Origin of the sequence: Enterobacter cloacae complex sp. ESBL7, from assembly GCF_041679625.1 — a bacterium.
Taxonomy (GTDB): domain Bacteria; phylum Pseudomonadota; class Gammaproteobacteria; order Enterobacterales; family Enterobacteriaceae; genus Enterobacter; species Enterobacter asburiae_B.
The window spans coordinates 111357-225613 of the sequence record NZ_JBGORN010000004.1 but is presented as its reverse complement, the minus strand read 5'-3'; the positions used below and the strand labels follow the sequence as shown (position 1 = coordinate 225613).

Annotated in this window: 120 protein-coding genes and 3 pseudogenes (2 of these 123 cut by a window edge); 45 read left to right on the top strand and 78 right to left on the bottom strand. The window is 55.8% G+C overall.

Annotated elements, in window-relative coordinates; translation table 11 throughout:
* The 5 genes and pseudogenes from ACERY3_RS17120 to ACERY3_RS17100 all read right to left on the bottom strand — a co-directional run.
* Positions 1–362: pseudogene (locus tag ACERY3_RS17120) on the bottom strand (LecA/PA-IL family lectin) (its annotated part extends 322 nt beyond the left edge of the window); the annotation flags it as partial.
* 811 nt (positions 363–1173) lie between these two features.
* Positions 1174–2277 carry a porin OmpC gene (ompC, locus tag ACERY3_RS17115; RefSeq protein ID WP_373226135.1) on the bottom strand — a complete coding sequence of 368 codons (1104 nt, stop codon included), beginning with the start codon at positions 2275–2277 and terminating at the stop codon, positions 1174–1176.
* A 223-nt stretch (positions 2278–2500) separates the two neighbouring features.
* Positions 2501–2962: a DUF4232 domain-containing protein gene (locus ACERY3_RS17110; RefSeq protein ID WP_373226148.1), complete on the bottom strand. Its 462-nt coding sequence runs from the start codon at positions 2960–2962 to the stop codon at positions 2501–2503.
* Positions 2963–3033: 71 nt separating this feature from the next.
* On the bottom strand, positions 3034–3351 hold the full coding sequence (locus ACERY3_RS17105; protein WP_373226134.1) for a hypothetical protein: 318 nt from the start codon (positions 3349–3351) through the stop codon (positions 3034–3036).
* 90 nt (positions 3352–3441) lie between these two features.
* Positions 3442–3792 (bottom strand): YcgJ family protein, encoded by a 351-nt coding sequence (locus ACERY3_RS17100; protein ID WP_262771708.1) that lies wholly within the window; start codon positions 3790–3792, stop codon positions 3442–3444.
* A 126-nt stretch (positions 3793–3918) separates the two neighbouring features.
* Between ACERY3_RS17100 and ACERY3_RS17095 the strand changes: the two genes are divergently transcribed.
* Together ACERY3_RS17095 and ACERY3_RS17090 are read left to right on the top strand one after the other, a co-directional pair.
* Positions 3919–4161, top strand: a complete 243-nt coding sequence (locus ACERY3_RS17095; RefSeq protein ID WP_373226133.1) for a DUF1187 family protein — start codon at positions 3919–3921, stop codon at positions 4159–4161.
* A complete protein-coding gene (locus ACERY3_RS17090) occupies positions 4145–4636 on the top strand; it encodes a protease inhibitor I42 family protein (protein ID WP_373226132.1) in 492 nt (163 codons plus the stop codon). Before ACERY3_RS17095 ends, ACERY3_RS17090 begins: the two co-directional genes overlap by 17 nt.
* A 238-nt stretch (positions 4637–4874) precedes the next feature.
* Here the strand turns inward: ACERY3_RS17090 and lysM are convergent, their stop codons facing one another.
* From lysM to ACERY3_RS17020, 14 genes are all read right to left on the bottom strand, one after another.
* A complete protein-coding gene (lysM, locus tag ACERY3_RS17085) occupies positions 4875–5324 on the bottom strand; it encodes a peptidoglycan-binding protein LysM (RefSeq protein WP_262771710.1) in 450 nt (149 codons plus the stop codon).
* Between the two features lie 302 nt (positions 5325–5626).
* Complete coding sequence (locus ACERY3_RS17080; RefSeq protein WP_373226131.1) at positions 5627–6142, bottom strand: DUF2165 family protein; 516 nt, start codon at positions 6140–6142, stop codon at positions 5627–5629.
* A gap of 1326 nt (positions 6143–7468) precedes the next feature.
* The gene (locus ACERY3_RS17075; RefSeq protein WP_373226130.1) at positions 7469–7783 is read right to left on the bottom strand and encodes a hypothetical protein; all 315 of its coding nucleotides are present in this window, start codon (positions 7781–7783) and stop codon (positions 7469–7471) included.
* On the bottom strand, positions 7780–8694 hold the full coding sequence (locus tag ACERY3_RS17070; RefSeq protein WP_373226129.1) for a polymer-forming cytoskeletal protein: 915 nt from the start codon (positions 8692–8694) through the stop codon (positions 7780–7782). The genes ACERY3_RS17075 and ACERY3_RS17070 overlap by 4 nt, the downstream gene beginning before the upstream one ends.
* A complete protein-coding gene (locus ACERY3_RS17065; protein ID WP_373226128.1) occupies positions 8684–9055 on the bottom strand; it encodes a hypothetical protein in 372 nt (123 codons plus the stop codon). The genes ACERY3_RS17070 and ACERY3_RS17065 overlap by 11 nt, the downstream gene beginning before the upstream one ends.
* A gap of 19 nt (positions 9056–9074) precedes the next feature.
* Positions 9075–9524, bottom strand: coding sequence for a hypothetical protein (locus ACERY3_RS17060; protein WP_373226127.1), 450 nt, complete (start codon positions 9522–9524; stop codon positions 9075–9077).
* A 79-nt stretch (positions 9525–9603) separates the two neighbouring features.
* The gene (locus tag ACERY3_RS17055) at positions 9604–11172 is read right to left on the bottom strand and encodes an EAL domain-containing protein (protein ID WP_373226126.1); all 1569 of its coding nucleotides are present in this window, start codon (positions 11170–11172) and stop codon (positions 9604–9606) included.
* Between the two features lie 53 nt (positions 11173–11225).
* Positions 11226–11528: a hypothetical protein gene (locus ACERY3_RS17050; protein ID WP_373226124.1), complete on the bottom strand. Its 303-nt coding sequence runs from the start codon at positions 11526–11528 to the stop codon at positions 11226–11228.
* A gap of 11 nt (positions 11529–11539) precedes the next feature.
* Positions 11540–12118, bottom strand: a complete 579-nt coding sequence (locus tag ACERY3_RS17045) for a hypothetical protein (protein WP_373226123.1) — start codon at positions 12116–12118, stop codon at positions 11540–11542.
* A gap of 76 nt (positions 12119–12194) precedes the next feature.
* Positions 12195–12902, bottom strand: a complete 708-nt coding sequence (gene aqpZ, locus ACERY3_RS17040) for an aquaporin Z (protein WP_373226147.1) — start codon at positions 12900–12902, stop codon at positions 12195–12197.
* Between the two features lie 165 nt (positions 12903–13067).
* Complete coding sequence (locus ACERY3_RS17035) at positions 13068–13475, bottom strand: hypothetical protein (RefSeq protein WP_373226122.1); 408 nt, start codon at positions 13473–13475, stop codon at positions 13068–13070.
* Positions 13475–13999: a CaiF/GrlA family transcriptional regulator gene (locus ACERY3_RS17030; RefSeq protein WP_373226120.1), complete on the bottom strand. Its 525-nt coding sequence runs from the start codon at positions 13997–13999 to the stop codon at positions 13475–13477. Before ACERY3_RS17030 ends, ACERY3_RS17035 begins: the two co-directional genes overlap by 1 nt.
* A gap of 359 nt (positions 14000–14358) precedes the next feature.
* A complete protein-coding gene (locus ACERY3_RS17025; RefSeq protein WP_373226119.1) occupies positions 14359–15639 on the bottom strand; it encodes an FKBP-type peptidyl-prolyl cis-trans isomerase in 1281 nt (426 codons plus the stop codon).
* Positions 15636–17369 (bottom strand): Wzy polymerase domain-containing protein, encoded by a 1734-nt coding sequence (locus tag ACERY3_RS17020; protein ID WP_373226117.1) that lies wholly within the window; start codon positions 17367–17369, stop codon positions 15636–15638. The genes ACERY3_RS17025 and ACERY3_RS17020 overlap by 4 nt, the downstream gene beginning before the upstream one ends.
* Before the next feature lie 255 nt (positions 17370–17624).
* Between ACERY3_RS17020 and ACERY3_RS17015 the strand changes: the two genes are divergently transcribed.
* On the top strand, positions 17625–18674 hold the full coding sequence (locus ACERY3_RS17015) for a reverse transcriptase domain-containing protein (protein ID WP_373226116.1): 1050 nt from the start codon (positions 17625–17627) through the stop codon (positions 18672–18674).
* On the opposite strand, the gene ACERY3_RS17010 is transcribed toward ACERY3_RS17015, so the two are convergent.
* From ACERY3_RS17010 to ACERY3_RS16945, 14 genes are all read right to left on the bottom strand, one after another.
* On the bottom strand, positions 18620–19510 hold the full coding sequence (locus ACERY3_RS17010; RefSeq protein ID WP_373226114.1) for a hypothetical protein: 891 nt from the start codon (positions 19508–19510) through the stop codon (positions 18620–18622). The two genes, ACERY3_RS17015 and ACERY3_RS17010, sit on opposite strands and share 55 nt — an antisense overlap.
* A gap of 69 nt (positions 19511–19579) precedes the next feature.
* Entirely contained in the window at positions 19580–20401 is an 822-nt protein-coding gene (locus ACERY3_RS17005; protein ID WP_373226112.1) for a hypothetical protein, read from the bottom strand.
* 385 nt (positions 20402–20786) lie between these two features.
* On the bottom strand, positions 20787–21497 hold the full coding sequence (locus ACERY3_RS17000; protein WP_373226110.1) for a hypothetical protein: 711 nt from the start codon (positions 21495–21497) through the stop codon (positions 20787–20789).
* A 75-nt stretch (positions 21498–21572) separates the two neighbouring features.
* The gene (locus ACERY3_RS16995) at positions 21573–22670 is read right to left on the bottom strand and encodes a hypothetical protein (RefSeq protein WP_373226108.1); all 1098 of its coding nucleotides are present in this window, start codon (positions 22668–22670) and stop codon (positions 21573–21575) included.
* Positions 22671–22680: 10 nt separating this feature from the next.
* Entirely contained in the window at positions 22681–25338 is a 2658-nt protein-coding gene (locus tag ACERY3_RS16990) for a fimbria/pilus outer membrane usher protein (RefSeq protein ID WP_373226106.1), read from the bottom strand.
* 133 nt (positions 25339–25471) lie between these two features.
* A complete protein-coding gene (locus tag ACERY3_RS16985) occupies positions 25472–26224 on the bottom strand; it encodes a molecular chaperone (RefSeq protein ID WP_373226105.1) in 753 nt (250 codons plus the stop codon).
* 384 nt (positions 26225–26608) lie between these two features.
* On the bottom strand, positions 26609–28267 hold the full coding sequence (locus ACERY3_RS16980; RefSeq protein ID WP_337253334.1) for an IS66 family transposase: 1659 nt from the start codon (positions 28265–28267) through the stop codon (positions 26609–26611).
* 17 nt (positions 28268–28284) lie between these two features.
* Positions 28285–28656, bottom strand: coding sequence for an IS66 family insertion sequence element accessory protein TnpB (gene tnpB / locus ACERY3_RS16975; protein WP_047356368.1), 372 nt, complete (start codon positions 28654–28656; stop codon positions 28285–28287).
* Positions 28643–28981 (bottom strand): hypothetical protein, encoded by a 339-nt coding sequence (locus ACERY3_RS16970; RefSeq protein ID WP_025202687.1) that lies wholly within the window; start codon positions 28979–28981, stop codon positions 28643–28645. Before ACERY3_RS16970 ends, tnpB begins: the two co-directional genes overlap by 14 nt.
* Before the next feature lie 318 nt (positions 28982–29299).
* Entirely contained in the window at positions 29300–29893 is a 594-nt protein-coding gene (locus tag ACERY3_RS16965) for a tyrosine-type DNA invertase (RefSeq protein ID WP_262771934.1), read from the bottom strand.
* A 495-nt stretch (positions 29894–30388) separates the two neighbouring features.
* Positions 30389–30982, bottom strand: a complete 594-nt coding sequence (locus tag ACERY3_RS16960; protein ID WP_373226104.1) for a tyrosine-type DNA invertase — start codon at positions 30980–30982, stop codon at positions 30389–30391.
* Positions 30983–31337: 355 nt separating this feature from the next.
* Positions 31338–32114: a hypothetical protein gene (locus tag ACERY3_RS16955; protein WP_373226103.1), complete on the bottom strand. Its 777-nt coding sequence runs from the start codon at positions 32112–32114 to the stop codon at positions 31338–31340.
* A gap of 212 nt (positions 32115–32326) precedes the next feature.
* Positions 32327–34075, bottom strand: a complete 1749-nt coding sequence (locus ACERY3_RS16950; RefSeq protein WP_373226146.1) for a penicillin-binding protein activator — start codon at positions 34073–34075, stop codon at positions 32327–32329.
* Between the two features lie 2 nt (positions 34076–34077).
* Complete coding sequence (locus tag ACERY3_RS16945; RefSeq protein ID WP_373226101.1) at positions 34078–34596, bottom strand: hypothetical protein; 519 nt, start codon at positions 34594–34596, stop codon at positions 34078–34080.
* A 215-nt stretch (positions 34597–34811) separates the two neighbouring features.
* On the opposite strand from ACERY3_RS16945, the gene ACERY3_RS16940 reads away from it, so the two are divergent.
* From ACERY3_RS16940 to ACERY3_RS16920, 5 genes and pseudogenes are all read left to right on the top strand, one after another.
* Positions 34812–35135 (top strand): lysozyme inhibitor LprI family protein, encoded by a 324-nt coding sequence (locus ACERY3_RS16940; protein ID WP_373226099.1) that lies wholly within the window; start codon positions 34812–34814, stop codon positions 35133–35135.
* A 201-nt stretch (positions 35136–35336) separates the two neighbouring features.
* Positions 35337–35834 carry an outer membrane beta-barrel protein gene (locus ACERY3_RS16935; protein WP_262772082.1) on the top strand — a complete coding sequence of 166 codons (498 nt, stop codon included), beginning with the start codon at positions 35337–35339 and terminating at the stop codon, positions 35832–35834.
* 226 nt (positions 35835–36060) lie between these two features.
* Positions 36061–36249: a hypothetical protein gene (locus ACERY3_RS16930; RefSeq protein WP_262772081.1), complete on the top strand. Its 189-nt coding sequence runs from the start codon at positions 36061–36063 to the stop codon at positions 36247–36249.
* A 323-nt stretch (positions 36250–36572) separates the two neighbouring features.
* The gene (locus ACERY3_RS16925; protein ID WP_373226096.1) at positions 36573–36788 is read left to right on the top strand and encodes a hypothetical protein; all 216 of its coding nucleotides are present in this window, start codon (positions 36573–36575) and stop codon (positions 36786–36788) included.
* 174 nt (positions 36789–36962) lie between these two features.
* A pseudogene (locus ACERY3_RS16920) lies at positions 36963–38065 on the top strand (IS110 family transposase).
* Between the two features lie 333 nt (positions 38066–38398).
* Here ACERY3_RS16920 and ACERY3_RS16915 read toward each other — a convergent pair.
* The 7 genes from ACERY3_RS16915 to ACERY3_RS16885 form a co-directional block, all read right to left on the bottom strand.
* Positions 38399–39310 carry a hypothetical protein gene (locus ACERY3_RS16915; RefSeq protein WP_373226093.1) on the bottom strand — a complete coding sequence of 304 codons (912 nt, stop codon included), beginning with the start codon at positions 39308–39310 and terminating at the stop codon, positions 38399–38401.
* Between the two features lie 821 nt (positions 39311–40131).
* Positions 40132–40446 carry a BON domain-containing protein gene (locus ACERY3_RS16910; protein ID WP_262771956.1) on the bottom strand — a complete coding sequence of 105 codons (315 nt, stop codon included), beginning with the start codon at positions 40444–40446 and terminating at the stop codon, positions 40132–40134.
* Positions 40447–40520: 74 nt separating this feature from the next.
* Positions 40521–40859 (bottom strand): DUF1283 family protein, encoded by a 339-nt coding sequence (locus ACERY3_RS16905; RefSeq protein ID WP_262771957.1) that lies wholly within the window; start codon positions 40857–40859, stop codon positions 40521–40523.
* 559 nt (positions 40860–41418) lie between these two features.
* Positions 41419–41613 (bottom strand): hypothetical protein, encoded by a 195-nt coding sequence (locus tag ACERY3_RS16900; RefSeq protein WP_262771958.1) that lies wholly within the window; start codon positions 41611–41613, stop codon positions 41419–41421.
* The gene (locus ACERY3_RS16895) at positions 41606–41872 is read right to left on the bottom strand and encodes a hypothetical protein (protein ID WP_373226090.1); all 267 of its coding nucleotides are present in this window, start codon (positions 41870–41872) and stop codon (positions 41606–41608) included. The genes ACERY3_RS16900 and ACERY3_RS16895 overlap by 8 nt, the downstream gene beginning before the upstream one ends.
* 22 nt (positions 41873–41894) lie before the next feature.
* A complete protein-coding gene (locus ACERY3_RS16890) occupies positions 41895–42134 on the bottom strand; it encodes an ANR family transcriptional regulator (RefSeq protein ID WP_262771961.1) in 240 nt (79 codons plus the stop codon).
* Between the two features lie 889 nt (positions 42135–43023).
* The gene (locus tag ACERY3_RS16885; RefSeq protein ID WP_373226088.1) at positions 43024–43851 is read right to left on the bottom strand and encodes a LysR family transcriptional regulator; all 828 of its coding nucleotides are present in this window, start codon (positions 43849–43851) and stop codon (positions 43024–43026) included.
* 109 nt (positions 43852–43960) lie between these two features.
* Between ACERY3_RS16885 and ACERY3_RS16880 the strand changes: the two genes are divergently transcribed.
* Positions 43961–44695: an SDR family oxidoreductase gene (locus ACERY3_RS16880; protein WP_262771963.1), complete on the top strand. Its 735-nt coding sequence runs from the start codon at positions 43961–43963 to the stop codon at positions 44693–44695.
* Positions 44696–44792: 97 nt separating this feature from the next.
* Here ACERY3_RS16880 and ACERY3_RS16875 read toward each other — a convergent pair whose 3' ends face one another.
* The 3 genes from ACERY3_RS16875 to ACERY3_RS16865 form a co-directional block, all read right to left on the bottom strand.
* On the bottom strand, positions 44793–45881 hold the full coding sequence (locus tag ACERY3_RS16875; protein ID WP_373226085.1) for an alpha/beta hydrolase: 1089 nt from the start codon (positions 45879–45881) through the stop codon (positions 44793–44795).
* Positions 45881–46666 carry a 3-hydroxybutyrate dehydrogenase gene (locus ACERY3_RS16870; protein ID WP_262771966.1) on the bottom strand — a complete coding sequence of 262 codons (786 nt, stop codon included), beginning with the start codon at positions 46664–46666 and terminating at the stop codon, positions 45881–45883. The genes ACERY3_RS16875 and ACERY3_RS16870 overlap by 1 nt, the downstream gene beginning before the upstream one ends.
* 177 nt (positions 46667–46843) lie before the next feature.
* Positions 46844–47404 carry a DUF3296 domain-containing protein gene (locus tag ACERY3_RS16865; protein WP_373226083.1) on the bottom strand — a complete coding sequence of 187 codons (561 nt, stop codon included), beginning with the start codon at positions 47402–47404 and terminating at the stop codon, positions 46844–46846.
* Between the two features lie 169 nt (positions 47405–47573).
* Between ACERY3_RS16865 and ACERY3_RS16860 the strand changes: the two genes are divergently transcribed.
* Positions 47574–48047 carry a hypothetical protein gene (locus tag ACERY3_RS16860; protein ID WP_262771968.1) on the top strand — a complete coding sequence of 158 codons (474 nt, stop codon included), beginning with the start codon at positions 47574–47576 and terminating at the stop codon, positions 48045–48047.
* A 29-nt stretch (positions 48048–48076) separates the two neighbouring features.
* On the opposite strand, the gene ACERY3_RS16855 is transcribed toward ACERY3_RS16860, so the two are convergent.
* The 6 genes from ACERY3_RS16855 to ACERY3_RS16830 all read right to left on the bottom strand — a co-directional run bounded on the left by ACERY3_RS16855 (position 48077) and on the right by ACERY3_RS16830 (position 51981).
* Entirely contained in the window at positions 48077–48472 is a 396-nt protein-coding gene (locus tag ACERY3_RS16855) for a zinc-ribbon domain-containing protein (RefSeq protein ID WP_262771969.1), read from the bottom strand.
* Positions 48473–48548: 76 nt separating this feature from the next.
* Positions 48549–48950, bottom strand: a complete 402-nt coding sequence (locus ACERY3_RS16850) for a putative zinc ribbon protein (RefSeq protein ID WP_373226080.1) — start codon at positions 48948–48950, stop codon at positions 48549–48551.
* A gap of 272 nt (positions 48951–49222) precedes the next feature.
* Positions 49223–49429, bottom strand: coding sequence for an AlpA family transcriptional regulator (locus tag ACERY3_RS16845; protein ID WP_262771971.1), 207 nt, complete (start codon positions 49427–49429; stop codon positions 49223–49225).
* An 87-nt stretch (positions 49430–49516) separates the two neighbouring features.
* Positions 49517–50104: a hypothetical protein gene (locus tag ACERY3_RS16840; RefSeq protein WP_373226077.1), complete on the bottom strand. Its 588-nt coding sequence runs from the start codon at positions 50102–50104 to the stop codon at positions 49517–49519.
* Positions 50105–50961: 857 nt separating this feature from the next.
* Positions 50962–51450, bottom strand: a complete 489-nt coding sequence (locus ACERY3_RS16835) for a diguanylate cyclase domain-containing protein (RefSeq protein WP_373226074.1) — start codon at positions 51448–51450, stop codon at positions 50962–50964.
* Between the two features lie 99 nt (positions 51451–51549).
* Positions 51550–51981 carry a PAS domain-containing protein gene (locus tag ACERY3_RS16830; RefSeq protein WP_373226072.1) on the bottom strand — a complete coding sequence of 144 codons (432 nt, stop codon included), beginning with the start codon at positions 51979–51981 and terminating at the stop codon, positions 51550–51552.
* A 297-nt stretch (positions 51982–52278) separates the two neighbouring features.
* Here ACERY3_RS16830 and ACERY3_RS16825 point away from each other — a divergent pair, with 297 nt between their 5' ends.
* The 14 genes from ACERY3_RS16825 to ACERY3_RS16760 all read left to right on the top strand — a co-directional run bounded on the left by ACERY3_RS16825 (position 52279) and on the right by ACERY3_RS16760 (position 60262).
* Positions 52279–53172, top strand: a complete 894-nt coding sequence (locus ACERY3_RS16825; RefSeq protein ID WP_373226070.1) for a hypothetical protein — start codon at positions 52279–52281, stop codon at positions 53170–53172.
* A gap of 116 nt (positions 53173–53288) precedes the next feature.
* Entirely contained in the window at positions 53289–54176 is an 888-nt protein-coding gene (locus ACERY3_RS16820) for a GTPase family protein (RefSeq protein WP_373226068.1), read from the top strand.
* 198 nt (positions 54177–54374) lie between these two features.
* Positions 54375–54779: a hypothetical protein gene (locus tag ACERY3_RS16815; RefSeq protein WP_373226065.1), complete on the top strand. Its 405-nt coding sequence runs from the start codon at positions 54375–54377 to the stop codon at positions 54777–54779.
* Positions 54780–54843: 64 nt separating this feature from the next.
* Positions 54844–55308 carry a hypothetical protein gene (locus tag ACERY3_RS16810; protein ID WP_373226063.1) on the top strand — a complete coding sequence of 155 codons (465 nt, stop codon included), beginning with the start codon at positions 54844–54846 and terminating at the stop codon, positions 55306–55308.
* Between the two features lie 58 nt (positions 55309–55366).
* A complete protein-coding gene (locus ACERY3_RS16805; RefSeq protein ID WP_373226061.1) occupies positions 55367–55909 on the top strand; it encodes a DUF4234 domain-containing protein in 543 nt (180 codons plus the stop codon).
* Positions 55910–55999: 90 nt separating this feature from the next.
* Positions 56000–56821 (top strand): DUF932 domain-containing protein, encoded by an 822-nt coding sequence (locus ACERY3_RS16800; RefSeq protein ID WP_373226059.1) that lies wholly within the window; start codon positions 56000–56002, stop codon positions 56819–56821.
* Between the two features lie 79 nt (positions 56822–56900).
* The gene (locus tag ACERY3_RS16795; RefSeq protein ID WP_373226057.1) at positions 56901–57380 is read left to right on the top strand and encodes an antirestriction protein; all 480 of its coding nucleotides are present in this window, start codon (positions 56901–56903) and stop codon (positions 57378–57380) included.
* Positions 57381–57391: 11 nt separating this feature from the next.
* Positions 57392–57871: a DNA repair protein RadC gene (gene radC, locus ACERY3_RS16790; RefSeq protein ID WP_373226055.1), complete on the top strand. Its 480-nt coding sequence runs from the start codon at positions 57392–57394 to the stop codon at positions 57869–57871.
* A gap of 14 nt (positions 57872–57885) precedes the next feature.
* A complete protein-coding gene (locus ACERY3_RS16785; protein WP_373226053.1) occupies positions 57886–58107 on the top strand; it encodes a DUF987 domain-containing protein in 222 nt (73 codons plus the stop codon).
* A 22-nt stretch (positions 58108–58129) separates the two neighbouring features.
* Positions 58130–58489, top strand: a complete 360-nt coding sequence (locus ACERY3_RS16780; RefSeq protein ID WP_373226052.1) for a type IV toxin-antitoxin system YeeU family antitoxin — start codon at positions 58130–58132, stop codon at positions 58487–58489.
* A 106-nt stretch (positions 58490–58595) separates the two neighbouring features.
* On the top strand, positions 58596–58847 hold the full coding sequence (locus ACERY3_RS16775; protein ID WP_373226051.1) for a hypothetical protein: 252 nt from the start codon (positions 58596–58598) through the stop codon (positions 58845–58847).
* A gap of 4 nt (positions 58848–58851) precedes the next feature.
* Positions 58852–59232, top strand: coding sequence for a toxin (locus tag ACERY3_RS16770; protein WP_262771648.1), 381 nt, complete (start codon positions 58852–58854; stop codon positions 59230–59232).
* On the top strand, positions 59229–59720 hold the full coding sequence (locus ACERY3_RS16765) for a DUF5983 family protein (protein WP_373226049.1): 492 nt from the start codon (positions 59229–59231) through the stop codon (positions 59718–59720). Before ACERY3_RS16770 ends, ACERY3_RS16765 begins: the two co-directional genes overlap by 4 nt.
* Before the next feature lie 122 nt (positions 59721–59842).
* Entirely contained in the window at positions 59843–60262 is a 420-nt protein-coding gene (locus ACERY3_RS16760) for a DUF4942 domain-containing protein (RefSeq protein WP_373226047.1), read from the top strand.
* Between the two features lie 371 nt (positions 60263–60633).
* Here ACERY3_RS16760 and ACERY3_RS16755 read toward each other — a convergent pair whose 3' ends face one another.
* On the bottom strand, positions 60634–61215 hold the full coding sequence (locus tag ACERY3_RS16755; protein WP_048977305.1) for a helix-turn-helix domain-containing protein: 582 nt from the start codon (positions 61213–61215) through the stop codon (positions 60634–60636).
* A gap of 672 nt (positions 61216–61887) precedes the next feature.
* Between ACERY3_RS16755 and pgaA the strand changes: the two genes are divergently transcribed.
* From pgaA to pgaD, 4 genes are read left to right on the top strand one after another with little or no spacing between them, the layout of a single operon-like run.
* On the top strand, positions 61888–64326 hold the full coding sequence (gene pgaA, locus ACERY3_RS16750) for a poly-beta-1,6 N-acetyl-D-glucosamine export porin PgaA (protein WP_373226045.1): 2439 nt from the start codon (positions 61888–61890) through the stop codon (positions 64324–64326).
* Between the two features lie 8 nt (positions 64327–64334).
* The gene (gene pgaB / locus ACERY3_RS16745) at positions 64335–66272 is read left to right on the top strand and encodes a poly-beta-1,6-N-acetyl-D-glucosamine N-deacetylase PgaB (protein ID WP_373226043.1); all 1938 of its coding nucleotides are present in this window, start codon (positions 64335–64337) and stop codon (positions 66270–66272) included.
* Positions 66265–67593 carry a poly-beta-1,6-N-acetyl-D-glucosamine synthase gene (gene pgaC, locus ACERY3_RS16740; protein WP_214580084.1) on the top strand — a complete coding sequence of 443 codons (1329 nt, stop codon included), beginning with the start codon at positions 66265–66267 and terminating at the stop codon, positions 67591–67593. The genes pgaB and pgaC overlap by 8 nt, the downstream gene beginning before the upstream one ends.
* The gene (gene pgaD / locus ACERY3_RS16735) at positions 67593–68027 is read left to right on the top strand and encodes a poly-beta-1,6-N-acetyl-D-glucosamine biosynthesis protein PgaD (RefSeq protein WP_373226041.1); all 435 of its coding nucleotides are present in this window, start codon (positions 67593–67595) and stop codon (positions 68025–68027) included. Before pgaC ends, pgaD begins: the two co-directional genes overlap by 1 nt.
* A gap of 177 nt (positions 68028–68204) precedes the next feature.
* On the opposite strand, the gene gss is transcribed toward pgaD, so the two are convergent.
* The 6 genes from gss to ACERY3_RS16705 all read right to left on the bottom strand — a co-directional run bounded on the left by gss (position 68205) and on the right by ACERY3_RS16705 (position 75565).
* Positions 68205–70070, bottom strand: a complete 1866-nt coding sequence (gene gss / locus ACERY3_RS16730) for a bifunctional glutathionylspermidine amidase/synthase (protein WP_319876960.1) — start codon at positions 70068–70070, stop codon at positions 68205–68207.
* Positions 70071–70181: 111 nt separating this feature from the next.
* Complete coding sequence (locus ACERY3_RS16725) at positions 70182–71159, bottom strand: ABC transporter ATP-binding protein (RefSeq protein WP_319876959.1); 978 nt, start codon at positions 71157–71159, stop codon at positions 70182–70184.
* Positions 71156–72133 carry an ABC transporter ATP-binding protein gene (locus tag ACERY3_RS16720; protein ID WP_319876958.1) on the bottom strand — a complete coding sequence of 326 codons (978 nt, stop codon included), beginning with the start codon at positions 72131–72133 and terminating at the stop codon, positions 71156–71158. The genes ACERY3_RS16725 and ACERY3_RS16720 overlap by 4 nt, the downstream gene beginning before the upstream one ends.
* Positions 72126–72971: an ABC transporter permease gene (locus ACERY3_RS16715; protein ID WP_047646341.1), complete on the bottom strand. Its 846-nt coding sequence runs from the start codon at positions 72969–72971 to the stop codon at positions 72126–72128. Before ACERY3_RS16715 ends, ACERY3_RS16720 begins: the two co-directional genes overlap by 8 nt.
* Positions 72972–72976: 5 nt before the next feature.
* Positions 72977–73930, bottom strand: a complete 954-nt coding sequence (locus ACERY3_RS16710) for an ABC transporter permease (RefSeq protein WP_010435561.1) — start codon at positions 73928–73930, stop codon at positions 72977–72979.
* Positions 73931–73975: 45 nt separating this feature from the next.
* Entirely contained in the window at positions 73976–75565 is a 1590-nt protein-coding gene (locus ACERY3_RS16705) for an ABC transporter substrate-binding protein (RefSeq protein WP_373226040.1), read from the bottom strand.
* A gap of 245 nt (positions 75566–75810) precedes the next feature.
* Here ACERY3_RS16705 and yghU point away from each other — a divergent pair, with 245 nt between their 5' ends.
* From yghU to ACERY3_RS16685, 4 genes are all read left to right on the top strand, one after another.
* Entirely contained in the window at positions 75811–76677 is an 867-nt protein-coding gene (yghU, locus tag ACERY3_RS16700; RefSeq protein ID WP_023309162.1) for a glutathione-dependent disulfide-bond oxidoreductase, read from the top strand.
* Between the two features lie 152 nt (positions 76678–76829).
* Complete coding sequence (locus ACERY3_RS16695; protein ID WP_029740720.1) at positions 76830–77162, top strand: hypothetical protein; 333 nt, start codon at positions 76830–76832, stop codon at positions 77160–77162.
* 193 nt (positions 77163–77355) lie between these two features.
* Entirely contained in the window at positions 77356–77688 is a 333-nt protein-coding gene (locus ACERY3_RS16690) for a type II toxin-antitoxin system RelE/ParE family toxin (RefSeq protein WP_033146641.1), read from the top strand.
* A gap of 12 nt (positions 77689–77700) precedes the next feature.
* A complete protein-coding gene (locus ACERY3_RS16685; RefSeq protein ID WP_032640599.1) occupies positions 77701–78027 on the top strand; it encodes a DNA-binding protein in 327 nt (108 codons plus the stop codon).
* Positions 78028–78148: 121 nt separating this feature from the next.
* On the opposite strand, the gene ACERY3_RS16680 is transcribed toward ACERY3_RS16685, so the two are convergent.
* The 4 genes from ACERY3_RS16680 to ACERY3_RS16665 form a co-directional block, all read right to left on the bottom strand.
* On the bottom strand, positions 78149–78403 hold the full coding sequence (locus ACERY3_RS16680; RefSeq protein WP_029740719.1) for a hypothetical protein: 255 nt from the start codon (positions 78401–78403) through the stop codon (positions 78149–78151).
* A 126-nt stretch (positions 78404–78529) separates the two neighbouring features.
* The gene (locus ACERY3_RS16675) at positions 78530–80077 is read right to left on the bottom strand and encodes a methyl-accepting chemotaxis protein (RefSeq protein ID WP_048979106.1); all 1548 of its coding nucleotides are present in this window, start codon (positions 80075–80077) and stop codon (positions 78530–78532) included.
* A gap of 345 nt (positions 80078–80422) precedes the next feature.
* Positions 80423–80911 (bottom strand): TIGR00645 family protein, encoded by a 489-nt coding sequence (locus ACERY3_RS16670; RefSeq protein WP_023309169.1) that lies wholly within the window; start codon positions 80909–80911, stop codon positions 80423–80425.
* 81 nt (positions 80912–80992) lie between these two features.
* Entirely contained in the window at positions 80993–81496 is a 504-nt protein-coding gene (locus ACERY3_RS16665; protein ID WP_023309170.1) for an ESA_00282 family adhesion-associated protein, read from the bottom strand.
* A 103-nt stretch (positions 81497–81599) separates the two neighbouring features.
* Here ACERY3_RS16665 and ACERY3_RS16660 point away from each other — a divergent pair.
* Both ACERY3_RS16660 and ACERY3_RS16655 read left to right on the top strand, forming a co-directional pair.
* Positions 81600–82005: pseudogene (locus ACERY3_RS16660) on the top strand (hypothetical protein).
* 1 nt (position 82006) lies between these two features.
* Positions 82007–82456, top strand: coding sequence for a cytoplasmic protein (locus ACERY3_RS16655; RefSeq protein WP_168980352.1), 450 nt, complete (start codon positions 82007–82009; stop codon positions 82454–82456).
* Between the two features lie 42 nt (positions 82457–82498).
* On the opposite strand, the gene exbD is transcribed toward ACERY3_RS16655, so the two are convergent.
* Positions 82499–82924 carry a TonB system transport protein ExbD gene (gene exbD / locus ACERY3_RS16650; protein WP_023309173.1) on the bottom strand — a complete coding sequence of 142 codons (426 nt, stop codon included), beginning with the start codon at positions 82922–82924 and terminating at the stop codon, positions 82499–82501.
* A gap of 4 nt (positions 82925–82928) precedes the next feature.
* Positions 82929–83660: a tol-pal system-associated acyl-CoA thioesterase gene (exbB, locus tag ACERY3_RS16645; RefSeq protein WP_023309174.1), complete on the bottom strand. Its 732-nt coding sequence runs from the start codon at positions 83658–83660 to the stop codon at positions 82929–82931.
* 251 nt (positions 83661–83911) lie between these two features.
* Between exbB and metC the strand changes: the two genes are divergently transcribed.
* Together metC and yghB are read left to right on the top strand one after the other, a co-directional pair.
* Positions 83912–85099 (top strand): cystathionine beta-lyase, encoded by a 1188-nt coding sequence (gene metC, locus ACERY3_RS16640; protein WP_039262935.1) that lies wholly within the window; start codon positions 83912–83914, stop codon positions 85097–85099.
* A gap of 143 nt (positions 85100–85242) precedes the next feature.
* Positions 85243–85902: a DedA family general envelope maintenance protein YghB gene (yghB, locus tag ACERY3_RS16635; protein WP_039262934.1), complete on the top strand. Its 660-nt coding sequence runs from the start codon at positions 85243–85245 to the stop codon at positions 85900–85902.
* A gap of 44 nt (positions 85903–85946) precedes the next feature.
* Here the strand turns inward: yghB and ACERY3_RS16630 are convergent, their stop codons facing one another.
* Entirely contained in the window at positions 85947–86846 is a 900-nt protein-coding gene (locus tag ACERY3_RS16630; RefSeq protein WP_058841714.1) for an AraC family transcriptional regulator, read from the bottom strand.
* A 195-nt stretch (positions 86847–87041) separates the two neighbouring features.
* Between ACERY3_RS16630 and yqhD the strand changes: the two genes are divergently transcribed.
* Both yqhD and dkgA read left to right on the top strand, forming a co-directional pair.
* The gene (yqhD, locus tag ACERY3_RS16625; protein ID WP_058841715.1) at positions 87042–88205 is read left to right on the top strand and encodes an alcohol dehydrogenase; all 1164 of its coding nucleotides are present in this window, start codon (positions 87042–87044) and stop codon (positions 88203–88205) included.
* 105 nt (positions 88206–88310) lie between these two features.
* Positions 88311–89138, top strand: a complete 828-nt coding sequence (dkgA, locus tag ACERY3_RS16620; RefSeq protein WP_033146647.1) for a 2,5-didehydrogluconate reductase DkgA — start codon at positions 88311–88313, stop codon at positions 89136–89138.
* A gap of 83 nt (positions 89139–89221) precedes the next feature.
* Here dkgA and ACERY3_RS16615 read toward each other — a convergent pair whose 3' ends face one another.
* Positions 89222–91393, bottom strand: a complete 2172-nt coding sequence (locus ACERY3_RS16615; RefSeq protein ID WP_058841716.1) for a YgiQ family radical SAM protein — start codon at positions 91391–91393, stop codon at positions 89222–89224.
* Between the two features lie 199 nt (positions 91394–91592).
* Here ACERY3_RS16615 and ACERY3_RS16610 point away from each other — a divergent pair, with 199 nt between their 5' ends.
* Positions 91593–93068 (top strand): TrkH family potassium uptake protein, encoded by a 1476-nt coding sequence (locus ACERY3_RS16610; protein WP_045888194.1) that lies wholly within the window; start codon positions 91593–91595, stop codon positions 93066–93068.
* A 30-nt stretch (positions 93069–93098) separates the two neighbouring features.
* Here the strand turns inward: ACERY3_RS16610 and ftsP are convergent, their stop codons facing one another.
* From ftsP to ACERY3_RS16590, 4 genes are all read right to left on the bottom strand, one after another.
* Positions 93099–94511 carry a cell division protein FtsP gene (gene ftsP / locus ACERY3_RS16605; RefSeq protein ID WP_023309186.1) on the bottom strand — a complete coding sequence of 471 codons (1413 nt, stop codon included), beginning with the start codon at positions 94509–94511 and terminating at the stop codon, positions 93099–93101.
* Positions 94512–94569: 58 nt separating this feature from the next.
* Entirely contained in the window at positions 94570–95307 is a 738-nt protein-coding gene (gene plsC, locus ACERY3_RS16600) for a 1-acylglycerol-3-phosphate O-acyltransferase (RefSeq protein ID WP_023333413.1), read from the bottom strand.
* A gap of 163 nt (positions 95308–95470) precedes the next feature.
* Entirely contained in the window at positions 95471–97729 is a 2259-nt protein-coding gene (gene parC, locus ACERY3_RS16595; protein WP_029740706.1) for a DNA topoisomerase IV subunit A, read from the bottom strand.
* Positions 97730–97847: 118 nt separating this feature from the next.
* Complete coding sequence (locus ACERY3_RS16590; RefSeq protein ID WP_023309189.1) at positions 97848–98249, bottom strand: YgiW/YdeI family stress tolerance OB fold protein; 402 nt, start codon at positions 98247–98249, stop codon at positions 97848–97850.
* 139 nt (positions 98250–98388) lie between these two features.
* Here ACERY3_RS16590 and qseB point away from each other — a divergent pair, with 139 nt between their 5' ends.
* The 4 genes from qseB to ACERY3_RS16570 all read left to right on the top strand — a co-directional run bounded on the left by qseB (position 98389) and on the right by ACERY3_RS16570 (position 101415).
* Positions 98389–99048: a quorum sensing response regulator transcription factor QseB gene (gene qseB / locus ACERY3_RS16585; protein ID WP_373226036.1), complete on the top strand. Its 660-nt coding sequence runs from the start codon at positions 98389–98391 to the stop codon at positions 99046–99048.
* Entirely contained in the window at positions 99045–100382 is a 1338-nt protein-coding gene (qseC, locus tag ACERY3_RS16580; RefSeq protein WP_373226035.1) for a quorum sensing histidine kinase QseC, read from the top strand. Before qseB ends, qseC begins: the two co-directional genes overlap by 4 nt.
* A gap of 105 nt (positions 100383–100487) precedes the next feature.
* Entirely contained in the window at positions 100488–101069 is a 582-nt protein-coding gene (locus tag ACERY3_RS16575) for an NAD(P)H-dependent oxidoreductase (RefSeq protein WP_087823196.1), read from the top strand.
* A 31-nt stretch (positions 101070–101100) separates the two neighbouring features.
* On the top strand, positions 101101–101415 hold the full coding sequence (locus ACERY3_RS16570; protein WP_373226033.1) for a putative quinol monooxygenase: 315 nt from the start codon (positions 101101–101103) through the stop codon (positions 101413–101415).
* Between the two features lie 84 nt (positions 101416–101499).
* Here ACERY3_RS16570 and ACERY3_RS16565 read toward each other — a convergent pair whose 3' ends face one another.
* From ACERY3_RS16565 to ACERY3_RS16545, 5 genes are read right to left on the bottom strand one after another with little or no spacing between them, the layout of a single operon-like run.
* Positions 101500–102387: a MurR/RpiR family transcriptional regulator gene (locus tag ACERY3_RS16565; RefSeq protein WP_033146656.1), complete on the bottom strand. Its 888-nt coding sequence runs from the start codon at positions 102385–102387 to the stop codon at positions 101500–101502.
* The gene (locus ACERY3_RS16560) at positions 102384–103334 is read right to left on the bottom strand and encodes an iron-siderophore ABC transporter substrate-binding protein (protein ID WP_373226032.1); all 951 of its coding nucleotides are present in this window, start codon (positions 103332–103334) and stop codon (positions 102384–102386) included. Before ACERY3_RS16560 ends, ACERY3_RS16565 begins: the two co-directional genes overlap by 4 nt.
* 9 nt (positions 103335–103343) lie before the next feature.
* Entirely contained in the window at positions 103344–104384 is a 1041-nt protein-coding gene (locus ACERY3_RS16555) for an iron ABC transporter permease (protein WP_058841721.1), read from the bottom strand.
* Positions 104381–105364, bottom strand: coding sequence for a FecCD family ABC transporter permease (locus ACERY3_RS16550; protein WP_373226031.1), 984 nt, complete (start codon positions 105362–105364; stop codon positions 104381–104383). Before ACERY3_RS16550 ends, ACERY3_RS16555 begins: the two co-directional genes overlap by 4 nt.
* A complete protein-coding gene (locus ACERY3_RS16545; RefSeq protein WP_373226030.1) occupies positions 105361–106173 on the bottom strand; it encodes an ABC transporter ATP-binding protein in 813 nt (270 codons plus the stop codon). The genes ACERY3_RS16550 and ACERY3_RS16545 overlap by 4 nt, the downstream gene beginning before the upstream one ends.
* Before the next feature lie 386 nt (positions 106174–106559).
* Between ACERY3_RS16545 and ACERY3_RS16540 the strand changes: the two genes are divergently transcribed.
* Positions 106560–108701, top strand: coding sequence for a TonB-dependent siderophore receptor (locus ACERY3_RS16540; protein WP_373226029.1), 2142 nt, complete (start codon positions 106560–106562; stop codon positions 108699–108701).
* An 83-nt stretch (positions 108702–108784) separates the two neighbouring features.
* On the opposite strand, the gene parE is transcribed toward ACERY3_RS16540, so the two are convergent.
* The 5 genes from parE to nudF are packed head-to-tail and all read right to left on the bottom strand — an operon-like array spanning position 108785 to position 113193.
* Positions 108785–110677 carry a DNA topoisomerase IV subunit B gene (gene parE, locus ACERY3_RS16535; RefSeq protein ID WP_029740698.1) on the bottom strand — a complete coding sequence of 631 codons (1893 nt, stop codon included), beginning with the start codon at positions 110675–110677 and terminating at the stop codon, positions 108785–108787.
* 28 nt (positions 110678–110705) lie between these two features.
* Positions 110706–111287, bottom strand: coding sequence for an esterase YqiA (yqiA, locus tag ACERY3_RS16530; RefSeq protein ID WP_008502976.1), 582 nt, complete (start codon positions 111285–111287; stop codon positions 110706–110708).
* The gene (gene cpdA, locus ACERY3_RS16525) at positions 111287–112114 is read right to left on the bottom strand and encodes a 3',5'-cyclic-AMP phosphodiesterase (protein WP_024906493.1); all 828 of its coding nucleotides are present in this window, start codon (positions 112112–112114) and stop codon (positions 111287–111289) included. The genes yqiA and cpdA overlap by 1 nt, the downstream gene beginning before the upstream one ends.
* Positions 112115–112141: 27 nt before the next feature.
* Complete coding sequence (locus ACERY3_RS16520; protein WP_003862516.1) at positions 112142–112564, bottom strand: DUF1249 family protein; 423 nt, start codon at positions 112562–112564, stop codon at positions 112142–112144.
* Complete coding sequence (gene nudF, locus ACERY3_RS16515) at positions 112561–113193, bottom strand: ADP-ribose diphosphatase (protein WP_039263006.1); 633 nt, start codon at positions 113191–113193, stop codon at positions 112561–112563. The genes ACERY3_RS16520 and nudF overlap by 4 nt, the downstream gene beginning before the upstream one ends.
* A 204-nt stretch (positions 113194–113397) precedes the next feature.
* Between nudF and tolC the strand changes: the two genes are divergently transcribed.
* On the top strand, positions 113398–114257 hold the 5' portion of the coding sequence (gene tolC / locus ACERY3_RS16510; protein ID WP_058841726.1) for an outer membrane channel protein TolC. It continues 619 nt past the right edge of the window; 860 of the gene's 1479 nt are visible here — the first part of the coding sequence; it begins with the start codon at positions 113398–113400; its stop codon lies off the right edge, out of view.

Here is a 114257-nt window from a genome sequence, read left to right as displayed (position 1 = left end):
GTTTTCTTGAGTAACCCGGGGATCGGGAGAGGTTTGTTGTTACCCATATCCTCTTTTCCCTGAACGACGGTAACACTGAGTTCACCAGAGTTATCGCCGTATTGATTTTTTCTATCATTGACGAGGAAAATAATCTCACCCGTTTCAGGGACAGTCCAGTCTGACAAATTTTTCCCTGCTACAAAAGTCTTCCCATTAATCCTGATTAAAAGAGCCAGGACATTTGCCATTACACCCTGCTCATCAATCGGCTTATCGCTAAAACCATCAGCATCCCATGGCCCATGACTTTTATCTGCCGAATAATTTGTCGTACCGGTAGCCATAACACTGATTACATCGCCTTGCTTAACCATGCAACCGGTATTAACACCTTCAGCTCATGCATCTATTTTACCACTCCAGATAGTATCCATAATTCCTCATATTTCGTTAAAGAGCGAACTTGCTCTTTCTTATGTGTATAAAAGGGAGGAGGAAATCGTAAGCATACTTGCCCATAAATGTGAGGTTTATCTCTATTTCTCTGTGATCAGAAAAAAATTCGATGAACTGCTTTTGCTCCAATATTGTTGGTGGTATGAGCAGTTATTATCACTGAATGGTTTCAATTTCGATGAATGATGTGCATGAATAGGTCCATCAGCATTCCAGACTGGCTCATAGACCACAGTTTCTGATGTCTGATATTCGTTATTAGTTTCTGGCAGTGAATGCTATAGCAGCCCTGTGACAGCAAGATCTGCAATGAAGTCAGAATTTCTGGAGAGACGACTCCCCTGGCCGCCACATCAGCACCAGCCCAGAACAACCCCAAATACACCAGGGGGCCAGGAATGAGTTTCTCGCTACATTTCGATCTTCAACCTGTCTGCCGTGATCCACTCGGTAAAAGGGTATAAAAAAAGCCTGCGGGGTGCAGGCCAATCTTCGGGATGTCGTCATTTATTAGAATTATCGAGAACGCAGGTATAGAACAAACGGGAAGCTTCTTTTGTCAATCTGAAATAAAAAAAGCCCGCATGGACACGGGCTAAAGAAAAAGTGAAGCAGTTACTCATCAGGATGCGACTGTCCTGCTATCGCCTTTTAACTGTCAGGACGGGTATCATCATTGTCAAACTAATGAACAAAAAATCGGCCACACAGTGGGCCGATTTTTGTCAGATCACATCAGAACTGATACACCAGCCCCGTTGCCACAACATTATCCGTGGAGATACCGGCGCGACGGGTGAAGTCACTCTCATCCAGCAGGTTAATTTTGTAGTCAACGTAAGTCGACATGTTTTTATTAAAGAAGTAAGTCGTACCCAGTTCGACATATTTGAGCAAATCCTGATCGTGGAAACCTTCAAGTTGCTTGCCTTTCGACTGCAGATACGCCACTGATGGACGCAGCCCGGAATCAAACTGGTATTGCGCCACCATTTCAAAGTTTTTCGCCTTATTGGCGAAGCCATTGATAGCATCATCATTACCATTACCGGCAAAACGAGTGGCATTATAGGTCTGTGTCAGCTGTGTCGCCAGATAGAGATTATTGGCATCATATTTCAGCCCGCCGGTATAGGTGGTAGCCTTGTTTCCGTGACCATAATCCAGACGATTTTGCTCACCGGTACGTTTGGAGCTGGCAATCGCCGTCCCCACGCTGAATCCCTGGCCCAGATCATAAGTCAAGGAGCCACCAAAACCATCGCCGTTCTGACGCAGTTCATCACGCCCATTGTTCGATTCACCGGCACCGTCATTTTTGCCCTGATACTGCAGCGCCATGTTCAGACCGTCAACCAGACCAAAGAAGTCGCTGTTACGGTAGGTAGCCACCCCGTTAGCACGCTGCTGAAGGAAATTGTCAGACCCGTAGGTGTCACCACCGAACTCCGGCAGTACATCGGTCCAGGACGTCACGTCGTAGACCACTCCGTAATTACGGCCATAGTCAAACGAACCGTAATCACCATATTTTACCCCCGCATATCCAAGACGGGTCGAGAGCTGGTTGCTGGACGTTTCGTCGTTATTTGCCTGAATATTGGACTCCCACTGACCGTAACCGGTCAACTGGTTACTGACCTGTGTTTCGCCCTTAAAGCCAAGTCGGGCATAGCTCTGGTCACCATCAACCTTGCTGTCACTGGAAAAATAGTGCAGGCCATCGACCTTGCCGTACATATCCAGCTTGTTGCCGTCTTTATTATAGATTTCTGCAGCCTGCGCTGCACCTGCAGCCAGCAGCGCAGGCACCAGCAATGAAAGAACTTTTACGTTCATGTATATGACCTCTGCTTTTAAAATTATGAATACTGAACCGGGTGATGGAATTCTGGGTCATCAGCCCGGGTACGCCACGTGCATACGCAGAGGAAAATCATAACGGGGGAGGGGCAGGTCAAGCGATGATTGTGCCAGTACAGGGAGCCCCCGTTAATCCTGTTGCCTGCCTCAGCAGGCAACAGGCCAGCTCCGGCATCGAAAATGTTACCCACCAGAATATTCAGTTTTCGCCTGGAGTAATAAGTGACTGAAAATAATATCCGGTCTGTCCTGATGCTGCGCACATCATTCGTTCGAAAGGCCGATGGAGCACACCATCGGGTAATGCCAGTGCAATCACAGCCGGGCGTATACACTGCCCGTGCTCAAACACATCTGATGATACCCATTGCAGTGTGATACTGACTTCCTCCCCCGCGCCAACACTGACCGGCAGCAGGACTGGCCCCGGGTGCATGGCCGGCGATAGTTTCCGCGTCACTGCCAGAGGCGTATGATGACGGTCGCTGAAAGACAATTCTGGTAGCGCCGGAAGACTGCAGGGCACCTTTGCCTTATTATGTAAAACCAGGTCCATGCCGCTTTGCGACATTCCGTCATACTGTCCTCCCCGATCATCCAGACGGACACTAAGCTGCGCCTTAAGGCACTGCGGTACCGGGGATATCGCTACTGCAGGCATTGCCACTGAGCAGGACGAATGAAGCCAACAAACAAGCACTGTCAGGCGCGCCGGGCTACGAATAAACGATTTCATCGCTGAGACTCCTTTGGTGAATTTAAATCCTCCCCCGGCCAGGCAGGAGGTTCGCGCAGCATCCTTATCATACGTAACTGCAGCATCACACTGCCTGCCTGCATAAACAGAACCAGAGCAGTCAGGGAAATCGCGCCAGACAGGGAGTAAAATGCTGAATCTGCTGGCCCCTTTACCGGTGTCATGGCCGCTATGCCGCACACCAGTGCAACAATCAGGGAAACGACAGAAACACCGATCGCCACAAGCCAGAGCACCTGCTCATACAGTCCCTTTAAACAGGCGTGTAAAGACAATTTCGGGGCTATCTTCATCCTTTTTTTCTCTTTAACGTTCAGACCATCCAGGGGAAAGCGATTGTCGCAAAACGGTAGTATTCCAGCGACAGTCGCTTACCCCTTAACTCAGCGATGCTTACCGAAAATCATCTCCGTCATTACCTTCTCCTTTTTATCCGGCGTTCGGGGGTAATAACGGTCCTTGTAGCACTGTTTTTCTTTCGAGTCGCAGAACACCCCGTTACTCAGAGAGTATTCCCCGGTATTCACATCCGCGCCGTCACCTAGCACTTTATCCAGCTTATTGGCGCGCTCCCCCATATACTGGGCAGTCAGCCCCCATGATATCCCTTCACGATCAACACAGAATCCGGCCTTCTTATCGCACACTACCCCACCGGCCGGGGAGTAAATAGTGGCGGCAAACACAGAGGATGACAGACAAAACAACACGGTCATGAGGATAACTTTCTTCATATTTTCGATCTCCGTTAACGTAACAACACAACAAACCTCTCTTTGCTATCACAGGGAGAGCCACCATCACAATTACGTCGTCGTCATTTATCGCTTTACATATCTGCACTGCCGTCAGGATAAAAAATGCTTCGGCCCCCTTTTTTCATGCCCGATAGCACTCAGGTAAATCATGCAGGAGGTGAGGTGTATAAAATTACAGCGACGCTGATCAAACCCGGTAATACGGCCGTCACCTGGACCCACTACTCAGGCACCAGAATGACGCTGGAGCAGTGTGAAAAACGATTTCACACATCACTGAAAGGCGGATTGTCTGCCCGGACACAAACCAGAGTGGAGAATTTCTGTTGTGAAAAAAAAGAATGAAATAATGCACAATGTGGTGAGGATTTTTTTTGCAACGCTTCTGTCGTTGAGTGCAGCAGTACCGGCGACGGCCGCTCAGATGCCGGCAAAACAGAGTGGAGGGCCTTCCTGCGATATGGACTATATAACGACTGACACAGGGGATTTTAGCCAGTCGTCAGTGAAAACGTGTCTGACTGATAATCCAGGAGTCATTTCCCTGTCCGCCGGGGCACGTTTTTCAGTCCATTTTCCGGATAATCCAACTACCGGTATGACATGGGGGCTGATGCGAATGCCCCCTTCCGTAATGCTGATCTCAGCAGAGCATACCTCCCGGGCATCATGTCATACGGGCATGACGGGCTGTCGGGGCGAATTTACTTCAACCTTTAAGGCAATTCATCATGGGACAGGGAACATTGTTTTCACCCACAGCCGTTTGTGGGAAAACACGTATCCGTCCGTAAAAATACTGCGTATTAACGTTCAGTAACCCCGCGATTCACGTTACGGTCACTACGTGGTGGGTAAATCACATCGACTGTGGGAAAGCGTGACAACAACTACCCCCTGCAGATATCTTTAGGGGTCAGCATTCTGAGACCGCCGGGAACGACAGACAGGCCGGAGAACACGATGGTTGCGGCCGTTTCACTCCTTGCGCATCAGATGATGTGCAAGGAGTTTACTGCGGAAGATGGCAAGCCTGATGGCGCCCGGTAATTGACGATTTATTTCTGCGGTATAATCAGCGTCTGTCCCGGATAGATTTTATCCGGGTGTGCCAGCATTGGTTTATTCGCATTAAAAATAACCGGATAATCATTCGCTGAACCATACATCGCTTTAGCGATAGAGGATAATGTATCGCCTGATTTCACGGTATAAAACCGACTTTCTGGCCCACTCTGAGTAACACTAACCCCGTCATTAACCTGCTCAATCCCGGTCACGTTACCCACTGCAACCATGATTTTCTCTTTATCTTCCTGTGACGCAACGTCGCCCGTAATTGTAGCCACACCATCATCCTGAACAGCAATACTGACTTTTTCAGCTCCGGGCAAATTAAGGCTATCAATATGTTTCTTTAGCGTTTCAGCCTGATTTTCCTTGCCACTCCCTGCAACAATACCCCAGACTTTTTCTCCGGCATCTTTCACAAAATTTAACAAACCCATTTATCCATATCTCCATTACTGTGTTTCGATGAATTATTTTATCGACGGTCATCACCCCCCCATATTTATCGGATGAAACAACATCAGACAGCTTCGTCCGAACCGGATTACATCGACAATTGGGGGGGGTATTTAACCCACCAGAAATATACAAAACCCCGAGTCAAGCTTATCATTATTTTCTTTCACCGCAGATAATATTCACCTCCGACCCCCCCCCCCAAAGAACACCAGACATCGACTTAAAAAAGCCGATATTTATGGCGCTGTTACTTTCCCATGAATGGGCGGGAGGGTAAAAATCAGGCATCTCGCTCTTTGTGTAAAATGAATATTACCAGAGCCAGAATATTCGGTGCGGCATATAACAACGCCCCCAACTGAGTGGCCAGTGGATTTTCTTTCGCCTGCCACGCCATAAACCAGTCACCCGCAACCACCATAAAACCAATGCCCCAAACCAGAATGGCGCAACACGCCCCCAGCATTGCCCAGGATTTACCGACAGTAAATCGGGAATACGGCCTGGTTATACTTGTCAGCATTTTGATAATCCCCATGCAGGCGAAAAGGCCGGCCAGTGTCTCCATTGTTGTGATACAGGCAAGCCCGATAACGGACGCCTGCGGCAGGGTAATGGCGCGCCACATCATCCCCGGAACATGATATGTATCCCGCATGGATAACAGAGGGGCAACTGCATTTGCGGCAGTTCCCTCAAAGTCAGCAAGATTATTTATCAAACTGAAAATACCCCACATGGCAGGAAACAGTGCCATAACGATACAAGCCAGTCTGGATATTACTGATTCATTCATAAATGTTACCTTCTTAATTTAACAAGTCTGTGCTCTTCTTGTCAGATGTGTTTTTGATTAAAATAAACCTCCAGGCATGGGTCTGACTGAGGATACCCATTCCTTTCAAAAACATTACCACTTCCTTAACATAAATCCGGGAGTAACCGTTTGATAAAGAGATAACATCTCGCCTGTTCACATGAAACATCCTGATACTGACAATCTCTGGCCGACTAATAAAAAGAACAGTGTTCATCGTTTTTTCGATTGTAAAGACAATGCAGAGGACAACCTCCACCGCTGGTATCATCAGATGAAACATCGCGCTCCCACAAACCGTCATCTCCTCTAATTCATTCAACGCACTAACAACTGCAACTGTTTTTTTTGCACCACCAAAAATGAATCATTAAATATTAACCTGACTCTCTTGATGGTTGACATTAGTACCTCTGCTAACAAATAAATGAAACCGTCAACTTTCCTACTCATACAGACTCACAACGTTTAAAAATTAATGTCAACCTACCCTTGTTTTTATTTGTAACCAGCAGAGACGCCCAGTTTTGGGGAAATACAGAATAAGCTGCTAAAATGGTCGATTGCCCTGAGTGTGCAGTATCGCTTTGCCCTGAAGTCGACTGACCGGACAACGCAGTACAGCCTGCATCAGGCACAGGATAATCGTCACCCGACATAACATTTTCGGTTGCAACAAAAAAACTCCCGTTAGGGTAATGAATCCATCCCATCTGAAAGAAATTACCAGGTCACTGTTATGTTCCATTACCTACTTTATGAACTTCCGGGTGACATCCTCACTCTCCATGCTTCAGTTGTTGATGAAAATCCAGGGCTTGTATTACTGGCGTACTGCATCATTGTTTTGTGGCTTATTCTGTTATTTTCCCGTCACTAAGTGCTTCTTCAGACATGGCAGCATATTGCGGCTTTTTAGTATGCCTTTTTCATCCGTAAACCTCTGGCACGCTGACTGGCAACATGTTGGCGTTATTATTCTGGAGAGTATTATTTTCGTTGCTGCATGTTGTTCCTCTACACCCCATGACAGGAGGACCAGTAAGGGGGGGGGTAAATACCGGCCAATTCCACAAAGTAATACACCACAAGTAATAGCAGGATGTTCTGTACTCTGCCCCACAGGCACATAAGCCAGTAGACAATAAAAAAAACCCAGAAAGCCATTAAAAACTCGGGTGAAAATAAAGTGGCCACAAACAAAAAAACTCACAACAAACAATTTGTAATATTTGTACTGACTGCAGAATCAAATAAATACCCCCCCCCCGGAACTCACTGGCGGTTACGGCAGTACTCCTGTCTTTACTTTTTCCGCCAGTCACCGGTCGGCCAGCTCTTTTCCGGCGTAAGAGGATCCGGCATCGTCAGTTGATGGCTCTCCGAGAGTTGCTCCGCATGCACCGCGCCACTCATCAGCACCAGCACCTGAGCCTCACGCTGCAAAAATCCCGTATACGCCGGAGAGGCATCTTCATTCACGGGTCCGGTAGCCAGCATCAGGCGGTCCACCTCACAGGCCCGGGCGACATCCTCACCGGGAATGCAGACCAGCAGGTGCTCATCGGTTCCATTGTCCAGTAACTCCCCCAGATACCGGTGCAGCTGCCCCAGCCTCACGCCTGTCCCTCCGGTTTGTTCTCAGCGGAGCCGGAAGTCTCTGACGGCGGCACGCCTTCGGAAAGCACCTCTTTTTTCTTCTCCTTCGGTAAGTCCTTCAGATACGCGTCCATGGCCAGCACGTCACGGTGACTGACGCCCTCCACCCTGTCTTTTCCCTGCCCCTTCGGGACCTGACCCGGCTCGGGCAGGCAGGACTGCCCAATGAACACCCCTCCGCGCTCCACCGACAGTTCTCCCGTGAACACATCCCCCTCTATCCGGCCCTGCCCCAGCAGGGAGACCGCATCCGCATAGCAGCGTCCGGTCACCAGCCCGTTGATGATAATGTGTGCAGCACGGATATCTCCCGTCACCACCCCACCGGTATCCACCCGCACCTGATGGGTCGCGGTGATATTGCCCTCGACACTGCCCTCGGTAACGATGTTGCCCTCCGCCTCAAGCTGGCCGGACAGGTGTGAACCCTGAGCAATAAACACATCCCTGCGGACAGCCGTGACCACCACATCCCGCAGTGCGCCGGAGGCAGATGAGTGGTCAGAAAGAACCGCTGGTGGTGTAACGCCAGCCGGCTCCGTATCCGGGGTTTTCTTTTTCAGTAACTGCATGTCATGTTTTCCTCTTCGTAAAGTCACTGTCAGTAATCCGCATCCGGCCATCCACAGGGCGAGGGCGATACCGGTGACCGTCGCGTGGCGGTACAGACCGCCATTACCCTCGCTCACCCACAGCACCAGGGCCAGACCCCAGGTGAGCCACACACCCCACAGTGCATGATGTGGCTTACCAGACCGGAGAGTTTCGGATTGTGCCCCCGCCGGCAGGCCGCCATTGTCCTGGCGGCCAGGCGCATGATGAGCATGGATACCGGCATCAGGCCCCTGGTCGCTCTCTTTGTCAGAAGCCACGGACGAGCACCCCCAGGGTCAGCAAAATGCACAGCAGCCAGAGACGGGCGCCATTGAGGTTCACCGCCCCCAGCAGCGGAAACGCCACCACCCGGCGCCGGGAGACCATGACCAGCGCACACCAGCGCAAACGCCGGCGCAGACGGGTATGGCGGCACATCCACTGCGTGACGTTTGCGTGCAGCTGTGCTCCGGCCTGCCTGCACTGAAGGGTCAGATACCAGAGGCACCACCGGAGCCAGAGGAACAGGTAATGCAGCCGCTGTGATGTTGATTTCGCGGTAACTTTTCGTTGCCGCGTTGCAGTCTGAATGACTGCTGTAGCGTCCGGCCCTGCCGGGGTATCCTTATCTCCCTCCATGGGGTCGCTCCTTTTGTCTTTATGTCCCGGTGCCGAGCAGCAACATCGCGCACCGGACCGTAAACACGCCGGTACTGAGCAGCAGCAGGGTGACCAGTATCACCACACAGGCACAGGCAATGCCCTCGGGGTGTGACTTTCGCGCCGCATTCAGCAGGGCCACCGCCAGCAGCAGGCACCACAGCCCCACAACCAGCTCCAGCCACGGCCCCACCGGAAGCAGCCCCGCCACGCAGACCCACCACAGACCGGCCGCCGCCAGCGGACCGCCCGTCAGCAGGGTGCACAACACGGAATACTCTCCCCGCAGCCAGCGCAGGGGGCCCGCCTGGTTGCGGCGAAAAATACAGCGGTCACGCCGCCCCGGCAGGACCACCACCACTCCCCAGACCCCGGCCGACAGCACTACCGCACCAAGCATCCAGAGACAAAGCACCGGAAACTCCGGTAACGTATCAATCGGGACCATCTGACCTCCTTATAACAGAGTACAGGCCGGTGCCGGCACGGAGCTGCAGCACTCCGCCACCTCACCACCCGTGTGTTGATTACCCGGTACCGTTTCCGGTCGGGTCGGCGTGCTCAGGGTGTGCTGTGTGCCGTGACGGTTCACCGCCCTGCGGACAGCCACTCTGCAGCCAGTCCAGAAAATCTGTTAACGGCAGGGGGCGGGAGTAAAGGTATCCCTGCAGCCACTTCACGCCATGTGATTTCAGCCAGTCGCGCTGCGCGGAGGTTTCCACCCCTTCAGCCACGACCTCAAGCTTCATGCGGTGGGCTATCTCCGTCACTATCTCCGCCATCAGCAGCCGCTCACCGGGAGAGGTTTCACCCCCCGTCCGGGTCGTGAAGGTCCGGTCCAGCTTGATGTAGTCCACCGGAAGCTGGTCCAGGGTGCTGAGGCCGGCATACCCGGTGCCGAAATCATCCAGTGCCACCCGGACACCGGCGGCACGCAGTGCCGGGAGCAGGTCCGGCAGACGAACGGAGGGCTCAAAGCGCTCCCGCTCGGTAATCTCAGCCACCAGAATGACGCCCGGCAGCGCGGCCTGCAGCGCCCGGCAGGTCTGAAGCAGGGCGCGGTCGCCCGCATGGGCAGCACTCAGGTTGAAGGCGAGATGAAATGCAGGCGGGAGTACCTGCCGGCGCGCACCGAGTTCACGCGCCACCTGCATCAGTAAACTGCGGGTCAGGGGGACAATCAGCCCGCTGCGCTCGGCCAGGGGGATAAAACGGTCGGGGGGCATCACTTCACCTCCCGGCGTGTGCCAGCGGGCCAGCACCTCGCAGCCCGCCGGCTCACCGGTACGGCTGTCCACCACCGGCTGATACCAGGGGCGGATGTCCCCGGCCTTAATGGCCCGGCGCAGACGGATATCCTCGCGGCTTCGCCGGTGCAGCCATGCCTGAAAGAGCGAGGTGACCGTCGCCGTCACCAGCAGACTCAGCACCGTCCACGGCAGGGCGTCACGCAGCAGGCTGCGCTCCCGCACCGGGCTGCGGGGGTCGGTCACCAGCGTAAACGCATACCGACCGGTGGCCGGAGGGCTGTCAGCAACATCTTCCGGTGCGTGATGTACCACCCCGTCCGCCCCCATCTCCCGCCCACCGGCCCGAAACAGCAGGCCAGGGAGGTCCGGCGTGGCCCGCAACGCCTGACGCAGAAAGAGACCGTTCAGACTTACCGCAACACCCCCTTCCGGATACTGCTGCACCATCACCAGCAGCGAGGCTGCCGGCGTGAGCGCGTCGCCGGGGGTCAGCAACAGAGCCGGTCGCACCCTGGACGCTGCCGGCAGGGCTGGCAGGTCCGGCGCGCCCCCCAGGGAGGCACAGACGGTGGCGTTATTCTGCAGCAGCCTGACATCCCGCACATGCGGACTCAGGGCCGCCGAACGGCCGAGCTGGCGGGACAGCTGTGGCGTGCAGGGCTGCCCCAGGAAAGCCCGGTTCATGGACATCACCTGCTCAGCCTCCGTCAGCATACTGTCAATGTTCCGGGTGGCCCGGCGTATCGCCAGGTCCTCATCCTGCTGCACCTGGCGTCCGGTCACCAGCACCGTCAGTACCAGCGTACCGCCAAGACAGAGGGCGACAAGCGGGGCGGTCAGTCTCATCTCTTTCTCCTTGATATCAGACAGGCATTTCATGCCGCTCTGCATATGCCTCGTTATGCGACACGGTGTCGCAGTACCCGGGCAAGCTCACAGTACCTGGCCTGCTGAAGCTGCTGCCAGTCCTGCAGGACCGGTGGAAGGGTCTCCGGCATGGACGGTGTGAACACCTCCCCGTCACGTGCACCCGGCCCCGGATGAAGGGATATCAGCACCTCCGGCATGGCGAGCCTGAGCCACGCCAGGTCACTGCGGCACTGCACCCCCGGCGCAGGAAAGGGATAAGGCGCACTGGCGGAGGTTGCCGAATACGATGCCAGTGACATCACCAGCGCGAGCTGCGTGAACAACATGACCACCCGGTTGCCCCTCACCCCGCCTCCCCGCCGGCCGTCACCGGGTCATCTGCCGGGCCACCGGTCACCACTGCCACCGTCAGCGGCCTGTCCATCACCAGACGCTCACGCAGCAGCACCTGTCGTCCGCCCGGGCGGTTACGCCACAGCCGGTATTCCGGCAGGCCCTGCAGCACACGCAGCACGCCCGCCTTTATCACCCCGGTCTTGACCAGCTCAATACGCAGCTCCCCCTGGCGCCACTCGCCGCCGCGGGAGGCTTCGGGTACGATGCGGACCATCACCCCCTCCAGCGCGGTTCTGACCGTAAGCCACGACACCGCCGGCCCGCGGGCACCCCACAGACCGGCAGACACGCCCCGGTCACGGGTGAACAGCACATCCTCAGAAGGCAGCACGGCCGCCGCAATCACCGTCCCGACCGGCAGCGAGTCCGGCACGCTGAGCCGGTCACTGCCAAAATGCCAGGCCGTACTCACCAGTCGCGTCGGTCCGCCATCAGCAGGACGGGCGGTCTGTCCGGACGCTTCTGCAATAAAGAGGAGCAGAAGCCCGAGCAGCGCCACCGCCCTGACCACCTGAATACCTTTCATTCTTCCCCCTTATGTTTGAGTCCGGCACAGCACCGCCCCGGGAATGATTCCGGCAGGTAACGGAAAGTCCGGAGGGTTATGACGCGGCGCTTTCCGTCGCGGCTTTGCCACTCAGAAAGCGGGACAGCACGCCCCCGGTCAGGCCACCGGCAAGCGGGGCCACCCAGAACAGCCAGACCTGCTTCAGCCACTCACCGCCGGCAAACACCGCCACCGCCAGACTGCGGGCCGGGTTCACCGAGGTGTTGTCCACCGGAATGGAAATCAGGTGGATAAGCGTCAGACACAGGCCAATCGCCAGCGGGGCAAAGCCTGCCGGTGCATCCGCACCCGTCACCCGGGCAATCACCAGCACAAACATCGCCGTCAGCACCCACTCGGTCAGGGCCACGCTCAGGAGCGGAAACTCCCCCTGGGACAGGGTGCCGAAGCCATTGCTGGCGAATCCGGCATGGACATCAAATCCGCCGCTGCCGCTGGCAATCAGGTACAGCACCCCGGCCCCGAGCAGACCACCCAGCACCTGGGCAGCCACATAGGGGGCCAGCAGGGAGCCCGGGAAGCGACCGCCCGCCCACAGACCTAACGAGACCGCCGGATTAAAGTGCGCCCCGGACACCGCCCCGAACGCATATGCCCCGGTGAGCACCGTCAGGCCAAAAGCCAGCGACACCCCGAGAAAACCAATCCCCACATCCGGAAAACCCGTGGCCAGCACCGCGCTGCCACATCCCCCCAGGACCAGCCAGAACGTGCCGGTCGCTTCTGCCATCAGTTTTTTCATCATCATCCTGTCCTGCCTTTTACTGTGTGTTATTCGTTAATCAATGAGCGCCTGCCCGACCGTCACTGAGGCTGTTGCGCGGCACAGCCGGTAACATGCGGTTTCGTTCGCAGTATGAGCTGTACCACATCGTCAGCCGGAGCCGGCGGGGTCAGATGCCCTCCGTCACTCGCCATTATCGTTATCCGGGGTATCCGCCTGACGGCCCTTTCTCTCCTGCCCCGCATCCGGGCAGGCCACCGCCAGCAGCACCCCGCTTCTCTCGGGACGCTCACAACGGGTATCCGGTACATTCAACCCGGCACCGGACCCGCTGACAGGCCTGTCGCTGCCGGGGTACATCACCAGCCCCACGCCGCACCCCATCAGCAGTACCGGTGGCCCCCAGAGCCGTGCGGACTGACGCAGCACTTCCCGCCCTCCGGCGTGACGCAGGCGTCGCCGGAGCAGACGCCAGAACGGGAGCCCCGGCACCACCAGGACCACCACAGGCAGCACCAGCAGCCAGAGAAGCGGCGCGTCATGCAGACGCTGTACCAGGTAAAAAGCCACCCCCATCACGCCAACAGACATCAGGACAGGCCCGGCGAGGCCCGGCGCTGAAACAGAAACGACTTCGCCGCCTGCGCCAGCTCCTCCCGCTCGCGCAGGCGGGCAGCCTCAGAAACCTCGGTACGGGGTTTACGCCCGCAGACCGGTGCGACCGGCGCATCCGGGCGGGTGGTGACGGAGGTCACCAGGAACATCGCCACCCGGTGGCCGCTGGCCACCCGGACCACATCCTTGTGGACCTCAACCGCATCTGACCGGTCGCACATGATGTAGGTCATCACGTCCGCCGCACGGCGCGGGGCCACCGAGAATGCCTGAGAAATCTCTTCGCGGGTCACGGCGCGCCCCTGACGCAGGGCCCAGAGGGCAACCGCCTGCCAGAGAGGTACGCCCTCCTCCCCCTCCATGCCCGGCGGCAGCCGCCAGACGCCGTGGTTGCGCTGGCGTCCGGTCTGGAGCTTGCCTGGCGCAGTGCGCTTCAACTCAGAATGTGTCTGTGAAAAATCAGTCAGTGACGCCTGGTGTTCATTATCGAATGTAGCCATTGCCAGTTCCTTATCACACTGGCCCGGTCAGACCCGGGCCCTGCAGAATCCCGCCGGATTTGCCGGCGGACGATGACGCCCGGGCAGCCGTAAATTACGCGGTCCGGCCCGGGCGAAAGCAATTCGTCAGTTTCTTCGTTTGCCTGTAACTTCGGTACGTTAACCACCGCCACTGACTCACCGACACCGGGTTCAGGCGTGCAGAAACCCGCCAGCGCCGCAGCACCGGATTGACCCGTGATGAATCAGGGATGTTTTTTGTTCAGTTCAGCGCAGTAACATCCGCCAGTAAGAGAGCGGGAGGGCGCTGTGGCCATTTTTCAGCCATGCAGGAGAAGGCATCCCCCCCCCTTCAGGGGTCAGCCTGACTCATTCACCCCTTTGACGGTGATGTCAAAGATAAGCGTCGCCCCGCCGGGAACCGTCGGCGGCAGGCCCATGTCGCCGTACCCCTTCTCAGGCGGTACCACCACTGTCAGGTGCCCGCCAGCACCGACCTTCTGCAGACCGATGGCAATGGCAGGCAGCATGGCCCCCACCTTCACCTTGCGGGCCTGACCGGCTTCACCGCTGCCATCAAATATCGTCCCGTCCGGCAGGCGCCCGGTGACCAGCAGGGTGGCCATATCCGACGTGCGAAGCCGTCCTGAGCCTCTGGCCTCAATCAGATACAGTGAGCCCGCATCACTGACCACCCCTTTTTTCCGGCGAAAATCAGCCCGGAATTCACGTCCGCGGGCCACTTCATCGGCACGACGGCTCTGCATCCGGCTCGTAAAGTCCGCATTCAGCGAGGCGAGCGTGGACTGGATATCGCGGTCCTGCATCCGAAGCGGATGATTTGACAACGCATCCTGCAGCCCCGCCATCAGCACATCCTGGGGAAGACTGATACCCAGCGACTTCTGCACCGCCAGGGACTGCTGCATCTCGTAGGCCAGTGACACGCCGCTGGCATACGCCCGGCGGGCATTATCATCCTGCAGGGAGAGCGACTGTGCGCCAGGAGCAGGAGTCGCGCCGGACGTGGAAGGTGAGTCCGGTGCGGCTGATGCAGGCGCCGGGGAAGGGGCGGCTCCTGATGCCTGCGTCGTGACAGGCAGGGAGGATGCAGCCGCAGGCGATGCTGCAGGGACTGCGCCTGGCTCAGCCGCAATGCCCGCTGACGGCTGCGGTACGGCCGGGGGCGGAGTCACTGTCGCCGCCGTCAGGGGCAGCGCTTCGGCGCCCGTCAGTGGCGCAGAAGGATGCGCCCCGACAGGCGCACTGACAGCGGCACCCGTGGCTGCATCACCCGTACCACCTGAAGGATGTACTTGTGTCGCATCGCCACCAGAAGGCAGTTTGTGCTGAGATAACAGGTCAGTCTGCTGCGACATCAGCTTTTGCAGGAGTGCATCCTGTCTCGCCAGCTCCTGACGCAGGGCCTGTACTTCGGCCGTGTCCGGCGTCGGGGCCGGGGCCGGGGCCGCAGCATCCGCACCCGTCACAGCGGGCGCTGCCTGCACGGGCAGAACGGGTGTAGCCAGCGCCGCACACACCAGCAGGCGAACCATCACGCCTCCCGGGTGTCCTGACCCCGCGCGCACGGCCTTACCGGCGACATCAGGGTGTCCGCAATAACGCGTTAATGAATTCATTGCTGTTCTTCCTTATTGTCAGGAGCGCGACTGAAACGACTGTCCCAGCCCACCCGCCGGCGGGCCTCGTCATAAACCTGTTTTGCCTGCGCCGTTTTACCGTCCAGACTCAGGACCTGGAGATACATGGCGTACACATTCGGGTCCGGGTGGCGCAGAAGATAGTCCCGGTAAAACTGCTCCGCCCGTCCGGGCCTTGCCGGGTCACCATCCTGATTAAACAGCTGCATGTCATGCAGGCTCACCACAAACGCCTGCTGGTCCGGCATAAACCACGGGTTCAGCCACCGGACCCGCTCAAAGAGTGAGATATCGGTCGCCATGGTCTGTTTTGCGGCATCAATACCCACCCGAATCAGGGTACCGGTCAGTGAAAACCAGACCAGAAACACGCCGGCTATCGCCAGCAGGGCACGGGATGCAAAATGAATGCGTGAAGGGAGTACCGCAGCAGGGAGTGCCGGTGCCATGCGGGAAAGCGCAAGACCGAAAAGAAAGAGGGACAGAACAAAATGCACGCCTGACAGATACCACGGGTACTCCACCTGCGTGTGCAGCAACACCGGCAGCGCACACAGCCCGGGACCCAGGGCATCACTGCCGGGTTTTCCGTATCCGCCGGCTGCAGAGGCCTGCACCCACAGACGCAGGGCCACCCGCACGCCCCAGACCAGCAGAAATGCCAGCCCCACGACCGCCACCAGACCGCCCTCCGTCACCTGGTACACCAGCTCATTATGCGGATGCACCACAATGCTCGGGTCACGCTGAACTTCCTGCAGCAGCGCCACGCCGTCCGGGTAACGCCCCTCAAACATTCCGTAGCCGACACCACGCCATGGATGGGATGCAATTAACTGCGCACAGGCCCGCCACATCTGAATACGCCCCAGTTGCCCGAACGTATGGTCAACGGGCGCCTGCAGGGACATCAGCGTCATGCCAGTCCGCGTGCCGGCCCAACTGACAGCCAGCACCGCCAGCGCGACGGACAGCCTCCCGCGAACCGCCCGGCGGCCCGCCACCGTCATCAGCAGGGCCACCACGGTCGCCCCCAGCAACCCGATGGTGCTCTGCGCCATAACCAGGGAGACCATAAAGATGACAAGACAGCCCAGATACCGCACCTGCCCGCAGAACAGCCACCGGTGCAGGCTCAGTACCAGCATCGTGGCCAGAAAACTCGCCATCACGTTTATCTGGCGAAACCCGCCTGAAGGACGCAGGCCTTCCTGCAGGGGCAGCCAGTGTGCATAGCCCGCAGGCCAGAGCACACAGAGCAGAACGGATACCGCGCACACCAGACCTGTAACAATAAGTGCATCTGCCGCGAGTGCCGAAAGCGCCTCAGACACCCGGGAGGCCGCAAGCCACAGCAGAAAAACACCGCCACACCACATCATGAGCACGCGGGTCACGGCACGCCAGGCGTCGCTTCCGGGGGGCATCCACAGCAGGGGGAGCGTGAGAACAAGGAAAGACAGGAGCAGCAACGGTGCGCGGGAAAAAACCATCCGTCCGCTGATGGCCATGACCAGAAACAGCAGTCCCGGCAGCACCCAGCCGGCATACTCCGGTATCACCGTGTCCGCAGGCAGCAGTGAGTGCCAGGGCAGGTTAATGAGCAGGCAGGACACCGCGGCGAATATCACGACAACCGCCTTTAAGCGGAAATCTGTATTATTCTCACCCGCCATTACGGTATCACTGAGTGACTGACTTCCCGACATGACCACTCCTCTGGTTATTTATCGAATAACGTCAAAAAAGTTATTTAAGCCCGGCATAAAAACCCAGACAAAAATATGACATACGCACACAGCACGCTAAAAAAACCTTCATAAAGCAAAATGAAAATGCAGAAAAATAAAAAACTGAAAACTGAAAACTGAAAACTGAAAACTGAAAAAACATTCAGAAATATATCCAGCAAGACCCACACAACATAATGACGCCACCGGTTTCCCGTCGTGAATATCATCCGGATGAAAATAACCCTGACCCTGGTATCATTCACCCCAGAAGTCCTGGATGCGTCATATTCCTGGCTGTGCGCCTCCCGCAAAAATCACCCGGCGGATGCAGATATATGGGACCTGCGTTTTCACTGGCAACGGGAAAAAACACGTCTCCTGCAGGCGCTTCGCGCCGGGACGTACCGTTTTCGTCCGCTGCGCGTCATCCCCCGCGCGGACGGCGGGGCCTGCGTGATGTGGTCCGCCTGCGACGCACTGGTTATTCACGCCCTCACCCGCCTGCTGACACCACATCTTCCGGTCCATCACACCTGCGAACACGTCAGGGGCCAGGGCGGCGGCAAACAGAGCGCGCGTCGCGTTCATCATTTCCTGCGCCACACCAGGGCGCCCTTCGTCTTTCGCACCGATATCCGCGGTTACTACGCAAACATCGACAAAGACCGGCTTTACCATCAGCTCACCACCTGCATTCCCTGCCCGGGTATACGCTCTCTGTTGTGGCAGTTCCTGCACTACACGGTGGAGGACGGCGGCAATTTTCACACGCCCGTCAAAGGCATTCCCCGCGCCAGCTCGCTCAGTCCGCTGCTGGCCGCTTTTCACCTGTACCTGGTCGACAAAGAAGTCTCTGCCATGACAGGCGTGCGCTACGCACGTTACATGGATGATTTCATTATCATCACCACGACCCGCCACAAACTCCGGCGTGCCGTTAAAATACTGAAACACCATCTGCACGAATTTGGTTTCGTGCTGCATCCTGACAAAACCCAGCTGGGCAGAACCCAAAAGGGCTTTGACTGGATGGGGCTCTGGTTTACCGACAAGGGCATCACTGCCTTTGCCCCCAGAGCCACCGAAAAACACCGTCTGAAATGTCGCCAGCTTTATGAGCACATCCGGCACCTGAGCCCTGAGGCACAGTCCACGCGGATGGCGACATACCGCAGACGGTGGGTGAGCGCCCTCTGTACAGAAACAGAAGGTGCTCTGGCTTTACATCAGACCAGCGTGATATCCACGGTTACGTCCAGCTTGCCCGATGAGCCATCGTGAACCAGTGACAAATCTTTGATGCCGTTGAGATCGGTCGGATAGGCCCCGATCGTTCCGACAAATCCTATGCTTACCTCCGCCGCCTTCGCCGCCGATTCCGGTGACACCGGCACGAATAGGTAGGACAACGTTCCGTCGGAGGCTGTCCGGCGTTTGTCGGTCCCACGCGCAGCGATGTTCGGCCCGATATAGGTTGTGGTTGTACCGAAGCACGCGATGTTGCCGACCGCAGTACCGCATGTGCCGACGAGCGCATAAGGGTAGTTCGTTCCGGGACCTCCGTTGCTTCCGACGCCCGTGAGCTCGACCGGAGTGGTCATAAGTGCTGCGCCGTTCGGGTTCGTCGCGCCTGGCAAGGTATATGTCCACTCGTTGCTCGGGATTGCAACGCCCGCCGCCGTCTTGAAAAGCAACTGCGACGGCTGGATAGTTGCAGGGATTACCCCTGAACCGAGAGCCATGTTTGAGACGGACGCGTTGCTCGCGCTCACTGTATTCGTAGGTCGCGATACGACGCTTAGTCCGCTGTTCAAATCGCAGCTGGCCCCGCCTATTGCTTTAACAATGGTTAGCATGCCTGGTTGATTTTTAGGTGGCATGGTTGTGTAGTGCGTGGTCCCGCTCGCGACGTTGACATCCAGTACCGCCTGGAACGAATTCACCGAGGGCGGGGTGACCTCGATGCCGCAGGTGCTGCTGGATTCAATGTTGATATGGGCGGTGAACGGGTCAGCGCTTACCGGGTCTGCGGCGTATACCGCCGTCGACATCAGCGCGATGCCGGTCGCTGCGGCCATCGCGGATAACTTCAGTGTGTTGCTACGAATAAAAGACATAATGTTTACTCCGGCCGTGCGGCGCTCTTGCGCGCCCGGCGATTGGTGATTCGGATATCGTTCTGGGGGTTACGGGAGGTTCACGGCCACGACGAATGGAATGTCAGCCGAGTCGCCGGTCTGCACGGTGTGCATCGCCGGTGTGCCCGCCTGCGTTTCAGGGTCGTTGCTGACCAGGACGCCGATGCCGAGTTTCGCCGCTTTGTAGTCGACGCTCGCGTCGCCCGGTTTAATGCCTGATACATTCGAGCCAGCGGTCATCAGCGCCGTTTTGTAATCCGCACCGAGGTAGTTCGCCGTCATAAATTTACCCGTTGCGCCCTCCCAGTCCGCGACCTGTGCACCGCGTGCAGCCTGCGCCGTCGCGTTCATCGCATGCTCCGTGCCGTCAGGCGCGGTGAACGACACGTCCGTCGTGCTGCCAGATGTTGCCGCGGCATTGGTATAAAGCGTAATTTTTGACATGGTCGGTACAAAACGCCAGTAAGCGCCATCCGCACCGGTTACCTGCTTCAGGAACGAGTAGGTTTTCCCGGTCAGCGTCTCTGAGCCCGCGCTCGTAGTGATAATCTGAAGGCCGGCGATATTGCAGCTGCCTCCGCCCGACACGCCGACCGTAATTTCCGGCGGCTCTGCCGGTGATGCATCTGTATCAAGTGTGCTGCTAAAGGTGCCGCTGGTATCTTTCGCGGTCCATGTGGCATTAAACGTTGTCGTCGTTGGCGAAGTGACTGCCAGCTCACACTTAACATCGGAAGTGATGTTCAGGGTGGCGGAGTAATTCGCTGTGCCACTGGTGCTGACCTCAGCCGCCTGTGCAGTCGCCATATACCCCATGGCGCCGGTAGCCATTGCTACCGACATGGCCAGGGCGGTCATGTTTTTTTTCATAATAAACTTCATATCTTTTACCTTGAATGGTATGACACATTGACATCATCCCTTTATATCAACGCACAAAACGTGGTCGAATAAAGAGCCTGTTTATGTGCTCAATAAAAATAAGAGCACCTTTTTCACATCTGAATTCCACGCCTTTTTTCATGTTTTCATGAATGGCGTCGTTATTATTAAAGGAATACACTCTCAGATACATCAGCCACACTGAAGGTGTAGAAACCCGCATATCCATATACCTGCAATAAAAAAACCTCCATATTCCTGAAGAAAAAACATCCGTATTTCGTTCGTTATTCACCGATAAAGCGCAATGCCATTCACAGCATTGCATAACGTATTAAAAACATGACTGCGGCAATGTTATTAATTTGCGACATTACCGCCAGGAGAGTTGTAGGGTAAAATTCGCACTCAAATCCCCTTCCGTATTTCGTTGCCTGTCACTGCTTCCTTTTTGCGAACTGTCATCACTGTGGTGAACCTGTACCACCAGTGGAATACTCATTATCTCTCCCCCCCTCAGGGTGGCATTCATGTCGAACCAGTACTCGTCCTCATTAAGGCGGAAGTATTCCCCCCCGTTACCGTCTTTCACCAGCGCAGCAGAGTCTGGTGAAAGAGTCTGCAGAAGAGCGTCCGCCTTCACACTGGTTTTCTGAGGCGAGAGCGTAAAATACATTTGCTGGCTTGCCGCATTATCCTCCCGCCGCCTGAGGATACCGCGCTCCGGATGAGCACTCTGGGCATCCGCTTTAAACTTCAGCCCCAGACCGTTAAATTCACACTCACCCAGTTGCAGGTTGAGCACCTGGCTGCGCCAGTCCTTGCCGGTGGAGACTGATTGACTGTCGGTAACCGGGCCTGCACCAAAGGTCAGTGTGTCCGTGTCCAGGCTTGCCTGACACGAAGGTGCCATCACCCGCCCCGTTATGGTGATATCCCGCGCCGGCAGCCAGGTTTCTGCCGCCGGCGCGTTCTGAGTGCGGGCGATAACCATGACCAGCACGCAGAGCAGTAAGCCCGGAAGCCCACCTGCGACCACTTCCCTCAGTGTGTTGGTAAACCGCACCATGTGTTTCATCAGCATACTGACTTTTCGCCCCCTGAAACGTTTATACCGTGCACCTGGCTTACCGGGTGCGATACCGCTCCTTGCCTGCCATCAGTCATAGGACACCTGGTATATGCCCTTGGCCGTGATATTACCGGCCGTCACATCCAGGTTATTCTGTGCCCTGGCGTAATACGCCTGCAGCGAGACGGTTATCCCCTGGGTCAGCTCATCACCCTTAGTTGACGGATGAGGATTTGTCAGCACTAACGGAGACTGTCGGCTCCACTGCACCACCCCCTCCTGACGCTGACCAAAGGCCTGTGCGTCGTACTTCATCAGGTAGCCCGTCCCCGTATCCTGACCCGACACATCATCCCGGCCGACCAGAATGGTGTCACGCCCGTCAACAGAGTCCGTTACGCTGCCCTGCGGGATAAAGCGGATGCGCAGGGTCTGTGTGTTCTCCGAACAGTTTGCCACCACAAGTTGTGGGGGGGACATCAGCGTGTCCGTGTAATGCCCCGCCTGCACATTACGCTTCAGCCACACCTGCGAAATTTCCGGCAACGGGAAGCTCAGACTTTCCGATGTGCTGGTACAGGTCGGCACCGTCAGGTCCGCCGAGACCTGCACGGTATCTTCCTGTACGTAAACCTCGCGTCCTGTCGCATCGTAAAACGTCGTGATGCGTTTAAACTGCGCCGGCGGCAGCGCGACCAGGCCCGCACCAGTGCTCTGCTCAAGCCTGAGCAGACCCACCGTCATGTTCCCCGGACTCTCCGGATGGTTACCGTTACCGGTCGTCCTGCGCCTGGCGTTATTCTTCAGGCTGGTCTGAATCCCGACCCCGATGCCTTTAAGACCACTCGAAAACACGTACCAGCCGGTTTCCGGGCGAGACTCCGTTTTCATTGCGTCCGCCCCCGAGACCACCCAGGCACTTTCCCAGTGTGTACTGCTGGCCTCACAGGCCGCACAGGCCACATCCGGTAACGTCACTTCCTGCGACACAAAGGCCTGCTGATTACTCACGGGCGTCTCCGGGGCGAGGGAGCGCACACCAAACACCACCGCCACCGGCGGGGTCTTCTGTGCTGTCAGGGTATCTTCCGCAGCCTGGCTGGATACGGGGCTTATCCCTGCCAGCAGCCCGCCGGCCAGCCAGAGGCGCATCACAACGCCCGCCGTGCTCTTGCGTTTCTTCACCGTTCTCTCCTCAGCGACAGGTCGCCGTCACCTGACTCAGACGCTTCTCATCCGTCCCCTGCGGCAGACTGTAATCCGCCGTACAGCGACCATCACTTCCGTCCGCCCAGGTCACCAGAAGCTTCCCTTTGTCCGGCAGCCCGGACATATAGGCCTGGCCGCTGTCACCGACAATGCCGGCGTGTTCCGGGGCCTGCTTATCCTGTTTCTTCAGTGACACCACTGCACCAAACGGAATGTCACCCCCTGCCGCTCGCGCCAGGGTAAAGAGTACGCGGTACCCCTGGGAGCCCGTGAAGCGCACCCTGACCACCGAACCGCGGGTGGGCACGGTCCCCTTGCTACTGCTGTCCACTTCGACGTTACCTGGCAGGTTAGACGTGTTCACATTGACCTTATTCAGATCATACGGCGTCAGTCCCGACACGACAGCGTACCCACGCCAGTCTGTCTCCACCCCGGCAATATGCACACCACCCACTCCCGGCAGTTCAATCAGGGCATTTGCCCCGTCCAGGGAGAGCGATTTGGCCAGCGTTATCCCCTGTGGATGCACCAGCACCGCGCCGCTCATGCCGTAACTCCAGCCATGGTCACCACTACCAGAGGTGTTATACCCGGCACTCATGGCAGCATATCGCCCGCTGTACCCCAGGCTTGTATTACCACCGCCACTTCCTGATTCTCCCCAGCCCGTGGATGCGCTGTAGTTGACCCTGCTGTTCAGCGCGGTACCGCTCACGCCGGCCTGCTGATTTGCCCGACCGTTATACCGGGAGTACATGTAGTTGCCGGACATCGTACTGCTGCCACCCAACCATTTCGCGAGTGGCAGGGAAATGTTCAGCGTCATGCTGCGGTCGTTTCGCACACCCTGACGATACCCTCCCGCTCCGCTGCTACTCTCCGTGGTGTTAAGGCCGGCAGCCAGGGAAATACCGACATCCTTCACCGTAGTGCTGTAGCTGACGGTGTACCCTCTCTGGGTGGCTTCGCCTCCCCAGTACTGCGTCTGATTTCCGGTCAGCGTCAGGCTGCCAAACACCCCCAACGAACGTGACAACGACACCTGATAGCTGGCTTTCTGTCCGCTTTCTTCCCGTAATGTCTCCGGGGTCATTCCCAGAGCATCGCTGTAGGTATGAAAATTCTTTGAGCCATACCGGGTCGCCGCCATACCGACGGTGGCACCACCAATATTCCTCGACCAGGTAAACTGTGTGGACACCCCGGTCAGTTGCCCGTGCTCGCCCGGAAACGGCGAGAGTCTCATCGCCGACAGCGAGGAGGTCAGGGAGAATGCACCCAGCATTCCCGAATACCACCCACCTCCCGCCGATACCTGCTGATAGTCCTGCGACACCAGCGCACCTGCCAGCAGGCTGGTATTTCCACCGGTTCCGTATGACAGATTCCCCTGCATGAACGACGTGGAAAGACTATTCTTACTGCCTCCCTGATTCCGGGCCTGCCCGGCTGAGAGGCTGTAACCCATTTGACCGGCATTCATCAGCACAGGAGCCGACGCTGCCGACATGGTGAAACGCCGCACGCTGCCGTCCGCCTCACGAATTTCAACCTCAACATCACCGTTACCGCTGCGGTTAAAATCCGTCAGGGCAAACGGCCCCTGGGGCACGTTTTGCTGGTAGATAACCTTCCCGAACTGTCGCACCGTTACGGTCGCAGGCGAATTCGCAATCCCGGTGATGGCGGGCTTATATCCGGTTGCCGAGGGATTCAGCATCCCCGTATCCGATGCCATCGTGATACCGGTGAAAGGGACCGAGTCCACCACGCTGCCATCTGATGTCAGACGGCCGACCGAAAACTGTCCGCCGCGCATAAAGCTGTAATCATGCTGGGCATACACATCCTGCGTATTCCATTCACTGCTGCCCTTGTCTGAGCGGTGCCAGGCCAGTCCACTTCGCACCCGCCACCCCAGGAGGTTCAACTGCCCGTTGAGGCTGAGAAAGTCACTGCTGTTACTCTCACCCTGATTACTCTGCTGACTGCCGCTGTAGTTGTAATTCATCAGCAGTGCAGGTATACCCTCATCCCAGCGCGACGGGGGGGTGCGCATCTCTGATGCCGCGCCCAGCGACGCCTGAGGGACCGTAATCGCCAGTAATTTTTTGTTAAAATCAAACGTCTCTGATGACCAGGGCACCATCGACACCACACCCCCGACCGGGCAGTCAGTACTGTCAACGGCCTCCTTTGCGCCTCCCTCTTTGGCCACAGCAGAAGGACTCTCTCCGGAAGACGAGTTCGCGGATGCGCCCCCATTCTTTCCTTTCACTGACGCCGCGGGGTCCGATACGGGTTTCGGTGCCTCAGACTTCACGCCCCACTCCGAGAGCATGTCACGCGTCACACAGGCATAGAGCTTTCCGGGCTGATCGGGCCATGATCGAAATGTGAGTATCCGTCCATCATCGACCATTTTGTCGTTCACTTTGACCTGCACCGGATAATCTCCCGGCATCATCCCGCCCCTGTGGGCGAAGTAACTCAGGTCAACGTGCGCCTTCCCTTTCCCGCCATCGGCCATGGACATGAAATCATCATCGAACGTAAGAGCCTGATCCCCCTCATCACCCGCAGTGGCCTGCGGTGCTTCAGGCTCTGTTGTTGCCCCCTGAGCAACACTCACTGACATCATGACAGCCAGCGCACACAGGGACAGCCTTCGGCCTGTCGGACTCAATACCGTCGCACCTCGCCTTGCGGACACTCCAGACCATTGCTTTCTCATAACGTATCCCGCTCAGCAATGCCTTTCTCGGGCAGGTGTATCAGAAGGTTTTTTCCGTCACAGGCGTGCGTGCACCACGGTCATCCACGGTGTAATACGTCAGCTTGCCGTGCGCGACTGAAGACGGTACAGACAGTGTCCCAAACGGGGCCACCATGGTATCCACACCTGTCGACACTGATTTCCCGTTTATCGCCAGCGACACCATCGTGATGTAATATGGCGTCGGATTTTTCACTGTCAGCGTCTTACCATCAGCGCTGACGGTAAGCTTGCCCGGCAGAGCCTTAACCACCTCTGCATCCTTCAGCGCCGCCGGTCGGTAAATCAGCTTAATTCGGGTGTTAACCGCAAACTGCATGCCACTTGTGACCGCTTTTGAGTACCCCTTCTCACCTTTCTTCGGGGGGATCGCCAGAGAATTCAGATAGTAGACGGACTCCCGGTCCGTCGGGAGGCTGTCACCGACACGGTTAACACGTAGCTGAACAGCCCCCTGCGGGTCGAGACGGTAAAGCGGAGGTGTCACCACAAAAGGAAGGTGACTGGCCGCTGCATCTTTAGCTTCCGTCTCGGCATCGCTCGACTTATCACCATAAGGCGACACCCAGAAACGCATCAGCCAGGTGCCAGCGGAGCCATTATTTACCGACATCGAAGCGGCATCATTGGAACCATCAAAAATCAGGCGGGTCCCTCCTAAAGAAATCCCGCCAGCCTGGACGGCACCGCTCAGGCACAGGCCACTTAAGAACAGGGATGCAGAAAACATCAACTGACGCGTATTAATCACTCAGGACTCCTTGGGTTTGCCGGTAAAAAAAATGGCTAAAAGGGTTACATTTAGGACCATTTTGACAACCATTTTCCGCAGGTGGAGTTTTAAGCCTTAAAAGGAGAAAGGGCCGGATGGTTTAACCAACATTCAGGAACGAAAGTAATGTTGCGGGCAACTCATCCCGGACTCCAGGGGAACCCGATTTAGGGGAACGCAGGTATTGGGTCAGGCGCTGAAGTATTGACTCGGGAGATCGCGTCAGGTGTCGAAGTACTGACTGCGGTAATGCGGCAGAGGATTTCAGGTTTTAACTTTGCCGGGAGGGGCGTGGTTACTGGTCTACGTTGATTTCTGCTGTCAGGCGCGCAACACCTGACATCCGGTGTTGTGGCCCGTGAGTCAGCTTACGACGCGGGTACCATCGTCAGGTGTGCACTCTGAGATGGCGAAGGTGAAGCCATTCAGCGGAAGCAGCTCGTGCAGCCGTTCTTCCGGCCAGGAGGGCAGTCGCGTCAGCACATCGGCCAGCCACGCATGCGGCTCCAGACCGTTCATTTTCGCTGTTTCCAGCAAGCTCATGATCTGCGCCGCGCGAGTTCCTGCCGCCACTGAACCCGCGAACAACCAGTTAGAGCGCCCCATCACCACCGGTCTGATGGCGCGTTCACAGCGGTTGTTGTCAAGCGGCAGAGAGCCATCATCAAGGAAGCGGCTGAGCGTTTCACGTCGCTTCAATATATAGTTTATAGCCTTACCCAGCGCTGAGCTTTCCGGGCACGCATCTTTTTGCTGCTCCAGCCACAACCACAGTTTGTCGACAATGGGTCGGGAGTAACGTTGTCGCCACTGGCGGATCTTTTCTGCCGGGCGATGCCGGATCCTCTTCTCCAGCCGGTACAGTCCTGCGATCTGTCTGACCGCCATCGCCGCACGCGGATCTTTGTTCGCTTTATACAGATCGGCGAAGCCACGTCGGGCGTGCGCCCAGCATCCGACCAGCGTGATCCCCGTGACATTTTCCGCCAGCGTCTTATAAGCGGTATGACCATCAACAACCAGAGAGCCCTGCCAGCCCTGAAGCCAGGCCGCAGGATGCTCATGTCCACGACCCGTCTGGCTGTCGAAGCAGACGATCGCCGGACCACTTTTTTCTCCGCTGGCGTACGCCCACAGGTAGCCAGAGCGTGTTTTACCGCCTTTGCGGGTATCAAGGATACGCATGGTGGTTTCATCGGCGTGCAGCACGCTGCGGGCCAGCAGTTCCCGGTGCAACAGTTCCGCCAGCGGGTTAAGCGCCACGCCGGCAGCGCCCACCCAGCCCGCCATCGTGCTGACAGGTAGCTCTACGTCTGCACGGGCGAAGATATGCTGCTGGCGGTACAGAGGCTGGTAGTCACGGTACTTGCTGACTACCACCTGCGCCACGAGGCTCGCTTCTGCTATGCCTTTCGGGATGAGTTGTGCCGGCATCTGACCGCTGAACACCTTTTCACAGCAGGGGCATCCATACTGAGGACGAACGTACTGATTGACCACGAAGCTCGCCGGGATGTACTCCAGCTTTTCGCTGATCTCGTCGCGGATGAAGCGGAGCGTCACGCTACAGTCGGTGCAGGTATCTGACGCCGGAGGGATATGTTTTTTGACTCGCGGAAGTTGCGATGGCAGCGCTTTTCGCACAGGGCGGGAAGCTGATGGTTTTTCTGCTTCATTTATATCCTGTCGCAGCAACGCATTCAGTTGCGTTTCCGCAGCGGCTATATCGGCTTCGGTATCTTCCTCGAAGAGCTGGCGCTGCAGGCCGGACAGCATTTCAGTTTTGCGCCCGAAGCGTTGCTGGCGCGCCAGCATCAGCGCTTCTTCCAGCAGGCGGATGCGCTGATCTTTTTCTGTCAGCTCGGCGTTTTTCTGCAACTGAAGGATATGATTTTCATCCACCGCTTTCTGCACCATGGCAAGGGCCATAGCGCGAAGCTGTTCGATGTCAGTGGTGGTTCTGAGAAGCGCGATATCCATACCGGGTATTATACGCCGGTACAGATATTCACGGTTTTTCATGATGTTACCGATTGTTATTATAACGCGGTGACAGCAGAGCCACTCTCCTCGCGGAAGACCCAGCTTGCGAGGTCATGGCCGTTGAGCTGCTGCCAGTCAACGCCGGTGATTAACCAGTTGAACTCATCCTGAGTGAGCGACCAGGCTTTGTCCCCTGCGCGCGGCCAGCGGAAGTGTCCTTTATGCAGGCGACGGACGCACAGCCATACGCCGTGTTTGTCCCAGCGCAGCACCTTAATGCGCGAGCGGGCTTTGTTGGTGAAGACGAACGCGGCGCCTTCGTGCCATGAGGATTTCAGCTCATCCTGGACATACTGCGTCAGCGTATCGATCCCGCGACGCATATCAACGGGCTGTACAGCCAGGAAGACATTTTCAGGCGTCAACATAACGTAACGCCCGGAACACATCGGTTAACTGGGACGGATGACAACACATCCGTATTCCACCGGGGAGGTGGAGCGTGATGGGATCATTGGCGGCCGCATGCAGCTGAACAGAGTCGGTACTCACCGGTGTTGCCGAAACGCTGATTGGAATAACCTCTGGCGCTTTTGCACGCCGTTCCGCCAGAGCCACATCCTGCGGCCACTGCCGCAGCGATTTGAAAGGAATATCGTAAAGGTCGCAATATTGTTCACGGGTGAGGCCGCTGGAGCGCCATGCAGTGACGTGGTGTTTTTTCTGGTCAAGAGTCCATCGAATTTTTGGCATTGTTCAGTCTCCACAAGAGTTGTACGAATGCCGGTCATACTAACGGCCTGAACATTCCTGTGAAGATGAGTTCACCGCGACGTTACGAACGAAACAGGAAAATGGACTTTCCTTTTCGAAAGAAGAGATAAATGTGAGAGGGACTGGAGAGAAAAAAGCAAATTTCGAAGAGAGTGAAACAGGAATAACCCTATTAAATACAGATAATTACACCCGATAACACATCAAATCTTTCCCTTGATTTACAACTACTTACAAATAGCATCGAACTTTATCATCTTTTCGTTATGGAAAAATAACGGCGCTGAACTAACATAGTTAACAGTTTGGTCCTAAATGAACCCTTTTTTTCTTGTTTTTCAACCGCCACACCCCCTCAAATCTTTCCGCATTACTGGCCGTGTAACGCACGGTGTGCCTGATATTGCGGTGCCCGAGGTAGTCCTGAATCAGTCGCGTATCCACGCCGCGGTCCGCCAGCGCAAATCCACAGGCGTGTCTCAGCATGTGCGGATGCGAACATAACGAAAGTCCCGCCTTTTCTCCGAGCTGCTGCAGCAGGTTATAGATGCGCTGCCGGCTCAGCGCTCCGCCGTGACGGGCCAGGAATAGCCAGTCACTTTCCGCTCCGTCCATTGTGTTTCTCACCTTCAGCCAGGCACGGATAACGCGAATTTCCTCCCTCAGCAACGGGTGACTGGTACTGAACCCCTGCTTCAGACGGTGGATGTACAGGCTCCCCTGCTTTAAATCGATATCTGACAGTCTCAGGTAGCGGGCCTCACTCACCCTGAAACCATGGATAAAACTCATGTATATCAGACAGTAGTCCCGCTCCGGATTCCGCGACTGCTTCGCGGCCTCCAGCAGGCTTTCCACTTCGTTTTGTGTCAGATATTTACGTCTCGCCATTGCGGCATGTCTCCCGGAGCTATTGATTCATTATTTTACCCCGCCACCTGCAGGTGCATGAGCGGGGCGCAAAATAATACCACAGGAGTTATCTCATCGGACCAGGCTTTATCTGAGATGTTCTGACGGACACAACACAACTGACGTGCCCTGGTGAATCGGTTTATATTCTCTCATACAAACCCTGAGCAGCAGCCACTTCCACACCTCTACCCACTCATTTTCCACATACAGAATACGCAAGTAATAGCTTTCACTTCACATCTTTCATCTGTAGCACATATGCGTACAGAGCAACGTCTGACAGACAGAAAAACCATCCGGCACCGGCGTAAACGAAAGTAACATTCATGAATATGGAAGTGATAACGCCACAACTATTTTTTCTTTGGAAATAAATACAGGCTATGCATTTCAGATCTACGATAATACTCCGACACAAAACAAATAACATCATTATTCAGTCTGGCCATATACCTCCTCTTGCCGGCTCTATTATTTCCCACAACTGCACAGAGCATATTCATCTTCCTGAATATCTTTCCAGGCAGCAGAAAAGCGGGCTGCATTGCCGGCCGTATAATGCACTGTATGACGAATGTTTTTGTGTCCGAGATAATCCTGAATTAAACGGGTATCCATTCCCTGATCGGCAAGAGCATAGCCACATCCATGTCTGAGCATATGTGGGTGGGGGCGTATGGATAATCCGCTTTTTTTCCCATAGCGCCCCAGCAATTTATAGAACTGTTGACGGGTCATTCTGCTTCCTTTCCGGGTCAGAAATAACCAGGGAGATTCTTCGGACACATAACGCGATCTGACCGCCATCCATTCAGCCAGGGTTTTTTTTTCGAGATGCGTTATCGGATGTATAGTGCTGAACCCTCCCTTCAGACGCCGTATATGGACACAGTTTCCATTAAAATCAATATCATCTGTTTTCAGTCCAGTGAGTTCACTTACCCTGAGCCCATGCACGTATCCAAAAGTAATCATGCAGCAATCACGCTGCTGATTACAGCTGTTGCGAGTGGCCTGAATAAGTAGCTGCACTTCCGGCCGCGTAAGATATAAACGGTCCTTCATACTCCCCCCCACTATTAACGGATGCCTTATAACTACATGGGGTTTAATAAAATATCAATACCGGATTAAGACAATATTCTTGTTTTATAAGTACACTATCATTTTAATGCTGAATGCATGACACCTTATTATCAGACAGTAAAAATGCAAACATCAAAAAAATTAACCATTGAACCCGATAGGCATGATGTAATCGGCGGCAAAAAAATGCACCAACCCACTCAAAACCACCATATCTGGTAGCTATTAATTCTCACACTGAGAACCCCACAAAAACACCTGAGTGTTTCGACGAATATATACCCCATGAAACAATCGACGTATAATTTAAATCGCCCGTTTTTATTCGCTATTTTCATGCTGCGTTGTATGTCTGTAATTCCTCAGCGAGAGATTCAAGACCATCCGGAGTAACATGAATGATCCCCTGACCGGGAAGGTCAATTTCTGCTATCACAAACAGGGCCAGGGCCATTAGCACCGGCACAAAGAGCAATGTACGCCAGGCATTTTTATTGCCTGCAAGCTGGTAACCCGAAAGATAACAGAGACTCAGGGCCGACGAAATAAGCACCCACCATGCCGCATCCGGCAATTGCCTTCGCCAGACACTGCGGGTTTGTGTCATCGCATCCCCCAGATCAGAATAAACATTAAGCAGCGCTAATGTATTCATGCAGCCATGGTTAAAAACATTCCCTTCTGCCAGTGCCCATAACTTACTCTGACTGTCCCGGGCAAGCCTTCCCCATGTTCTGAGGCCCGCACTGGTATTCTCACGATAAAAACGAATACGCTCGTCAAGATACCTCCTCAGCACCTGACGGGCTATGCCTCTGTCCGGCTCACTCAGGAGACCGGAATACTGCCATGCACGCCCCACTGCCTGAACTTCATGTGTCTGCGCCTTTTCCCGGGCTGCAAATCCCACCACTGAAATAAAGAATGCACACCCGGTCAGCAACCCGGATAAACAAACAATCACAGCAAGAACAGGGCCGCTTCCTGAACTTCCCCGGGGATAACCAACAGACTGACCAAGAAACGCCGCGAGCAGCGTACCCGCAAGCATGAGAAACAGCATCAGTACATCATCCGTCAGGGACGACGATGCAACGGCAAAAAAAGACATGACTTAACCCGATTGTTGACAGACGACAGTGTTAGCAAAAAAGCAGCAAAACGACTCTCGTTTTTCTTAACGGGAAGAGAAGCCTGTCAACCAACACGGGCCTGCTTTATGTGTTCATCATATTAAGCACCCGGCAGGTAAACCGGGAATACAGACGCAGACATCACCGGGCACATTAGCCACCCCGATGTCTGAGCAAAATGAACAGCGAACTAGCTGACAGGAACAACCTGTCCATCCCGGTAACTGAACCAGTGTAGTGACCGGGTAATCACGCAGTCCGTCGTTACGCTCAGTTCCCCGGTGTGACCTTTCAGTACCATGCCGGGTGCCTGGTGCAGTTGTGCAAAATGTGCTGCAAGCATCCAGGCATCGGCGCCCATGGCATATAAACGCCCCAGAACATAATCGCCCCGTGTTGCGTCAAGTGCCCTCTGCCTCATCTTCAGATCCTGACCGGACATCAACGGAATCTCACTGAACTGCAGGCCTTCCATCTCCAGGCGCTCATCCGCATCTTTACGGCCACTGATACTGCGTGAGCTGGCATAAAGCATTGTGCCAGCGTTGCTTCCGTTGCGCATGACAATCAGCGCCCGGAGATAAAGCGCTTCGACAGGAGTGGCAGTCATATATACGGCATCAACACGCTCCTCACGAGGACTGACATCCTGAGAAGGGTATGGCGGGGTGGCTGCCCGAGAGCCAACAAGGGAAATCCCCTTCCCGCTGTTCACTGCAGCCTTAAGGGTGCTAACCGGGCCGAAATAGTGCACCAGCACCTTCTTTCCTCTCAGCTTTTCCCACTCAGTCTGGAAAGCATCTGCCACACGCCTCCCGAGTTCGCCCTGTGGCAGCAAAAGCAGTGGAAGATGTTTATTCTGTCCGTAAATGTGGCGTGCAGCACTTCGGGCCTCATCCTCCGGAGACAAGGAAAAGTAACAGAGATTATCCCGACTGACGGGATCCTCAGGCAGATTAAGCGCCAGAATGTTCAGTGTCGTATGACTGTTGAGCACATCTCTGACATGCGGTTTCAGTAAGGGCCCCACAACCAGCGAGGTGCCGTCTTTTTCTGCCTTTGCCAGCAATGTCGTCACCGGTGCCACCGATGTATCATAAAACCGAAGATTCGGCACGGGCCCAGACTGCCAGCCTGCGGTATTTTTCTGCGCTTCAAGCCCATGCCTGATGGCCCGGCCAAACCGTCCTGCCTGACCGCTCAGGGGAAGTATCACCGCAATCTGACGTATTGCTGCAGGGCGGGATACCGCATCACTCACCTGCGCATGAGGCCGTGTGAATGCATCAGGAGACCGGGACCGGCGGGCCTGCCAGGTGGCGATATCATGAGCCATGTTACCGCCGATTGCCCGACTGTCAGACCAGATGCGGCGGAGCGCCAGCCAGCCCTGTAGGGCATCCGCCTGCCTGTCCGTGGATAGCGCGTTAATGTCCTCCTGCGACAGGGACGTGAGAACCTCCCAGATTACATCACTGTTTTTCTGCTTCTGTTCCTGCGTTGTCAGCAAAGGAGCCTGAGCCAGCAGGGCCTGCAGCCGTTCCGCAGAGGGGTAACCCCGCTGAGCTGCGATGACCTTCTGCCAGCTCCGTGCCAGCTGCTGGGCAATCAGCTCAGCCGGATTGATTTTTGCGGGAAACCTCCCCCAACCGATGACATCCCCCAGCGCCCGTTTCTGCTGCAGCGTCAGTAATAATGGTGCCGGCTGAGGGTACTCATCCGGTCTGAGCGTCAGGGGTAAGGATCCCTCTGCGTATTCAGTCTGATGAGCGGGGGGCAGCCGCTCAGTGTCATGCTTATCCAGGTACTGGCCACATCCTGACAGAGATAGGATAGCGACAAGCAGCAGCCCCCGGGCACCAGGGTAGTGGCGAATTAAACAGGAGCGCCATCTGGCGCTCCTGGAAAGCGGCAGCCTGTTCGCTTTTGAAATCATCATCGTCACATTTGTTCTCTCCGAACCGTGAAGTCAAACAGGGGAGAAAGCACGACGAGTGCCTGTTCGCGGGTCAGCACCCGGCCTTTTCCGGGTGAACGCCCGGCGTTATATATCGCCCAGTCAGCGGTGGAGAGCAGATGTCCCGCCATGTACAGCTGATATTTTTCTGTACGGGGTGATCGGCCGGGATTATCCACGGCAAGACACACTTCGCCTTTAAGCTGAACATCCCCCTTCACGCTGTACAGCGCCTGAGGCGTGAATCCGGCATAATTCCGCCCTTGCCGGAGCACAATGACAGGAGCGATCCAGGTAGCCTCCGGGTCTCTGGCCGGAGCGCCTTCCCGAAGGGTAATACTCACGCCACGCCCGGCAAGCCATCGTGTGAGGTCGTCTGCAAGACGGAACATACGTTCACGAAACTCTGCAATATCCTGCTGATTTCTCCGCAACAAATATTCCCGCCCGACAGATGACGTATCAGCAAACTTTCCTGATATGGATAAACCCGGTCCAGACATATGCCCTTTACCTCCGTTATATTCCGCCCGACAGATATCCTGTTACGTTCATAAACCTGAGGATTAACAACGGAGGCAAAGGTTTGTCCAGCGATGCTTGCCGGAATAGCAGCATTGATAGCCACCACTTCCCGTCGATAGGGGTGAAGGACCCACAGAAAAATAGGAGCACTATCATGACAGCATGTCTGCGGAAGAATACAGCCAGAGGTCTCATGTTCACCCTGTTACTCATACTCCCCGGTATCGTCACCGCCGCCAGTTTCAGTTGTGCGGGAGTCACCTCGCCCGATGAAATAGCCATCTGCGCGGACCAGGGGCTCAGTGAGAAAGATGTCAGAATGGCCACCACATACCATCTCCTGCAGCAACTGGTGCTGATGGGTGCACATGGAGCCCTTCAGGACGAGCAGGCAGCCTGGTTACACAAACGCAGGCAATGCGGTAATAACACGGTGTGCCTGTCATATCTCTATGACAGTCGCCTCGATATGCTGAACAGCCAGTATCAGCAAATTACCTCATCACTGAATCGCTGAGAAATAACCCCCTCTGACGCATGATGCTGGCAGCTCCGGGAATATTCAGAAACGCCAGCAGCTGCCACGCAGGTCCTGTATCCGGCATCGCACTGATCATTTTTTCAGACTGCCATACGCACGAATTGACAACCCTCACCTCCCGTTTCTGTCCTGAAAAAGTTAAGAACCGATAATGCACTGATGAATATGGAGCTAAAGATGAAAAAACTGATCCTGACGCTGCCTATCCTGGCAGCCTTTATGAACGTTCACCCGGCACTTGCCGACACGGGCAGCAATGACGTTGTGTCACTGGGTTACGCCCAGCAACACAGTGACCGCGCAGGTACCCTGCACGGCTTTCGCCTTGGGGATAACCATGCGCTCGTGGACAGCTGGGGCCTGAACACCTCGGCCACCTGGACGATGGGCAGCGGCGGAGATCACGGTAATGCCGATCACCTCTCCCTTCTGACCGGCCCCTCCTATCAGCTTAACGATATGCTGGGGCTCTACGCTCAGGCGGGACCGGCCTTCTTCCATGAGGACAACCTGGGTACCAAATGGGGCTACGGGTATGGTGCAGGGCTGCAAATCACACCGCGTGAAGATATGAACATCACTGTCGGATATGAAGGTGCCGATTTTGACCGGACTCGCAGCAGCGGCAGCCTTGACACAAATGGCTGGAACCTTGGATTTGGCTACCGGTTCTGACGCACGACGAAGCCGCCCCCTTGCCGGCGATGGCAGGCCACCGTTCATATCCCTCATAACCCGGCAGTGATGAATCTGCCGGGAATGGAGTACAGACATCATGATTCACGACCTGTTTATTGCCGGCGTAGTGGGCATTTTTATTCTGCTGATAGTTGTCAGTGTATTCTGGTTACTGATGACACTGGGCGAGTAAGACAGGGATATATTTTACCGGAGCGCACGCATGAATAATGATGACATTCGCCGGGCAATTGAGGCTATCGTTTTTATCCATCAGTTTTTTCATAATCCGTCCAGCCCGGAAGAAGAAGAAATTGCTCACTTACTGAATTTCACCCTTAAGCGAATGCAAAAAGTACATGAAGAAAGGCTAGGTCCCGGCGTGAGATGCATGAATAAAGAAACGGACTGATAAAACGACTGATGATTGCAGTCGGGTCCCACAACATCATAAAAACAGGGCCTCAGATTTGAAAAACATCTGGACGCTTCTCATTCTGCTAATATTTTTTATCACGGGCATCACCATGCACGCATATACCTTCGTGCTTTTCTACGAAGACTTTCCCTATACTGGCGTCGATGAACGCTGGTAAGAGGGACTCTTTTTCGCCCCCCCCCTCAACAGAGCGAGCCATCCGACGTCGTCTGAAAGTCATGTGAACTGAGTCTGAGAGAAAAAACGGCGACGCCAGTATGTGAGGGTGCGTCGCCGTGGATAGAGAATTAACGACTATGAAAGATGAAACACAACATCCGGGCTTTAACAGATACCGCACGCTGCCTGAAAAACCGGCAAAGGAACCGGACAACACGATAATCAGAACGGGTAGTGTATTTGACAAGAAAAAAGGCAAGGGTGATGCAGCATTTCCGTATGAACATCCCTGTCCCCGTTACTTTATTCATACCCCTTATACTAGGGGTGTTAGCCAGCCAGACCCGGCATGATTACTGCCCCCAGTCATCCATGATCCGGGGGGTGATGTCACTGGGTCTGGTGGGGCGCTGGTAACCGCTAATAGGGGCCAGGTCAGGCACTTTATGCCGGGACCGTCTGTAACGTGGATGCCGGTACCTGCTCCCCGAGGTTATCTGGTTAACCCGTATAAACAGGGAGACAGAATGACCGAATCCAGTGATTACGAATCAGTCCAGGTCTTTATTGGCGTTGATGTCGGTAAAGATACCCATCACGCCGTTGCCGTTAATCGTTCAGGTAAGCGCTTGTTAGACAGAGCATTACCCAACGACGAAATCAAACTCAGAGCGCTGATATCTGACCTGAAACAACATGGTCAGATACTGCTGGTCGTTGATCAGCCTGCCACCAAAGGTGCGTTACCTGTCGCCGTTGCCCGCGATGCAGCCATCATCGCCGAAGCGGCCCGTACTCTGCCTCACGCGCTACGCTCGCTGAAGCTGGCTGACGAGCAAATCGCCGAGCTCTCCATCCTCTGCGGCTTCGATGATGATCTTGCAACACAGACAACACAGGCCAGCAATTGTATCCGCGGTCTGCTGACCCAGATACATCCGGCTCTGGAGCGTGTTCTCGGGCCGAGACTGGATCACCCAGCAGTGCTCGATCTTCTCCGGCGATATCCCTCTCCCGAAAAAACGATTCGCTGGGTGAGAAAAAACTGGCAACCCAACTCAGCAAACTCGCGCCCCATGTGGGAAAGCGCCTTGCTGCCGACATCACTCTGGCACTGACAGAACAATCCGTCGTTGTTCCCGGCACGAATGCTGCTGTCGTCGTCCTCCCGCACCTGGCACTCCAGCTCATCACGCTGCGTAAGCAAAGAGACGAGGCGGCCCTTGAGGTAGAACAGCGGGTTCTTGCTCACCCTCTTTACCCGGTCCTGACCAGCATGCCCGGAGTCGGTGTCAGGACCGCAGCCAGACTCCTCACAGAGGTCGCCTGTCGCGCCTTCGCATCTGCCGCACATCTCGCTGCTTATGCTGGTCTTGCGCCAGTAACCCGGCGCTCCGGTTCGTCAATACTCGGCGCCCCCCCCCCCCGTCAAGGCGGGGCAATAAAACCCTCAAAAGGGCGCTGTTCCTGTCGGCCTTCGCCGCGCTCAGAGATCCAGGGCTTACTACACACGCAAAATGAGCCAGGGAAAACACACAACCAGACGCTTATAGCCCTAGTAAGACGGCGCTGCGACGTCCTGTTCGCCATGATGCGTGACGGTACTTTTTATACCCCTACGCCGTCATGAATATGCTTGACAACTTAATAGCCGCCCTGAAATAAGGTCAGCACTGCACGGCCAGTACTATCTGTTAAATATCTATCTGCGAACCATGAATCAAACAATCGACGATGACAGATAACTTACTATTGAAGCACACCTGCCTTTAAAATAACTGGCCCATGAAGATTGGGAATTCGGTTGCAATGATACACATATTGCGACGAGCACAATGTGTATCATTGCCGTATGGTCAATTACGGTGTGTCCTGGGTTGAGTCCCAGGTAGCCGTGGGTCAGACCAGCAGGATTTTGCAACTGTCTATCAGATACATATATGACTTATGTGAAATGAGAGGGTCAGAGACCGGGGCCAATAGAATACCGATTACCGCCTTCGTGTCTGAAGGTGATTTTTCTCTTATTATAGTTGGTTTTTATCACCCCCAGACTTAACAGTTTGTTCATTATTATCTGGTTAAAAATAGTGGCGGAGAATGTCACCTTAGGGTTATAAGTATCAAAATCGATTTTTTTAACGAAGTTAAAGAGCCCGGGGCTGTAGGATTTATTCTCAAAATCGAATGCTGCACTGCTTTCGTTCTTGTTAACGATCGTAATCGTCGCTGAATCGGAAATATTAAACGTCGCAAATTCCGCCTGATGTTGTAATGCCTCAAGGCTCAACGTGGAGTTCCCTTCGCAGGAAATCGTCTTTGCATAATAAATAGAGAAGCAATTCAGTCTCATGGATGATGAATCTTCTAAACTGACAGGCCCCTCGAGGATAAAAATGGAGCCCGGGTCAGCTAGCTGAGCCTGAGCATTGTCTTTAACAAAAGAGATATCAATAGAACTGACATCTTTTAACTGAGTTACACAGTACTTACCAAAAATGGCACTGGCAAAATTATTAATACTAAGCCTTGCATTATTGTATAATGAAAGATTCAATACTGCACTCACGCCAAATAAAACATCAGACCCGAGGGCACTATAGTCATAATTCAGTACCAAATGTCCATTTTTAAGATTAATTTCACATGGCAATGGGTCATCATCATTTTCCCTAACCCATGGGAAAGACATTTTCATTGTGTTTTGAGGGATCAGAGACAAGGCCATCCCATCGGTATCTTCATGCATCGTAAAGTTTTTGCCTGGTATTTTCCAGAAAGACTCATAATTATCTTTGAGTGACGCATTTTGCGTACCGTATTGAGCAGTGAATGTTTGGTCATTTTCTGGATCCCAAATGAATACTTTATCCATTGTGATTTCTCTCTTTCGTTATGTATAAGTCATTCATGACATGAATAGTAACTGGTTGGCTTTGCTGTCAAATACTATCTCCTTTTTCCACTGCATATTCCGATGATTTCTGCCAGTGATTCCGGGTTGTCGATCACTCTTCACAGGCGGCCATCGATGCAATAGCGGCCACCAGCAGCCCGTTAACCAACAGACGTCTGTTTTTGGTTTTCATGTGATTCCTTAGCAGAAATAAAAAAAACGCGCAGATGCGCAGCCCTCGAATGGGTCATGTATTTAATATCACCCGTTGCCACAATCGTAAATTAACAAACGGTCTGAGGATCATAATGTTCGAAAGAATGACTGTATTACTCTCCGTAGCAGCAATAATAATCACGTTAGTTATTTACGTCCTTCATCCACCCATTCATGTCCTGTAAAGCAAAAAGCCCACGCGCTAGTGTGGGGCCTGAATGGGCTTTGCAATGTGGAGTGCCTCTCAATGAGCCTTTGGTCAGTGGCCTTATACTGCGCCATGTTGTTTTGCGGTTGTTGTGTGATGCGCGGTGGTGATTCAGAAACACCGCAGAGTGGAAACGACAGCGAGTGAACGCACTCGCCTGAGTGTGGTATCGCTTTTTAGCGGGAGGGTACCGGTTGTCAAAGAACAAACCCTGTATACCCGTCAGCATAAAAGGCTCTGTGGAGACTCATCACGGGACGGGGAGGTCATCAACCGATGAGATCACAAATTTAACATTCAGGGGATAACCTGGAGGGGAGCATCCGGGAGCCGAAACATTCGTTCCTGCTCGCTTTACACTTAACACAAATCGCGTTTATCTGATTCGCATGTCATTCTCAACGGCCTGTACACCGCTGACTTTTTGCGTAACGGTTACGGCCTTCTTCACCGCCTCAGGTGACGAGACAAACCCACTGAGCTGCACCCGGCCTTTAAAGGTCTTCACGTTAATCTCCGTTGATTTAAGTGATTTTTCTGCCAGCAGTGCCGCTTTGACTTTTGTGGTGATCACCGTGTCGTCAAAATAACCTCCGGTACCTTCCTTTTTCGCACCTGGCGCGCAACCGGCAAGCAGTACCGAAAAAATCACAGACAGGCAAAGTGTGTTAACGGATTTAATACGCCCCACTGGGTTCTCTCCTTATATAATAGAAACAACGGTTCAATCACCGGCTGTGAAGCAGCGCCTGCATGTAGCTCCGGCTAGGGGGTGATAACGTGACCGGTACTGCGGTCCAGGCAACGGCGCGTATCAGGCTCCCAGTACGCATTCACGTTCGCACTTTTATCGCAACGGTCACGATCATCGAACGCCGCATCGGTTTTATCCCACTCTTTTTCGGCTCGTTTGTTCACTTTCTGGCGTAACGCACGGGTATCATTCCACTGCTCTTTTTCCATAGCCGCCTGCTGGCAACTGAGCGCATTATCACCCGATTCAATCATCAGCCTGCTGGTTTCTGCCTGTGCTGATGCCATAAACATCACCACACCGGACAGCATGGCGGGCAGATAAATACCTTTACCTAGTCTCATGTTCATCACCTCTTAATCATTACCGACAGCCAATACAGCAGTATACGCCCCAGGTCAGATATGCCAGCCAGACAAACTCAGGATAAAGGGGGCAGGACAGTATGACCGACACGACCTGAGCCTACGCTCCCCCCCCTGCTGCCGCATTGATATTCAGAACAGGAGACCGGCTACGGCGCAAGTGGTGGCGATACTTTCAGGTGTGCCCCCTTTCGCTGTGTAAAAGAGGATGAAAGTACCACCATTGAAGCAGATACAGCGCAAACCACCCGTTATACGCTGTACCCGGTCTAAAAACCAGCATGGAAAACAGACACAGAAAAGTGTCGAAACGGTATCCCGAAATGTCAATGGCAGGCATCGTCAGTGCGCGGGGTGCTCACTGGAAATTATCGGCCCCGGTAACCAGCAGTATACCTCATGCACGGGAGCCACCCGGGACGACCTTGCTGCTTACGGGATTTAGCCACATGGTGTTTACTCTGGCGCTTTGCTTTAACGAATGACTTTGTTGTTGATACGCCAGCAGGCCCGCCGTCCCGGTCCATCGCCAACAGTAGCTGTTTTAGCGATGCAAATGGGGCTGTAGTCGTTTTTCATAATCATCCCGACAGTCTGCATCACAAAAATGCACGTCCTTCAGGGGGGCACAGCAATTGTGGCACAGCCCGGTCAGCGGCAGCGACGCCCGGCTTCTGCTGTGAAGCAGCTGTGCCAGTCTCATCTGTTCGGCCTGGCTGGCCTGATCCACTTCATCCATTACTCATATTCCTTAACATTGATAACACCAGAGTCGTGCCGCTTTGCGACATTCCATCGTACTGACCGCCATGGTCATCGTCATGCACTGTAATATCTGACGATTCGCATGGCAGTATCGACATGACGCTCGCACGGGCGACCGGCGTCAGCAGCACGGGCAGTACGGGCAGTACGGGCAGTACGGGCAGTACGGGCAGTACGGGCAGTACGGGCAGTACGGGCAGTACGGTGATGAGTATCAGGGAAAAATATCGCATTCATGCAACTCCGGCAGCGGCTTTAGCATTCAGGCTGTGACAGCGGAGCCTGGTGCCAGCGCTCACACAGGCTGGCCCGGGATTCATGCCAGTGCTGCTGGTGTGGATTGCGGGTGACATCTGCAGCCATCCTCCACCATCGGGCAGCTTCGCCATAATTGCCTTTTCGTTCCAGACCTGCGGCGGTCTCTGCCATGGCGGAGGCGTTCTTCATGTCAGGGTTTCCGCCGTCCGCCAGACATTCAGTGGTGTGTTGTGTCATGATGATATTCTCGTCCAGGTGATCCTGATGCTGCTCGCACCGGTTATCAGTGCGAACATGAACACGGAGGATCCTCACACCGGGTGACAATGACGTGCAAAAAAGATCGTTACAGGTTGTTCCCGGCGGCCAGAGTAGAGTGTCGTGAAAGCAGGTCAAGATCATGAAAGCGGTGACTCATCGCCAGGACTACCGGAGAAGATGCTGGCGGCTCAGGTGTTCGGTGAAAGCAGATGCCAGACGGATAAGGAAACGCTATTGGTGCAGTTCAGTACCATTCGTTCAAACATGTCGTGTTTTTCGTCTGCAATTTGACCACTTCCACGCATCGATGGTGATTCGGGACAGGGTCAGATGAGTCTTGCGACATTGACCCTGTCGTTGCTATGGTCTGGTAACCAGGCCCCTCAATAAAAAAGGTTATTGCCCTTGAGTAACATTCCGTTTAAGTGCCCAGGCTGCAACCACGATCTCACCGTACACAGTGGGACCAAAATCAGCGATGTTGACGACACCACCGGCACCACGTGCTCCAACTGCAGGCGCTCTATCCACAAGGATGACCTAATCCAGCAAGCCCGTGACCATGCTGCGGTTCTTGTCAGAACCCTTCTCGGGGAGCGCTACAGATAAACGCTGAATCCGGAAGCGAAGACCACTGCCTTACGGTATATCATCTCACATACGGACAACAAAAACTTCGGTGGATTACCGTGGTTTTGGCAGGTATCAGGGAATGTCTGGTCATTGTCGCCAACCCTCTGCCCTGGCATACCGTCAGCGCCTGAAATCTGACCTGCCAGATAGCCAAAAGTCCATGCATTAACATGGACATGAAGAGAATTACGGTGCAGGACGCCATGCTGTTTGCGCCCCTGCACGGTCCTGATCAACATGGAGTTCGCATCAAATGCTGGATGAGTTGATCCACGGCGGGAAACGACAGCGACTGAACCGCATAACAGACTCCCGTTCGTCTTGATAGCGGGTACCCAGGAAGGGCTCTGGTCACTACCTGCGAATGTTCACGTGCCAGTGACTCCGGCACAATAGCAACCCCCAGTCCCTGCGTGACCAGTCTGAGCGCCAGAGAATACGTCCCGGCATTTGCTGCTGGTGAATTTGCCGTAGCACCGTAAACCGGCAGCAGACGCTGGTGTGATGCCAGCTCAGGACACATGATCCAGCACAGACCATGAAGATCAGCTTCGGTGACCGTCGCTTTCGCTGCCAGCGGGTGGTCACCCGGGATAGCCAGGAGAAACGGCTCGGTATGCAATGGTAAGAACAGTTCATCTTCGCAACGCAACTCCTCGCAGCCAAAACGAATATCCCCCGTGCAGCCTGCCTCCAGCGTGACCAGCAAACAGAATTCCGGATCGCGAATGTGCTGCAGAAAAGCGTTTAACTGACTGTCCGCAATGTCATATTCGATACCAATGTTAAGAGGCTGTCGGTGTCTCTCCCTCCTGAAGCTGCGGGCTAATGTATCCAGCTCAGCCACCATACGCCGGGCATGAGGGTAAAGGATCCTGGCGTCCTCCGTCACCTCCACACCGCGTGGCTGGCGCAGAAATAACGGTGTCCCGAGATCCTCTTCAAGCATTTTAATGGTGGCTGACAAGGCGGGCTGAGTGAGGCAAAGCCGACGGGCTGCGCCAGTAATGTTTCGCTCCTCGAAAACAGCGATGAAAGCATGAAGCTGGCGATAATCCATAATATTTAGTGATGCCTTCGAGAAGAAAAAACCATTTTAAAGCCTGAAGTGCATGAATTACAGTCCATCCGTCATTTTAGCTATCATTTTTAATTATGTGGAGTTCAGCATGCAGTATGAAAAGAAACCCCTGATTGTTATCACCGGCGCCAGCTCCGGTATTGGCCTTGCTACTGCCAAAATGCTGTCGGCGGAAGGGCATCCCCTCCTGCTGGTCGCCCGTCGTAGTGAGCCAATGAAAGCGCTCGACCTGCCAAATACGCTCTGTAAACCGGTGGACGTTACTGACAGAACAGCATTTATTCAGGCGGTAAGGGTGGCTGAGGCGCGTTTCGGTCCGGTGGACGCACTGATTAATAATGCCGGGGTGATGCTGCTCGGCAATATGACCACGCAACATCCTGAAGAATGGGAGCGCATGCTCGATATCAACGTCAAAGGCGTGCTGAACGGTGTGCATGCCGTGGCGGCAGGCATGGTGGACCGCAAACGTGGCACCATTATCAATATCAGCTCGGTGGCAGGACGTAAAACGTTTCCGAACCATGTCGCTTATGTAGGGACGAAATTTGCTGTGCACGGTATTTCCGAGAACCTGCGTGAAGAACTGGCCCCACACGGCGTCAGGGTTATCACCATCGCGCCGGGGGCCGTGGAAACGGCATTGTTGAGTCATACCACTGACGAAGAAATCAAGTCTGGTTATCAGGCCTGGAAAGAGGATATGGGTGGCATTGTGCTTTCTGCTGAGGATGTGGCAAATACCATTCGCTTTGCTTACCTGCAGCCTCAAAACGTCTGTATCCGCGAAATTGTGCTGGCAGCGACCAGACAGCAGGCTTAATGGACTGCGTTTCTGTCCCAATGAAAACAAATCACGCCACGAACAGGTAATTCATTAACGAAATCACAGGGGCTGTTGCGAAAACTGCCCCTCAGACCTAATGGGCTGGTGTGGCAATGAAATCAGCAGTAGCCTGATAAACCTGTGCTGTTTGCTCTGGCACCAGATTTTCAAGCATCAGAAACGCATGTACCATCCCCGGGAAATGGATATGTTTTACCGGCACTCCGGCACTTTTCAGCCGGGCAACAAAAGCAAAATCCTCATCACGTAATGGATCCAGACCGCCACTAAAAATCAGTGTGGGCGGAAACGCCCGCGTGACTGACCTGTACAACGGTGAATGCGACGCTCTGTCTTCACCATGCTGAAAATACTGACTGAAGTACCAGGCCACTTTGCTTTTATCAAGCAATTTACCCTGCCCATTTTCATCAGAGGAAGGCCAGGACAGCGTGTAGTCCAGGCTGGGATAAATCAGCACCAGGCGGGAGATAAAGCCCGGGTGTTCAGTCTGTAAATCTCCGGCAAGCGTGGCGCTGAATGCTCCGCCTCCGCTGTCTCCGGCCAGGGTCAGTTGCGGTTTCCAGGGCACATGGTTCTGGTCCAGTACAGTGTAGACCTGCATCAGTACATCACGCGCATCGTGAAGTCCCTCCGGATACGGGGACTCCGGCGCCCGCCGATAGTCCACTGCCACGACGGTATTACCGGTTGCAGCCGCCAGATGACGGGCTATCGGGTCGTAAACATCCACCGAACCACTCAGATGCCCCCCACCATGAATGAAGAAAATCACCCCGGTTGCTATATCCGGATGCGGGTTGTAGATCCGCACCGGAATTTTTCGTCCCGGCACCGCGACATCCACATTGATAATTCGGGCTATGGATTGTTTATCCGTCACGTACTTTTGGGTCAGTGCATTCAGCGCATCACGGCTGTCGAGCGTATTATATTCGGGGTTATTGCTGTTTTTGGGTAACGAAGATAACAACGTCGCCAGGGGGGCCGGAGGCGACAACGTCAGCGGGCCATTTTCTTTTTCCCACATCTGTTGATACTGTTTCTCCATTGTGCCGAGGGTATCGCGGGTTACCTGAGCAGATACTGCCCAGGCTCCATGACAACAGGAAGCCACCAGCACCAGGGCTGAGAGCATACTGCGTTGCATTGTTTTGCTCATCAACGCATTCCCCATCCGTGGCTGACCGTAATTGACTGTCCGGTGAGCGCCATGGAAGGAAATGTCACCAGAAAACGTACTGTTTCTGCAATATCCGCCGCAGATGTAAACTGCCCGTCAACGGTTTCCGCCAGCATAATATTTTTGACAACATCCTCTTCACTGATACCCAGCTCAAGGGCCTGCTCAGGGATCTGCTTTTTAACCAGCGGCGTATCAACAAAGCCAGGGCAAACTACATGCGAACGAACGTGATGAACTGCTCCCTCCTTCGCGACCACCTTAGCCAGCCCCATCAGCCCATGTTTGGCGGTCACATAAGCCGCCTTCAGCCGGGAGGCTTCATGGGAATGCACAGAGCCAATATAAATGACCGTCCCCCCCTGCGGGTTTTTGTACATATGTTTCAGTGCTGCCCGGGTGGTCAGAAATGCCCCGTCAAGATGAACAGCCATCATCTTCCGCCAGTCCGAAAACGTATACTCGTCCAGGGGGCTGACAATCTGGATCCCTGCATTAGAGACCAGAATATCAAGACTGCCATAACGATTCACCAGCGCGTCGGTTCCGTCCAGAGTCTGCTGCTCATCCGAAACATCCATGCCAACAGCAAGCGCTTCACCACCAGCCAGTTGTATTTCCCGGACCACCTCTTCGGCTGAGGCCAGACTGAGGTCAGCAATACCGACCGATGCCCCTTCGGAAGCCATCAATAACGCAACCTCTCTGCCAAGGCCACTTCCAGCCCCGGTAATCAGTGCTGTTTTACCCGATAAACTTTTCATGCTTTTCCCCGTTAATCGCCTTGCATCACCACGGTGGTGTCATGAGCGAATGTATAAACGGCAACGGACATGAGGAAAATGAAAAATGGGCATAGTTCTGATGCACTACAGGCATTAAATATGGGGTAAAAATCGGCAGATATCGCATACAGTGACTAATGCGTACACTTAACAACATTAACCTGTTACGCCAGTCCTTGCTGTCACTACAGGTGCCAGCATCATCTGTACCTGCGCGGTAAGCTGGTTAAATGGCGTCGTGAAGGTTCCGTAACCAGCGCGGTTGACGATAATCGGCGTGATGCTGGTGATGGCATCGTGATCGACGCCAGTGACCGTTTGCCATGTATCATTGAGTATCTCGCTCATCGTCTGTTGAACGCTTTCGATAAAATGCGTGTTTCGCTCAACCCCAAGCGTATCGAGATTCATCAGCAGCACCATTTTACATTCCGGCGCACTGACCGCCTCCCACAACCAGCGTAACAGCGTTGGCGGTGAATGTCGGCGTTCCTGCTGGCGCTTCCAGGAATATTCGCCAATGCGCTGCCAGACTTCGGTATGAAATCGCAAAATCAACGATCGATATTCGGTCATGGTTTCGCGGTACTGCAACACCAGCGTAAAGCTGAACGCCACCAGCCGTGGGTAATGGTCAACCGCCTGTTGCAGGAAAATACGCGTATTCGCAGCATCTGTCGCGTTACTGGCCGCTGTCACGAGTGAATAATGGTTCATAAGCATATTATCTCGACACTGAGCCAGCCTGGGCTTAACGGGGTGATTTGTTTATGGCAGTACAGATGACTGGAACAAGGTTATTGCTTATTGCGGGGCTCTGTTCAGCAACTTTCTCTCTCCCGTGCTGATACTGATGATTATTCAGGCAGTTGTGGGAGGATATGTCATGGGGGAACGGTTGACGCCGGTGGAGTTCAACGGGATACGTAAGCATCTGGAGCGTATTTCCGATACATGGGCCGATCTCTGGTTTTTGCTCAATCTGACGCAGGTTAACATTACGCAGCTTCTGCGCTGCCGCTATCAGGACTGGCAGGGAGATGTGCTGGTCTTACCGGAGTCTGGCACCTTTGCAAAGAAACGCATCGCCCTTCCCCCCACCGCACGCATTATCATCGGCCAGCGTCGAAGCCGATACCCGGGCGATGTCTTTCTGTTCCAGAGCCATTCACTGCGCGTAAAAGCCACAGACAGACCCGTTACCTTGATTGCGTTCAATACGGCGCTCAAAAAAGCCGCTCAGGGAATAACCCCAAAAACGGTCAGCAGCAAAAGCGCGTTATACATTCCATCTGCAACCACCTGTGGTGCTGCCGGCTCACTTAACGACCAGAACGATGCGCCAGAACGGTATCTGTAAGTGATGCTGTCCTGATACAGGCCCTGGGGCTATCGCGTCACGGTATAAACCCAGTCGTTACAGCGCGGGCATTTCTTGCCGCCGAAGTAAGTATATTCGCAGCGAGTACAACGCCAGTTTCGGGTCCGGGTGTTCAGCGGCCCCCGAAAAACCGAATTCCTCTCCTGTCTGCCAGCAGGTCTTACCGGCGCAGTCCGCCGTGGCAGACTTATCGCGTACCGGCAGCCCTGATTGTTAAGCCTTTCTCTCCGGCTGCGGCGGGCATGGACAAATATCTCTTCCCCCGAAGCAACCTCCTGAATCATCACCTCGGTATGGCAGGAGTCACACAGTAACCGCCCGCGGTAGTGGTAAGGGACTTCCTGCACGGTCACCCATTCGCCATCTTCGGTAATGGCGTGTTCAATGGGTCTGAACTGTATCATGCCCGCTCTCCTGTAAAGGTGTGCTGATGTACTGGAGCGACGCCTCGTATGTTGCAGGTATGAAAGCTGTCCATCATCATTCCACCTCACTGCTAATGACTTCGGTGCTGTGGTCACCGGTACGGCAACTCAGGCAGTAGCGCTCACCGTGGTAATCGCTCGCACAGCCAGAACAGTGCCAGTCGGCTTTCCGCACTATCGGTAAGACATCCGGCACATAGCGACGCAGCATGCGCACCCGCTTCGCTTCCTTCGGCTCAGGGCGTACATACGGGCAGTGGTGACGTCCGTTCTCCGTCAAGTCTTCCCATGTGTGTTCAAACCATGGGCGGTTGGTGGCCCATTCCGGGTGGAATACCAGAGCGCTGCCGCAGAGGTGGCAGGCGTAATGGTCGTAAGGATAAAGCTGTGCGGTAGTAGCGCCCATAAGACGCTGATTACCGTCAAGCGCGATAAAAGATTTGGCGTAAATTGTCATAGTAATAGTCCTTTTCCAGACGCCACGCAGGCATAAGCCGTCCCGTCGAGGGCAGCACTGTCGGCGGTGTCTGGCAGCTAAGTGGTGTTAAGTCGGGGATACGGGTATGAGATGCGGGCAGCGGTCAGGCGAATAGCCGGGAGGGCCAGAGTCCCGGCGTCACTGTGTTGAGGTCATCCGGTAGCAGAACGGACAGGGCGTCGCACCACAGTACCGGCGCTGGCATTTCGCGCATGTCCAGTGGGGAGGGATATTCCAGGGTCGCATCGTGGTCAGCCCCGTGAGACCGCTATACGTTGCTGCAACCAGGCTTCCACTTCGCTTTCAAGCCAGCGGGAGCTACGTCCAAGCTTAATGGGCTTTGGGAATTCACCCAATGAAATCAGTTTGTAGAACCATTTGTCAGTCAAGCCGGTGAGTTGCGTAATGAAGGCCATATCGACGAATTTGTCGCTCAGAAGGCTGCCAGGTGTGGTCATCGTTTTTCTCCGTTGGTGGTAAGGGAGAAGAAGTCAGGGATTCGAATGGGGCGGACTTCTTCAAACGATGTGGCAACGGCGTAATTTTTAACTGGGTTTCCGTCGTCTGCCTGTTGTCCGTGGCGCAGGAATATTACTCAACTGACAGATAACCCCCGGAGTCTTCTGAGCCTGCTTGCTGAGGTAGCTCAGGATGTATTGCATGCCCCTGCGGCCCCTGGCATCGTCGTAGGCCGTCACCCATTCTCCCCGCACGCGGTAGTGCTCCTTAGGCTCACAACGGTATGTATGTCCTTCTCCCCAGGTCACGCTCTTCCAGGTGTCCCTGAGTGCTTCAAAGACTGTCCATGCCCGGCGGTGCTTCTGACCATTGAGGTAAAACACGGCGTGAATGTGAAAGCCATGGCGCTCTGTATACTCCAGCACCCATGCGTAACCCACCAGCCCGTTGATATCCCCACTGCGTTGAATCAGTAAGGTGATATCCGCCACTGTCGAGTGAATATCGCCTTCCCCATGCGAATCACTGCCCTGTAGATACGAGAAGTCCACCCGTAGCATCAGTAGTTTGGAATAGCGTTCGAATAACTGGTCCTGGTGATGGCGTAGTTTGCGTTGCAGGGTAGGATGCTGAACGTAGCTGAGATTGATGTCGGTGATGTCGTGGTAGCTCATGTCTGATGATTCCCCATGTGAGTGATTGTCATGGGAATAGGCATGGACGTTAGTTTTGAAATGGTGATCGATATCGGTGAGTACAGAACGTTACCGGACATCTGCCCTGGGTATCGGTCCGGGGAGGGGCAGGTGATTATGCCTGGGGAATTACGCTGATCGAGATGTAGAGATGATCGCTTAACCTGATGAACTGAACAGGTGGAAGTGTGACGTTCAATGAGAGCAGGATAAGGGCTACGACAGTGCGTCTTGCTATCACGGTGCAGATGGTGACGTTAGCAGAACACTTTTTACCCGTTATACTCGATAAACCTCAGGATGCATGAGCGACTCATCGCTAAGCCCGGATCAACGCGACTGGTAAGCCAACTCACCATGCAACTTCACGGTAATCGAGAATATTGGTACTTCTCTATAAAATATCATTTAATTCCTTAATTGAATGATTTCAGCTCCGTTAAACTTTGATGCAATCCGGGTAGAATTTATCAATGCCAGCTGGATAACCTCAATCTCAGACATGAGAAAAACCGGTCTGAATTGGGTAACAACATCCACAATGGTTACCAGACCAGTAGGGGTATCGGGTGCAAGCGCTCAGGTATTTCCGCTAAATACATTGAAAGACAGTGAGCCGGTACTGTTACTGCAGAAATAGGCATATTATGGTCAACGATGCGGTGATGATAATTGTTCTTCCCACCAGAAATACCTGGTGCGTTTACAGCCAGCGGAAATATTTTTCCGTTTTACGGATAATCTGTTATTTCCGGAACCGACAGGCCACCCATCACTCACCATTTAACTCACCTGTAGAATAACTTCAGGATAAAGCAACGGTTAAAGAAAAATATTCAGTCACCGGTACGTGACGTCTTTTTCGCCATATACATTATTTTATCTGCGCAATTCAGAAACGAATCTGCATCCAGAGGAAATATGGAAATACCAACATTCCCGGAAATACTGATAACATGCTCATCAATCAGAAACGACTGTGAAAGTGCCGCCGCCATATTATCTATTATTGGTCTGAGAATAATTTCCTCTTTCTTTAATCCCGGCAGCAGCTCGACAAATTCATTCCCACCAAGACGGGCAAGCGTATACTCTCCCCGCAGGCAACTTTTCAGACGAAATCCGACAAGATGGGGAAGTTCATCTCCCACCGCATGCCCGTAAATATCATTCGCGGGTTTAAAGCACTCCAGATCGATAAATAAAAGAGCCACCTCTTTCCCACTGCTGATTGCCTGCGTGATCGCCCGCTCAGGGCGATTCATCCGTAACCGGCGATTGAGTGATCCCGTCAGTGAATCAAAATTCGCGTGCAGCCACGCCATATATTCACGCTGCTTTCTGTTGGTAATATCGCGGATGAAGGCAGAGCACCGCTGCTTACCGGACTGCTGGTACGGCCAGATTGACAGCTCAATCGGTAATTACCCTTTCTCACGGTGCAGGGCGGTGATTTCAATCGTCCGGTTCAGAATATCAGACGGCTGGGAGGCCTGGAAACGCATCAGCCCGCGCTTATGCTGTTCGCGGAACACTTGTGGAATAATCATTTCACTCAGGTTGCTGCCAATGGCTTCGTCGGCACGCCAGCCAGACATCCTCTCCGCCGCATGATTCCAGTGAATAACGACCCCGCTCAGGTCAATGGTGATCACCGCATCCTGCGCTGTTTCGACCAGCTGGCGATGGTTTTGCTCACTTTCCTGCAGGGCCTCCTGCATGGTCTCAATCTGCGTAATGCTTTCCTGCAGCTCACGATGCACCTCAGCCAGGGACAGGGAAAAGAAACGTATTCTTTCCTCAACCGTCATGCTTTTCATCTCTTCGTACAAATCGTTAGCGGTTCGTGCGCCCATCGCCAGTTTCTCCCTTAATACCCTGGATCCAGTATACACAAAAGCTGACAGTTGGGTTTTACGCCTCCCCGCAGCATGACTCACGCCAGATAATGTCGCAGATTCAGTCAACGTACCAGCCGACTTCATGGATACGACATGTGTTCATGAATGAAAAAACCACATAAACCTAATTGATTGTTTTTATTGCAAATTATTAAATTTAAATCTTTTAAATACACACTAAAAACAGTGTAATAACCAGGAAAAAGATGATACGTTATCCGGATGTTTTCATAAAAAAGAACGTCAATATCTATGCCTAAGTCCCCGATGCCTCACAAAGCCGACAGTCTCAGAGAGGTTCTTTTTCATCTGCATGACTGTGAAGGTGATTTTGTTTTTACCGGACGCTCTCTGAAAGAGCTGAACCAGAATCTGGCGCAAATGGCCTGTGACCATGTCAGCAGAGACGCCATCAGCAGTATTCTGGGTATCGGTGATTTTGTGATCGACCGCCGGAGATGGTTTTCTGAAGCAATTGACGACAAACACTTCACCTGGATTGAAAGGGATCCCCTCGGTGGTATGTTTGTCTGGTTTTACTTCCTGAGCGGTCGCTTACCTGAAATTGATGCCGGGATTGATTACGACGAATGCAGAGAGGGAAAGTGGACACCTTTCCATAAACTCAGACTCAGCGAACCTGAATCTGCAGAGGAGCGATGCCTGTCGATTAAAAATATGTTTGATGTTTCTGACATTTCAGTAAGAAATAAAATAACAGCAATAATGGAAATCCAGAACGTATGGCACAAGGTAAAAACGTCGTTACGAAAAGAGTTTTCTTTTCTGCTGTCAAAAAAAGAATTACCCGAGCAGTATATCGATACTTTATGGGACTGTGCCATTGAAGATGGCTTCCCTGATTTTGGCTTTAGTGGCAGAACGCCAGAAAGCCGAATTCTGGCCCTTCCGTGCATGTATTATTTATGGGCTGCTGATGAGAAAAAGCACATTCTTAATTCGCTAAAAACCCGTGCTTACCGAATGAATTACAGCCAAATAAATAAATCGAAGAAAATCATTACCGCGAAGATAGAGCCTGATGTAAAAGAAAAGCTCGACCGGATCCTGGATGTCCGTGGCGTCAGCATTCACAGTCTGGTAGCACACTGGATTGAAAGAACCTATGAGACATTAAAAAAATAATCCTGCAGGCTCCTTTTCAATAAAATCTCAGATATATATCACCTTACTGAATTCCCTCCCGTTTACTTTAGTCAGGCCATCCCCGCCGGATGGCCTTTTTCCATTCAGAGGCCGATATGAAACATCCCTCAGGCTATGCCCTTATCCGTCATCATCTCCGGCGTTATCCGTACGCACTGCGCCAGCACCTGTTGCAGGAACTTAACCGTCTGGTCACCTATGAACCGGTGATTGGCATAATGGGGAAAACCGGTGTCGGCAAATCCTCGCTATGCAATGCACTGTTCCGTAGTGAAGTCTGCGCCGTGAACGCGGTGGAAGCCTGCACCCGTCAGCCACAGCGTGTCCGGCTGCGCTTCGGTAGCCATTATCTGACGCTGGTCGATTTGCCCGGCGTGGGTGAGAGCGTTACCCGCGACGGTGAATACCGTGAACTGTACCGGGAGCTCATGCCACAGCTCGATATGGTGCTGTGGGTGCTCAAGGCCGATGACCGTGCTTATGCAGTGGAAGAGCAGTTCTATCATGACGTCTTCGCGCAGTTCAGCGGACCACAACCGCCGGTGGCGTGGGTACTCAACCAGGTGGACAAAACCGAACCCGCTGAGGGCTGGAACTGGCTGTCAGCCCAGCCCTCGGCGTTACAGGCTGAGCGTATTGCGCAGAAACAGCAGGCAGTGGCCCGGCAGTTGCAGATAGCAGAAACAGATATTCTGCCGGTCTCTGTCCGGGGGCGTTACCGGCTGTCACGTCTGGTGGAGGCCATGATTACCCGGCTCCCAAAGCAGGCCCGCAGTCCGCTGGTTCCTCATCTGCAGAACCGGTATTGCACTGATACCGTTATCAATACCGCCAGCAGCAGCTTTGGCGATGCCGTGGTAGACGTTATCGATAAGGTTATTGATCTGGCCCCTCTGCCACAGGTGGCCCGTTCGGCGCTGCATGCGGTGACCCACACCGTCGCTCGTGCGGCACGCTCCCTGTGGGGATTTTTCTTCGGCTAGATAAACATCTTCATCACTGTCGATAAGCATTTTTGCTTCATCACGATCGAATTCGTCGATCGAACAGATCGATATTCATCGTTGTACATGATTAATCCCTCAGTTACATAATCCACGGGGAGCCGTGTCGTTACGTTAATACTTCATTAAAAATCAATGCGATGAATCGCAGAAATTACCACGTCTTAAGGAACATCCATGAATAAATATTATACCGCTACTGCAGCAATTATGCTGCTGGCAGCCCTGCCCCCGGCTGCCGGTGCGGATGAAAATGACATCATTAAGGTCGATATTCAGAAGAACATACAGGGCATCAATGTCACCGTGACGGCTAAAACTGACACCGTCGTGGTTAAGAACATTGACGTCAACCGGGGTAAATGCCCGCTGCTGACAAAGGGAACTATCACGTACCAGGGGAAAAGGCTTGAGGGATGGGTGGCGCAGGGCGCGACCTTCGCACCCACCACGATGCACTTTGCTGACGGTCTGACCTGGCATTTCGGTCATACCTACCTTCAGCCACCGGCGGGCGTGGTCTGCAGCTTCCTTGAAGCCAGAGTATTCACCGACCATGGCACCTTCACGGTGACCGAATAAACCGTTTTTAGCATCGCCTTCTAATCACTCCAAATTTCTCATTGTTTATTAAAGGAAAAACCTGATGTCATTCAAACCGATAGTCCCTCTTACCCTCGTACTCTGTTTCTCTGGTCAGGCGCTGGCGTTCGGTAGCCACGATACCTGGACCAGCGGCTTCGCGCAGGGTACGGCGGAATACACCATCTTAGGCAAGGGGCAGTCGCAGCTGTATCTCGCCTGCGACAGCTCCGGCTCACAGGCCGCCACCATCATCTTCACCGACGCGAACGGTCATCAGGTCAGTATGGACAGCAGTCAGACCCTGACGATGAAAATCGATAATGCCGAAGAGGCCGACATCAGCGAGAGCGACTCTCACGTGGGGGAAAACAACCTCATGTGGACGTGGAACAAACTGCGTACCGGTAAACGCGTGGTCATCTCCGGCAGCGGCGTCAAACCGGCGGTGTTCACGCTGAACGGCGCTGCCGGAGTGATACCTGCGTTCGGCGATAACGGCTGCGTGGCGAAATTTGACATTCCGTAATGGCTCAACCACACACTCTCATTTTCTCCCGTACACCGTATAAACAAGGAATCTCCCGATGACGGATATCACCACCCTCAGCCAGCGGCTGAACACCCGTACCCTGCATTTTGTTTTACTGACCCTCGTCACCTGCGGCGTCTGGCCGTTGCTCTGGCTGTATAAAAAGCAGGATATCATCAGCGACACCACCGGCTACCCGGTCAGCGGTCATCTGTTTATTATCTGGCTCGCCGTCTGCTCTGGCACCGGTCGCCAGTTAGCCCGCATGGTGTCATCTGACGTTTACGGCTATGACCCGACCAGCGATACGTTACTGGCGTTAAGCGGTATTCTGTCGCTCGCCTGCGCGGTGATGTATGTGGTATGGGCCTTTAAGGCCAGAGCCGCACTGCGCCACTATGCGCTGAACACCTTCCGCTTCGACCTGAAGATGAACGCCTTTTACACCGTGATTTTCAACGTCTTCTACATCACTTACTGTATCAACGACATGCAGCAGGCGCTGGCGAAGCACCAGATTATTCATGGCGCAACCGCCGCGCCTGCAGCGCCACAGGCTCCCGTCACGACTACAACGACAGCACAACCCCCGCAGTAAGCTCATCACAGCGTTTTAACCAGAGACTCCGGACGCCCTGCTCATCGAGCGGGGCGTTTGTTTTTGTGCCAGGTATCAGAGGAACTCACCATGCGTTTAGCAAGCCGCTTCGGGCATATAAACCAGATACGCCGCGACCGTCCCTTAACCCGTGAAGAGCTCATGCAGCATGTCCCCAGCGTATTCGGGGAAGATAAACATGCTTCCCGGAGCGAAAAGTACACGTTTATTCCCACCATCACCCTACTGGAGAACCTGCAGCGTGAAGGGTTCCAGCCCTTCTTTGCCTGCCAGTCACGCGTTCGGGATCCGGACCGTCGGGAGCACACAAAGCATATGCTCCGCCTGCGTCGCGCCGGTCAGATAAACGGTCAGCAGGTGCCTGAAATCATCATCCTCAATTCGCACGGTGGCGAGTCCAGTTTTCAGCTATTGCCAGGAATATTCCGCCAGGTATGTACAAATTCGCTCATCTGCGGACAGTCGTTTGGCGAAATCAGAGTGCCGCATCGCGGCGATATTGTCGGGAAAGTGATTGAAGGTGCGTATGAAGTTCTCGGCGTCCTGGACCGGGTGGAAGAGAAGCGCGATGCGATGGAATCGCTGCTGTTACCCCCACCAGCACAACACGCTCTGGCTGAAGCGGCGCTGACCTACCGTTTTGGTGAAGAGCATCAGCCGGTCACGGTATCGCAGATACTGACGCCCCGACGGTATGAAGATCGCAAGGATGACCTGTGGACGACCTACCAGAGGCTTCAGGAAAACCTGCTGAAAGGCGGTCTGCCCGGGCGTACCGCGAAGGGCAAACGCAACCACACCCGCGCCGTTAACGGCATTGACGGCGACGTTAAGCTAAACAGAGCACTCTGGGTTATGGCCGAGAACATGATGGATTTACTCGGCAACTAACCATCCGCATCACGCAGTCTCAATTCATCGTCAACCCTTTATCACCCTTCAACGCATTCATATACAAGGAAAAACTCAAATGACTGACATTATTAACCTTAACGACGCTCTCCCGTTACAGACACAATCTGCTGATGCCAGTTCTGCGCCAGCACTGACCGCCACGCACGTATCCGACGAGCAGCGTGTGCGCTTCTGGCCGCAGCATTTCGGCAGCATACCGCAGTGGATAATCCTTGAGCCGACGGTTTTCGCCTGGATGGACCGCTTCTGCGCAGACTACCACGGCGGTATCTGGCAGTTTTACACACTGAGCAACGGCGGTGCCTTTATGGCTCCGGAGGCCGAGTACAGTGAGCCGTGGTCGCTGTTCAACAGTATGAACGGCAATGGCGGTGAACTCAGTGCCGAAGCTGCCGGGATCGCAATCTGTCTGATCGCGTACAGCCACCACGCCATGCGCACCGAATGCGATGCTATGACGGAGCACTATTACCGCCTGCGTGATTACGCGCTCAACCACGCGGAATGTAACGCCATCATGCACATCATTGACTGAGGTCAGCCGCTATGGAACACCAGTTACCGTTGTTTGCACGTGAATTAGCCCCAGCCGACCAGCAGACCATCCGGACAGCACTGACCCTGCTGGAATGCCAGCTACGTGAACCCGGCGCGTCATTTACGTCCAGCAATGCCGTCCGCGACTGGCTGCGCCTGCATCTCGCGCCTCTGGAGAGAGAAGCGCTCTCCGTTTTGTGGCTCGACAACCAGCATCGCCTGATAGACCACGACACCCTGTTTATGGGCACCATCAACAGTATCACCGTGCATCCACGCGAGGTCGTAAAGGCCGGCCTGAAGCACAATGCCGCCGCCGCAATACTTTCACACAACCATCCGTCCGGAGAGGCAGAGCCCAGCCATGCTGACAGACAAATCACTGCCCGTCTGAAGCAGGCGCTGGAGCTGGTCGACATCCGCCTGCTGGACCATCTGGTGGTGGGCGGGATGGAGACCATCTCGTTTGCAGAGCGAGGCTGGCTTTAAGAAGGAAAATATCGATGAAGATTATCAGCAAGCGCCAGGCAATGACGATTTACCGTCAGCATCCGCAGTCCCGGTTGTTTCGCTTCTGCACCGGGCGGTATCAGTGGTCCGGCAGTGTCTGCCACTATGCCGGACGGGAGGTGCAGGATATCCGCGGTGTACTCGCGGTCTTTGCAGAACGCCGGCAGGACCGTAACGGCCCGTATGTCGTGTTGCGCAGCGTCACACTCAATTAACTCAGATTTAAGGAGAGTGAAATTGTCGAATAAAATACCGCCTGTAAACCACGATATCACGGAGCCCTGGTGGGGGCTTAAACGCGATATCACCCCGTATTTTGGCGCTCGTCTGGTGCAGGAAGGCAACCGGCTGCATTACCTGAACGACCGCGCCAGTATCACCGGAGCTTTCAGTGAGGCGGATTTAGGTCATCTGGACCAGGCGTTTCCGGTACTTCTCAAACAGCTCGAGTTAATGCTGGTTTCCGGTGAACTCAATCCCCGCCATCAGCACTGCGTCACGCTCTACGCAAAAGGGCTGACCTGCGAGGCCGACTCCCTCGGCTCGCACGGGTACATCTATCTCGCGATTTATCCAACGCCAGCAACAACCGCGTAAACCTTCTTCCTGCTTACCCTCGTTTTTACCCATCAACAAAGAGTTCCCACGATGAAAATTTATCCTGTATCCACAAAACGAGCCGCTGAGATTGAGCGGTTAACACATGTGTCACCCGTTGCCGTTTGGCGATGACGATGCCATTCAGGAATGCATTGATGCCGGTGATCCCTTGCTCGACGCTCTGAACGAGGTGATGGGAGACAACAATCTGGAACGTACTGATAACCAGGGCAAATCACTGCTGTTCAGCTCGTCATTGCTCACGCCCCGCCATCACACCGTCGCCTGGTACAGGCGACCCGCTGCGCCAGTGCCCGTTGCTGTAACCACTGGCGTTTCTATATTAACTGAGTAAACCAATGCAAACCCAATCGGGATCCTCTACGCAGGAGGCTACACCACGCCTGTCACCCGTTGAAATCTGGCAGCAGCTTCTCACGTATCTGCTGGAAAAGCATTACGGCCTTTCGCTTAACGACACACAATTTGCCGATGAGCAGGTTATTACACAACAAATTGATGCCGGTATTTCACTGGCAGATGCACTCAATTTTCTCGTGGAAAAATCAGAACTGGTGCGAATTGATCGCCCCGGCTTCTCCATTCATCATCAGTCCCCTTTTATCGGAGTGATTGATATTCTCCGGGCCAGACGGGCAATGGGGTTGATGCAACGCAACGGGTATAAAAGGATCAGTCATCTCATTGCAGGTAACACAGTTCAGGAGCAACATTCATGAAATTATCCCTGGCCGTGGAAGCCGATGCCATTAACGTACTGGCCCTCAACATGGGCCGGATCGCCGTGGATATCGACGGTATTGAACTGGCTAGCCTGATCGATGTGGTGAACCAGAACGGCTATTCGCTTCGTATTGCTGATACCCCCGGAAAGCTGGTCGTGGAAGATCCACTCCCACCCGTCGCCCGCCTGAGCGGCATCCAGTGCAGCACTGCGCATATCACCGAAGCCGACAACACCCTGCTGTACACCCTTTCGCACCAGCAGGAAGATTTTGGTGACTGCGAATGGATCCTGTACACCGGGTCTGGCTATCTGCTCCACCTGGGTGCATGGTCATTTCCGGTATTACGCCTCAAACGTCTCGGCCTGTCGAAAGCCTGCCGTCGGTTAGTGGTGACGCTTATCCGTCATTACTCCACAGACATTATTCATCTGGATGCCTTTGGCGAAGTGCTGCCCGGCCTCGCGACCTTTGACTGGTAGCCCCATCTCGATTGCCACAATGTTTTCACATGCCGGAATTAACAACCGAACCTCCTCCATCACACTCGTATAAACGCCAGCCTTACCGGCTGGCGTTTTGCTTAATATAAAGGAAAACCACCATGTCAGACCTTACCCCCACTGAACCCGAATTGTTACCCCTCCACATCGACGTGGCTTATGCCAGCAGTATTGAGCGTATCGCCACAGGACGTAACGCCGCACTGGCAGAGATTGCAGACCTTATCCGCCATCTGGCTGCGATTTCGGAACTGACAGCCAGCATTGGCGGCGGCACATTCAATGACTGGGGAGAGAGAACCAGTCACCGTCACGGCTGCTGGCTGATGGCATCTGAGAAATTTGCGATGAAGATGATTACTCAAAGCATGGATCGCAGCATCTGGAGAAACCTCATGCACCAGTCAGGGCTGGGGGCGCTAATGGATGCGGACTCCCGTGCCCGGTGGTACAGGAAACTTGCGCCGGAAGAGGTTTGCACGGTCAGCAAAGAGAACATTCACCGTACTTTTGAAATGTAGCGAAATGATAAAAAAATGATACAGGATGAAAAGCCAGTTCCCGATTGCCGCGCTGATATTACCCGTAGCCTGGAAGACCCCTTTCATGAGAACAGGCACAGCAATCGTTACCAGACTGAGATGTTTCAATCAAATACCTTGAGGAAGGTACAGCGCAGATAACGAACAGGAGCCCAGAACGCTTTGAGAAGATGAATGAAATTCTGATAAGTTATTGCCCATCAGCTTTGGCATCCAGTTCCTGAATTCGAGCCCCTTTTACTACCTTTCAGGACCGAGGGTACAATTGAGGGTACAAAAACAATCACACCAAAAATAAACTATAAAATTCATTATATTAAATTAACATATCGATTCCGAGTCCGGCACCACTATTTAAAGAACCCGCCCTCGTGGCGGGTTTTTGCTTTTGGTTTTTCCCCACCCCAGGGATCGTTCCCACCTGCGTCCAGCAGTTTGTTTTTAAAGATAAACAAACACGCCTCGTTGAAGTTCTCCGCCCCCAGGCGTTCCGAGAGAGCCGTGCGTTTGCGATAGAGGCTTTTCACCGACGTATTCAGCTCATCGGCGATGGCTTCCATCGACATCCCTGCCCGCAGCAACCGCAGCATGATCGCTTCGTGCGTGCTAAGCCGTAAGTTAAGCAGCCACTTCGTGGTCAGGCGCCTGCCCTTCATATTGAGCACCAGGTTAAATAACGACGCCATATCCGGCGCGGTCAGCGACGTGTTCATAAATAACTTCATACTGAGCAGATTCTCCTCGCGGTGTCGCATATCGAGCATAACGCAGCAGATTGTTTTTTTCGTTCTGGCCGGATGGCGTATCAGGTAATCATATAAACGGAGCGGAGAACGGCTATCAATCAATACAGAATATTCATCTGCACCGTTATCAAATATGTTTCTGTCAATCGAGTCGAGCAGGATAATATCCGGAAAAAATATCCGCATTCCCCTGACAAGGTAGCGATCCTGAGTCACTAAAACAATTGAAGTTGCCACTAACCATCCCTTTTAGATTAAAGCAAGCACGATCCCTCGCAAAGAAGGCCGCCTTCGTTTTATAGCGCTGTTATATTAACGATAAATGTATTCTGGCTTTGGACATCCCTCAATACAGACATTGATGAGCAAGACTTCCTGTAGACTATCATTCAATGGCTGCCATTAATTATAAATAAAAAACAATCGCAGAAAAGTCACTTCTCTAAACATTAAGAGTTTTTGTCATGAAACTTCCCAAACATGCACCAGAAAGTACTTTAATTGAGGCAGGTAAACCACATTAAAAATATATACAAAGCTGTCACAATATAAATAAAATACCAATATATCAATCAGTTACAAATAACCAATCATTTCAATAAAACCGCCAAAAACCACTCGATACAGAATTATCTCAAAACAACACACCCCCATTTCAACATATTTATCCGGCAACATATCAGGTGTACATTAGCTTTCACCCAGTCCACTGACATAAGGATCCATAATTACCTTCAGGTAAGTACCCCGTAACATCACTGCATTCAGATTTAATGTTCTCATTTATGGCCTTTAACCCTGAGTTTAAAGGCGGCCGTGTTATGCAATGGATTCATGATAAACAAATGGCAAATAGATATGGAAAGATCGCTTCGCTTCAATACGTTATTCTTTTATCGCGCCCCAACATTATTGTTTCTGTTATTCCTCTTTCCTGTTCTGGCTCAGGCGACTGAATCCGTTTATGAGCAACAGATTCAACAGGCGCGTAACGGTAATTACTCGCCGTTTCTCGATTATCTTCAGCGTTATCAGCAGCAGCATGCCCTGACGCCTGATCAAGTTGCGGACTGGTTACAGGTTGCGTCCTGGGCAGGTCATGATGACGAGGTTATTCAGGTCTGGCAGCGTTACGGTATTTATATGCCGCTGCCCGCCCGCGGCGTTGCTGCCGTCGCGCAATCCTGGCGGAATAAAAAAGCCTGGCAGCCAGCCCTGGCGCGCTGGAAAGAGGCGCGTAGCCTTGCGCCGGATAACGACGAGTATCGTATCGGCTACATAAAAACTCTCGCCGATGCCCGCATGGACACGCTTGCCCTGCAGGAAGCCCAACGGCTGGTAGCGGAAAATCCTTCTCAGGCACATCTTGAGACGCTCTCGTATGTCTGGTTACGCCAGGGAAAAAGCTGGGATCGGCTTCTGGCAGACACGCGCGCGCTGAATATCGCGCCTGAGAATAAAGCGCTCCTCAGCGAGCTGATCGACGCGCTAACGGATAGCCGGGTGAACACCCCCGCGCTGCAGCTTTCACAAAGCGTCACGCTGTCCCCCGCGGAGCGTCGCCGTCTTGAGCGTAATGCCGCCGCCGAACGGGTTCGCCTCGCCGATGTGCCCGGCAGAACAGAAAAGGAGCGCCTGCAGCTTGCGCAATCCACGCTGAATCGTTACGACGCTCTGCTTTCCCGCTGGCAAAAAGATCCGCAGGCGGCGGAAGACGTCGTCCTGGCGCGTATCGACAGGCTTGGCGCGCTATACGCCCATGCTGATTACCCACGGGTGATTAGCGAATATCAGGATCTTACGGCAGCCCAGCATCCGGTGCCGGGCTGGGCCATCGGCTGGGTGATTTCCGCGTATCTGCAGGAGAAAAACGCGGCCGCCGCCTTCGCGCTTCTGCAACGCTATCCGCAATATGCTTCCGATCCGCAGGACGAGGAGCACGCGCTTTTCTACGCCTGGCTGGATACGGGAGATTATCAATCCGCCCGCCGATATGCTGAGCGCCAGACCCGCAACGTCCCGTGGACCCGCTACGATTTCGGCTCCCCTACCCCTCAGCCGAACGATCGATGGCTTACCGGACAGTCGCTCCGCTTTAACTATTTGCTGGCAACGAATGCGCTGCCGGAAGCCGAAAAGCTGGCGCACCGTCTGGCGACAACGGCGCCGGGCAATCAGGGATTACAGATTGACTACGCCACCCTGCTTCAGGCGCGGGGCCTGCCGCGCGCGGCCGAGCAAACGCTGAAAAAGGCGGAGGCGCTGGAGCCGTCCAATACAGAGCTAGAGCAACAGCAGGCTTACGTCGCAATGGATCTACAGGAGTGGCGACAGATGGATTTACTGGCCGACGACGTGCTTGCCCGCGCGCCTGCCGACCGCAGCGCCAGGCGTCTCGACAGGCTCAGAACGGTCCACCACATGTCCGAGCTGCGCCTCAACGCAAGCAAGGGCTTGCACTCCGATAGCCCCGTCAGCGGGACGCACGACCTGAGCGGGGACGCCACGCTCTATGGCCCCCCCGTAGCGGACAGCTGGCGGCTGTTTGCAGGCACCCGCTACGCGCAGAGTAATTTCGATGAAGGCAAAGGCACCAGCCGTCACCTTTTGGGCGGCGTCGAGTGGCGGCCACGCGACCTCCAGCTCGAAGCCGAGCTTTCCAGCAACCGCTATCACGGCGAAAACAAGCCGGGCGCTCGCCTCGCAACAACGTACTTTGTGAACGATAGCTGGCAGGTCAGCGGCAGCCTGGAACGCCTGTCGCGCACTACGCCCCTTCGGGCGTTACGCAACGGCATTAGCGCCAACCGGGGTGAAGGTGAGGTGCGCTGGTATCAAAACGAGCGGCGTGAGTACCAGTTCAGCGCCGCCCTCAGCCGCTTCTCCGATCATAACCGCCGCCAGGAATACACCCTCACGGGCAAGGAGCGTCTCTGGCAGACCCCGTCCCTGACGCTGGATCTCGAGCCGGGGATCGCCGCCAGTAAAAACAGCCTGCTCGACACGCTCTACTACAACCCGGCGCGGGATCTGTCCGTGACGGCGGCCCTGGCCGTTGACCATGAAATGGTCCGCCATTACGACACCCTCTGGAGCCAGCAGTTCGTGGCGGGAGGCGGCAGCTACTGGCAGAAAAATCAATCCGCTGGCGCCATCGCCCTGCTGGGTTACGGACAGCGCGTCCAGTGGAACAACGTCATTGATACCGGCGTGATGCTGAACTGGGATAAACGCCCTTACGACGGCAAACGCGAGAGCAATCTCTCCGTCACGTTTGACGCGACTTTACGCTTTTAAGGATGAATATGCTGAACACACGTTTTTCCGTGAGCCTGATACTCCTCGGCTGGCTCTGCCTCAGCGCGAGCGTCTGCGCGCATGCGATCTCGTTCATTGCGCCCAAAGAGAGGCCGCAGCTGGAGGCGAGTAAACCCTGGCCGAAGAACCAGTTTCTGGTCCTGGCCTACCACGACGTCGAAGACGATGCCGCCGATCAGCGCTACCTCTCCGTTCGCACCAGCGCGTTAAACGAGCAGATAAGCTGGCTGCTGCACAACGGCTACCACGCCATCAGCGTGCAGGACATTCTTGACGCGCATGACGGGAAAAAAACGCTGCCGCCAAAAGCCGTTCTGCTCAGCTTTGACGACGGCTACAGCAGCTTTTACACCCGCGTCTGGCCGCTGCTTCAGGCATGGAACGTCCCCGCTCTGTGGGCGCCGGTGGGCAGTTGGGTCGATACGCCAGCGAATCAAAAAGTTAATTTCGGCGGCCTGATGACGCCCCGGGATCGCTTCGCAACGTGGGACATGGTGCGCGAGCTCAGCCACTCCCCGCTGATTGAGATCGGATCGCATACCTGGGCCTCGCATTACGGCATTCCGGCCAACCCGCAGGGCAGCCGCGAGCCGGCCATCGCCAACCGCTTTTATGACAAAGCCACGGGTCGCTATGAAACCGACCAGCAGTTCAACCAGCGGATCGGCGATGACGTTCGCAAAGTGACTGAAAAAATCACGCAGGTGACGGGCAAGGCGCCGCGCGCCTGGGTCTGGCCCTACGGCGCCGCCAGCGGTACGTCGCTCGCTATCGCCAGACAGCAGGGTTACCGGCTGGCCTTCACCCTTGAGGACGGGCTGGGGAACGTGCAGGATCTGGGCAACATCCCCCGCCTGCTGATCGCCGGGAATCCCTCGCTCAAGGCGTTTGCCAGCACGGTCAGCCAGGTTCAGGAGCGCGATCCCGTGCGCGTCATGCACGTCGATCTCGACTACGTTTACGATCCCGATCCGGCCCAGCAGACCCAAAATATCAACAGGCTGATCCAGCGGGTCTACGACATGAAGATCAGCCATGTTTTCCTGCAGGCGTTTGCCGACCCGCAGGGCGACGGCAGGATCAAGGCGCTCTATTTCCCCAACCGTCGGCTGCCGGTTCGGGCCGATCTCTTTAATTTTGTCGCCTGGCAGCTGCAAACCCGCGCCGGGGTAAAAGTCTTCGCGTGGATGCCGGTGCTCTCGTTCGATCTCGATCCTTCCCTGCCGCGCGTGCAGCGCCGGGATCGTCAAACCGGCCAGCTGCAAGAAGCCACCGAGCCCTACATCCGGCTTTCCCCGTGGGACCCGCAGGTGCGCCAGCAGGTGACGGACATCTATGAAGATCTGGCCCGCTATGCCAGCTTCAACGGGGTTTTGTTCCATGACGATGCGGCGCTGACGGACGTGGACGATGCCGGTCAGAACACCACGCGCCAGAAAAGCCAGACGCTCATCGGGTTTACCCACGCCCTGAGCCTGGCGGTGAAGCATATTCGCGGCCCGCAGATAAAAACCGCACGCAATATGTTCGCCCTACCCATTCTGCAGCCCGAAAGCGAGGCGTGGTTCGCGCAGAATCTTGATGATTTTCTGGCGGAGTACGACTGGACGGTGCCGATGGCCATGCCGCTGATGGAGTCCGTTCCGGCAGACGAGAGCGATGCCTGGCTGACGCGTCTGGTTAACGCGGTCGCCGCACGCCCCGGCGCGCTTGATAAAACCATTTTCGAGCTGCAGGCCAGGGACTGGGACCAGAAACCGCAGCGCGCCGTGTCCGACAGCCAGCTTGCGCAGTGGATGCGCGTGCTCCAGCTGAACGGCGTCAAAAACTACGGTTACTACCCCGACGACTTCCTCAACAATCAACCTGATATCTCACGCATCAGGCCTGAATTTTCTTCGTACTGGTACCCTGACAATGACTGATCGCATTATCGCCTTCTCTATTTTATGTCTGGTATTCGGGTTGCCGTTAGGCGTGGCCGCCCTCTTTACCGGCGAACTGATTCTGGATTTCGTGTTCTTCTGGCCGCTGTTCATGTCGGTACTCTGGATAACAGGCGGCCTCTATTTCTGGTTTCAGCTTGAACGCCACTGGTCGTGGGATAAAGACACGCCCGCCCCGACGCTCGCCGGTGAGCCGCTCATCTCCATTCTTATCCCCTGCTTCAACGAGGGAAGGAATGCCCGGGAGACCATCAGCGCCGCGCTGGATCAGCGGTATGAAAATATAGAAGTTATCGCCATCAACGACGGATCTTCTGACAACACCGCGCAAGTGCTGCAGGAGTTGGCGCAGGAACAGCCGCGCCTGCGGGTGATTAACCTCGCGGAAAATCAGGGGAAAGCGCTGGCGCTTAAGGCCGGGGCAGCGGCGGCGCGGGGCGATCTGCTGGTCTGCATTGACGGCGACGCCCTGCTCGACCGCGATACCGCCGCTTATCTGGTGGCCCCGCTGATTCAGTACCCCCACGTCGGGGCTGTCACCGGGAATCCGCGCATTCGCACGCGCTCCACGCTGATTGGCCGCATTCAGGTGGGCGAGTTCTCATCCATTATTGGGCTCATCAAGCGGACGCAGCGGATCTATGGCCGGGTCTTTACCGTCTCCGGCGTCATCGCCGCGTTTCGCCGACAGGCGCTGGCGGACGTCGGGTACTGGAGCCCGGACATGATCACCGAAGACATCGACATCAGCTGGAAGCTTCAGCTGCGCCACTGGGATATCTTTTTTGAGCCGCGGGCGCTGTGCTGGATCCTGATGCCGGAGACGCTGAGGGGCCTGTGGAAACAGCGTCTGCGCTGGGCTCAGGGGGGCGCGGAGGTGTTTCTGGTCAACCTTCGCAGGATTGTGCGCTGGGAACATCACCGCATGTGGCCCCTGTTTATGGAGTACGCGCTGTCAACGCTGTGGGCCTTCGCGTACGCGATGACGGTGCTGCTGTTCCTCCTCAGCCAGGTTGCGCCTGTTCCCGCCAGGCTGACCGTGGAGAGCCTTTTTCCACCGGAGTTTACCGGGCTGCTGCTGGGCGTGATGTGCCTGCTGCAGTTCCTGGTCAGCTTGTACATCGAGCGGCGCTATGAACGTAAAGTGGCCAGCTCGCTTTTCTGGGTGATCTGGTTCCCGATGGTGTACTGGATGATCGGCCTGTTCACCACCCTAGTCGCATTTCCAAAAGTCATGCTTAAACGCCAGCGCGCCCGCGCGCGCTGGATCAGTCCGGACCGGGGAAAAGGGAGCATTTAATGAACGAAAATACCTTAATTTTGACCGAGCATCGGCTCTTGCCGCGTCTTTTTGATGCCGCGCTAACGCTGGTGGCGTGGGGAGGATTTCTGTTTTTCCTGTATGCCCGTCTGTGGATGCAGCTAACCGATGAGAGCGACCACCGCTGGAGCGTGATTATCGCGTCCTTTAATACGGTGTTGATCTACCTGCTGTTTGCCGCGCTCAACGGCTGGCTGCTGATTTTGTGGTATCAGTACAACCGCCATCGCGCCAACGTGAGGCGGCGCCAGCCGGGCTATTTTCACCAGGAGGAGCTGGCCCGCAGCTTTAACGTCTCACCGCAGATCATCTCCGAGATGAGCCAGTACAACCTGCTGACGGTGTACCACGATCAGATTGGCCGCATCATCGATCTGAAGATCAACGAGCAGCAGGAAGAGGAAGAACAGTAGCGAAAAGCCCCCGCAGGAGACGCTGCGGGTTGAGGGATCCACAGTATTTTGTAGCAAGGAATATAACGTGACATGAGCCGTATGTTCCCCCTCACCCCAGCCCTCTCCCTCAAGGGAGAGGGGGCCGTCCGTGCAGGCATTATTTTGTAGGCAACCCTCAACCCTGCGGGGAGGTTTTTATAGCGAGTCCTTCACCACAATCAGCGGCTCGATATCGCTCTCTTTCTTCACCACCAGCGAGTCATCGCCGCGCAGACAGGTTCCGCCGTAGTTCCCGCCCACGGTGAAGGTGCAGACCTGTATGTACTTGCCGTCGACCTTCGGCAGGCACCACAGCTGCTGGTAGATGTTTTTGCGGTCAACAAACTTGCCGCTGGATTTATCCAGCAGTTCGTCCTGGGCGCTGATGAGATCGATATTGCTGCCGCAGCGGCCGGCAATCGGCTTGACGGCATAGCCGGTCTGCTTCAGCAGATCGTTAACCTCAAAATCGGTGTCGAGCAGATAACGGTGATTCGGGAACAGCTGCCACAGTACCGGGAGAATCGCCTTGTTGCCGGGAATCACGGTCCACAGCGGTTCGAAGACCAGCACCTCCGGGCGCAGCAGGACGTCAATCAGGCGCACCTCGCCCTCGGGATGTCCGGTGCGGATCGGCACGGCGGCGTATTCGGTTTCGCTGACCTCGCGGATCTGCTCTATCGCCGTTTCCCACGCCCAGGTTTTCCACACGCAGTTGACGTGGCGACCTTCGTCGTCAATCAGCTGTCCGGCGGCATCCCAGCTCAGGGCGCCAAGCCCGTGCAGAATTTTGGTCTCGAACCCGGCCTGCATCAGCGAACGCTGAATAAAGAGCGCGTGATAGTCCTCTTCGACATCGTTGTCCTGCATGATGTGGACGAACGGCCGCGCGTGGCTGTGCTTCCACGCCCCGGTCAGCTCTTCCAGCAGCCCTTCCGCCGGGTTATGCCCGTTGCCGCGATAGCCGTTTTTCACCCACTCTTCGAGAATCAGCCCGCCCTCGGTATGGCAGGAGGCGGAGTCGGCGTTGTACTCGTAAACCTTAATGCCGCGCTCATCCATGCAGAAATCCATACGACCGGTGATCATATGGTGGCGACGCCACTGCCAGGAGAGGCGCAGGCGCGGCCAGAGGATTTTCGGGATGTCGAAAAGCGCCAGCAGGCTGTCGTCTTTCAGCACCTTGTCCGTCGCGTGCAGGTACATCAGATGCAGTTCGTTGGTGGCCTTGATCAGCTCCTGCTCGGCGCTTTCGGTAATGGTGAAGTACTGGCAGGGATCTTTGTTGATCACATGGCCGTTGGCGCGGATATACGCCTGCTGCAGCGCGTCATTTTCGTTAAGCCATTTTCCGTCGAACTGACGCTTGTTTTTCAGCCGCGCGCCGCTGATTTTCAGCAGTTCGCCGTCGATTTCCGGCTGGGGAATGCTGTATTCCGCGTCGTCGGTCTGGATCATCCAGCCGAGAATCTCCGTGTCGTTGAAGGTGTCATGGATCGTGTAACACCCGTTCTCCACGCTCAGACGCAGCTCGCGCGTCCACTGCTGCCCGAGCGGCAGCGGGGAGTGAATCACGTTCTGCTCCGCAATTCGAACCTTATCGTCGAGAAGCTGGGTGATCACCGCCACGTGGCCGGTCTCGTGAAACTCGCCGCCCTTTTGCCAGATCAGCAGCGCCCCGGCGCGCGGCGCGCGTTTTGAGCCGTTGGCAAAAGCCTGAAGAGGCAGAATGTTATCGTTCACCACCTGGCGCAAAAAGCGCAGGGAGAAGATTTCCCACGCCATGCCGACGTCGGTAAACACGAAGCCATAGTTGAGAAACAGGAAACGGCGGGCAAACTCAACGCATTGCCACTTGTGGCCCATGTATTCGTTGCCGATATAGCTGCGAAAATCCGCATCTTGCGGGTAGCTGCGCGGGTCCAGACTGCCGTAATTTGAAGAGTAAATCGCCACGCCACCGGGCGCATAGCCTAACAATGTCCCGAATGGCGCATCACTGCTTAACTTTCCTTTACGCATGTATCCAACCTAAAACAGGCAGGCGGCAATTTTTTTAAGGGTTGTCGTCGTCTGCACGTTGTAATTAACCTGACAGAGGGACATTTATCATACACCTGCGCGGCGCATTAACTACATGTTAAACAGCCAGCATGCCGCGAAATGCCCTGGCGCGATCTCCCGCATGGCAGGCTCCTGCGTCTGGCAAACCGGCATGGCGTGCGGGCAGCGGCTGCAGAACTTACAGCCCGGCAGCGCGGACGTGGGGCCGGGAATGTCGCCGCGCAGGGTGGCGTCTTCGAGATTGCGGATGCGCGGATCGGGCTGGGGAACCGCCGCCAGCAGCGCGCGGGTGTAAGGGTGCGCCGGACGTTGATACAGTTCATTCGCCGGGGCCACCTCCACCAGTTTGCCGAGATACATCACCCCAATGCGGCTGGAGATATGGCGAACCATGGAGAGATCGTGGGCGATGAACAGATAGGTTAGCCCCAGCTCCTGCTGCAGATCCTGCAAAATATTCACCACCTGCGCCTGCACCGAGACGTCCAGCGCCGAGAGCGGCTCATCGCACAGCACGAATTCAGGATGCACGGACAACGCGCGGGCAATACTGATGCGCTGGCGCTGGCCGCCGCTGAACTCATGCGGGAACCGTTCAAGGTGCTCGTGCTTCAGCCCCACTTTGTAGAGTAGCGTTTCCGTACGTTCCCGCTGTTCTTCGCGGCTGTAGCCGTGGATCTGCATCGGCTCGGCCACCAGCTGTCGCACCGTCATACCGGGGTTGAGCGAGGAGTAAGGATCCTGAAAAATCGCCTGCATCCGCTTACGCAGCGGCTTGAGATCTTTTTCACGGGCGTGGGCAATCGCCTGCCCGGCGAAGTGGATCTCGCCCGAGGTGATATCGAAAAGGCGCAGGATGGCGCGCCCGAGGGTGGATTTTCCGCAGCCGGACTCCCCCACCAGGCCAAACGTCTCGCCGGGCTGGATATCAAAGCTCACGCCGTCAACCGCCTTCACGGCCACGCCTTTACGCAGCAAACCCCCGTTGAGCGGATAGTGTTTGCGCAGATCGCGCACGCTCACTAATGGCGCCTGTTGTTCACTCATGCCTGAATCTCCTTGTCGGCCCATAGCCAGCAGGCGGCGCGATGGCCCTCTCCGGCAGTGTAAAATGCAGGCTGTCGTTCACACTGGGGCATGCGCTTCGGGCAGCGTTCCGCGAACGGACAGCCCGGCGGCGGATTAAGCAGGCCAGGCGGCGAACCTTCAATGGGTGATAAACGCTGAGTCACCTCATCCGGGCGGGGCAGCGAGGCCAGCAGCCCCTGGGTATAAGGATGCGCAGGGCGATAAAAAATGTCCTCCACGCTCCCCTCCTCCATCACCAGCCCGCCGTACATCACCACCACGCGGCTGCAGACCTGCGCCACGACGCCGAGATCGTGAGTGATCAGCAAAATCGCGGTCCGGGTCTGCTGTTGCAGACTTTTTAGCAGGCGCAGGATCTGCGCCTGAATGGTCACGTCCAGCGCGGTGGTCGGTTCATCGGCGATCAGCAGCTTAGGGTTGCAGGAGAGCGCAATGGCGATCATCACCCGCTGGCGCATCCCGCCGCTGAACTCGTGGGGATACTGGTCGTATCGCCGTTCCGCCCCGGCAATGCCTACCTGTTCCAGCATGGCGATGGCCGCCGCTTTGGCCGCTTTTTTGCTGAGTCCTTTATTGCGCATCAGGATCTCAGCCATCTGCTTGCCGATGGTCAGCACCGGGTTCAGGGCGGTCATCGGATCCTGAAAAATCATCGCGATCTCGTTGCCGCGAATGGCGCGCATCTGTGCGGGCGTTTTCTGCGCCAGATCCTCATTCTGGAAGCGAATGCTGCCGCCGGTTATCCGTCCGTTGCTCCCCAGAAGCTGGATAATCGACTTACAGGTGACGCTTTTCCCGCAGCCCGACTCGCCGACGATGCCGACGAGCTCCCCCGGCTGAACCTGAAAGCTCACGCCGCGCACCGCGTGAACCTCACCCTCCCGGGTGCGGAACGTGGTTTGCAGGTTCTCAAGCGCTAATAAGTTACTCATCGCGATTTGCTCCCGGCTCAAAGGCGGTACGGAACACATCGCCCAGCACGTTAAAGCTGAACACCGTCAGCAGGATCAGAATGCCGGGGAACATCGCCAGCCACGACGCTTCGCCAATATAAGACTGGGCGTTGTTAAGCATGCTTCCCCACGACGCCGCGGGCGCCTGCACGCCGAGCCCTAAGAAGCTGAGCGTTGACTCCATCAGAATGGCCGAGGCTATATTGAGCGTGGCCGCCACGATAATGGTCGGCAGCACGCCGGGAATGATGTGGCGCGCGATAATGCGCAGCGGATGCTCCCCCGACGCGCGGGCATAAAGCACGTACTCGCGCTCTTTCACCGACAGGGTTTCAGCACGCACCAGACGCGACATGTTCATCCACGTCAGCAGGCTGATAATCAGAATGATGTTATCCACGCCCGGCTTGAGGTAAGCATTCACCACCAGCAGCAGGAAGAAGGCCGGAATGGCCATCAGGATATCCACGGCGCGCATCATCAGGTTATCCAGCCAGCCGCCAAAATAGCCGCTCACCGTTCCCACCACCGTGCCGATAAGCGTGGAAAAGAGCATCGCCAGAAAACCGACCATCAGGGAGATCTGGCCGCCATACAGCGCGCGGGTGAAGTAGTCGCGGCCGTATTCGTCGGTGCCGAACCAGTGCGCGGCATCCGGCGGCAACGTGCGCGCGCCGAGCGACATCCGATCCGGATCGTACGGGCTTAACCCCGCACAGAGCGCGGCGACAACGAAAATAAAAAGCACAAACAGAGAGAACTGCGCCGGACGGTTGCGGCGCAGCTGGTGACGAACCTGCTGCCAGCGTCTGCTCATCCGGGTTACCTCAGCGTACGAATGCGGGGATCGGCGAAGCGATAAAGCACGTCGGCGATCAGGTTACCGACGATCAGCATCATCGACGAGAGCATGATGATCGCCATAATCAGGGGGTAATCCAGCGAGGCGATCGACTGGATCCCGAGCAGCCCCATCCCCGGCCAGGAGAAGACGCTTTCCGTCACATAGGCCCCCACAATCAGCTCGCCGAACGACAGGCCGAACAGGGTGATCACCGGCAGCAGCACGTTTTTCAGAACGTGCCGAAACAGAATACTGGAACGCGTCGCGCCGTAGGCAAGCTGGGTTTGCACGTAGTCGGCCGAGAGCTGCGAGATGGTGTTGGAGCGGATGTAGCGCACGTAGCTGGAGAGGTTGTAGAACGTGAGGGCAATACACGGCAGCACGCCGTGACGCAGCAGATCCAGCCCGTTATCCTCCATGCCGATGGTGCGCATCCCCATGCTGGGGAACCAGTTAAGCTGCACGGCAAAAACGGTGATAAGCAAGATGCCGAACCAGAATATCGGAACAGAAATGCCGATATAGGCGAATAAATTGAGCAGATGATCCAGCCAGCGGTGCTTAAATGCCCCGGCCAGCAGGCCCAGCGGGATCGCCAGCACGATCGCCATCAGCAGCGACGCGCCCATCAGCCCCAGCGTGGCCGGAATACGTTCGCCAATCATCTCCAGCACCGGGCGGTGGTAAATCAGCGAATAGCCGAGATCGCCCTGCAGGACGTTTTTCAGCCACAGAACGTACTGCGTGACCAGCGGCTTATCCAGCCCCAGGCTCTGGCGAATACGCTCGATGTCTTCCGGGGCCATACGCGGCGTGATGTACGCCGCCACGGGGTCGCCGGGCGCGAGCTTGACCAGCAAAAACGCCACCAGCGAAATGAAGAAAAGCATCGGCAGCAATTGCAGCAGCCGACGCGTGAGGAGTGTGTTCACGACGTGCCCTTACCAAGGCCCCGACCTGACGGCCGGGGCAATCACTTATTTCTGATAGATTTTTGACAGATCCTGGAACAGATAGACCGGTTTCGGCTCCGCCTCCTGGGTGCCGCCGAAGCGCTTGTCCACCGCGACGGTCGCATTGGTGTAGGCAATCGGGTAGTACGTCATGTCGTTCGCCACGGTCTGCTGAATTTGCTTATAGATATCGGCCCGTTTTGCGGCGTCGGTTTCCACTGAGCCTTTATCCCACAGGGCATCAAACTGTGGATTTTTGTAGTGCGCGTAGTTATAGGCTTCGTTGCTCATGAACAGCGATTTGTAACCGTCCGGCTCGGAGCCCATGATGTAGCCGCCCAGGTTCAGCTCCCAGGCGGTATTGTTCATATCAAGGCTGCGCTGAGACATGGCGTTGGAGTCCAGCGGCATCAGCTCCACGTTCACCCCAATGCCCTTCAGCGCCTGCTGAATGTAGAGCGCCATGCTCTCCTGGGTTTTGTTGGTGTTCACATACGCCAGGCGCAGCTTGAGGTTGTCGGGCGCGCCGGACGTCTTCAGCAGCTCTTTGGCTTTTTGCAGATCGAACTTGTACTGTTCGACGTCATCCGTCTTGTAAAGCGTATCTGGCGTCAGGAACGAGGTCGCCGGTTTAGCGTAGTCCAGCGAGGTAAACGCGGTCTGGGTGAGCTCGTCTTTGTTGATGGCATACGCGATGGCCTGGCGCAGCGCTTTGCTCTTCATCACCGGCACGTTCTGGTTGAACGTCATATAGGCCAGACGGCCTTCCGGATAGACCACGAAGTCAAACTTACCGGTATTTTTCAGACGGTTCACATCCTGCGGGTCAACCATCTTGAGGTTGATTTCGCCGTTTTGCAGCGCAAGGTTGGCGGCGTTGCTGTCTTTGGCGAAACGGTAGGTGACCGAATCAAGCTTCGCTTTGCCGTTCCAGTAATCGTCAAAACGGGTCAGGGCGTAATATTGCCCGGCGCGGTACTCTTTGAATTTGAACGGCCCGGAGCCGACCGGCGCATCGTTTTTGCTGCTCTTTTCCAGGTCGCCTTCACCGGCGAACACGTGCTGCGGAATCGGGTAGATTTGTACCAGGGTGCCGGTAAAGGCCGCGCTGACCTGCGGTAGGGTGAATTTGACGGTGCGCTCATCCACCTTGCTCACCTGTACCGGCTTGTCGCCGTAGGTGAACATGCTGCGGAAGAAGCTGTGCTGTTTGGCATCCAGCAGCTTATTGAACGTAAAGACCACGTCGTCCGCCGTCAGCGGCTGGCCGTCCTGCCATTTGAGGTTGGGTTTTAACGTCAGGGTATAGCTCAGGTTGTCGGCGGAAGGCGTCAGGCTTTCCGCCAGGCCCCACTCAATGTTGCCGTTATTAAAGCTGTACAGTGGGGCATAGAGCGCCTGCATGATCGTTAACGTCGTACGGTCACTGGCATAGAGCGGATTAACGGCTAACGGGTCGCCGGAGGTAATTCCAATAATTAGCGAACCGCCCTCTTTTGGCGCGTCGTTTTTTGCCGCAGCCGCACTGTTTGTCTCTTTATTTTTCGCATCATCACAGCCCGCCAGGCCTAACGCGAGCGAAACGACCACTGCCGATAACAGAAGCTTGCGCATCTCACTAACTCCTTGCCTTATAAAGTGTTTATTACTGCATCTTTTATTTATGTTGAAGCATCATATTCAGCTTTATCGGTTTACGCATTAATTATGAAAATGCGATTTTCGATTAAGCTTATGCCGGATTTGATATATATAAGCGCCGGAAGGAATAGCGGCAGATCGATTACGCTCAGTTCGTTAAACGCTTCACAAATCTCCTGCTACACTGCCTCAACACATCACTCAAAAGGCAGGCCAACATGTCAGACAACACGTATCAGCCACCAAAAGTGTGGGAATGGAAAAAGAACGGCGGCGGCGCGTTCGCCAACATCAACCGCCCGATTTCCGGCGCGACCCATGAGAAAGATCTGCCCGTGGGCTCCCACCCGCTGCAGCTTTACTCTCTCGGGACCCCGAACGGCCAGAAAGTGACGATCATGCTCGAAGAGCTGCTGGCGCTGGGCGTGACGGGCGCGGAGTACGACGCATGGTTGATCCGCATCGGCGAAGGCGATCAGTTCTCCAGCGGGTTTGTTGAGGTGAACCCGAACTCGAAAATACCGGCGCTGCGTGACCACTCCACGAACCCGCCAACGCGCGTCTTTGAATCCGGCAATATCCTGCTCTATCTGGCAGAGAAATTCGGTCACTTCCTGCCGAAAGATCCGGCTGGACGCACCGAGACCCTGAACTGGCTGTTCTGGCTGCAGGGCGCAGCGCCGTTCCTCGGCGGCGGCTTTGGCCACTTCTACAACTACGCGCCGGTAAAAATTGAATACGCGATTGACCGCTTCACCATGGAAGCCAAGCGCCTGTTCGACGTGCTGGATAAACAGCTGGCGCGCGGTCGCTACGTGGCGGGTGAAGAGTACACCATCGCGGATATCGCCATCTGGCCGTGGTTCGGCTGCGTGGCGCTGGGCAGCGTCTATAACGCCGCCGAGTTCCTCGATGCAGAGAAGTACACAAACGTGCAGCGCTGGGCGAAAGACGTGGCGAATCGCCATGCCGTTAAGCGCGGCCGTATCGTTAACCGCACCAGCGGCGAGCTGAACGAGCAGCTCCACGAACGCCACGCGGCGAGCGACTTCGATACCAATACGGAAGATAAGCGTCAGGCGTAATGTTCAGCCGGGCGGGTCCCCGCCCGGCAACTGAGATCCCAGCCCAGGGCATGATTAGCTTAAAGGTTGAGCCGGTATTGCTGGCACTATCTGGACGTTTTTCTCGCGTGAGAAACGACGTCTCAACCGACAGCAGTCACAAAGGATCTGTTATGAAACTTATTAAAACAACGCTGGTTATCAGCGCCCTCATTTTTTCCACCTCGGGAATGGCTATCGACAAAACCGCCGCTGGCGCGGTAGCAGGCGCGGCCATTGGTGCGGCCACGGGCAAAGATCTGAAATCGACCGTTGGCGGCGCCGTCGTGGGCGCAGGTACAGGTGCCATGTTCAAAAACGGCGGCAAAGGTAAAGCCGCGCGTAAGGGCGGCGCGGTAGGTGCTGCCGTGGGCGCAGGTGCCGCAGCGGTTACCGGCAAGAGCGTGCTGAAAGGTGCAGCCGTTGGTGCGGGCACGGGCGCGCTGATTGGTGAAGCGACGCACTGATAAATACAGCCGGGCAGCGCTCTGCGAGCCCGGCCTCGTTGTTATGCAGTAATCCCTCCGCACAAGATCTCACATTTTTGCGATCCGCTTTCAGAAATCACATCTTCCCCACTGCCACAACCCTGTGAACAGTTGCCTGTCGTAGCCTGAAGATTACAATGCATTTGCTTATCGTAAACTACAGGCTACAATAATGGCTAAGGTCAAACACTACATCACAGCAGACGGGTACGACCCTTTTGATGCATATCTGAGAAGTGTGAAAGATCCCATAGCTAAAGCCATGATTGCTACACGTGTCGCCAGAATGTCTACGGGTAACTATGGTGATTGCAAGCCATGCAGAGAGAGCGTTTCAGAACTCAGGATTGACCAGGGGCCGGGTTACCGCGTCTATTTCAGCGAAGTCTTCGATCCGGCAGATGGCGCAGTGAGTCTGGTGCTATTGACTGGAACGAAAAAAAAGCAAAATGCAGATATTGACAGGGCCGTTGAGTATCTCAACGACTACAAGCGCAGGATATAAGAGGAAATCGGAATGGCTAAATCAGTACTTCATGATGACGCAATGGTACAGCTCCTGAAAGATTCTCCGGATTTCGCGCCCGTATATCTTCATCAGGCTTTTATTGAAATTGACGAGCCCGGAGGCTATGAGGCGTTCATGCTGGCTTTACGACATGTGATTGAAGCTTCTGGCGGGATGACCGTCATTGCTAAACGTGCAGGCATTTCTCGCGAATCACTCTATAAATCACTTTCACCAAACGGTAACCCTTCATTTAAGCGTATTGCGGAAGTGGCATCCGCAACGGGATATCCGATTTCCCGAATTGCAGCTGCAGGGTTAAACGCACCAGCGTGAGACGCACGTCAAAATACGCCCTAAGTTCTGGCCGGGCGAAGCATCAATGACGATCGTCATGCTGAAACGCCATTGGAAAAGGCGGTAAGAGACATGCCTGCATGCCGCCTCATCTGTTGCATTAATACTTAATGTCCCGCGCTTTTTGTCTTCCGGACTGTTTCATCTGACGCTTGTCCTGACGGCAGTCGTGATTGCTCTGGTTATTGTTCGCCACGCAGGTCTGCTTCACCTGCCGCGACGCGTCGCGGGTTTCCTGCCTGACATCACGCGCCACGCGCCGCTCCTGCGCCTGCTGGGTCGCACTGGCAGAAACCGAGAACAGCATCAGAAGAATGAAAGAAAGGACAGGAATGACAGATAACGATCTGTTCATAGCAACACCTCGAAGAAGAGAGCCCAGAACGTCAGGGGGTTAGCAAAAGAATAGCAGTTTCAGAAGGGACTGAATGGGGAAGGCGTTAATAATATAAGGCCGCACAAGGCGGCCTTATAGGTTGCGTTATGCCGTCAGGCGGAACTTCTGCACCGAGCGCTGAAGATCTTCGGTCTGGCGCTCCAGCGCCGCCGCCGCGGCAGAAACCTCTTCAACCAGCGAGGCGTTTTGCTGGGTAACGCCGTCCATCTGGGTAATGGCAATCCCGACCTGCGAAATGCCCTTGCTTTGCTCCTCAGAGGCGGAAGCGATTTGCTTCATGATGGTCGTCACTTCCGTCACGTCGCGCAAAATCGCATCCATGGTGGTGCCGGTGTCGCTCACCAGCTGCGCCCCCTGCTCTACGCGGGAAACGGAATCGGTAATCAGCCCCTCAATCTCTTTGGCCGCGTTGGCGCTGCGGCTTGCCAGGTTACGAACTTCACCTGCCACCACGGCGAAACCACGCCCCTGTTCGCCGGCACGCGCCGCTTCAACCGCCGCATTGAGTGCCAGAATATTGGTCTGGAAGGCAATGCTGTTGATCACGTTGGTGATTTCAGCAATTTTCTTCGAGCTTTCCGAAATACCGCTCATGGTGGTCACCACCTCTTCTACCAGCGAGCCGCCGCGGCTGGCGGTAGTTGAGGCGACATCGGCCAGCTGGCTGGCCTGACGCGCGCTTTCCGCGTTCAGTTTCACCGTGGCGGTCAGCTGTTCCATGCTGGCTGCCGTCTCTTCCAGCGCAGCCGCCTGCTCTTCGGTACGGGAAGAGAGATCGTTGTTACCGCTGGAGATTTCCGTCGCGCCGCGCCAGATATTTTCACTGCCGGAGCGAATCGTACTGACCGCTTCGCGCAGGCTGTCCTGCATCGCGCTCAGCAGCGGCACCAGCTGCCCCACGCAGTTGCGGCCGAACGGCTCAATGGGCTGGCTGAGATCGCCCTGGGCAATCTGGCGGAACTGCTGGCGAATGCGAGCCAGCGGTTTGACCAGCATCGCCACCAGGTAGCGGTCGGTGAAGAGCAGGATCAGCAGGCCGATAATCGTGGCGACGATAATCACCGTGCGGGTCATGCTTGTCAGGCCGTCCACCACCACGCGGGTGCTGTCGAGCGACTTCGCGGCGGCATTGTTGAACGCCTCGGCGGCCGCACCGAACGCGCGGCTCAGCGGTGGCGTGACGTTGTTGGCCTGCTGGCGATACCCCTCCAGAGCCCCCTGCTTCGCCTGCTGCATTTGCGGCGTTACGCCCTGTTCAAGCAGCGCCTGCCAGGAGCCGATCACCCGGGAAGAGACCTGCTCGTCCATCGGGCCTGGGGAGATCGCTTTCATCTCGGCCAGTTTCTTGCCCATATTATCCAGCGCCTGTTGGGCAGAGGACAGATCCGGCGTGCCGCCTGCGGCTTTGACTTCCATCGCGCGGCTCAGACGGGTCACAAAGCGGAAATATTGATCGTTACCCTGGCTGAGTACCGTCATCTGTTTAACCAGCTGGCGATCGACTTCATTGCCATCCGATACGCGAGAAAGGGACCAGGTGCTGTACAACCCAACGCCCGCCCACATTAAACAAAAGATCCCGAGAATCGTCAGCATGACGAAACGGATCGTGAAATTACGGAGCATATTCATAAGTCTTCCTTGCCGTGAGGGTGAGTTCGCCCAGAGGCGAGTACTACTCTCGTTATCGGCAGGAAAGAGGGAAATTATAACGTTTTGTGATCATTTTTAATTAGCGTGGCTTCACTGGTCACACAGCTGGCGTTAATCATTAGGCCCGCGCTTAGTGATGCAATTTGTGATGTGATAAGTGCAGAATGGGAAAGCGCTTTGAATCTGTGGCAGGCGTCGTCGGATAAATAGTGCGGTCTGATGCCCTCACCCCGGCCCTCTCCCACAGGGAGAGGGAGAAAGGCCGCACCGAGCGGTCCCCTCGCCCCTTTGGGGAGAGGGTTAGGGTGAGGGGTAAGGTGTACTTTATTTCTTACTGATCTTATCCAGATACCCCATCACAAACGCAGACAGCACAAACGTCAGGTGGATGATGACGTACCACATCAGTTTGTTATCCGGCACGTTCTTCGCGTCCATAAACACGCGCAACAGGTGGATAGAGGAGATCGCCACAATCGACGCGGCCACTTTATTCTTCAGCGACGAAGCATCCATTTTGCCCAGCCAGCTGAGCTTCTCTTTGCGCTCGTCGATATCGAGCTGGGAGACAAAATTCTCGTAGCCGGAGAACATCACCATCACCAGCAGCCCGCCCACCAGGGTCATGTCCACCAGCGACAGCAGAACCAGTATCAAATCCGCTTCGGCAATAGAAAAAATGTTCGGCAGAACATGCCAGATTTCCTGAAAGAACTTAATCGTCAGCGCGATAAGTGCCAGCGAGAGGCCAAAATAGACGGGGGCCAGTATCCAGCGGGAGGCGTACATGGCATTTTCAAAAAAGCGTTCCATAGAGTCCTGTTTGCAAAAGAAACCAGCGCCCAGTATATCTCAACGGCGCTGACTGTTTGCAATAACTCAACGGTACGTCACTCAGACGTTGTCCGGGTTAACCTCGGGACGTGCGTACTCCGGCCAGACAAGCGCCACCAGTTCAGGATAGGCTTCCAGGCTGAACTCGCGAAAACACTGACGCAAATTTAATACGTCCAGATCGGAATAAGAGACCTTCTCGCCGTTAAGGCAGCGCTTTTTAATATTGTCATAATATTTATAGACTGCTGAATTCAGATCGCTACAGCGACGCTGCGCCTCAAACAGTCCAGGCGTGTCATTAATTTCCGACATTTTCATACGCTTAATTGTCGCGTGTAAAAAGTCGATATATTCGTGGTTCACCCGCCAGTACCAGACAGGCGTAACGGAGTTCATCAATACAGAGAAATGGTCTTCCCCTTCCTCTTTTGTCATCAGTTCAGGTTGCGGGGGTTCACTGGTGTCTTTCGACACTTTCGTTTTATTGAACTCCTGCATCAATAAAAGCACACCAGCGGTCAGTAATAGTAATGTGATGACCGTAAAAAAGATGCTGTTCATGGGTAGGCTCCATTTTTTTTGATTTTAAATTTGCCTCATGATATTGTCAACGAATCTCACGCCTTTACCAACCCCACCCTGTTGAAAATAAAGGAAATTAAAAATGCTGCCCGACTATCTCGTCCCGGCTAAGTACCACATTACGCCTGTGGAACAGCAACCGACGGAAGCAGAAAAAGAGGCCAGTTTCACTCAGGGGAAAAGAAAGCTCTCTGATTTCGAGCCCGATATATTAATTGGTGTTTCCCGAACTGGCAAATCCCGAAATATGTTGCTGGAAGAGCACGATCGCCATATAAAAGACCGCTTATTTCGCGCCATAAAAATTGAAGCCTTTGTCCACCTGCTGAATGACCTGCAGGCAGAGGGTGAAATAGATGCCCAGAAACTAAGTCAAATAATGGCCGAGAAAACCGAAGAAATTAATGAAGCGGGCAATGAAATTTGGCTTAATTTAATTACGCGCGAAAAAAAACAACCCAATCTTTTATAGCCTGGGGGAAGATTAACGTGAAAGAAGTTAAAAACAACGACGTTTATTTGACTTTAGATGATAAAAAAAGTGATGAATTTATCTTAAAGCAAAATCTCGACGCGCTAAGAAACACAAAAAATGACGAGATGACGCGTATTACGCAAGACCTGGTATCGATCCCGGCGACGCTGGTTCGTCTGAAATGGCAGAATCGCCGTGAAATTTATCCGCTACAGGTCAAAGAAGAGATTTACGGTGCCGTGATGAACGCCATTATAGAGCAGCGTCCCGAGCTGAAAGAGAAGCTTCTGGGACGTCTTGAGGCCAATTATCAGTATCTGCTTGCCAGAGAAATCGCCACCCTGCGTCTGACGCGCAAGCTGTCAGACGGTGAGTACCGTACCTCAAACGTCACCTGCGTGGCGCTTGATGAGGACGCGCTGGCAATCCCTTCTACCGCACCGACGGATAGCAAAAACGCATAAACCGACAGGCATAAAAAAAGCCGGCTTTCGCCAGCTTCTTTATCACTTCGAGGCCGCTTTCTCTTCGCCGACCAGTCCAATCTTCAGGTAACCCGCCTGATGCAGCGTGTCCATTACCTTCATCATGGTTTCATAATCAACGGTTTTATCCGCGCGGAAGAAGACCGTGGTGTCTTTCTTACCGCCCGTAAGCTGCTCCAGCGCCGGGATGACAGAGTCGGCCGTCACCGGGTCGTTCCCGAGGAACATGGATTTATCCGCTTTCACCGACAGGTAGATAGGCTTCTCCGGGCGCGGCTGGGGCTGGCTGGAAGAGGCGGGCAGATTCACCTTCACATCCACCGTCGCCAGCGGCGCGGCCACCATGAAGATAATCAGCAGAACCAGCATGACGTCGATAAACGGCGTCACGTTGATTTCATGCATTTCGCCGTTATCGTCCAGATTTTCGTTTAGACGCATCGCCATACTCTTAACCTGCGCGCAGTTTAGACGCCGCGTGCACCGGCTTAACCGAGCTGGCGTTCAGGTCGAGATCGCGACTTTGCAGCAGCAGAACCTGCGCGGCAACGTCACCCAGCGTGGCTTTGTAGCTGCCAATCATACGCGCGAAGATGTTGTAGATGACCACCGCCGGAATAGCGGCAACCAGACCGATTGCCGTCGCCAGCAGCGCTTCTGCGATACCCGGCGCAACGACCGCCAGGTTGGTGGTTTGGGTCTGCGCGATACCGATAAAGCTGTTCATGATGCCCCAGACCGTACCGAAAAGACCGATGAACGGAGAGATCGCGCCGATGGTCGCCAGATAACCATTGCCGCGCCCCATGTGTCGGCCAACGGCCGCAACGCGGCGTTCCAGACGGAAACCGGTACGTTCTTTGATGCCTTCGTTATCTTCACTGCCAGCGGAGAGTTCCAGCTCGTTCTGCGCTTCGTTCACTAACAGGGTGGTCAGGCTCTTCGCGTGGAAGGATGAGGTCATGTCTGCAGCCTGATCCAGAGAGCGGGCTTCGGCCAGCTGCTGCTGTTCCCGCTTAAGGCGACGCTTCTGCGAAAGCAGCTCGGCGCTTTTGCTGAAGAAAATAGCCCAGGTGACAACGGACGCCAGAATCAGGCCGATCATCACAATCTTAACCACGATGTCAGCATGCTGATACATGCCCCAAACGGAGAGATCCGTCTGCATCAAATTATTACCCACTCTGTATCTCCAGGACGCAAATCACAAAATCTGAGCGTAATAATATCAAAACGTCGTCGAATTGATAGTAGTTCTCATTAGTATTTGCATGGTGCCGTAATTTTCGCTCACTTTCCTTGCGCTTACGCAGTAAAAATTTCTTATGCAAATTTTTGCTAATATTTTCTGCTTATTCGATAAGCCCCGGGGTGCAGTTTTTTCCAATCGTGGTAGTCTGGACGTCCAGACGTATAAAAACAGGGTTAGCGAACATGACAAAGAAGCATCTTGATACCACGCTGGTACAGGCAGGACGCAGCAAAAAATATACGCAGGGATCGGTCAACAGCGTGATTCAACGAGCCTCCTCGCTGGTGTTTGATACCGTTGAGGAGAAAAAAATTGCCACGCGCAATCGCGCGAAAGGCGGGCTGTTTTATGGCCGTCGCGGCACGCTAACCCATTTCTCTCTTCAGGAAGCGATGTGCGAGCTGGAAGGCGGCGCAGGCTGCGCGCTGTTCCCGTGCGGGGCGGCGGCGGTCGCCAACACCATTCTGGCGTTTGTGGAACAGGGCGACCATATCCTGATGACCAACACCGCCTACGAGCCCAGCCAGGACTTCTGCACCAAAATCCTCAGCAAGCTCGGCGTAACGACCGGCTGGTTCGACCCGCTGATTGGCGAAGGCATTGCCGAACTTATTCAGCCAAACACGCGCATTGTGTTCCTGGAATCTCCGGGATCGCTCACCATGGAAGTTCACGACGTGCCGGCTATCGTGAAGGCCGTGCGCAGCAAAGCCCCAGAGGCGATCGTTATGATCGATAACACCTGGGCGGCGGGCGTGCTGTTTAAAGCCCTGGAATTCGACATTGATATCTCGATTCAGGCGGCGACGAAATACCTGATAGGCCACTCTGACGGCATGATTGGCACCGCGGTTTCCAACGCGCGCTGCTGGGATCAGCTGCGTGAAAATGCCTACCTGATGGGCCAGATGGTGGATGCAGATACGGCCTACATGACCAGCCGCGGACTCCGCACGCTGGGCGTTCGCCTGCGTCAGCACCATGAAAGCAGCCTGAAGGTGGCCGAATGGCTGGCGCAGCATCCGCTGGTTGAGCGCGTGAATCATCCCGCGTTACCGGGCAGTAAAGGCCACGAATTCTGGCAGCGTGACTTTACGGGCAGCAGCGGTCTGTTCTCGTTCGTGCTGAAAAAGCGGCTAAATAACGACGAGCTGGCGAGCTATCTGGATAATTTTACCCTCTTCAGCATGGCCTACTCCTGGGGCGGTTTTGAATCCCTGATCCTGCCTAACCAGCCGGAACAGGTTGCGGCTCTGCGTCCCGGCGGTGAAGTGGACTTCAGCGGCACCCTGATTCGACTGCATATCGGTTTAGAAAACGTTGACGATCTGATTGCCGATTTAGCAGCAGGGTTCGAGCGTATCGTGTAGAGTGCTGGCTGAAAATGTACTCCCTGGACGCTTTTGTGGACACCGCAAGCAGAAAAGTCTGCATGAGTTGCGCCCGGGATCAAACCCGACGGGCGAATAAGGGAGTACAATAGCGCTATATCTGCTGTTCCACAGGAAAGTCCATGGCTGTTATTCAAGATATTATCGCGGCGCTCTGGCATCACGACTTTGCCGCGCTGGCGGATCCTCACGTCGTCGGTATCGTTTACCTCGTGATGTTCGCAACTCTGTTTCTGGAAAATGGATTACTGCCAGCCTCTTTTTTACCCGGTGACAGCCTGCTTTTACTTGCCGGGGCGTTAATCGGAAAAGGCGTCATGGACTTCACGCCAACGATGGTTATTCTCACTTCCGCAGCCAGCCTGGGCTGCTGGCTGAGCTATCTGCAGGGCCGCTGGCTCGGGAATACCCGCGTCGTGAAAGGCTGGCTGGCGCAGTTACCGCATAAATATCATCAGCGTGCGACCTGCATGTTCGATCGCCACGGCCTGCTGGCACTGCTGGCGGGGCGTTTCCTCGCGTTTGTTCGCACGCTTCTGCCTACGATGGCGGGCATTTCCGGTCTGTCAAACCGCCGCTTCCAGTTCTTCAACTGGCTGAGCGCTCTGCTGTGGGTGGGTGTGGTCACCACGCTCGGCTACGCGCTGAATATGATCCCCTTTGTGAAACACCATGAAGATCAGGTGATGACCTTCCTGATGGTGCTGCCGATGTTCCTGCTGGTGGCAGGACTGGTGGGAACCATCGCGGTGGTGATTAAGAAGAAGTACTGCAGCGCCTGATCCCCTCACCCTGACCCTCTCCCCATAGGGGAGAGGGGAAAAGCTTAAGCTCCCTGCATCGTTCTTATGCGTGACGCATCCTCTCCCGGCGTAACGCCGAAATAGCGCTTAAACTCCCGACTGAACTGCGACGCACTTTCGTAACCCACCCGCATCGCCGCCGCGCTGGCCTTCATGCCGTCGTGGATCATCAGCATCCGCGCCTTATGCAGCCGGTAGGTTTTAAGGTACTGCAGCGGCGAGGTGCTGGTTACCGACTTGAAGTTATGGTGAAACGCCGAGACGCTCATGTTCGCTTCCGCCGCCAGCTGGTCGACGCTGAGGTTTTCCGTGTACTGGCTTTCGATACGCTTGAGCACGCGGCTTATCAGGCTGAAGTGGGTCTGTCGGCTCACCAGAGCCAGTAACGCCCCGCCGCCCGGGCCCAGCAGCACGTGGTAGAGAATTTCGCGGACGATCTGTTTGCCCAGAATACGCGCGTCCAGCGGCCTTTCCATCACGTCCAGCAGACGTTCAATGGCGCAGAGGATCTCTTCCGACAGCGTCGCCGAGTTAATCCCGCTCGACGCCATAGACGGCTGGAAGAATTCGTCTTCGCCAATATCCATCAGCAGCTCCTGCAGCTGAAGAATATCGACGTTGACGCGAATACCGGCCAGCGGAACGGCCTCTGTCGCGAAGGTTTCACATTCGAAGGGTAAAGGTACCGTCAGGAGCAGGTATTCACTGGTGTCGTAGCGGAACACGCGCTCGTTGATATAGCCAATTTTATGGCCCGAGAAGAGAAAAACGATGCCCGGCTGGTACATGACCGGCGTGCGCGTCCCGGGCTGCGTGCCGTAGAGCAGGCGAATGTCAGGAAGCAGATCGCTGACGCCATTTTCTTTATCTATCAGTCTTTTAATCTGCGCAGTGAGCTGATGGCAGATCGCTTCACGGTTCATATTACGTTACTCCGGGTACGGTTTCCGACGCTGACAGTGTGCGTGCTTTTCCGCGCTTTCTCCAGCGCTCTGTAGAAATGGGCAAGACATCGGCAGGAATGTGCATTGAGAGGATAGCCCCGGACGGCCACAATGTGCAGCATCAGGTCGCCCTCTGCGCCACCACGGTTTTTCACCCACTAAAGGGAACGAGCAATGAACAACTTTAATCTTCACACCCCAACCCGCATTCTGTTTGGTAAAGACGCTATCGCCGATCTGCGCGCGCAGATCCCCGCTGACGCCCGCGTACTGATCACCTACGGTGGCGGCAGCGTGAAAAAAACCGGCGTGCTGGATCGGGTTTACAGCGCCCTGGACGGTCTGGACGTGCGTGAGTTCGGCGGCATCGAGCCAAACCCGTCTTACGAAACGCTGATGAACGCGGTGAAAATCGCCCGCGAAGAAAATATCACCTTCCTGCTGGCCGTCGGCGGCGGTTCCGTGCTGGACGGCACCAAATTCATCGCGGCGGCAGCGCACTACGCTGACGGCATCGATCCGTGGCACATTCTGGAAACCCGCGGCAGCGACATTAAAAGCGCCATCCCGATGGGCTCCGTGCTGACCCTGCCGGCCACCGGCTCTGAATCCAACAAGGGCGCGGTGATCTCCCGCAAAACGACCGGCGACAAGCAGGCCTTTATGAACGAACACGTTCAGCCTGTGTTCGCGATCCTGGATCCGGTTTACACCTACACCCTGCCTGCGCGTCAGGTGGCGAACGGCGTGGTCGATGCCTTTGTTCATACCGTTGAGCAGTACGTCACGTATCCGGTAGATGCCAAAATTCAGGATCGATTCGCGGAAGGCATTCTGCTGACGCTCGTCGAAGAAGGTCCGAAAGCGCTGAAAGAGCCGGAAAACTACGACGTTCGTGCCAACGTCATGTGGGCGGCAACGCAGGCGCTGAACGGCCTGATCGGGGCTGGCGTGCCGCAGGACTGGGCAACCCATATGCTGGGCCACGAGCTGACGGCGATGCACGGTCTGGACCACGCTCAGACGCTGGCCGTTGTGCTGCCTGCGCTGTGGAACGAAAAACGGGATACCAAGCGCGCCAAGCTGCTGCAGTACGCTGAACGCGTGTGGAACATCACCGAGGGTTCTGACGATGCGCGTATTGATGCCGCCATCGAAGCGACCCGAAGCTTCTTTGAAGGTCTGGGCGTGCCAACGCGTCTGTCCGGCTACGGCCTGGACGGCAGCTCCATCCCTGCCCTGCTGGCGAAACTCGAAGAGCACGGCATGACCCACCTGGGCGAGCACGGCGATATTACGCTCGACGTGAGCCGTCGCATCTACGAAGCGGCACGCTAAGCGTTTTTGCCCTCCCGACTTTCGTTTTTTGACATTTCGTCCAGACTTAATGCACAACCCATCGCCGGAGGAACCCTCCGGCGATGCGCACCTGAAGGAGGAAAAATGGCAAACCAAACCGTAATCAAGCTGCAGGACGGCAACGTGATGCCCCAGCTGGGGCTAGGTGTATGGAAAGCCGGTAACGACGAGGTCGTCTCCGCCATTCATAAAGCCCTGGAAGTCGGCTATCGGTCCATTGATACCGCCGCCGCATATAAAAACGAGGACGGCGTGGGTAAGGCACTGGCCAGCGCTGGCGTCCCCCGCGATGAGTTATTCATCACCACGAAACTGTGGAACGACGATCAAAAACGTCCCCGCGAAGCGCTGGAGGAGAGCCTGGAGAAACTCCAGCTCGATTTCGTCGATCTCTGGCTGATGCACTGGCCGGTTCCGGCTATCGATCACTATGTTGATGCCTGGAAAGGGATGATTGAACTGCAGAAAGAGGGGCTGGTGAAAAGCATCGGCGTCTGTAATTTCCAGGTTCATCACCTGCAGCGGCTGATTGACGAGACGGGCGTTGCGCCAGTGATTAACCAGATCGAGCTGCACCCGCTGATGCAGCAGCGCCAGCTACACGCCTGGAACGCTACGCATAAAATCCAGACCGAGTCCTGGAGCCCGCTGGCGCAGGGCGGCGAAGGGGTGTTTGATCAAAAGATTATCCGTGAGCTGGCGGATAAATACGGTAAAACCCCAGCGCAAATCGTCATTCGCTGGCATCTGGACAACGGCCTGGTGGTCATCCCGAAATCGGTCACGCCATCGCGCATCGCCGAGAACTTCGACGTCTGGGATTTCCGTCTGGACAAAGACGAGCTTGGTGAGATTGCGAAGCTGGATAAGGGTAAACGTTTAGGCCCGGACCCGGACCAGTTTGGCGGGTAATCGCGTAAAAAAGCCGGGTGGCGGCTTCGCCTTACCCGGCCTACGTGTCGACATAAAAACCCCGGCTCGCCGGGGTTTTTTATTTACGCTTTGCGCTTCACGGGCTTCTTCACACTCGAATTACCGTTCGAACGCTGATGCACAATCGGCGTGTGCTTGGTCAGCGCCGGGCGCGTATTGCGGTTCTGGCGACGCGCTTCGCGCATCTCATCCAGCGTCGGGGCCGGTACCAGGCAGTCGCGGCGCGAGCCGATCAGGTGTTTTTTACCCATATCTTCCAGCGCCTGACGGATCAGCGGCCAGTTTTTCGGATCGTGGTAGCGCAGCAGCGCTTTATGCAGACGGCGCTGTTTATCCCCTTTCGGCACCACCACCTCTTCACTCTTGTAGCCAATCTTACTCAGCGGGTTCTTGCCGGTGTAATACATGGTCGTCGAGTTAGCGAGCGGTGACGGATAGAAGTTCTGCACCTGATCCAGGCGGAAGCGACGCTGCTTCAGCCACAGCGCCAGGTTCACCATGTCCTCATCGCGCGTGCCCGGGTGGGCGGAGATGAAGTATGGGATCAGATACTGCTCTTTACCCGCCTGCTTTGAATAGGTATCGAACAGCTCTTTAAAGCGATCGTAGCTGCCCATGCCCGGCTTCATCATTTTCGACAGCGGGCCTTCCTCGGTGTGCTCCGGCGCAATCTTCAGATAGCCGCCGACGTGGTGCGTTGCCAGCTCTTTGATGTAGCGCGGATCTTCCACGGCGATGTCGTAACGTACCCCGGACGCGATCAGGATCTTTTTGATGCCCTTCAGGTCTCGCGCGCGGCGGTAGAGGTTGATCGTCGGCTCATGGTTGGTGTCCATATGCTCGCAAATGCTCGGATAGACGCAGGAGAGGCGACGGCAGGTTTGCTCCGCGCGCGGTGACTTGCAGCGCAGCATGTACATGTTCGCGGTTGGGCCGCCAAGGTCGGAAATCACGCCGGTAAAGCCCGGAACCGAGTCGCGAATCGCTTCGATCTCATTGATGATCGAATCTTCAGAGCGGCTCTGGATAATGCGCCCTTCGTGCTCGGTAATAGAGCAGAAGGAACAGCCGCCGAAGCAGCCGCGCATGATGTTGATCGAGAAGCGGATCATCTCATACGCCGGGATACGGGCGTTACCGTACGCCGGGTGCGGCACCCGCTTGTACGGCAGCGCAAAGACGCTGTCCATCTCTTCGGTGGAGAGCGGGATCGCCGGCGGGTTGATCCAGATAAAGCGCTCGCCGTGCTTCTGCATCAGCGCGCGGGCGCAGCCCGGGTTGGTTTCATGGTGCAGAATACGGGACGCGTGCGCGTAGAGCACCTTGTCGGCTTTCACCTTCTCGTAGGACGGCAGCAGCACGTAGGTCTTTTCCCACGGTTTCGGACGCGGCGGCTGCACAACGATAGCCTTCGCTTCCGCTTTTTTCGGCTCAACCGGCTTGTTATCGGCACACGGCAGATCTTCGCCGTACGGATGCGGGATCGGGTCGATTTTGCCCGGCATATCAATGATGCGGGAATCCACCCCGCTCCAGCCCGACAGCGCCTCTTTCACCATAATGGCGGTATTGCGCACGTCGCGGATGCTGCTCACCGGCTCACCCTGCGACAGACGGTGCGCCACTTCCACCAGCGGACGCTCGCCGTTACCGTAAATCAGCATATCGGCTTTGGAATCCACCAGCACCGAGCGGCGAACGGTATCTGACCAGTAGTCGTAGTGTGCGGTGCGGCGCAGGCTCGCCTCGATGCCGCCCAGGATCACCGGGACGTCTTTCCAGGCTTCTTTACAGCGCTGGGTATAGACCAGGGTTGCGCGGTCGGGGCGTTTACCCGCCACGTTATCCGGCGTGTAGGCGTCGTCATGGCGCAGCTTGCGGTCGGCGGTATAGCGGTTGATCATCGAGTCCATGTTGCCTGCGGTGACGCCGAAGAACAGGTTCGGTTTACCGAGACGCATAAAGTCGTCTTTGCTGTTCCAGTCAGGCTGGGAGATGATCCCCACGCGGAAGCCCTGCGCCTCAAGCATACGGCCACAGATGGCCATGCCGAAGCTCGGATGGTCAACGTAGGCATCGCCCGTGACCAGAATGATGTCGCAGCTGTCCCAGCCCAGTTGGTCCATCTCTTCCCGGGACATCGGCAGGAATGGCGCCGGTCCAAAGCAGGCCGCCCAGTACTGGGGCCAGGAGAAGAGGTCACGATCCGGCTGGATCAGGGAAATTGCGCTCATAATGCTTCCGAAGAAAAAATAGACAAAAGGAGCGGGATTATACGCTGTTCATCCGCCAGATTTGAAGAAAAGGATGCAGGAAGCAGGCAGATATTCGTGGAAGTCGTTAAAATACCGCGCCCTGATAATTTTGAATCATAATATTCACTATATTTTCCGGTGAGTTGCCCCGGAACGTGTTATTGCGCGGAGCTCTGTCGTGAAGCCCAACGATTCGTTACATGTATCCCAGCTGCGGGTTGTCCTTCACCTCTGCGGTTTTCTGGTTCTGCTGTACAGCCTTTCCATGCTGCCGCCGATGGTTATCGCCCTGCTGAATAAAGAGCGGACCTACTTTGCCTTCCTGACCACCTTTTTAACCTTTTTTACTCTCGGAGGGTTAACCTGGCGGGCAACCCGTCACGCCGGCATACAGCTTCGCACCCGCGACGGGTTTGTGATTATCGTGCTGTTCTGGCTGCTGTTTTCATTCATTAGCGCCATGCCGCTCTGGATGGATGACGGGCTACAGCTCTCCTTTGCCGACGCGCTCTTTGAAGGGGTTTCCGGGATCACCACCACCGGGGCAACGGTGATCGGGGACGTCAGCGCCCTGCCCAAGTCGTACCTTTATTACCGCGCTCAGCTGAATTTTATCGGCGGGTTAGGCGTCATCGTGCTGGCCGTCGCGGTCCTGCCGCTGCTGGGCATCGGCGGCATGAAGCTCTATCAGTCAGAGATGCCGGGGCCGTTCAAAGAGGAGCGTTTGACTCCCCGCCTTGCCGATACCGCGCGCACGCTGTGGGTAACCTACTTCGCGCTGGGCGTAGCCTGCACCCTGGCCTACTGGCTGGCGGGAATGTCATTTTTTGACGCCCTCTGTCACGGGCTGTCGACCGTGTCGTTGGGCGGGTTCTCCACCCGCAGCGAGAGCATTGGGTTTTATGACAGCCACGCGATTGAGCTGGTCGCCGGGGCGTTTTCACTGCTCTCCGCGTTCAACTTCACCCTCTGGTACGTCGCCATTGTCAGACGCACCCTGAAACCGATTCGCCGCAGCCCGGAGGTTAAATTCTTTCTGAGCGCCGCCGCGGTGATTATTGTCATCACCGCCTGGCAGGTCTGGCATGCCGGGATGTACAACGCCACGGATAGCCTGGTGCACGCCTTCTTCCTTGCCAGCTCGATGATGACCGATAACGGCCTTTCGACCGCCGACTATGCCCAATGGCCCGCACACACTATCTTCCTGCTGTTGAGCGCCAGCTTTTTTGGCGGCTGCGTAGGCTCGACCTGCGGCGGGATCAAAGCCCTGCGTTTTCTCATTATGTTCAAGCAGAGTATTCAGGAGATGAACCAGCTGGCGCATCCGAGAGCGCTGCTGAGCATTAAGGTGGGCAAAAGCGTGGTGAATGAACGCGTCCTGCGCTCGGTATGGAGCTTCTTTTTTCTCTACGTCATGATCACGGGCTTTTTTGTCTGGTCGCTCAACCTGATGGGCTACGACCTGTTTACCGCATTCGCAACGGTTGCCGCCTGCATCAACAACATGGGGCTGGGGTTTGGCGAGACGGCGTCGACGTTTGGCACGTTAACCGAGGGGGCAAAAATGCTGATGTGTGCGGCGATGATCTTAGGGCGTCTGGAAATTTACCCGGTACTGATTCTGTTCTCGCGCTTTTTCTGGCGGGCATAAAACATTCCCGGCGAACCGGGAATGACAGGATTATGGCGCAGGGTTGATCAGCATCTGCCCCACGGAGCCCCTGTCCATCATCTCCAGCGTCTGGCTGTGGAACAGGAACGGGAAGTGCGGCCACGAAGGCTGGCCGTAATAGACAAGCAGTTCAACCTGGCCGTCTACCCAGACGGTATCTTTCCAGCCGCGATCTTCCGGGAACGGCATCGCACCGTTGACGTTGCGGATCAGGAATGCCACCCCTTCAATATGGAACGACTGCGGCATATCTGAACGGACCGTCCAGCGCTCCCAGGTGCCCTGCTGCGCGGTAATGTCGATGCGGTTGACGTCCCACAGTGCGCCGTTGATGCCCGGATCGTCGCCCAGGCTGATATCACGGCTACGCACCGGCGAGCCGCTCATGATCTCCTGCGGCAGCAGGCGCATTGGCAGGCTATCGGTCACCAGCGGCAGCAGGCCGGTCGGGCGCAGGGTCAGCACCAGAGTCGAGACAAGAATACTCGACGGTTCAAAGAACCCGCGAATGCGGTCCACAATGCTGGCCGCTTCACCGCAGGTGACAGACACTTCATCCCCATTGGTCATATCAATGAGAACTTCGCGACGTTCGCCCGGCGAGAGCGCCAGCTGTTTGACGGACACCGGGGCCGGTAAAAAGCCCTGGTCGCCGGAGATCACGTGCAGCGGACGGCCATCGCTCATTTGCAGCTGATAGCGGCGCGAGTTGGACGCGTTGAGCAGGCGCAGGCGCACCCAGCCTCGCGAGACCTCGACATACGGGCTTTGCGCGCCGTTGACCAACAGCGTATCGCCGACGAAGCCACCGCTGCCCGGCTCGCTGTATTCTGGCGTACCGAAATTATCCAGACGCTTGTCCTGGATGATAATCGGGAAATCATCCACGCCGTAGTGGTTCGGGATCGGCAGGGATTTGCTGACCTCATCTTCCACCAGCCACATTCCGGCCAGGCCGTTATAGACCTGCTGCGCCGTACGGTTAGGCGTGTTGGCGTGATACCACAGGGTGGCCGCGCTCTGACGAATCGGCAGAACCGGCGCCCAGTCGGCGCTGGGTGACATCATTCGCGCCGCGCCGCCAATCAACGGGCCAGGCACCTGTAAGCCGCTGATGGTCATGGCGACATTTTCAGGGGTACGGTTACTGTAGATGAGCTTTACGTCATCGCCATTCCACACGCGTATGGTCGGCCCAAGGTAACGTCCGTTAATGCCCCAGACCGGCGCGCGCGTCCCCTGGGTAAAGGACCAGTGGCTACGCTGCAGCGTCAGGAAAAGCGGCTGACCGCGACGGGATTCAATTAATGGCGGAATGGGCAGCGGCTGCTGCTGCCCGGCGGCGCTGGCTGTCAGCGGCATCGCACCCGCACAAAGGGCGATCCCGGAAGCCTGAATAAACTGACGCCGACTGAGTGACATATAAGCTCCATCTGAAACGACTAACAACGCGGGAATTCGTTTTCCCTTCAACGCCGGATTAAATCTTACCGGCGGCTTCTCTCTCTGCGACTTCTTTGTCGAGCTGCGCAATGTGCTGAGCCATCAGCTCACGGCAGTGCGCTGCCAGCTCGCGCACCTGGTCTTTACCGTATTTGCTGGTATCGACGGGTGGCAGCATTTCGACAATCACCAGCCCGTTATTCAGGCGGTTAAGATTAATCTTATTCGAAGTATTGGAAACACACACAGGAATAATTGGAACACCTGCCGCAATTGCGGCATGAAACGCCCCGGTTTTAAACGGCAGCAGGCCTCGGCCGCGGCTGCGCGTTCCTTCCGGGAACATCCAGATTGAGATTCTGCGCTTTTTAAAATGATTCACCACTTCCGCAATGGTGCTGTGCGCTTTCGCACGGTTGTTACGGTCGATCAGCAGGTTACCGGTCAGCCAGTACAGCTGGCCAAAAAACGGGATCCACAGCAGGCTTTTTTTCCCCACCGTCACGGTCGGTGGCAAAACGATATTTGCGGCGGTCACCATATCGTAATTGTTCTGATGGTTGGCGATATAGATAGCGTTACCGAAATTCTCCGCCCCTTCAGGCAGACGTTTTTCAACCTTCAGACCAAACAGCGGCGCAAGGCGACCGAACATATGGCCGAAGGTGGCAACATGCTTAGGATTACGCGGACTGAACAGGCAATAGATGCAGCCGAAAATACAGACCAGAATGCAGTAGATAACGGTAAGAATAAGACGAACAATATATAGCATAGCGACCTCTGAAGCCCCAACAGCTGACAATTATACTTCACCTGTGGCCAGGTAAGGACTTTATTACGAGCGCGTATTGTTAATCGCAACGCACGAATTAACAACGATTTTACGGGAAATTTTATTGAAACTCCCCCTCCGGGCAGAGGGGGATATCACGATATTACTCTTCGCTGTCACCCGCGGTGCTGCGTGCAGGAGAGTCAATCTCCACGCGGTCGATGCGCTGCAGGCCGCGCATCAGCGAGCCGCGGCGACCGCGCTCACCCACCACTTTCTGCAGCTCTTCCGGACGCAGCTTGATCTTACGCTTGCCGACGTGAATGGTCAGCGTGCTCTGCGGCGGCAGGAGGAAGAGGTGCGCCAGGCCATCTTCGCCTTTCGCGGCTTCCGCCGACGGGATGTTGATGATCTTGTTGCCCTTGCCTTTCGACAGCTCCGGCAGATCGCTGACCGGGAACATCAGCATACGTCCGGCGGTGGTGATCGCCAGCAGCATGTCGCTTTCGTTCTCGATCACCAGCGGCGCCATCACGTGGGCGTTGTCCGGCAGGCTTATCAGCGCCTTACCGGCACGGTTACGGGAGACCAGATCGTTGAAGGTACAGATAAAGCCGTAGCCCGCATCGGACGCCAGCAGCAGCTTCTGGTCATCGGCTTCCATCAGCATATGGTCAACCGTCGCCCCCGGCGGCAGCGTCAGCTTGCCGGTGAGCGGCTCGCCCTGCCCGCGCGCGGAAGGCAGCGTAATCGGGTCGATGGCGTAGCTGCGGCCGGTGGAGTCGATAAACGCTACCGGCTGGTTGCTCTTGCCTTTCACCGCCGCTTTGAAGCTGTCGCCCGCTTTGTAGCTCAGCCCCGGCGCGTCGATATCGTGGCCTTTGGCGCTGCGCACCCAGCCGCTCTGCGACAGAACAATCGTGACCGGCTCGGACGGCTGCATGTCGTGCTCGTTCATCGCCTTCGCTTCTTCGCGCTCGTGCAGCGGAGACCGACGGTCGTCGCCGAAGGCGTCGGCATCGGCCTGCAGCTCTTTCTTCAGCAGGGTGTTCATCTTGCGCTCGGACGCGAGGATCGCCTGCAGCTGATCGCGCTCTTTTTCCAGCTCGTTCTGCTCGCCGCGGATCTTCATCTCTTCCAGTTTGGCAAGATGGCGCAGCTTCAGTTCGAGGATCGCTTCGGCCTGGGTTTCGCTGATGCCAAAGCGCGACATCAGCGCCGGCTTCGGCTCGTCCTCGGTACGGATGATCTCAATCACTTCGTCGATATTGAGGAACGCCACCAGCAAACCTTCGAGGATATGCAGGCGCTTAAGCACTTTCTCCAGACGATGGTTCAGACGACGACGGACCGTATCGCGGCGGAAGGTCAGCCATTCGGTGAGGATCTCCAGCAGGTTTTTCACCGCCGGACGTCCGTCGAGGCCAATCATGTTCAGGTTGATGCGGTAGCTTTTTTCCAGATCGGTGGTGGCGAACAGGTGGTTCATCACCTGCTCCATGTCCACGCGGTTGGAGCGCGGCACGATCACCAGACGGGTCGGGTTCTCGTGATCCGATTCATCGCGCAGGTCGTCCACCATCGGCAGCTTTTTATTGCGCATCTGGGAGGCGATCTGCTCCAGCACTTTGGCACCGGAAACCTGATGCGGCAGCGCGGTGATCACCACGGCGCCGTCCTCTTTATTCCACACCGCGCGCATGCGCACGGAGCCGCGACCGTTCTGGTAGATTTTGCGGATTTCCGCGCGCGAGGTGATGATCTCGGCTTCGGTCGGGAAATCTGGCCCCTGCACGATATCCAGCAGCTCGTCGAGCGTCGCTTTCGGCTGCTCAATCAGGGTAATAGCGGCTTTCGCCACTTCACGCAGGTTGTGCGGCGGAATGTCCGTCGCCATACCGACCGCGATACCGGTGGTACCGTTCAGCAGGATGTTCGGCAGACGCGCAGGCAGCATCTTCGGCTCCTGCATCGTACCGTCGAAGTTTGGCACCCAGTCAACGGTTCCCTGACCCAGCTCGCCCAGCAGCACTTCGGCATATTTAGAGAGGCGGGATTCGGTATAACGCATCGCCGCGAAGGATTTCGGATCGTCCGGCGCACCCCAGTTCCCCTGCCCGTCCACCAGCGGGTAGCGGTAAGAGAACGGCTGCGCCATCAGCACCATCGCTTCATAACAGGCGCTGTCGCCGTGCGGATGGTATTTACCCAGTACGTCACCGACGGTACGGGCGGACTTCTTGAACTTGGCGGTGGCGTTCAGCCCCAGTTCGGACATCGCATACACGATGCGGCGCTGAACGGGCTTCAGGCCATCCCCGATAAACGGCAACGCCCTGTCCATGATGACGTACATGGAGTAGTTCAGGTAGGCGTTTTCCGTGAATTCATGTAGCGCGAGGCGCTCTGCCATATCGCTCATTACGTGTGATTCCTCAACTCAGAAACCGAAGGGTTTCAGGCAATATTGCCGCAGATACTACCTCATCTGATGAATTGAGTCACAAAGAAAAAGGGCCGCACAGGCGGCCCATTTCGGGTTATTTGTTCAGCTTAATAACCTGCTTCACGTCGATTTCAAACTCGTTCCAGTCTTTATCGACTTTACCCTGCAGTTCAACTTTATCCTGCGGAGTGACGGTCACGCCGTTCCAGCGCTTGTGGTCAATCTCAACTACGACCGTGCCGGACTCATCGCGGAAGGTGTAGCGGTCATCGGACAGGCGCTCGGTGATGTTCCCGCGCAGCTTCACCCAGGCATCGTCCTTCAGGTCTTTCACTTTTGCCGCGGTGGTGAGGTTGGCGTTGTTATCGACAAAACCGCCCTGCTGAGTTTGCGTCTGGGTCTGTGTGGCCGATGGGCCAGTAAAACCGCCCTGAGCAGCAAAGACCGGCGCGGTGGTCATCATCATGATGGCAGCAATTGCAGCGAATTTTTTCATCTTCATCTCTCCCTTTAATGTCGTTTCGCAGTCCATTTAACAGGGTAATCCTTAACAACTTCTTAAGGGAAAAATTTATTTATTATTGCTGTACAGCAGGCGCTTACAGAGGGTTTACTGACGACATCAAGGAGGGAACATGCGCATTTTACTGGTAGAAGACGACAGGTTAATCGGCGACGGTATCAAGGCGGGGTTGAGCAAAATGGGTTTTAGCGTGGACTGGTTTACCGACGGTAAAACCGGCCAGGCCGCGCTGTCTTCTGCACCCTATGATGCCGTGGTGCTGGATCTGACGCTGCCGGAAATTGACGGTCTGGACATCCTGCGCGCGTGGCGCGAGAGCGGGCGCAGCGAGCCGGTACTGATTCTGACGGCGCGGGATGCGCTGAACCAGCGCGTCGAAGGGCTACGTCTTGGCGCGGATGATTATCTCTGTAAGCCGTTCGCGCTGATCGAAGTGGGTGCCCGCCTCGAAGCGCTGGTCCGCCGCAGCCACGGCCAGGCGAGTAGCGAGCTGCGTCACGGGAAGGTCACGCTCGATCCAACCCGTCTCGTCGCCACGCTGGACGGTGAGCCGCTGACGCTAAAGCCGAAAGAGTTCGCGCTGCTGGAGCTGTTAATGCGTAACGCCGGTCGGGTGCTGCCGCGAAAGCTGATCGAGGAAAAACTCTATACCTGGGACGACGACGTCTCCAGCAACGCCATCGAGGTTCACGTCCATCATTTGCGCCGCAAGCTTGGGAGCGAGTTTATCCGCACCGTGCACGGCATCGGCTACACCCTGGGTGACGCATGAAACTGAGCCTGAAGCTGCGCCTGACGCTTCTCTTTTTACTTCTGTCTCTGACGGCCTGGTTTGCCGCCAGCCTGGTTGCCTGGCAGCAGACGACCCACAAGCTCGACAAGCTGTTCGATACCCAGCAGATACTGTTTGCAAAACGGCTGCTGACGATGGATCTGGACGAGATCCGCGCCCCCGAACGCATGCGCGAGATCCCGAAAAAAGTGAAGCACGGTCGTCTGGACGACGACGCGCTGGCTTTCGCCATTTACGCCGTCGACGGCAAAATGCTCCTCAACGACGGTGAAAACGGACGCGATATTCCGTACCACTATCACCGCGACGGGTTCGATAACGGGCAGCTGCAGGGCGACAACGACGAGTGGCGTTTTTTATGGCTAACCTCACCCGACGGGAAGTACCGCGTAGTGGTCGGCCAGGAGTGGGAGTACCGCCAGGAGATGGCGCTGGACGTGGTCAGCTCGCAGCTGACCCCCTGGCTGGTGGCGCTGCCCGTGATGTTGCTGCTGCTGATCGTCCTCCTGAGTCGGGAGCTGAAGCCGCTGAAAAAGCTGGCGCAGACCCTGCGCTCCCGCTCGCCGGATGCCACCGATAAACTGCCGACCGAGGGTGTCCCTACGGAAGTACGCCCCCTGCTCGACTCGCTGAATCATCTCTTCGCGCGCACCCAGGAGATGATGACCCGCGAGCGCCGCTTTACGTCCGATGCCGCCCACGAGCTGCGCAGCCCGCTGGCGGCCCTGAAGGTGCAAACTGACGTGGCGCAGCTCTCTCATGACGATCCGCAGGCGCGGGAAAAGGCGCTGACGCAGCTGCATGCGGGCATCGACCGCGCTTCCCGGCTGGTGGATCAGCTCCTCACGCTCTCGCGTCTGGACTCGCTGGATAACCTTGACGATGTCGAACCGATTCCCCTGGCCGACTTGCTGCAGTCGGCCGTGCTGGATATCTGGCATCCGGCACAGCAGGCGGGCATTGATATTCGCCTGAACATCCATGCACCAGAGGTGACACGCACGGGCCAGCAGCTGCTCCTGAGCCTGCTGGTGCGCAACCTGCTGGATAACGCGATTCGCTACAGCCCGCGCGGCAGCGTGGTGGACGTGACGCTGGACGCGCGTGGCTTTACCGTGCGCGACAACGGCCCAGGCATTTCACCGGACGCGCTGGCGCGCATCGGCGAGCGCTTTTATCGTCCGCCGGGTCAGGATGCCACGGGCAGCGGGCTGGGGTTATCCATTGTAAAACGCATCGCAGCCCTGCACGGGATGCGCGTTTCGCTGGGCAATGCACCTGAAGGCGGTTTTGAAGTGAAGGTCAGCTGGTAAGGGATTATTGCGTTTAACGCAAAAGACTTTGCACATTTTGCTCATTTTACCGCACCGTCCTCGCGCGTAGAATACTGGCCATACTCTCATCATCGAGGACAAATAATGAGCAACATCCTGATTATCAACGGTGCAAAAGAATTTGCGCACTCTAAAGGCCAGCTGAATGACACCCTGACCGAGGTCGCGGACGGTTTCCTGCGCGACGCCGGGCATGATGTTAAGGTCGTGCGTGCAGACAGCAGTTATGACGTGAAGGCCGAAGTGCAGAACTTCCTGTGGGCTGACGTGGTGATCTGGCAGATGCCAGGCTGGTGGATGGGCGCGCCGTGGACCGTAAAAAAATACATGGACGACGTGTTCACCGAAGGTCACGGCTCGCTGTATGCCAGCGATGGCCGCACCCGCTCTGACGCCTCCAAAAAATACGGCTCAGGCGGCCTGATTCAGGGCAAAAAATATATGCTCTCGCTGACCTGGAACGCCCCGCTGGAAGCCTTCACCGATAAAGATCAGTTCTTCGAAGGCGTGGGCGTCGACGGCGCGTACCTGCCGTTCCACAAGGCTAACCAGTTCCTGGGCATGGATCCGCTGCCGACCTTTATCGTCAACGACGTGATTAAAATGCCTGACGTCCCGAGCTATATCGCAGAATATCGCAAGCATCTCGCGGAAATTTTTGCTTAACTGGTAGCCTGGAATTAAAGGAGTAGTAAACATGCTTACCGTAATCGCAGAAATCCGTACTCGTCCAGGTCAACATCACCGCCAGGCGGTGCTGGATCAGTTCGCGAAAATTATCCCGACCGTACTGAAAGAAGAAGGCTGCCACGGCTACGCGCCGATGGTGGATGCCGCCACTGACGCCAGCTTCCAGGCGACCGCGCCAGACTCAATCATCATGGTTGAGCAGTGGGAAACCGTCGCGCACCTTGAAGCGCACCTGCAGACCCCTCACATGAAAGCGTGGAGCGACGCGGTGAAGGGTGACGTGCTGGAAACCCACATCCGCATTCTGGTGCAAGGGGTTTAAGTTCTCCCTCACCCCGCCCTCTCCCGAAAGGAGAGGGAGAACAGATCCAGGCCCGGTGAGCGTCAGCGCTACCGGGCTTTGTTTTTAGGTGCTTTTCTTCCCCGGTTTTAACCCACGGTGTAGCTCGTTGATGCGCTTCATCGACTTGATGGTGCGCTGCGGCTCGGTGGAGGCGACGGATAAAATGATCATCTCCAGACACAGCAGCACCGTGCCGTGGAGCGGGATTTTACCTTTTTCGCCGCCGCGCGGAACGTGGATCACCACGCTGGCCTCCTTGCTGAAGCGCGAATCGAGGGCATTGGTCAGCAGGATGGTGGGAATGCCCAGACGTTTTGCTTCACGCAGCGTGGTTTGCCCCTCCCGGTGCGCGGATTTCTGCGCCATCATCACCAGCACGTCGCCGCGCTGAAGCGCAATCAGCTGCTCGGCAAGCCCTATGCCGGTACGGTTAAGCGGCGTGGCGGGTAACCCCATACGACTGAACAGCCTGGCGGTGTACTCGGCCAGAATGCCGGAGGCGCCAATGCCAAATATGGCAACCTGCCTCGCCTGCGCCAGCAGAGAGACCGCCTGGGCCATCGCGTAGCGGTTGTGGGGCTCGGATAACACCTCGCAGGTGTGCTGATGCCCCTCCAGCACGAAATCAATGCTCGCGTTGACGTCGCTGGCGAGCGTATTCACCGTGGTGGACATCTTTTCGCTGGAGGTGACCACCGGACCAAACCACTGCTCCAGCGTCTGCTTGAGATCGCGCAGCCCGGCGAAACCCAGCGCCTGAATGGCGCGGACCACCGTGGCATCCGACGTTTTCAACAGCGTCGCGATCTCCATTGCGGTCTGTTCCATCACCGCTTCGCGGTTGTCATGGATATAGCGTGCAACCTGCAGCAGACGCGGCGTCAGCTGATGCGCACGCGCGCGAAAGCGGTCGCCATAGACATCCACGCGCCCTTTCTCTTTGCGGATCACCGTGACGCCTCCGGTAGCGGACGCCCGGCAATCTGCGACTGCACCTGCGCGGCCATCAGCCCTAACGAGGCGTACGAATTCGAGATGGCCTCTTCACGCGAGATCAGCACGTAATGCCCGGTTCGGCAGGCATTCAGGAACTGACACCAGCCCGGCATCACCGCATCCATCGCCGCCAGCTCGTCCTGCGGTTTACCGCCCGTATCCCCGCGCCAGGTGGCGAAGACGAAATCGGCATCCAGCTCCGGCAGGCGCTCGGCGCTGACGTCGATGCGCCCTCCCTCCGGGATGCTCTCAATCAGCGGCGGGAAGGTGAACCCGGCGTCGCGCAGCACGCGGCCCAGCGAGTGGTAGCTGTGCATGGCGTTAATCTTTCCCTGATTCGCCTGAATCACGGACACGGTCACCTTGCGGGTACCAATAGCCGCCTTCAGGGCCTTAATCTGCTCCTGATAGCGCCGCTCCAGAATCTTGAGCCGCGCCTGCGTTCCCGTCAGCTGAGCCAGCTTGCGGTAGATCTCCGGCGCGCCGCCGTCGAGATGATCGATACTCACCGTCGGGGCAATTTTCACCAGCTGTTCCAGCGGGGTGTTGCGGGTCGGCTCGGTAATAATTAGGTCAGGCTTTGCGGCGGCGATGGCTTCAATGTCGATATCGGCCGTGCCGATAAATGTAATGTCGGAATTATCGAAGTCGACGCCGGTCAACATGCCGCTGGAGCGCAGAAAGTGGCTGCCGTCCGGCCGCGTGCGGCCATGGCTCGCCACCGGCGGCACGCCAAGCTCAATCAGCGGAATGGTGATATCCAGATCGTGTAAGGAGACAATCCGTTTCGGATGAACCGGCACCACCACTTTTCGGTTCAGATCGTCAGTAAACGTCTGCGTCGGCTCCGCCGCACCCACCGCGAACCCCACCAGCAACAGCATCGAAAATACTACGCGCATCCTAGTCCCCTAAAATCTGTCCCGACGCTGCCAGAGCAGCAGCAGGAAAAACGGTCCGCCAATCAATGAAATCACAATTCCCGCCGGCAGCTGCAGCGGGAGGAACGCCAGACGTCCGACGTTATCCGCCAGCAGCACCAGCAGCGCGCCCAGCACGGCGCTTCCCGTCAGGAGCGCGGTTTGCCCACCGCGCAGCAGCAGGCGCGCCATATGCGGAGCAATCAGCCCCACGAAACCAATACTGCCCACGCACGAGACGCAGGCCGCCGTCAGCACCACCGGGGCGAGAACCCGCAGCAGCGCCAGCCGGGTTATGCGCACGCCAAGGCCCGCTGCGGCCTGATTGCCGAGCAACGCCACGTCCGCAGCCCTTGCGGTAAACAGCAGCAGCGCAAACGCGGGGGCAGCCCAGAGCGCGGCTAACCCCACCAGCGTCCAGTTTGCCGCATGCAGGCTTCCCGCCAGCCACAGCATCGCCGTCTGCACGTCCCGCACGTCGGCGGTGGTGATAAAGACGCCCATTGCGGCGGCAAACGCCCACGACACGCCGATGCCGATCAGGATAAATCGCGGGCGCGAGATATCGCGCGCCAGGGCGATAACCAGCAACGCGGTAAGCAGCCCACCGGCCATGCCGACCAGCGGACGCCAGGCCAGGCCCAGCGCCGGGAACTGAAAAATCAGCAGCAGTACCGCCGCGCTACAGCCCTCCTTCACGCCGATAAGCCCGGGATCGGCCAGACCATTGCGGGTGATGGACTGCATTGCCGCCCCCGCCATACCGAGCATCGCGCCGCACAGCACCGCCATCAGCAGGCGCGGCAGGCGGATATCCATCACGATGTAGCGCGTCTCCGCCGTCAGGCTCTCAGGACAAAACAGCGCCCGCCCGATGGCGGAGGTGGGAACAGGCAGAGATCCGTGCGTCAGGCCAAAGCCCAGCAGGCTTAACGCCACCAGCGCTAAAAGCGTCAGGCACGCCAGCGCCCTCGGGCGAACCAGCGCCGATAAACGGCCAATACGGATCGCGCGGAATCCGGCCCGGTTCATTTGAACATCCTCGATGCCATAAAGATGAATACGGGTGCGCCGACCAGGGCCGTCATGATGCCGGTTGCCAGCTCCCAGGACGTAAACAGCGTGCGGGCGGCGATATCCGCCAGCAGCAGAACCAGCGCGCCACACAGGGCAGACAGCGGCACCATCACGCGTAAATCGACCGACACCAGACGACGAATGAGCTGCGGCACGACCAGGCCGATAAAGCCAATCGGCCCGGCAATTGAGACGGCCGCGCCGCAGAGCAGCGCGATGGCCAGCAGGGCGAGCAGGCGGGTTTTCAGCAGCGACACGCCAAGCCCCTGCGCCATCCGGTCTCCCAGCGCCAGCATGTTGAGCGAGGGCGACAGCCCGATGGCGAGAACAAAACCGGCTGTTGCGGCCCACAGGGCGCTCCGGAGCGTCTGCACGTTGAGCCCGGCCAGGTCCCCTGCCAGCCAGGTGCGCATGGCGAGCAGCGTCTGTTCATCGAGGATTAACACCGCGGCGGTAATCGACGAGGCAAACGCCGACATCGCCACGCCGCACAGCGTGACCTTCATCGGCGTAAGCCCGGTGCGACCGGACGAGGAGAACATCAGCACCAGCAAAAACAGCGCGGCGGCACCGGCGGCGGCAACGAGCGGGCGACCAAACGGCAGCGATAGCCCAAGCGCGCTGGTAATCACGACCGCCAGCGCGGCCCCGGCGTTGAGCCCCAGAATATGCGGCTCGCCGAGCGGGTTGCGGATCACGGATTGCAACAGCACGCCCGCCACGCCGAGCGCGGCGCCCGTCACCATCGCGGCGCAGAGGCGCAGCAGTCTTAATTTGATAATGACGTTATGGTCGAAATTGCGCGGATCGAAATGGAAAAATGCCTCCACCACCGTCTGCGGGGCGATGAAGCGTGCGCCAATGCCCAGGTGCAAAATCGCGCCCAGCGCCAGCAGCAGTGCGAAGATCGGGAAGGCCAGAGAGGAGCGCATCATGGCTGAACAGGGCCCTGGCGAAACGGCATAAAGAACGGCTTGCCGGTCAACGGGTTTATGGACATATGCACGTCCACATCAAACACCGCTTTGATCAGCTCCGGCGTGCAGGCATCGCCCTCATGCAATACGCCTTCAACTTTCCCCTGGCGTAAAAAGACCAGCGAGTCGCCGTAGTTTACGGCGAAGTTGAGATCGTGCAGCACCACCACGACGGTACGCCCGTGCTGTCGGGTCAGGGTGTGCAGCAGTTCCAGGATCTCCACCTGATAGCGGAGATCGAGAAACGTCGTGGGCTCGTCAAGCAGGATATACGGCGTTTGCTGCGCCAGCGCCATGGCGATCCAGCAGCGCTGACGCTGGCCGCCGGATAAGCTTTCCACCGGCATATGGGCAAACTCCGCCGTGCCGGTCAGGCGCAGGGCCTCTTCCACCGCCAGCTCGTCCTCGTCGCTCCACTGGCGCATAAAGTTCTGCCAGGGAAAACGCCCGCGCGAGACCAGTTCAAAGACAGTCAGCCTTTCCGGGAGCAGCGGAGACTGCGGCAGGATACCCAGCTGGCGGGCGACGGCTTTGGTCGGCAGCGCGTGGATCGCCTTGCCGTCGAGAACTGCCGCGCCGCCAAGCGGCTGAAGCAAACGCGCAATGGTGCTCAGCAGCGTGGATTTTCCGCAGCCGTTCGCCCCTACCAGCACGGTCATTTTCTGCTGTGGGATCGCAAGGGAGATATCATCAACGATGATTTTTTTCTGATAGCCCGCAGAGAGGTTCTCCAGAACCAGTCCCGGTTTTTTTGTGTTGTGAGCCACGTGAATGCCAACGTAATAAAAAAGCGCAACAAATATAAATAAAAATCATTCTCTTTTGAGAGTTTGACGCTGCGTCATGTAGTAGTCAAGAGAAGAAACACCCTGATAAAACCAGGGATAAGCCTGAGGGAAAATGAACAAGGAATGACTTTAAAAAGCATTTAATTCAATAAATTAATAATCATCCCGCTGCGCTTATACGCCCGGCTAAACGTTGTAGTCGATTTTTTCTTTTTTCCATTTACTACTACATTCGCGCATGATTGAATGATTCTCAATTACATGTCCGATGCCCACCGTGGCTAACGGACAGACCGTAAAGGGCAATGACTCACACATTTTTCCGCGAAACGTCATTCGCGGGATATTTCGGGATAACAGATGTAATGGCTACGTTCACACCTTCACTCTCTGGGGTAAAAGGGCGCGCGCTCTTTTCACTGCTGTTTATGGCGCCGCTGGTGCAGGCAGCAGATAACACCGCGACTAAAGACGGCGAAACGCTTACCGTCACCGCCGATCCAAATACGACGGCGGAGGCCACGAATGGCTATCAGCCGTTGAATACCTCCACCGCGACGTTAACCAACATGCCGATGCTGGACATCCCGCAGGTGGTCAATACCGTCAGCGACAAAGTGCTGGCGGATCAGCATGCCACCACGCTGGATGAAGCGCTCTATAACGTCAGCAACGTGGTGCAGACCAACACCCTGGGCGGTACGCAGGATGCCTTCGTGCGCCGCGGATTTGGCGCGAACCGCGACGGCTCGATCATGACCAACGGCCTGCGCACCGTGCTGCCGCGCAGCTTTAATGCCGCAACCGAGCGCGTGGAGGTGCTGAAAGGCCCGGCCTCGACGCTCTATGGCATTCTCGATCCGGGCGGACTGATTAACGTCGTCACCAAACGCCCGGAGAAGACCTTCGGCGGTTCAATTTCTGCCACCTCATCCAGCTTTGGCGGCGGCACCGGTCAGATCGATGTTACCGGCCCGATTGACGGCACGCGCCTGGCGTATCGCCTGACGGGCGAATATCAGGACGAGGATTACTGGCGTAATTTCGGCACCGAACGCAGCACCTTTATTGCCCCGTCGCTGACCTGGTTCGGCGACGACGCCACCGTGACCGTGCTCTATTCGCATCGCGACTATAAAACGCCGTTCGATCGCGGAACGATCTTCGATCTCAACACTAAAAAAGCCGTCAACGTCGATCGCAAAACCCGCTTCGACGAACCGTTTAACGTGACCGACGGACAGTCCGATCTCGCTCAGCTCAACGCGGAGTATCGCCTTAACAGCCAGTGGACCGCGAAGTTCGACTACAGCTACAGCCAGGATAAATACAGCGATAACCAGGCCCGCGTGATGGCCTACGATTCAAAAACCGGCAACCTGACCCGCCGCGTGGATGCGACCCAGGGCTCGACCCAGCGTATGCACACGACGCGCGCGGATCTGCAGGGGAACGTGGACATCGCGGGCTTTTACAATGAGATCCTGACCGGCGTGTCGTATGAGAATTACGATCTGCTGCGTACGGACATGATCCGCTGTAAGAACGTTAAGGACTTCAATATTTACAACCCGAGCTACGGCAGCCTCGGCAAGTGCACCACCGTCTCGGCATCCGACAGCGATCAAACCATTAAGCAGGAGAGTTACTCCGCCTACGCGCAGGACGCGCTGTACCTGACCGATAAGTGGATCGCCGTCGCCGGAATGCGCTATCAGTATTACACTCAGTACGCGGGGAAAGGCCGTCCGTTTAACGTGAACACCGACAGCCGCGACGACCAGTGGACGCCGAAGCTGGGTCTTGTTTATAAGCTCACCCCGGCGGTCTCGCTGTTTGCCAACTACTCTCAGACGTTTATGCCGCAGTCGTCCATTGCGAGCTACATCGGCGACCTGCCGCCGGAAACGTCAAACGCGTATGAAATAGGCGCTAAATTCGACCTGTTCGACGGCATTACCGCCAATATCGCGCTGTTTGATATCCACAAGCGCAACGTGCTGTACACCGAAAACATTGGTGATGAAACCTTCGCCAAAACCGCGGGCCGCGTGCGCTCGCAGGGCGTGGAGGTGGATCTTGCCGGGTCATTGACCGAGAACACCAACATTATCGCCAGCTACGGCTATACCGACGCGAAGGTGCTGGAAGATCCGGACTATGCGGGCAAACCGCTGCCGAACGTGCCGCGCCATACCGGCTCCCTGTTCCTGACCTACGATATTCACAATGCGTTTGCCGGGAATACCCTGACGCTGGGCGGCGGCGGGCACGGCGTAAGCCGTCGCTCAGCAACCAACGGTGCGGATTATTATCTGCCGGGCTATTTCGTGGCGGACGCGTTTGCGGCGTACAAGATGAAGCTACAGTATCCGGTGACGCTGCAGGTGAACGTGAAAAACCTGTTTGATAAGACCTACTACACGTCGTCCATTGCGACCAACAACCTGGGCAACCAGATTGGCGATCCGCGCGAAGTGCAGTTTACGGTGAAGATGGAGTTTTGATGTAAAAAAGCCCGGTGGCGCTAACGCTTACCGGGCCTAGGATCCATTCCCTCTCCCGGCGGGAGAGGGTTAGGGTGAGGGCATCAGGCCTCAATATCCGCCATATCGCCTTTCTCCTGCAGCCAGTTACGTCGGTCTTCCGAACGTTTCTTGGCAAGGAGCATATCCATCATGGCGTTGGTTTGCTGCTCGTCTTCATCGCTGATCGTCAGCTGCACCAGACGGCGCGTGTTCGGATCCAGCGTCGTTTCGCGCAGCTGCATCGGGTTCATCTCGCCCAGCCCTTTAAAGCGCTGCACGTTCGGTTTGCCCTTCTTGCGCTTCAGCTGTTCCAGCACGCCCGCTTTCTCTTCTTCCGTCAGCGCGTAGTAAACCTCTTTGCCGAGGTCGATACGGTAGAGCGGCGGCAGCGCCACGTGGACGTGACCATTTTTCACCAGCGTTTTGAAGTGCTTCACGAACAGCGCGCACAGCAGCGTGGCGATGTGCAGACCATCGGAGTCCGCATCCGCGAGGATACAGATCTTGCCGTAGCGCAGCTGGCTCAGATCGTCGCTGTCCGGATCGATGCCGATCGCCACCGAGATATCGTGCACTTCCTGCGAGGCCAGCACTTCATCAGAAGAGACCTCCCAGGTGTTCAGGATCTTACCCTTGAGCGGCATGATCGCCTGATATTCACGATCGCGCGCCTGCTTGGCCGATCCGCCCGCCGAGTCCCCTTCCACGAGGAACAGTTCGGTACGGTTGAGATCCTGCGCGGTACAGTCCGCCAGCTTGCCCGGCAGCGCAGGGCCGCTGGTCAGCTTTTTACGCACCACTTTCTTCGCGGCACGCAGACGACGCTGAGCGCTGGAAATCGCCATTTCGGCCAGCATCTCTGCCGCCTGAACGTTCTGGTTCAGCCACAGGGTAAACGCATCTTTCACCACGCCGGAGACGAACGCCGCGCACTGACGTGACGACAGGCGCTCTTTGGTCTGACCGGCAAACTGCGGATCCTGCATCTTCACGGAGAGCACGTAGGCGCAGCGATCCCAGATATCTTCCGCCGACAGCTTCACGCCGCGCGGCAGAATATTGCGGTATTCGCAGAACTCACGCATCGCGTCCAGCAGCCCCTGACGCAGGCCGTTGACGTGGGTACCGCCGAGCATGGTTGGGATCAGGTTGACGTAGCTTTCGGTCAGCAGCTCGCCGCCTTCCGGCAGCCACAGCAGCGCCCAGTCCACGGCTTCGGTATCGCCGCTAAAGTTACCGACAAACGGTTTTTCCGGCAGCGTCGGCAGGCCGTTTACCGCTTCGCACAGGTAATCGTTCAGACCGTCGGCGTAGCACCAGGTTTGTGCGGTATTGTTAACGTGATCGGTAAAGGTGATTTCCACGCCCGGACACAGCACCGCTTTGGCTTTCAGCAGGTGCGTCAGGCGAGAAACGGAAAAACGCGGGCTGTCGAAGAAGCTTTCGTCAGGCCAGAAGTGGACGCTGGTGCCGGTGTTGCGTTTGCCGCACGTGCCGACAACCTGCAGATCCTGCACCTTATCGCCGTTTTCAAACGCGATATTGTACACCTGACCGTCGCGACGGACGTTCACTTCCACGCGTTTGGACAGGGCGTTCACCACGGAAATGCCCACGCCGTGCAGACCACCGGAGAACTGGTAGTTCTTGTTGGAAAACTTACCGCCCGCGTGCAGACGACAGAGGATCAGCTCAACGGCAGGCACGCCCTCTTCCGGGTGGATATCCACCGGCATGCCGCGCCCGTCGTCGATGACTTCCAGCGACTGATCGGCGTGCAGAATGACGTCAACGCGTTTGGCATGGCCCGCCAGCGCTTCGTCCACACTGTTATCAATAACTTCCTGGCCCAGATGGTTTGGGCGCGTCGTATCGGTGTACATCCCCGGGCGGCGGCGAACCGGCTCAAGCCCGGTGAGGACCTCAATGGCATCAGCGTTATAGGTTTGCGTCATGATTTAAACTAGCAATTCGCATTGATTGTCAGTGGCTGTGCAGTCCAAGAAAATCGACAATCTGGGTGAAATGATTCTCAAAGCCCGTGAAAGCATGGTTTCCGCCCTCTTCTATAGTCTGGCGGCAGGAGGCGTAATACGCCACTGCCTGGCGGTAATCCAGCACTTCATCACCCGTCTGTTGCAGCAGCCAGATGAGATCCGGTGCCTCAAGCGGGTCGACCTGCATAACTTTGAGATCGTAAATATGGCGTGACTCTAGCACATATTGCTGCCCGGTGTAGGGGTTCTCGTTTTCGCCAAGAAAGTCCCTCAGCAGCTCAAATGGCCGTACCGCCGGATTAACCACAACGGCGGGCAGCATGAAGCATTGTGAGAGCCAGGTGGCGTAGTACCCGCCCAGGGATGAACCGACCACACCGAAGGTTTCGCCGCCGTGCGCAAGCACAATAGATTCCAGCATCTCCGCGGCCTCTGCCGGGTAAGGCGGCAGCTGCGGGATAATCATCTCAACGTCGGGGTGATGCTCGCTCAGCCACTGGCGAAACTGTGTCGCTTTTGCAGAGCGCGGCGAGCTGTTGAATCCGTGCAGATAAAGGAGCGTAGACATCAATAGCCTTCTGAAGCGGTATCCGGGCGGAATTTTGCACCGGTCAAACGGCAGACTTCCGTGGTCAGCGTGCCGTCGGCATGCAGTTCCAGCCAGCGCCAGCCTGGCGCGATGGTGTCAAGCGTAAAGTTGGCGCAGTGCGGCTTAAACTGAACGCAGGTCGACGGCGTCGCCAGCATGCGGCGCCCGTTCCAGTCGAGATCCTGTTCCTGATGAATATGTCCACACAGCAGATTTTTCACCCGCGGGAACTTCGCCAGCACGCGATCCAGCGCCGCGGAGTTGCGCAGGCTGTGCTGATCGAGCCAGCTGCAGCCCGCCGGCAGAGGATGATGATGAAGCAACAGCAGCGTGTGACGTTCAGGTTCAGCAGCCAGTTTGGTCTCAAGCCAGTCGAGCTGAAACTCGCTTAACTCACCGTGCGGGACGCCAAACACCTGGCTATCGAGCAGCAGGATCTGCCACTGTTCACCCGCAAAAACACATTTCGCCGGAGAAATTCCCGCATCCTGAAGAGAACTGTACATGGCGGGCTGGAAGTCATGGTTTCCCGGCAGCCAGACGCAAGGCACACTAAAGCTCGCGATGCCTTCAGCAAAATGCTGGTAGGCCGCGGAGGACTGATCCTGCGCCAGATCGCCCGTTGCGACAATCAGATCGCATGCACGGTTTTCAGCGTGAATGGCGCTAAGTACCGCCTGATAACTCTCCCAGGTGTTGACCCCCAGTAGCGTTTCATGCTTTTCGGCAAAAAGGTGGGTATCGGTGATTTGTAATATCCTGACTGGCGCCCCACCAGCAACAGTCAGGTTCAACAGGCTTTCCAAATGGTGTCCTTAGGTAGGTTTATGACGCTAACAAACCGGAATCGCCATTGCTCCATGTGCTAAACAATATCTTAGCCAGTCGGCTAAAAACTGGTTAATTTGATGCTTTTCGTCGCGTTGATGCAACTTTTTATTCGGGTAATCATACCGCGCCTTGAAGCGAAAGATCTGCTGGCTTGAACACACTTCAGCGACCATCGCGTCGTGATAGAGGCGCACCGTCATCGACGGCAGGCTCCAGTAGCTAATGCTGGGTGCCGTTTGCTCAATCTCCACCAGCGTAGTGTAGCGCGTTGATTCTGTTATCGTTAACCGATACTGCGCGTTGCTCACCTGATAGCTTACCGTTTCGCCGGGTGCGTCGTTTCGCGGCAGCAGGCGGCGCAGCTGTGCGAAATTGGTTTCGCACAGGCGCATCATTTCTGGGAAGTCAGGCGTATAGCGCTTCATTTTTTCCACTCGTTTCGTAATGTCTGATAATGCAGCTGCAGCCATTGCAGGGCGATGACAGACGCTGCGTTGTCGATTTTCCCCTCTTCTACCCACTGATAAGCCTGTTCCCGGCTCACCACATGAACCCGAATATCTTCGTTTTCATCTGCCAGACCGTGGATCCCTTCCGCCGTCGTGGCGTCCACTTCGCCCACCATTATGGACAGGCGCTCGCTGGTACCGCCCGGGCTTGCCAGATAGCTCAGCACCGGTTTTGTACGGCCCACCACCAGTCCGGCCTCTTCCAGCGCCTCGCGACGGGCGACGTCTTCAACAGACTCACCTTCTTCGATCATCCCGGCCACCATCTCCAGCAGCCACGGGCTCTCACTGACGTCATAAGCGGCGATGCGGATCTGCTCCACCAGCACAACTTCGTCACGCACTGGGTCAAAGGGTAGCAAGACTGCCGCATGCCCGCGCTCAAAAATTTCGCGTCTGATTTCGCCGCTCATTTCCCCGTTAAACAGGCGATGCCTGAAACGGTAAAGATCCATTGAAAAAAAACCGCTATAAAGCGTTTCTCGTGCAATAATTTCTACATCGTTTTTGGCGAATGTCACGGGCAACTTTTCTGTTTTTTGCATGAGTCGAGTCCTGGTAGCAATGGTGATGAAATTGTGAATTTCAAGGCTGTTTGGCTGCCGTTTGTAAGGGTATATGGTAGATTGGTGCAAATTACCGCCAGATGGCACGTTACGCCAACCTTTTGGTATGGAAGATTCTGTTAGAATCGGCAATTATTTTTTAATTAGATCAGCGCTAATACTGCTTCACAACAAGGAATGCAAATGAAGAAATTGCTCCCCATCCTTATCGGCCTGAGCCTGACGGGCTTCAGTGCAATGAGCCAGGCGGAAAACCTGTTACAGGTCTACCAGCAGGCACGTCTGGGCAACCCTGATTTACGTAAATCAGCGGCCGATCGTGATGCTGCGTTTGAAAAGATTAACGAAGCGCGTAGCCCCTTGCTGCCACAGTTAGGTTTAGGTGCAGATTATACCTACAGCAACGGTTTCCGCGACGCTAACGGCGTAAACTCCAATGCTACCAGCGCCTCACTGCAATTGACACAGACGCTGTTTGATATGTCCAAATGGCGCGCCCTGACCCTGCAGGAAAAGAGCGCGGGTATCCAGGATGTGACCTATCAGACCGACCAGCAGACGCTGATCCTGAACACCGCCACGGCGTACTTCAACGTGCTGAGCGCGATTGATGCACTCTCCTACACCGAAGCGCAGAAACAGGCGATTTACCGCCAGTTAGATCAAACCACCCAGCGTTTCAACGTGGGCCTGGTCGCGATCACCGACGTGCAGAACGCCCGTTCACAGTACGACACCGTGCTGGCTAACGAAGTGACCGCGCGTAACAACCTCGACAACGCGCTGGAATCCCTGCGTCAGGTCACCGGGAATTACTATCCTGAGCTGGCGTCGCTGAACGTGGACAGCTTTAAAACGGATAAACCGCAGGCCGTTAACGCCCTGCTGAAAGAGGCGGAAAACCGCAACCTGAGTTTGCTGCAGGCGCGTCTGAGCCAGGACCTGGCCCGCGAGCAAATTCGTCAGGCGCAGGACGGCCATCTGCCAACCCTGAGCCTGAGCGCGTCTACCGGTGTCTCTGATACGTCCTACAGCGGCTCTAA

Coding starts and splice junctions, on each gene's coding strand:
- ompC (WP_373226135.1), bottom strand. CDS start 2,277: ATGAACGTAAAAGTTCTTTCATTGCTGGTGCCTGCGCTGCTGGCTGCA.
- ACERY3_RS17110 (WP_373226148.1), bottom strand. CDS start 2,962: ATGCCTGCAGTAGCGATATCCCCGGTACCGCAGTGCCTTAAGGCGCAG.
- ACERY3_RS17105 (WP_373226134.1), bottom strand. CDS start 3,351: ATGAAGATAGCCCCGAAATTGTCTTTACACGCCTGTTTAAAGGGACTG.
- ACERY3_RS17100 (WP_262771708.1), bottom strand. CDS start 3,792: ATGAAGAAAGTTATCCTCATGACCGTGTTGTTTTGTCTGTCATCCTCT.
- ACERY3_RS17095 (WP_373226133.1), top strand. CDS start 3,919: ATGCTTCGGCCCCCTTTTTTCATGCCCGATAGCACTCAGGTAAATCAT.
- lysM (WP_262771710.1), bottom strand. CDS start 5,324: ATGGGTTTGTTAAATTTTGTGAAAGATGCCGGAGAAAAAGTCTGGGGT.
- ACERY3_RS17080 (WP_373226131.1), bottom strand. CDS start 6,142: ATGAATGAATCAGTAATATCCAGACTGGCTTGTATCGTTATGGCACTG.
- ACERY3_RS17065 (WP_373226128.1), bottom strand. CDS start 9,055: ATGGAGGGAGATAAGGATACCCCGGCAGGGCCGGACGCTACAGCAGTC.
- ACERY3_RS17060 (WP_373226127.1), bottom strand. CDS start 9,524: ATGGTCCCGATTGATACGTTACCGGAGTTTCCGGTGCTTTGTCTCTGG.
- ACERY3_RS17055 (WP_373226126.1), bottom strand. CDS start 11,172: ATGAGACTGACCGCCCCGCTTGTCGCCCTCTGTCTTGGCGGTACGCTG.
- ACERY3_RS17045 (WP_373226123.1), bottom strand. CDS start 12,118: ATGAAAGGTATTCAGGTGGTCAGGGCGGTGGCGCTGCTCGGGCTTCTG.
- aqpZ (WP_373226147.1), bottom strand. CDS start 12,902: ATGAAAAAACTGATGGCAGAAGCGACCGGCACGTTCTGGCTGGTCCTG.
- ACERY3_RS17035 (WP_373226122.1), bottom strand. CDS start 13,475: ATGTCTGTTGGCGTGATGGGGGTGGCTTTTTACCTGGTACAGCGTCTG.
- ACERY3_RS17030 (WP_373226120.1), bottom strand. CDS start 13,999: ATGGCTACATTCGATAATGAACACCAGGCGTCACTGACTGATTTTTCA.
- ACERY3_RS17025 (WP_373226119.1), bottom strand. CDS start 15,639: ATGAATTCATTAACGCGTTATTGCGGACACCCTGATGTCGCCGGTAAG.
- ACERY3_RS17020 (WP_373226117.1), bottom strand. CDS start 17,369: ATGTCGGGAAGTCAGTCACTCAGTGATACCGTAATGGCGGGTGAGAAT.
- ACERY3_RS17015 (WP_373226116.1), top strand. CDS start 17,625: ATGAAAATAACCCTGACCCTGGTATCATTCACCCCAGAAGTCCTGGAT.
- ACERY3_RS17010 (WP_373226114.1), bottom strand. CDS start 19,510: ATGTCTTTTATTCGTAGCAACACACTGAAGTTATCCGCGATGGCCGCA.
- ACERY3_RS17005 (WP_373226112.1), bottom strand. CDS start 20,401: ATGAAAAAAAACATGACCGCCCTGGCCATGTCGGTAGCAATGGCTACC.
- ACERY3_RS17000 (WP_373226110.1), bottom strand. CDS start 21,497: ATGCTGATGAAACACATGGTGCGGTTTACCAACACACTGAGGGAAGTG.
- ACERY3_RS16990 (WP_373226106.1), bottom strand. CDS start 25,338: ATGATGTCAGTGAGTGTTGCTCAGGGGGCAACAACAGAGCCTGAAGCA.
- ACERY3_RS16980 (WP_337253334.1), bottom strand. CDS start 28,267: ATGAAAAACCGTGAATATCTGTACCGGCGTATAATACCCGGTATGGAT.
- tnpB (WP_047356368.1), bottom strand. CDS start 28,656: ATGTTGACGCCTGAAAATGTCTTCCTGGCTGTACAGCCCGTTGATATG.
- ACERY3_RS16970 (WP_025202687.1), bottom strand. CDS start 28,981: ATGCCAAAAATTCGATGGACTCTTGACCAGAAAAAACACCACGTCACT.
- ACERY3_RS16965 (WP_262771934.1), bottom strand. CDS start 29,893: ATGGCGAGACGTAAATATCTGACACAAAACGAAGTGGAAAGCCTGCTG.
- ACERY3_RS16960 (WP_373226104.1), bottom strand. CDS start 30,982: ATGAAGGACCGTTTATATCTTACGCGGCCGGAAGTGCAGCTACTTATT.
- ACERY3_RS16955 (WP_373226103.1), bottom strand. CDS start 32,114: ATGTCTTTTTTTGCCGTTGCATCGTCGTCCCTGACGGATGATGTACTG.
- ACERY3_RS16950 (WP_373226146.1), bottom strand. CDS start 34,075: ATGATGATTTCAAAAGCGAACAGGCTGCCGCTTTCCAGGAGCGCCAGA.
- ACERY3_RS16945 (WP_373226101.1), bottom strand. CDS start 34,596: ATGTCTGGACCGGGTTTATCCATATCAGGAAAGTTTGCTGATACGTCA.
- ACERY3_RS16940 (WP_373226099.1), top strand. CDS start 34,812: ATGTTCACCCTGTTACTCATACTCCCCGGTATCGTCACCGCCGCCAGT.
- ACERY3_RS16935 (WP_262772082.1), top strand. CDS start 35,337: ATGAAAAAACTGATCCTGACGCTGCCTATCCTGGCAGCCTTTATGAAC.
- ACERY3_RS16930 (WP_262772081.1), top strand. CDS start 36,061: ATGAATAATGATGACATTCGCCGGGCAATTGAGGCTATCGTTTTTATC.
- ACERY3_RS16925 (WP_373226096.1), top strand. CDS start 36,573: ATGAAAGATGAAACACAACATCCGGGCTTTAACAGATACCGCACGCTG.
- ACERY3_RS16915 (WP_373226093.1), bottom strand. CDS start 39,310: ATGGATAAAGTATTCATTTGGGATCCAGAAAATGACCAAACATTCACT.
- ACERY3_RS16905 (WP_262771957.1), bottom strand. CDS start 40,859: ATGAACATGAGACTAGGTAAAGGTATTTATCTGCCCGCCATGCTGTCC.
- ACERY3_RS16900 (WP_262771958.1), bottom strand. CDS start 41,613: ATGGATGAAGTGGATCAGGCCAGCCAGGCCGAACAGATGAGACTGGCA.
- ACERY3_RS16895 (WP_373226090.1), bottom strand. CDS start 41,872: ATGCGATATTTTTCCCTGATACTCATCACCGTACTGCCCGTACTGCCC.
- ACERY3_RS16890 (WP_262771961.1), bottom strand. CDS start 42,134: ATGACACAACACACCACTGAATGTCTGGCGGACGGCGGAAACCCTGAC.
- ACERY3_RS16885 (WP_373226088.1), bottom strand. CDS start 43,851: ATGGATTATCGCCAGCTTCATGCTTTCATCGCTGTTTTCGAGGAGCGA.
- ACERY3_RS16880 (WP_262771963.1), top strand. CDS start 43,961: ATGCAGTATGAAAAGAAACCCCTGATTGTTATCACCGGCGCCAGCTCC.
- ACERY3_RS16875 (WP_373226085.1), bottom strand. CDS start 45,881: ATGAGCAAAACAATGCAACGCAGTATGCTCTCAGCCCTGGTGCTGGTG.
- ACERY3_RS16870 (WP_262771966.1), bottom strand. CDS start 46,666: ATGAAAAGTTTATCGGGTAAAACAGCACTGATTACCGGGGCTGGAAGT.
- ACERY3_RS16865 (WP_373226083.1), bottom strand. CDS start 47,404: ATGAACCATTATTCACTCGTGACAGCGGCCAGTAACGCGACAGATGCT.
- ACERY3_RS16860 (WP_262771968.1), top strand. CDS start 47,574: ATGGGGGAACGGTTGACGCCGGTGGAGTTCAACGGGATACGTAAGCAT.
- ACERY3_RS16855 (WP_262771969.1), bottom strand. CDS start 48,472: ATGATACAGTTCAGACCCATTGAACACGCCATTACCGAAGATGGCGAA.
- ACERY3_RS16850 (WP_373226080.1), bottom strand. CDS start 48,950: ATGACAATTTACGCCAAATCTTTTATCGCGCTTGACGGTAATCAGCGT.
- ACERY3_RS16845 (WP_262771971.1), bottom strand. CDS start 49,429: ATGACCACACCTGGCAGCCTTCTGAGCGACAAATTCGTCGATATGGCC.
- ACERY3_RS16840 (WP_373226077.1), bottom strand. CDS start 50,104: ATGAGCTACCACGACATCACCGACATCAATCTCAGCTACGTTCAGCAT.
- ACERY3_RS16835 (WP_373226074.1), bottom strand. CDS start 51,450: ATGGCGTGGCTGCACGCGAATTTTGATTCACTGACGGGATCACTCAAT.
- ACERY3_RS16830 (WP_373226072.1), bottom strand. CDS start 51,981: ATGGGCGCACGAACCGCTAACGATTTGTACGAAGAGATGAAAAGCATG.
- ACERY3_RS16825 (WP_373226070.1), top strand. CDS start 52,279: ATGCCTAAGTCCCCGATGCCTCACAAAGCCGACAGTCTCAGAGAGGTT.
- ACERY3_RS16820 (WP_373226068.1), top strand. CDS start 53,289: ATGAAACATCCCTCAGGCTATGCCCTTATCCGTCATCATCTCCGGCGT.
- ACERY3_RS16815 (WP_373226065.1), top strand. CDS start 54,375: ATGAATAAATATTATACCGCTACTGCAGCAATTATGCTGCTGGCAGCC.
- ACERY3_RS16810 (WP_373226063.1), top strand. CDS start 54,844: ATGTCATTCAAACCGATAGTCCCTCTTACCCTCGTACTCTGTTTCTCT.
- ACERY3_RS16805 (WP_373226061.1), top strand. CDS start 55,367: ATGACGGATATCACCACCCTCAGCCAGCGGCTGAACACCCGTACCCTG.
- ACERY3_RS16800 (WP_373226059.1), top strand. CDS start 56,000: ATGCGTTTAGCAAGCCGCTTCGGGCATATAAACCAGATACGCCGCGAC.
- ACERY3_RS16795 (WP_373226057.1), top strand. CDS start 56,901: ATGACTGACATTATTAACCTTAACGACGCTCTCCCGTTACAGACACAA.
- radC (WP_373226055.1), top strand. CDS start 57,392: ATGGAACACCAGTTACCGTTGTTTGCACGTGAATTAGCCCCAGCCGAC.
- ACERY3_RS16785 (WP_373226053.1), top strand. CDS start 57,886: ATGAAGATTATCAGCAAGCGCCAGGCAATGACGATTTACCGTCAGCAT.
- ACERY3_RS16775 (WP_373226051.1), top strand. CDS start 58,596: ATGTGTCACCCGTTGCCGTTTGGCGATGACGATGCCATTCAGGAATGC.
- ACERY3_RS16770 (WP_262771648.1), top strand. CDS start 58,852: ATGCAAACCCAATCGGGATCCTCTACGCAGGAGGCTACACCACGCCTG.
- ACERY3_RS16765 (WP_373226049.1), top strand. CDS start 59,229: ATGAAATTATCCCTGGCCGTGGAAGCCGATGCCATTAACGTACTGGCC.
- ACERY3_RS16760 (WP_373226047.1), top strand. CDS start 59,843: ATGTCAGACCTTACCCCCACTGAACCCGAATTGTTACCCCTCCACATC.
- ACERY3_RS16755 (WP_048977305.1), bottom strand. CDS start 61,215: ATGCGGATATTTTTTCCGGATATTATCCTGCTCGACTCGATTGACAGA.
- pgaA (WP_373226045.1), top strand. CDS start 61,888: ATGGAAAGATCGCTTCGCTTCAATACGTTATTCTTTTATCGCGCCCCA.
- pgaB (WP_373226043.1), top strand. CDS start 64,335: ATGCTGAACACACGTTTTTCCGTGAGCCTGATACTCCTCGGCTGGCTC.
- pgaC (WP_214580084.1), top strand. CDS start 66,265: ATGACTGATCGCATTATCGCCTTCTCTATTTTATGTCTGGTATTCGGG.
- pgaD (WP_373226041.1), top strand. CDS start 67,593: ATGAACGAAAATACCTTAATTTTGACCGAGCATCGGCTCTTGCCGCGT.
- gss (WP_319876960.1), bottom strand. CDS start 70,070: ATGCGTAAAGGAAAGTTAAGCAGTGATGCGCCATTCGGGACATTGTTA.
- ACERY3_RS16725 (WP_319876959.1), bottom strand. CDS start 71,159: ATGAGTGAACAACAGGCGCCATTAGTGAGCGTGCGCGATCTGCGCAAA.
- ACERY3_RS16720 (WP_319876958.1), bottom strand. CDS start 72,133: ATGAGTAACTTATTAGCGCTTGAGAACCTGCAAACCACGTTCCGCACC.
- ACERY3_RS16715 (WP_047646341.1), bottom strand. CDS start 72,971: ATGAGCAGACGCTGGCAGCAGGTTCGTCACCAGCTGCGCCGCAACCGT.
- ACERY3_RS16705 (WP_373226040.1), bottom strand. CDS start 75,565: ATGCGCAAGCTTCTGTTATCGGCAGTGGTCGTTTCGCTCGCGTTAGGC.
- yghU (WP_023309162.1), top strand. CDS start 75,811: ATGTCAGACAACACGTATCAGCCACCAAAAGTGTGGGAATGGAAAAAG.
- ACERY3_RS16695 (WP_029740720.1), top strand. CDS start 76,830: ATGAAACTTATTAAAACAACGCTGGTTATCAGCGCCCTCATTTTTTCC.
- ACERY3_RS16690 (WP_033146641.1), top strand. CDS start 77,356: ATGGCTAAGGTCAAACACTACATCACAGCAGACGGGTACGACCCTTTT.
- ACERY3_RS16685 (WP_032640599.1), top strand. CDS start 77,701: ATGGCTAAATCAGTACTTCATGATGACGCAATGGTACAGCTCCTGAAA.
- ACERY3_RS16680 (WP_029740719.1), bottom strand. CDS start 78,403: ATGAACAGATCGTTATCTGTCATTCCTGTCCTTTCTTTCATTCTTCTG.
- ACERY3_RS16675 (WP_048979106.1), bottom strand. CDS start 80,077: ATGAATATGCTCCGTAATTTCACGATCCGTTTCGTCATGCTGACGATT.
- ACERY3_RS16670 (WP_023309169.1), bottom strand. CDS start 80,911: ATGGAACGCTTTTTTGAAAATGCCATGTACGCCTCCCGCTGGATACTG.
- ACERY3_RS16665 (WP_023309170.1), bottom strand. CDS start 81,496: ATGAACAGCATCTTTTTTACGGTCATCACATTACTATTACTGACCGCT.
- exbD (WP_023309173.1), bottom strand. CDS start 82,924: ATGGCGATGCGTCTAAACGAAAATCTGGACGATAACGGCGAAATGCAT.
- metC (WP_039262935.1), top strand. CDS start 83,912: ATGACAAAGAAGCATCTTGATACCACGCTGGTACAGGCAGGACGCAGC.
- yghB (WP_039262934.1), top strand. CDS start 85,243: ATGGCTGTTATTCAAGATATTATCGCGGCGCTCTGGCATCACGACTTT.
- ACERY3_RS16630 (WP_058841714.1), bottom strand. CDS start 86,846: ATGAACCGTGAAGCGATCTGCCATCAGCTCACTGCGCAGATTAAAAGA.
- yqhD (WP_058841715.1), top strand. CDS start 87,042: ATGAACAACTTTAATCTTCACACCCCAACCCGCATTCTGTTTGGTAAA.
- dkgA (WP_033146647.1), top strand. CDS start 88,311: ATGGCAAACCAAACCGTAATCAAGCTGCAGGACGGCAACGTGATGCCC.
- ACERY3_RS16615 (WP_058841716.1), bottom strand. CDS start 91,393: ATGAGCGCAATTTCCCTGATCCAGCCGGATCGTGACCTCTTCTCCTGG.
- ftsP (WP_023309186.1), bottom strand. CDS start 94,511: ATGTCACTCAGTCGGCGTCAGTTTATTCAGGCTTCCGGGATCGCCCTT.
- plsC (WP_023333413.1), bottom strand. CDS start 95,307: ATGCTATATATTGTTCGTCTTATTCTTACCGTTATCTACTGCATTCTG.
- parC (WP_029740706.1), bottom strand. CDS start 97,729: ATGAGCGATATGGCAGAGCGCCTCGCGCTACATGAATTCACGGAAAAC.
- ACERY3_RS16590 (WP_023309189.1), bottom strand. CDS start 98,249: ATGAAAAAATTCGCTGCAATTGCTGCCATCATGATGATGACCACCGCG.
- qseB (WP_373226036.1), top strand. CDS start 98,389: ATGCGCATTTTACTGGTAGAAGACGACAGGTTAATCGGCGACGGTATC.
- qseC (WP_373226035.1), top strand. CDS start 99,045: ATGAAACTGAGCCTGAAGCTGCGCCTGACGCTTCTCTTTTTACTTCTG.
- ACERY3_RS16575 (WP_087823196.1), top strand. CDS start 100,488: ATGAGCAACATCCTGATTATCAACGGTGCAAAAGAATTTGCGCACTCT.
- ACERY3_RS16570 (WP_373226033.1), top strand. CDS start 101,101: ATGCTTACCGTAATCGCAGAAATCCGTACTCGTCCAGGTCAACATCAC.
- ACERY3_RS16560 (WP_373226032.1), bottom strand. CDS start 103,334: ATGCGCGTAGTATTTTCGATGCTGTTGCTGGTGGGGTTCGCGGTGGGT.
- ACERY3_RS16555 (WP_058841721.1), bottom strand. CDS start 104,384: ATGAACCGGGCCGGATTCCGCGCGATCCGTATTGGCCGTTTATCGGCG.
- ACERY3_RS16550 (WP_373226031.1), bottom strand. CDS start 105,364: ATGATGCGCTCCTCTCTGGCCTTCCCGATCTTCGCACTGCTGCTGGCG.
- ACERY3_RS16540 (WP_373226029.1), top strand. CDS start 106,560: ATGGCTACGTTCACACCTTCACTCTCTGGGGTAAAAGGGCGCGCGCTC.
- parE (WP_029740698.1), bottom strand. CDS start 110,677: ATGACGCAAACCTATAACGCTGATGCCATTGAGGTCCTCACCGGGCTT.
- yqiA (WP_008502976.1), bottom strand. CDS start 111,287: ATGTCTACGCTCCTTTATCTGCACGGATTCAACAGCTCGCCGCGCTCT.
- ACERY3_RS16520 (WP_003862516.1), bottom strand. CDS start 112,564: ATGAAGCGCTATACGCCTGACTTCCCAGAAATGATGCGCCTGTGCGAA.
- nudF (WP_039263006.1), bottom strand. CDS start 113,193: ATGCAAAAAACAGAAAAGTTGCCCGTGACATTCGCCAAAAACGATGTA.